109 protein-coding genes and 3 tRNA genes (1 of these 112 only partly in view) are annotated in these 113,904 nt (G+C 65.4%); 47 read left to right on the top strand and 65 right to left on the bottom strand.

Annotated features, from left to right (window positions below):
* The 7 genes in view from GRF61_RS01945 to GRF61_RS01915 are tightly spaced (at most 28 nt apart) and all read left to right on the top strand, a layout consistent with a single transcriptional unit that may run on beyond the window.
* A protein-coding gene (locus GRF61_RS01945; protein WP_169149049.1) for a DegT/DnrJ/EryC1/StrS family aminotransferase crosses the window boundary here: on the top strand, positions 1–384 show its 3' end. 726 nt of this gene lie to the left of the window's left edge; 384 of the gene's 1,110 nt are visible here — the last part of the coding sequence; its start codon lies off the left edge, out of view; the stop codon is at positions 382–384.
* A gap of 28 nt (positions 385–412) precedes the next feature.
* A complete protein-coding gene (locus GRF61_RS01940) occupies positions 413–1,084 on the top strand; it encodes an acetyltransferase (protein WP_169149048.1) in 672 nt (223 codons plus the stop codon).
* Between the two features lie 20 nt (positions 1,085–1,104).
* Positions 1,105–2,631 (top strand): class I adenylate-forming enzyme family protein, encoded by a 1,527-nt coding sequence (locus GRF61_RS01935; RefSeq protein ID WP_169149047.1) that lies wholly within the window; start codon positions 1,105–1,107, stop codon positions 2,629–2,631.
* Positions 2,628–3,797, top strand: a complete 1,170-nt coding sequence (locus GRF61_RS01930) for a Gfo/Idh/MocA family oxidoreductase (protein ID WP_169149046.1) — start codon at positions 2,628–2,630, stop codon at positions 3,795–3,797. Before GRF61_RS01935 ends, GRF61_RS01930 begins: the two co-directional genes overlap by 4 nt.
* Positions 3,790–4,050 carry an acyl carrier protein gene (locus GRF61_RS01925; protein WP_169149045.1) on the top strand — a complete coding sequence of 87 codons (261 nt, stop codon included), beginning with the start codon at positions 3,790–3,792 and terminating at the stop codon, positions 4,048–4,050. The genes GRF61_RS01930 and GRF61_RS01925 overlap by 8 nt, the downstream gene beginning before the upstream one ends.
* Positions 4,037–5,155 (top strand): FkbM family methyltransferase, encoded by a 1,119-nt coding sequence (locus GRF61_RS01920; protein ID WP_169149044.1) that lies wholly within the window; start codon positions 4,037–4,039, stop codon positions 5,153–5,155. The genes GRF61_RS01925 and GRF61_RS01920 overlap by 14 nt, the downstream gene beginning before the upstream one ends.
* A gap of 28 nt (positions 5,156–5,183) precedes the next feature.
* On the top strand, positions 5,184–6,293 hold the full coding sequence (locus tag GRF61_RS01915; protein WP_169149043.1) for a class I SAM-dependent methyltransferase: 1,110 nt from the start codon (positions 5,184–5,186) through the stop codon (positions 6,291–6,293).
* Here the strand turns inward: GRF61_RS01915 and GRF61_RS01910 are convergent.
* Positions 6,276–8,660, bottom strand: coding sequence for a tetratricopeptide repeat protein (locus GRF61_RS01910; RefSeq protein ID WP_169149042.1), 2,385 nt, complete (start codon positions 8,658–8,660; stop codon positions 6,276–6,278). The two genes, GRF61_RS01915 and GRF61_RS01910, sit on opposite strands and share 18 nt — an antisense overlap.
* Positions 8,661–8,997: 337 nt before the next feature.
* Between GRF61_RS01910 and GRF61_RS01905 the strand changes: the two genes are divergently transcribed.
* The gene (locus GRF61_RS01905; protein ID WP_169149041.1) at positions 8,998–10,638 is read left to right on the top strand and encodes a flagellin; all 1,641 of its coding nucleotides are present in this window, start codon (positions 8,998–9,000) and stop codon (positions 10,636–10,638) included.
* 78 nt (positions 10,639–10,716) lie between these two features.
* Here the strand turns inward: GRF61_RS01905 and GRF61_RS01900 are convergent, their stop codons facing one another.
* Entirely contained in the window at positions 10,717–12,651 is a 1,935-nt protein-coding gene (locus tag GRF61_RS01900; protein WP_169149040.1) for a glycosyltransferase family 41 protein, read from the bottom strand.
* Positions 12,652–12,950: 299 nt separating this feature from the next.
* Between GRF61_RS01900 and GRF61_RS01895 the strand changes: the two genes are divergently transcribed.
* The 8 genes from GRF61_RS01895 to GRF61_RS01860 all read left to right on the top strand — a co-directional run bounded on the left by GRF61_RS01895 (position 12,951) and on the right by GRF61_RS01860 (position 19,774).
* A complete protein-coding gene (locus GRF61_RS01895) occupies positions 12,951–14,597 on the top strand; it encodes a flagellin (protein WP_169149039.1) in 1,647 nt (548 codons plus the stop codon).
* 73 nt (positions 14,598–14,670) lie between these two features.
* Entirely contained in the window at positions 14,671–15,105 is a 435-nt protein-coding gene (locus tag GRF61_RS01890; RefSeq protein WP_169149038.1) for a flagellar protein FlaG, read from the top strand.
* A gap of 16 nt (positions 15,106–15,121) precedes the next feature.
* On the top strand, positions 15,122–16,567 hold the full coding sequence (fliD, locus tag GRF61_RS01885; RefSeq protein WP_169149037.1) for a flagellar filament capping protein FliD: 1,446 nt from the start codon (positions 15,122–15,124) through the stop codon (positions 16,565–16,567).
* A 28-nt stretch (positions 16,568–16,595) separates the two neighbouring features.
* Positions 16,596–17,006 carry a flagellar export chaperone FliS gene (fliS, locus tag GRF61_RS01880; protein ID WP_169149036.1) on the top strand — a complete coding sequence of 137 codons (411 nt, stop codon included), beginning with the start codon at positions 16,596–16,598 and terminating at the stop codon, positions 17,004–17,006.
* Between the two features lie 15 nt (positions 17,007–17,021).
* Positions 17,022–17,348 (top strand): flagellar protein FliT, encoded by a 327-nt coding sequence (locus GRF61_RS01875; RefSeq protein ID WP_169149035.1) that lies wholly within the window; start codon positions 17,022–17,024, stop codon positions 17,346–17,348.
* A gap of 94 nt (positions 17,349–17,442) precedes the next feature.
* Positions 17,443–18,555 carry a flagellar hook-length control protein FliK gene (locus GRF61_RS01870; RefSeq protein WP_169149034.1) on the top strand — a complete coding sequence of 371 codons (1,113 nt, stop codon included), beginning with the start codon at positions 17,443–17,445 and terminating at the stop codon, positions 18,553–18,555.
* Complete coding sequence (locus GRF61_RS01865; RefSeq protein WP_169149033.1) at positions 18,545–18,889, top strand: EscU/YscU/HrcU family type III secretion system export apparatus switch protein; 345 nt, start codon at positions 18,545–18,547, stop codon at positions 18,887–18,889. Before GRF61_RS01870 ends, GRF61_RS01865 begins: the two co-directional genes overlap by 11 nt.
* Positions 18,890–19,024: 135 nt before the next feature.
* Positions 19,025–19,774 (top strand): flagellar regulator YcgR PilZN domain-containing protein, encoded by a 750-nt coding sequence (locus GRF61_RS01860; protein WP_348982330.1) that lies wholly within the window; start codon positions 19,025–19,027, stop codon positions 19,772–19,774.
* A 96-nt stretch (positions 19,775–19,870) separates the two neighbouring features.
* On the opposite strand, the gene fliE is transcribed toward GRF61_RS01860, so the two are convergent.
* The 3 genes from fliE to GRF61_RS01845 form a co-directional block, all read right to left on the bottom strand.
* Positions 19,871–20,191, bottom strand: a complete 321-nt coding sequence (fliE, locus tag GRF61_RS01855) for a flagellar hook-basal body complex protein FliE (RefSeq protein WP_169149031.1) — start codon at positions 20,189–20,191, stop codon at positions 19,871–19,873.
* 172 nt (positions 20,192–20,363) lie between these two features.
* Positions 20,364–21,791, bottom strand: coding sequence for a sigma-54 dependent transcriptional regulator (locus GRF61_RS01850; protein WP_169149030.1), 1,428 nt, complete (start codon positions 21,789–21,791; stop codon positions 20,364–20,366).
* A complete protein-coding gene (locus tag GRF61_RS01845; protein WP_248281065.1) occupies positions 21,788–22,906 on the bottom strand; it encodes an ATP-binding protein in 1,119 nt (372 codons plus the stop codon). The genes GRF61_RS01850 and GRF61_RS01845 overlap by 4 nt, the downstream gene beginning before the upstream one ends.
* 214 nt (positions 22,907–23,120) lie before the next feature.
* On the opposite strand from GRF61_RS01845, the gene fliF reads away from it, so the two are divergent.
* From fliF to fliR, 13 genes are all read left to right on the top strand, one after another.
* The gene (gene fliF / locus GRF61_RS01840) at positions 23,121–24,833 is read left to right on the top strand and encodes a flagellar basal-body MS-ring/collar protein FliF (RefSeq protein ID WP_169149028.1); all 1,713 of its coding nucleotides are present in this window, start codon (positions 23,121–23,123) and stop codon (positions 24,831–24,833) included.
* Positions 24,830–25,828, top strand: a complete 999-nt coding sequence (fliG, locus tag GRF61_RS01835) for a flagellar motor switch protein FliG (protein WP_169149027.1) — start codon at positions 24,830–24,832, stop codon at positions 25,826–25,828. The genes fliF and fliG overlap by 4 nt, the downstream gene beginning before the upstream one ends.
* A gap of 12 nt (positions 25,829–25,840) precedes the next feature.
* Positions 25,841–26,626, top strand: a complete 786-nt coding sequence (gene fliH / locus GRF61_RS01830) for a flagellar assembly protein FliH (protein WP_169149026.1) — start codon at positions 25,841–25,843, stop codon at positions 26,624–26,626.
* Positions 26,623–28,029 (top strand): flagellar protein export ATPase FliI, encoded by a 1,407-nt coding sequence (fliI, locus tag GRF61_RS01825; protein WP_169149025.1) that lies wholly within the window; start codon positions 26,623–26,625, stop codon positions 28,027–28,029. Before fliH ends, fliI begins: the two co-directional genes overlap by 4 nt.
* A 94-nt stretch (positions 28,030–28,123) precedes the next feature.
* On the top strand, positions 28,124–28,567 hold the full coding sequence (fliJ, locus tag GRF61_RS01820) for a flagellar export protein FliJ (RefSeq protein WP_169149024.1): 444 nt from the start codon (positions 28,124–28,126) through the stop codon (positions 28,565–28,567).
* Positions 28,568–28,674: 107 nt separating this feature from the next.
* Entirely contained in the window at positions 28,675–29,976 is a 1,302-nt protein-coding gene (locus GRF61_RS01815) for a flagellar hook-length control protein FliK (RefSeq protein ID WP_169149023.1), read from the top strand.
* 93 nt (positions 29,977–30,069) lie between these two features.
* Complete coding sequence (locus tag GRF61_RS01810) at positions 30,070–30,651, top strand: flagellar basal body-associated FliL family protein (RefSeq protein WP_169149022.1); 582 nt, start codon at positions 30,070–30,072, stop codon at positions 30,649–30,651.
* Positions 30,652–30,667: 16 nt separating this feature from the next.
* On the top strand, positions 30,668–31,678 hold the full coding sequence (gene fliM, locus GRF61_RS01805) for a flagellar motor switch protein FliM (protein ID WP_133593466.1): 1,011 nt from the start codon (positions 30,668–30,670) through the stop codon (positions 31,676–31,678).
* Positions 31,671–32,138 carry a flagellar motor switch protein FliN gene (gene fliN / locus GRF61_RS01800; protein WP_169149021.1) on the top strand — a complete coding sequence of 156 codons (468 nt, stop codon included), beginning with the start codon at positions 31,671–31,673 and terminating at the stop codon, positions 32,136–32,138. The genes fliM and fliN overlap by 8 nt, the downstream gene beginning before the upstream one ends.
* A 285-nt stretch (positions 32,139–32,423) precedes the next feature.
* Complete coding sequence (gene fliO / locus GRF61_RS01795; protein ID WP_169149020.1) at positions 32,424–32,834, top strand: flagellar biosynthetic protein FliO; 411 nt, start codon at positions 32,424–32,426, stop codon at positions 32,832–32,834.
* 49 nt (positions 32,835–32,883) lie between these two features.
* Positions 32,884–33,597: a flagellar type III secretion system pore protein FliP gene (gene fliP / locus GRF61_RS01790; RefSeq protein WP_248281070.1), complete on the top strand. Its 714-nt coding sequence runs from the start codon at positions 32,884–32,886 to the stop codon at positions 33,595–33,597.
* A gap of 21 nt (positions 33,598–33,618) precedes the next feature.
* Complete coding sequence (fliQ, locus tag GRF61_RS01785) at positions 33,619–33,888, top strand: flagellar biosynthesis protein FliQ (RefSeq protein ID WP_169149018.1); 270 nt, start codon at positions 33,619–33,621, stop codon at positions 33,886–33,888.
* 7 nt (positions 33,889–33,895) lie between these two features.
* A complete protein-coding gene (fliR, locus tag GRF61_RS01780) occupies positions 33,896–34,690 on the top strand; it encodes a flagellar biosynthetic protein FliR (RefSeq protein WP_169149017.1) in 795 nt (264 codons plus the stop codon).
* 23 nt (positions 34,691–34,713) lie between these two features.
* Here the strand turns inward: fliR and GRF61_RS01775 are convergent, their stop codons facing one another.
* The 12 genes from GRF61_RS01775 to flgB all read right to left on the bottom strand — a co-directional run bounded on the left by GRF61_RS01775 (position 34,714) and on the right by flgB (position 46,135).
* Complete coding sequence (locus GRF61_RS01775) at positions 34,714–35,250, bottom strand: hypothetical protein (protein WP_169149016.1); 537 nt, start codon at positions 35,248–35,250, stop codon at positions 34,714–34,716.
* A gap of 10 nt (positions 35,251–35,260) precedes the next feature.
* The gene (gene flgL / locus GRF61_RS01770; protein WP_169149015.1) at positions 35,261–36,502 is read right to left on the bottom strand and encodes a flagellar hook-associated protein FlgL; all 1,242 of its coding nucleotides are present in this window, start codon (positions 36,500–36,502) and stop codon (positions 35,261–35,263) included.
* Positions 36,503–36,516: 14 nt separating this feature from the next.
* Positions 36,517–38,511 (bottom strand): flagellar hook-associated protein FlgK, encoded by a 1,995-nt coding sequence (gene flgK / locus GRF61_RS01765; protein ID WP_169149014.1) that lies wholly within the window; start codon positions 38,509–38,511, stop codon positions 36,517–36,519.
* 160 nt (positions 38,512–38,671) lie between these two features.
* Entirely contained in the window at positions 38,672–39,685 is a 1,014-nt protein-coding gene (gene flgJ, locus GRF61_RS01760; RefSeq protein WP_169149013.1) for a flagellar assembly peptidoglycan hydrolase FlgJ, read from the bottom strand.
* A 1-nt stretch (position 39,686) separates the two neighbouring features.
* On the bottom strand, positions 39,687–40,760 hold the full coding sequence (locus tag GRF61_RS01755) for a flagellar basal body P-ring protein FlgI (RefSeq protein WP_248281069.1): 1,074 nt from the start codon (positions 40,758–40,760) through the stop codon (positions 39,687–39,689).
* A gap of 79 nt (positions 40,761–40,839) precedes the next feature.
* Entirely contained in the window at positions 40,840–41,514 is a 675-nt protein-coding gene (locus GRF61_RS01750) for a flagellar basal body L-ring protein FlgH (protein WP_348982329.1), read from the bottom strand.
* Positions 41,515–41,527: 13 nt separating this feature from the next.
* On the bottom strand, positions 41,528–42,310 hold the full coding sequence (flgG, locus tag GRF61_RS01745; RefSeq protein WP_169149011.1) for a flagellar basal-body rod protein FlgG: 783 nt from the start codon (positions 42,308–42,310) through the stop codon (positions 41,528–41,530).
* A 131-nt stretch (positions 42,311–42,441) separates the two neighbouring features.
* Positions 42,442–43,188, bottom strand: a complete 747-nt coding sequence (gene flgF / locus GRF61_RS01740) for a flagellar basal-body rod protein FlgF (RefSeq protein WP_169149010.1) — start codon at positions 43,186–43,188, stop codon at positions 42,442–42,444.
* 43 nt (positions 43,189–43,231) lie between these two features.
* Complete coding sequence (gene flgE / locus GRF61_RS01735; RefSeq protein ID WP_169149009.1) at positions 43,232–44,569, bottom strand: flagellar hook protein FlgE; 1,338 nt, start codon at positions 44,567–44,569, stop codon at positions 43,232–43,234.
* A 15-nt stretch (positions 44,570–44,584) separates the two neighbouring features.
* Complete coding sequence (locus tag GRF61_RS01730; protein WP_169149008.1) at positions 44,585–45,262, bottom strand: flagellar hook assembly protein FlgD; 678 nt, start codon at positions 45,260–45,262, stop codon at positions 44,585–44,587.
* 41 nt (positions 45,263–45,303) lie between these two features.
* Positions 45,304–45,714, bottom strand: coding sequence for a flagellar basal body rod protein FlgC (gene flgC / locus GRF61_RS01725; RefSeq protein ID WP_169149007.1), 411 nt, complete (start codon positions 45,712–45,714; stop codon positions 45,304–45,306).
* Positions 45,715–45,730: 16 nt separating this feature from the next.
* Positions 45,731–46,135, bottom strand: a complete 405-nt coding sequence (flgB, locus tag GRF61_RS01720; RefSeq protein WP_169149006.1) for a flagellar basal body rod protein FlgB — start codon at positions 46,133–46,135, stop codon at positions 45,731–45,733.
* Between the two features lie 249 nt (positions 46,136–46,384).
* On the opposite strand from flgB, the gene flgA reads away from it, so the two are divergent.
* From flgA to parC, 6 genes are all read left to right on the top strand, one after another.
* Entirely contained in the window at positions 46,385–47,083 is a 699-nt protein-coding gene (flgA, locus tag GRF61_RS01715; protein WP_169149005.1) for a flagellar basal body P-ring formation chaperone FlgA, read from the top strand.
* Positions 47,084–47,194: 111 nt separating this feature from the next.
* The gene (flgM, locus tag GRF61_RS01710) at positions 47,195–47,485 is read left to right on the top strand and encodes a flagellar biosynthesis anti-sigma factor FlgM (protein WP_169149004.1); all 291 of its coding nucleotides are present in this window, start codon (positions 47,195–47,197) and stop codon (positions 47,483–47,485) included.
* A gap of 30 nt (positions 47,486–47,515) precedes the next feature.
* Complete coding sequence (locus GRF61_RS01705) at positions 47,516–48,007, top strand: flagellar protein FlgN (protein WP_169149003.1); 492 nt, start codon at positions 47,516–47,518, stop codon at positions 48,005–48,007.
* 127 nt (positions 48,008–48,134) lie between these two features.
* Positions 48,135–50,108, top strand: coding sequence for a DNA topoisomerase IV subunit B (locus tag GRF61_RS01700; RefSeq protein ID WP_169149002.1), 1,974 nt, complete (start codon positions 48,135–48,137; stop codon positions 50,106–50,108).
* 34 nt (positions 50,109–50,142) lie between these two features.
* Positions 50,143–50,679: a hypothetical protein gene (locus GRF61_RS01695; protein ID WP_211165678.1), complete on the top strand. Its 537-nt coding sequence runs from the start codon at positions 50,143–50,145 to the stop codon at positions 50,677–50,679.
* Positions 50,680–50,809: 130 nt separating this feature from the next.
* Complete coding sequence (gene parC, locus GRF61_RS01690; RefSeq protein WP_169149001.1) at positions 50,810–53,161, top strand: DNA topoisomerase IV subunit A; 2,352 nt, start codon at positions 50,810–50,812, stop codon at positions 53,159–53,161.
* Positions 53,162–53,265: 104 nt separating this feature from the next.
* Here parC and GRF61_RS01685 read toward each other — a convergent pair whose 3' ends face one another.
* Positions 53,266–53,748 carry a bacteriohemerythrin gene (locus tag GRF61_RS01685; RefSeq protein WP_169149000.1) on the bottom strand — a complete coding sequence of 161 codons (483 nt, stop codon included), beginning with the start codon at positions 53,746–53,748 and terminating at the stop codon, positions 53,266–53,268.
* 99 nt (positions 53,749–53,847) lie between these two features.
* A complete protein-coding gene (gene motD, locus GRF61_RS01680; RefSeq protein WP_169148999.1) occupies positions 53,848–54,708 on the bottom strand; it encodes a flagellar motor protein MotD in 861 nt (286 codons plus the stop codon).
* A gap of 179 nt (positions 54,709–54,887) precedes the next feature.
* On the opposite strand from motD, the gene GRF61_RS01675 reads away from it, so the two are divergent.
* Complete coding sequence (locus GRF61_RS01675; protein WP_169148998.1) at positions 54,888–56,510, top strand: methyl-accepting chemotaxis protein; 1,623 nt, start codon at positions 54,888–54,890, stop codon at positions 56,508–56,510.
* A gap of 37 nt (positions 56,511–56,547) precedes the next feature.
* On the opposite strand, the gene GRF61_RS01670 is transcribed toward GRF61_RS01675, so the two are convergent.
* The 10 genes from GRF61_RS01670 to rlmD all read right to left on the bottom strand — a co-directional run bounded on the left by GRF61_RS01670 (position 56,548) and on the right by rlmD (position 66,966).
* Positions 56,548–57,288 (bottom strand): flagellar motor protein, encoded by a 741-nt coding sequence (locus tag GRF61_RS01670; RefSeq protein WP_169148997.1) that lies wholly within the window; start codon positions 57,286–57,288, stop codon positions 56,548–56,550.
* A gap of 101 nt (positions 57,289–57,389) precedes the next feature.
* Positions 57,390–58,166 carry an RNA polymerase sigma factor FliA gene (locus GRF61_RS01665; protein WP_169148996.1) on the bottom strand — a complete coding sequence of 259 codons (777 nt, stop codon included), beginning with the start codon at positions 58,164–58,166 and terminating at the stop codon, positions 57,390–57,392.
* Between the two features lie 124 nt (positions 58,167–58,290).
* Positions 58,291–59,094, bottom strand: a complete 804-nt coding sequence (locus GRF61_RS01660) for a flagellar FleN (RefSeq protein WP_169148995.1) — start codon at positions 59,092–59,094, stop codon at positions 58,291–58,293.
* A gap of 1 nt (position 59,095) precedes the next feature.
* Entirely contained in the window at positions 59,096–60,619 is a 1,524-nt protein-coding gene (gene flhF / locus GRF61_RS01655; RefSeq protein WP_169149065.1) for a flagellar biosynthesis protein FlhF, read from the bottom strand.
* A 214-nt stretch (positions 60,620–60,833) separates the two neighbouring features.
* The gene (flhA, locus tag GRF61_RS01650; protein ID WP_169148994.1) at positions 60,834–62,951 is read right to left on the bottom strand and encodes a flagellar biosynthesis protein FlhA; all 2,118 of its coding nucleotides are present in this window, start codon (positions 62,949–62,951) and stop codon (positions 60,834–60,836) included.
* Between the two features lie 20 nt (positions 62,952–62,971).
* Entirely contained in the window at positions 62,972–64,114 is a 1,143-nt protein-coding gene (gene flhB, locus GRF61_RS01645) for a flagellar biosynthesis protein FlhB (RefSeq protein WP_169148993.1), read from the bottom strand.
* A gap of 176 nt (positions 64,115–64,290) precedes the next feature.
* Positions 64,291–64,755: a DUF192 domain-containing protein gene (locus GRF61_RS01640; protein ID WP_169149064.1), complete on the bottom strand. Its 465-nt coding sequence runs from the start codon at positions 64,753–64,755 to the stop codon at positions 64,291–64,293.
* A 34-nt stretch (positions 64,756–64,789) separates the two neighbouring features.
* Positions 64,790–65,374 carry a pseudouridine synthase gene (locus GRF61_RS01635; protein ID WP_211165677.1) on the bottom strand — a complete coding sequence of 195 codons (585 nt, stop codon included), beginning with the start codon at positions 65,372–65,374 and terminating at the stop codon, positions 64,790–64,792.
* A 109-nt stretch (positions 65,375–65,483) separates the two neighbouring features.
* Positions 65,484–65,573: transfer RNA gene (locus tag GRF61_RS01630), tRNA-Ser, on the bottom strand.
* A gap of 91 nt (positions 65,574–65,664) precedes the next feature.
* A complete protein-coding gene (rlmD, locus tag GRF61_RS01625) occupies positions 65,665–66,966 on the bottom strand; it encodes a 23S rRNA (uracil(1939)-C(5))-methyltransferase RlmD (RefSeq protein WP_169148991.1) in 1,302 nt (433 codons plus the stop codon).
* Positions 66,967–67,057: 91 nt separating this feature from the next.
* Between rlmD and GRF61_RS01620 the strand changes: the two genes are divergently transcribed.
* The 3 genes from GRF61_RS01620 to GRF61_RS01610 all read left to right on the top strand — a co-directional run bounded on the left by GRF61_RS01620 (position 67,058) and on the right by GRF61_RS01610 (position 69,108).
* Positions 67,058–68,173 carry a cupin domain-containing protein gene (locus GRF61_RS01620; protein ID WP_169148990.1) on the top strand — a complete coding sequence of 372 codons (1,116 nt, stop codon included), beginning with the start codon at positions 67,058–67,060 and terminating at the stop codon, positions 68,171–68,173.
* A 17-nt stretch (positions 68,174–68,190) separates the two neighbouring features.
* Positions 68,191–68,679 carry a hypothetical protein gene (locus tag GRF61_RS01615; RefSeq protein ID WP_169148989.1) on the top strand — a complete coding sequence of 163 codons (489 nt, stop codon included), beginning with the start codon at positions 68,191–68,193 and terminating at the stop codon, positions 68,677–68,679.
* A gap of 144 nt (positions 68,680–68,823) precedes the next feature.
* Positions 68,824–69,108: a hypothetical protein gene (locus tag GRF61_RS01610; protein WP_169148988.1), complete on the top strand. Its 285-nt coding sequence runs from the start codon at positions 68,824–68,826 to the stop codon at positions 69,106–69,108.
* A gap of 110 nt (positions 69,109–69,218) precedes the next feature.
* Here GRF61_RS01610 and bamC read toward each other — a convergent pair whose 3' ends face one another.
* The 3 genes from bamC to GRF61_RS01595 all read right to left on the bottom strand — a co-directional run bounded on the left by bamC (position 69,219) and on the right by GRF61_RS01595 (position 72,336).
* Positions 69,219–70,370 (bottom strand): outer membrane protein assembly factor BamC, encoded by a 1,152-nt coding sequence (bamC, locus tag GRF61_RS01605; RefSeq protein WP_169148987.1) that lies wholly within the window; start codon positions 70,368–70,370, stop codon positions 69,219–69,221.
* 26 nt (positions 70,371–70,396) lie between these two features.
* Positions 70,397–71,275, bottom strand: coding sequence for a 4-hydroxy-tetrahydrodipicolinate synthase (gene dapA / locus GRF61_RS01600; RefSeq protein WP_169148986.1), 879 nt, complete (start codon positions 71,273–71,275; stop codon positions 70,397–70,399).
* A gap of 137 nt (positions 71,276–71,412) precedes the next feature.
* Complete coding sequence (locus GRF61_RS01595) at positions 71,413–72,336, bottom strand: histone deacetylase family protein (RefSeq protein ID WP_169148985.1); 924 nt, start codon at positions 72,334–72,336, stop codon at positions 71,413–71,415.
* Positions 72,337–72,521: 185 nt separating this feature from the next.
* Here GRF61_RS01595 and GRF61_RS01590 point away from each other — a divergent pair, with 185 nt between their 5' ends.
* Genes GRF61_RS01590 through mltB form a run of 4 tightly spaced genes read left to right on the top strand, consistent with a single transcriptional unit; the run spans position 72,522 to position 77,392 of the window.
* On the top strand, positions 72,522–73,442 hold the full coding sequence (locus tag GRF61_RS01590) for a MoxR family ATPase (RefSeq protein ID WP_169149063.1): 921 nt from the start codon (positions 72,522–72,524) through the stop codon (positions 73,440–73,442).
* Complete coding sequence (locus tag GRF61_RS01585) at positions 73,439–74,413, top strand: DUF58 domain-containing protein (protein ID WP_169148984.1); 975 nt, start codon at positions 73,439–73,441, stop codon at positions 74,411–74,413. Before GRF61_RS01590 ends, GRF61_RS01585 begins: the two co-directional genes overlap by 4 nt.
* Positions 74,406–76,379, top strand: a complete 1,974-nt coding sequence (locus GRF61_RS01580; RefSeq protein WP_169148983.1) for a DUF3488 and transglutaminase-like domain-containing protein — start codon at positions 74,406–74,408, stop codon at positions 76,377–76,379. The genes GRF61_RS01585 and GRF61_RS01580 overlap by 8 nt, the downstream gene beginning before the upstream one ends.
* Positions 76,376–77,392 (top strand): lytic murein transglycosylase B, encoded by a 1,017-nt coding sequence (gene mltB / locus GRF61_RS01575; RefSeq protein ID WP_169148982.1) that lies wholly within the window; start codon positions 76,376–76,378, stop codon positions 77,390–77,392. The genes GRF61_RS01580 and mltB overlap by 4 nt, the downstream gene beginning before the upstream one ends.
* Before the next feature lie 9 nt (positions 77,393–77,401).
* Here mltB and rpoS read toward each other — a convergent pair whose 3' ends face one another.
* The 32 genes from rpoS to GRF61_RS01415 form a co-directional block, all read right to left on the bottom strand.
* Positions 77,402–78,337 (bottom strand): RNA polymerase sigma factor RpoS, encoded by a 936-nt coding sequence (gene rpoS, locus GRF61_RS01570; protein WP_169148981.1) that lies wholly within the window; start codon positions 78,335–78,337, stop codon positions 77,402–77,404.
* 13 nt (positions 78,338–78,350) lie between these two features.
* On the bottom strand, positions 78,351–79,262 hold the full coding sequence (locus GRF61_RS01565; protein ID WP_169148980.1) for a peptidoglycan DD-metalloendopeptidase family protein: 912 nt from the start codon (positions 79,260–79,262) through the stop codon (positions 78,351–78,353).
* Positions 79,259–79,906 (bottom strand): protein-L-isoaspartate(D-aspartate) O-methyltransferase, encoded by a 648-nt coding sequence (locus tag GRF61_RS01560; RefSeq protein ID WP_169149062.1) that lies wholly within the window; start codon positions 79,904–79,906, stop codon positions 79,259–79,261. The genes GRF61_RS01565 and GRF61_RS01560 overlap by 4 nt, the downstream gene beginning before the upstream one ends.
* Positions 79,907–79,911: 5 nt before the next feature.
* Positions 79,912–80,652: a 5'/3'-nucleotidase SurE gene (gene surE, locus GRF61_RS01555; RefSeq protein WP_169148979.1), complete on the bottom strand. Its 741-nt coding sequence runs from the start codon at positions 80,650–80,652 to the stop codon at positions 79,912–79,914.
* Between the two features lie 138 nt (positions 80,653–80,790).
* Positions 80,791–80,867 (bottom strand) — tRNA-Pro (locus GRF61_RS01550).
* Positions 80,868–80,916: 49 nt separating this feature from the next.
* A complete protein-coding gene (locus GRF61_RS01545) occupies positions 80,917–81,297 on the bottom strand; it encodes a MerR family transcriptional regulator (RefSeq protein ID WP_169148978.1) in 381 nt (126 codons plus the stop codon).
* On the bottom strand, positions 81,278–81,589 hold the full coding sequence (locus GRF61_RS01540; RefSeq protein WP_133592727.1) for an integration host factor subunit alpha: 312 nt from the start codon (positions 81,587–81,589) through the stop codon (positions 81,278–81,280). The genes GRF61_RS01545 and GRF61_RS01540 overlap by 20 nt, the downstream gene beginning before the upstream one ends.
* Entirely contained in the window at positions 81,586–83,976 is a 2,391-nt protein-coding gene (gene pheT / locus GRF61_RS01535) for a phenylalanine--tRNA ligase subunit beta (RefSeq protein WP_169148977.1), read from the bottom strand. The genes GRF61_RS01540 and pheT overlap by 4 nt, the downstream gene beginning before the upstream one ends.
* A 7-nt stretch (positions 83,977–83,983) precedes the next feature.
* Positions 83,984–85,015, bottom strand: coding sequence for a phenylalanine--tRNA ligase subunit alpha (gene pheS / locus GRF61_RS01530; protein WP_169148976.1), 1,032 nt, complete (start codon positions 85,013–85,015; stop codon positions 83,984–83,986).
* Between the two features lie 66 nt (positions 85,016–85,081).
* Positions 85,082–85,441: a 50S ribosomal protein L20 gene (rplT, locus tag GRF61_RS01525; RefSeq protein ID WP_133592734.1), complete on the bottom strand. Its 360-nt coding sequence runs from the start codon at positions 85,439–85,441 to the stop codon at positions 85,082–85,084.
* A gap of 12 nt (positions 85,442–85,453) precedes the next feature.
* Positions 85,454–85,651, bottom strand: coding sequence for a 50S ribosomal protein L35 (gene rpmI, locus GRF61_RS01520; protein WP_076602261.1), 198 nt, complete (start codon positions 85,649–85,651; stop codon positions 85,454–85,456).
* 137 nt (positions 85,652–85,788) lie between these two features.
* The gene (gene infC / locus GRF61_RS01515) at positions 85,789–86,310 is read right to left on the bottom strand and encodes a translation initiation factor IF-3 (protein ID WP_169149061.1); all 522 of its coding nucleotides are present in this window, start codon (positions 86,308–86,310) and stop codon (positions 85,789–85,791) included.
* 26 nt (positions 86,311–86,336) lie between these two features.
* Entirely contained in the window at positions 86,337–88,253 is a 1,917-nt protein-coding gene (thrS, locus tag GRF61_RS01510; RefSeq protein ID WP_169148975.1) for a threonine--tRNA ligase, read from the bottom strand.
* Positions 88,254–88,427: 174 nt separating this feature from the next.
* A tRNA-Val gene (locus GRF61_RS01505) sits at positions 88,428–88,504 on the bottom strand.
* Positions 88,505–88,554: 50 nt separating this feature from the next.
* Entirely contained in the window at positions 88,555–88,797 is a 243-nt protein-coding gene (locus GRF61_RS01500) for a GlsB/YeaQ/YmgE family stress response membrane protein (RefSeq protein WP_169148974.1), read from the bottom strand.
* A 3-nt stretch (positions 88,798–88,800) separates the two neighbouring features.
* Complete coding sequence (locus tag GRF61_RS01495; RefSeq protein ID WP_169148973.1) at positions 88,801–89,595, bottom strand: 3'-5' exonuclease; 795 nt, start codon at positions 89,593–89,595, stop codon at positions 88,801–88,803.
* Complete coding sequence (locus GRF61_RS01490; RefSeq protein WP_169148972.1) at positions 89,595–90,005, bottom strand: DUF1318 domain-containing protein; 411 nt, start codon at positions 90,003–90,005, stop codon at positions 89,595–89,597. The genes GRF61_RS01495 and GRF61_RS01490 overlap by 1 nt, the downstream gene beginning before the upstream one ends.
* Positions 90,002–90,193 (bottom strand): hypothetical protein, encoded by a 192-nt coding sequence (locus tag GRF61_RS01485; protein ID WP_169148971.1) that lies wholly within the window; start codon positions 90,191–90,193, stop codon positions 90,002–90,004. The genes GRF61_RS01490 and GRF61_RS01485 overlap by 4 nt, the downstream gene beginning before the upstream one ends.
* Before the next feature lie 57 nt (positions 90,194–90,250).
* Positions 90,251–92,221 (bottom strand): hypothetical protein, encoded by a 1,971-nt coding sequence (locus GRF61_RS01480; RefSeq protein WP_169148970.1) that lies wholly within the window; start codon positions 92,219–92,221, stop codon positions 90,251–90,253.
* Positions 92,222–92,261: 40 nt separating this feature from the next.
* Positions 92,262–93,152 carry a cysteine synthase CysM gene (gene cysM / locus GRF61_RS01475; RefSeq protein ID WP_169148969.1) on the bottom strand — a complete coding sequence of 297 codons (891 nt, stop codon included), beginning with the start codon at positions 93,150–93,152 and terminating at the stop codon, positions 92,262–92,264.
* 197 nt (positions 93,153–93,349) lie between these two features.
* Positions 93,350–94,672: a UDP-glucose/GDP-mannose dehydrogenase family protein gene (locus GRF61_RS01470; RefSeq protein WP_169148968.1), complete on the bottom strand. Its 1,323-nt coding sequence runs from the start codon at positions 94,670–94,672 to the stop codon at positions 93,350–93,352.
* 55 nt (positions 94,673–94,727) lie between these two features.
* Entirely contained in the window at positions 94,728–95,903 is a 1,176-nt protein-coding gene (gene lapB / locus GRF61_RS01465; protein ID WP_169148967.1) for a lipopolysaccharide assembly protein LapB, read from the bottom strand.
* Between the two features lie 5 nt (positions 95,904–95,908).
* Positions 95,909–96,214, bottom strand: a complete 306-nt coding sequence (locus GRF61_RS01460) for a LapA family protein (protein WP_133592756.1) — start codon at positions 96,212–96,214, stop codon at positions 95,909–95,911.
* Positions 96,215–96,302: 88 nt separating this feature from the next.
* Positions 96,303–96,587 (bottom strand): integration host factor subunit beta, encoded by a 285-nt coding sequence (locus GRF61_RS01455; RefSeq protein ID WP_133592758.1) that lies wholly within the window; start codon positions 96,585–96,587, stop codon positions 96,303–96,305.
* A gap of 12 nt (positions 96,588–96,599) precedes the next feature.
* Positions 96,600–98,306 (bottom strand): 30S ribosomal protein S1, encoded by a 1,707-nt coding sequence (rpsA, locus tag GRF61_RS01450; RefSeq protein WP_133592760.1) that lies wholly within the window; start codon positions 98,304–98,306, stop codon positions 96,600–96,602.
* 93 nt (positions 98,307–98,399) lie between these two features.
* Entirely contained in the window at positions 98,400–100,352 is a 1,953-nt protein-coding gene (locus tag GRF61_RS01445; protein WP_169148966.1) for a bifunctional 3-phosphoshikimate 1-carboxyvinyltransferase/cytidylate kinase, read from the bottom strand.
* A gap of 5 nt (positions 100,353–100,357) precedes the next feature.
* On the bottom strand, positions 100,358–101,251 hold the full coding sequence (locus GRF61_RS01440; protein ID WP_169148965.1) for a prephenate dehydrogenase/arogenate dehydrogenase family protein: 894 nt from the start codon (positions 101,249–101,251) through the stop codon (positions 100,358–100,360).
* A gap of 5 nt (positions 101,252–101,256) precedes the next feature.
* Entirely contained in the window at positions 101,257–102,369 is a 1,113-nt protein-coding gene (gene hisC / locus GRF61_RS01435; protein WP_169148964.1) for a histidinol-phosphate transaminase, read from the bottom strand.
* Positions 102,370–102,391: 22 nt separating this feature from the next.
* Positions 102,392–103,456 (bottom strand): prephenate dehydratase, encoded by a 1,065-nt coding sequence (pheA, locus tag GRF61_RS01430; RefSeq protein WP_169148963.1) that lies wholly within the window; start codon positions 103,454–103,456, stop codon positions 102,392–102,394.
* An 18-nt stretch (positions 103,457–103,474) separates the two neighbouring features.
* Positions 103,475–104,572, bottom strand: a complete 1,098-nt coding sequence (gene serC, locus GRF61_RS01425) for a 3-phosphoserine/phosphohydroxythreonine transaminase (RefSeq protein WP_169148962.1) — start codon at positions 104,570–104,572, stop codon at positions 103,475–103,477.
* Complete coding sequence (gene gyrA / locus GRF61_RS01420) at positions 104,569–107,199, bottom strand: DNA gyrase subunit A (RefSeq protein ID WP_169148961.1); 2,631 nt, start codon at positions 107,197–107,199, stop codon at positions 104,569–104,571. The genes serC and gyrA overlap by 4 nt, the downstream gene beginning before the upstream one ends.
* A gap of 102 nt (positions 107,200–107,301) precedes the next feature.
* Positions 107,302–107,511: an oxidoreductase-like domain-containing protein gene (locus GRF61_RS01415; RefSeq protein ID WP_169148960.1), complete on the bottom strand. Its 210-nt coding sequence runs from the start codon at positions 107,509–107,511 to the stop codon at positions 107,302–107,304.
* 211 nt (positions 107,512–107,722) lie between these two features.
* Here GRF61_RS01415 and grpE point away from each other — a divergent pair, with 211 nt between their 5' ends.
* From grpE to dnaJ, 3 genes are all read left to right on the top strand, one after another.
* Positions 107,723–108,286 (top strand): nucleotide exchange factor GrpE, encoded by a 564-nt coding sequence (gene grpE, locus GRF61_RS01410; RefSeq protein ID WP_169148959.1) that lies wholly within the window; start codon positions 107,723–107,725, stop codon positions 108,284–108,286.
* 103 nt (positions 108,287–108,389) lie between these two features.
* Positions 108,390–110,321, top strand: a complete 1,932-nt coding sequence (gene dnaK / locus GRF61_RS01405) for a molecular chaperone DnaK (protein WP_169148958.1) — start codon at positions 108,390–108,392, stop codon at positions 110,319–110,321.
* 92 nt (positions 110,322–110,413) lie between these two features.
* Positions 110,414–111,538 carry a molecular chaperone DnaJ gene (dnaJ, locus tag GRF61_RS01400; RefSeq protein ID WP_169148957.1) on the top strand — a complete coding sequence of 375 codons (1,125 nt, stop codon included), beginning with the start codon at positions 110,414–110,416 and terminating at the stop codon, positions 111,536–111,538.
* Between the two features lie 132 nt (positions 111,539–111,670).
* On the opposite strand, the gene cysS is transcribed toward dnaJ, so the two are convergent.
* Positions 111,671–113,053: a cysteine--tRNA ligase gene (gene cysS, locus GRF61_RS01395; RefSeq protein ID WP_169148956.1), complete on the bottom strand. Its 1,383-nt coding sequence runs from the start codon at positions 113,051–113,053 to the stop codon at positions 111,671–111,673.
* Between the two features lie 226 nt (positions 113,054–113,279).
* On the opposite strand from cysS, the gene GRF61_RS01390 reads away from it, so the two are divergent.
* Positions 113,280–113,904, top strand: a 625-nt coding sequence (locus GRF61_RS01390) for a tetratricopeptide repeat protein (RefSeq protein ID WP_169148955.1), incomplete at its 3' end; no start/stop codon positions are given.

Here is a 113,904-nt window from a genome sequence, read left to right as displayed (position 1 = left end):
ATCGATCAGGCACTGTCCCGGCGGGCCAGCCTGCACCACCGCTACAGCCAGGCACTGGCCGAGGTACCCACGCTGGAAGTGCTGCAGGCACCGGCGGAAGTGGAGTGGAACCACGCCTACTGCCCGATCTTCGTCAAACCCGGCCACCCGCTCGGCCGCGACCAGTTGTACGAGAAACTGAAGGCACACGGCATCCTGTCACGGCGCTACTTCTATCCCCTGCTCAGCTCCCTGCCGCTTTATCGCGGCCTGCCGAGCGCCGCCCCGGAGCGGCTGGTGAATGCAAACCGGATCGCAGACCAGGTGATCTGCTTGCCGATCTTCCCCGACCTCGACGTGGCAACCCAGGACAGGATCGTGGAGACGCTGGTCTCCACCGCATGAACACCTTCCGCAGCCGGACCCAGGCCCCATGAGCGACGCCCTCATCATCTACGGCAACGGCCAGATGGCCCGCATGTTCCACCACTTCGCCAGGACCGAATGGCGGGTGGCGGCCTTCACCGTGGACCGGGAACTGATCACCGACAGCCAGCTTGCCGGCGTGCCGGTGCTGCCCTTCGACGAGATCGAGCGGCACTGCCCGCCGGACAGCCACCACATGATCACCGCCGTCGGCTTCGTGCAAATGAACGACGTGCGCGCCAGCCGCTACCTCGCCGCCAAGGGCAAGGGCTACCGCTTCGCCAACTACATCCACCCCTCGGTGGTACGGCATGAAGACCTGGTGCTGGGCGAGAACAACGTGGTGCTCGACCATGTGTCGCTGCATCCCGGCGTCAGCCTGGGCAACTCCAACTTCCTCTGCAGCAACATCTCCATCGGCCACGGCTGCCGCATCGAGGACAACTGCTGGATCAACTCCGGCGTGGCGGTGGCCGGCGAAACCCTCATCCGCTCCAACTGCTTCTTCGGCCCCAACGCCACCGTGGGCGACAATATCGCCATCGCCGAGCGCTGCTACATCGGCGCCAACACGCTGGTCACCCGCAGCACCCTGGCGGGCGAGGTCTACGTTTCCGCCCAGGGCGAGCGCTTCCCGCTGTCCAGCGACAAGTTCCTCGATTTCATCCGCCGGGCCTGAAGCCGCCGCGGTTCAAGAACATGGACATCTCCCCCCTCTACGCCGCCTTCTCCCGCGCCGCCCAGGCCACGCCAGGCAAGACCGCCGTCATCCTCGGCGAAGAAAGCCGGAGCTATGCGCAACTCCTGGGCGAGGTCGATCGCCTGGCCAGCCGGCTGGGCCGGTTGGGGGTCGCCGTCGGCGACCGCATCGGCATCGTCCTGCCCAACAGCATCGAGTTCGTGCGCATGCTGTTCGCCGCCGCCCGCCTGGGTGCGGTGCTGGTGCCGCAGTCGCCCGGCTGCACGCCGGAAGCGGCCCGGCGCACCTTCGCCGCGGCCGGTGTGAACCACCTGGTCTGCTGGCATGGCGTGGCCGCCGAACTGTTTCCAGCCAGTGGCCAGGGCGCAGGCCTCCGCCTGAGCGTGGGCGGCAAGCTACCCGGCTGGCTGGCGCTGGAGGAGACAGCGGACGACGAGCCGCTGCTCGAACCCGCCCGACTGCCCGCCGGCCATCCCTACCTCATCCTGCTCACCTCCGGCTCCACCGGCGCGCCCAAGCCCATCCTGCTGAGCCAGGACACCAAGGTGGCGCGTGCCGGCTCGGCCATCTCACTCTACGGCCTCACCGCCGACGAGGTGGTGCTCGCCGCCACGCCCATGCACCACTCGCTCGCCCAGCGGCTAGTGCTGCTCCCGCTCACTTCCGGCGCCACCAGCGTCATCATGCCGCGCTACACCGCCCAGGCCTGGCTGGACACCGCCGAGCGCCACGGCGTGAGCTTCACCATGGCGGTGTCCTCTCAATTGCGCCAGGTCATCCCGCTGCTGGAAGACCGGCCGGCACCGTCCCGCCTGCGCTGCCTGGTGTCCTCCTCCGCCGCGCTGGACCCGACCAGCAAGGCGCAGCTGCTGGCGCGCATCCCCGGCTGCGCCTTCCATGAGATCTACGGCGCCTCGGAGATCGCCTCCGCCACCAACCTGGACGCCCGCGCTCATCCGTCCAAGCTGGATTCGGTCGGCCTGCCCATTGCCGGCGTCGAGGTGCAGATCCTCGGCCGTGACCAGACCTTGCTGCCGGCGGGCGAGGCCGGCGAGATCATCTGCCGCACGCCCTTCGCCTTCGCCGGCTACTACCAGGCGCCGGACATCACCCACGCCGCCATGTGGCAGGACTACTTCCGCACCGGCGACGAAGGCCGGCTAGATGAAGACGGCTTCCTCTACTTCCTCGGCCGCATCAAGGACATCATCATCGTCGGCGGCATCAACGTCTATCCGCGCGACATCGAGGACATCGTCGAGCAGCACGAGGACGTGGCCGAATGCGCCGCCATCCCGGTGGCCGACGCCCAGCTCGGCGAGGTCGTCGGCCTGGTGATCGCGCCCAGGCCGGGCGCCAGCCTCAAGCTGCGCACGCTGCGCCAACTGTGCGCCAACCGGCTGGACGACGCCCAGCAACCCCACCACTACTTCCAGGTCGACCAGCTGCCCCGGAACGAAATGGGCAAGATCGACAAACCGACCCTGCGCGCCAGGTTCTCATCCCTTCCGAGGCAAGAGACATGACTACCCCTGCTCCGCAGCCGCTGCGCCTGGGCTTCATCGGCGGCGGCGCCACTTCCGCCGTCGGCTACACCCACTATGCCTCCACCCACCTGGACGGCCTGTTCCAGCTCGAAGCCGGCGTGTTCAGCCGCAACGCCGCCACCAATGCGGCCTCGGCCAAGGCCTACGGCATCGCCGCCGGACGCATGCATCCGGACTGGCAGACCCTGCTGCAGGCCGAGCGCGGCCGGCTGGACGCGCTCGCCATCCTCACCCCCATGCCTTCCCATGCGGAGATCGTCATCGCCGCGCTGGAAGCCGGCTTCCCGGTGATCTGCGAGAAACCGCTGGGCACCTCGCGCGACGAGTGCGTCGCCATCCAGCAGGCGGTGGAACAGAACCAGGGCTTCCTCGCCGTCACCTTCAACTACTCCGGCTACCCGATGGTGCGGGAGCTGCGGGCGCTGATCCACGCCGGCGAACTGGGCGAAATCCAGCAGATCCACGCCGAGATGCCGCAGGAGGGCTTCGCCCGCCGCAGCGCCAGCGGCGAGGCCGCCAAGCCGCAGGCCTGGCGCCTGAGCGACTACGCGGTACCCACGGTGGCGCTGGACCTGGGGGTACACGTCCATCACCTGATCCACTTCCTCACCGGCGCCCACCCGCTGCAGGTCATCGCCGACCAGTCCACGTATGGCAACTTCCCGGCGGTAGTGGACAACGTCAACTGCCTCGCTCGCTACAGCAGCGGCATCTCCGCCAACATCTGGTTCGGCAAGGCCGCGCTGGGCTATCGCAACGGCCTGCGCATCCGGGTGTTCGGCAGCAAGGGCAGCGCCGAATGGCTGCAGGTAGCGCCAGAGCAGCTGCAGATGGCCTATGCCGACGGCCGCCGCTGCAGCCTGGACCTCGGCTCCGGCGGGCTGACGGTGGCCTCCCAGCCACGCTACAACCGCTTCAAGCCCGGCCACCCCTCCGGCTTCATCGAGGCTTTCGCCAACCTCTACACCGACATCGCCCGGCAGTTGCGCATCGGCAGCCTGGCCGCCCCCGATGGCGAGAACTACGTGTTCGGGGCAGACCACGCAGTGGACGGGCTGGACTTCTTCGAGGCCGCCCACCGCTCCGCCCAGGAACACAGCTGGCAACACCTCGGCCGCTCGCAGGACACCCCCGCCCATGGATGACGACATCAAGCATTACATCACCGAACTGCTGCTGGAGAAGGGCAGGATTCCGGTCGCCGACGTCGGCAGCTACAACTATGTGGATTCCGGCCACATCGACTCCCTCGGGCTGATCAAATTCCTGGTCAAGCTGGAGGAGCGATTCGACATCGACCTCGGCATGGAAGCGCTGCTGGACCGCAAGGCCCGGACGGTGGATGGCCTTGCCGCGCTGATACGCGCCCAGCGGGGGCAGCACGATGGCCAGCCCTGAGCTCTTCGACGTCGCCGGTTTCCTCTCCGGCTCCGCCGCGGCGCTATCACCGGCGAAACGCCTGGCCGCGGAAGACTTCGTCCACGGCCGGGCGCCGCGCTACGCGCTGGGGCGCAACGAAGTCACCCGGCAACTGGCGGACGCAATCGCACTCGATGGCGTGGTGGACGACTATTGCAGCGAAAGCGCATGGTGCGGCCTGCCGGTGCGCCGGGGCGAGGATCTGCCTGCCGGCGCCATCGTGGTCAATACCGCCGTTTCCATCCGCCCTGTCAGCGCCGGCCGGCGCCTGGATGCCCTGAGCACCCGCCGCTGGATCGACTACGCCGAACTGATGCGCCTGGCGCCGGACACCTTCTCCCCGCCGCGCTTCGTCGCCGAAACCCGCCTCGCCTTCCAGGAACATGGCGAGGCTTTCCGCCGGCTCTACGCGCGGCTCGCGGACGAAGCGTCCCGCCAGTGTTTCACCGACGTGTTCCAGTACCGCCTGGACGCCGATCCCGCCCACATGCGCAACTACCGCTGCCGCGAGGACGAGCAGTACTTCGAACCCTTCCTCACGCTGGCGGCGGGCCGCGACTTCATCGACGCCGGCGGCTACGACGGCCAGACCAGCGTGGAATTCGCCGCCCGCTACCCGCACTACGGCAGCATCCAGGTGTTCGAGCCCTCGCAGGCCAACCTGCAGCGGCTGACCGCCAGGCTGGCGGCATTGCGCGACGTGCGCATCCACCCGCTCGGCCTGTCGGACAAGGCCGAAGAGTTGTGCTTCGCCGGCAGCTCCGGATCGGCCAGCCGGATCAGCGAGGAAGGCGGCGAGCGCATCCAGGTCGATTGCCTGGACAACCTGCTGGGCGCGGACAGGCGCGCGGCCGGCTTCATCAAGATGGACCTCGAGGGCTGGGAGCTCAAAGCCCTGGCCGGCGCGCGCCAGACCATCCTGGAAGCGCACCCCATACTCGCCATCGGCGCCTACCACCACCCGCTGGATTTCGTCCGCATCGCGGATTACGTGCTCGGCCTGCGGGACGATTACCACGTCCATCTCCGCCATTACACCGAGGGTTGGTCGGAAACCGTGCTGTATTTCGCCCCGGCCACCTGACAACCCGATATCTGGACTGCACCGCCCAATGCCCACTCCCACCCTGCTCGTTTTCCCGGTCAACGTGGACAGCGCCCTTCCCGTCATCAAGATGGCGCGCGCCCTCGGCTACCGCATCATAGGCGCCAGCTCGGTGCAGCCCTATCCCGACATCCCGGAACTGGAAACCTGCATCCACTTGCCCTTCATCACCGCGCCCGGCTTCGCCGAGGCATTCGCCGCGGCGCGGGCGGAGCATGGCATCAGCCATGTGCACGCGCCCCATCACGGGGTGTGGTCCCATCTGAACAGTCAGCTGCAGTCCTCGCCTGAACTGCCCTACGTGCTGTGCGGCAAGCACCCCTTCCGGCAGAACTGGGAGAACTTCGCGCCCAGCATGCAGTGGGCGGAAGAGGTGCGCTCGGACAAGCTGGCCGGGGCCGCCACCCTGCCGGGCAGCGCCCTTGCGCCGCCACTGAGCACCGCTGCCTATGCCTCACTGCATCGCGGTTTCCTGCGCATTCCGGGGGAAAGCGACGTGGAAAAGCTCAGCGCGCTGAGCGCCATCGCCCGGCTGACGCCGCGGGGCGACGTGGTGGAAATCGGCTCGCTGTACGGCCGCTCCGCCTACGCTCTGGGCCGACTGGCCCATGCGCACGGCATCGGCGCCTGCATCTGCGTCGACCCCTGGCGCATGGAAGTCCTGACCGACCAGGGCAAGCAGGCCGACATCCTGCAGAGCGGCGCGAGCTTCATCGACTTCGACCAGATTTTCCTGGAGTTTCTGGCGACCGCCGCCGAGGTGCCCGGCATGGCTTACATCCGCCAGCCCTCCGCTACTGCCATCACGAGCTATCTCGCCGCCTGCGCCACTGGCGAGCTAAGGCCGGCGGGGCTGCCGGCGGTACCGGTGAGCGGCCGCATCGCGTTGCTGCACATCGATGGCAACCATCGCTATGACCAAGTGGTCCTCGACATCCAGACCTGGGAGCCCTACCTGATGGAAGGCGGCTGGCTGCTGCTCGACGACTATGTGTGGGCTTTCGGCGACGGGCCCAAGATCGCCGGCGACGAACTGCTGCAAAGCGGCGCTTTCGACCACATGTTCACCTGCAGCGACACGCTCTTCCTGCGCAAGGGCTCAAGCCGCCGGGCCTGAGCCCTGTTGCTCGGAACACCAGCTCCGCCACACTTCGCGGAAGGCCCGTTCCCAGGAGCGGGCTGCACATTCCGGGGTGAACAGCTGCGTGGCGACCAGGCGCTGCCGCAAGCCAAGGCGGATCTCCGCCAGGCATTCCGGCCGCTGCGCCAGGGCCACGCCCTTAGCGATGAAATCATCCTCGTCCACACCGATGAACTCCGGCAGTTCGATCTTGGACATGACCGAAGCGCCCAAATTGGATACCAGGCGCCTGCCCTGCAGCGTCAGGATTGGCACGCCCATCCATACTGAATGCAGCGCGGTGGTACCCGCGTTGTAGGGCACCGTATCCAGCAGCACGTCGATATCGGCATGCGCCGCCAGGTAGCGGCGCATCTTCGCCCGCCCCATGAAGCGGAGCCGGGAGGGCGCCACGCCGCGCGCTTCGAACTCGCTCTCCAGTTGCTTCTGGATGGTATTGCTATCCACCGAGCCGATCAGCATGCGCGCGGCTGGAATCCGGTTCAGCAGCCCAGCCCACAGATCCAGGGTGGGCGCCGTGATCTTGCCGGGCCGGTTGAAACTGCCGAAGGTGAGGTAACCATTGCGCAGCGCCGGCAGTTCCGCAACCGGTGGCGCATCATCGGCAAACGTGAAGCTGGTGGCGCTGTCCGCACGCAACAGCTTCTCCGAGAACAGCCCATCGAGTTGGCCCGGCGGCGCGATGTAGCGGTCGGTAAGGAAGTAATCCATCGATTTCAGCCCGGTGGTATCCGCATAGCCGACCGCCGTGATCTGCACCGGCGCCGGCTTGCGGGCGAAAGTCAGCAGCCGGTTGCCGGCGGTATGGCCGGAGAGATCCACCAGGATGTCGATGCGGCAGGCACGGATGATCTCGGCCAGGTCCTTGTCGGAGACATGCGCCACCGAAACCCAATAGTTGAAGTTCTGCTTCAGCCTTTCGGAGACCTCATCGAACTTCACCGTGTTGTGGAAGGCGAAGAGCTCGAACTGCGTCTTGTCCAGCCGTGCGAGCACCGGTTCGAAAAAGGTGGCGACCGCGTGGTTGTACAGGTCGGCAGAAACGAAGCCGAGGCGGATGCGGCGCTCCGGCTCGGGCTGGTTGTCGTGCGGCCGGTGCGTACCCAGCAGCTGCGTCTCGAAACGCCTGCCGAATTCGAGGTGCTTGTCTAACACGGCCTCGGGCGACAGCCGGTAGTCGTGGGTGAGGAAGAACAGCAGGTTGGAGTAGCTGGGCGGATGATCCGGGTTGTTGTCCACCGCCAGCTGGCTGGTCTGGATGGCATCGGCCAGCCGGCCCTGGTTGAAATAGGCGTAGCCCAGATCCTGGTACGCGCCGCCGAACTTCGGGTCGGCCTTGATCGCCCTTTCCAGGTAGGGAATCGCCTCCTCGCCCCGGCGGGTGCTCAGCAATACCAGGGCCATCGCCTGGCAGGCGAGCGCGTAGTCCGGCGCCAGGGCCACCGCACGCCGCGCCAGTATTTCCGCTTGCTCGAAGCTGCGCCGGTTCACTTCCATATTGATGTAGCGCACCAGGGTATCCACCTTCTCCGGCCGGATCTCCAGGCTGAGCTTGAACAGCTCCTCCGCTTCGGCCAGATAGTTGAAGGAGGACATGGCCGCGGCCAGGTGATCCAGCATCTGCGCATCGGCCGGAAAGGCTTCGTTGGCCTTGATCAGCGCCTTCAACGCCGCCATCCGCTCGCCCAGGCGGAACCGCGCCGTGCCGAGGAAATGCCAGCCAGCCGGGTGCAGGGGGTGGCTCTTGGTGAGTTGCAGCGCGCGCCGCTCTAGCTCCTGCAGTTCGCCCTGGTTGAAGAGTTCGACCAGGCGGTCGAAGGTCTTGCTGTCCACTACCCGGCCCTTGACGAGGGCCCGCTTGCCGGAGGCCATCTGCGCCCGGCTGCGGCGGATGATCTGGGCGACGGCGGCGAGCAGCTCCTTCTCCTGCTCGTCCGCCGCCAGCTTCACCGGCCCGGCCACCGGTGCCTCTACCACCACCGGCGCGGTGGCGGCCGCTATGCGCTCGCGCATCTTCTGCAGCTCGTCCTCGCCAATGCCGCTGCCAGCGGCCTGCTCCAGCATCTGCACCGCATGGCCGGCGGCACCCGCCGCCAACAGCACTTCCAGCAGTGAATGCCAGAACTGGCTTTCCGCCGGCCGCGCCTCGATCGCATTCATCAGCCGTTCCAGCGCCTGATCCACATTGCCGCGGGAGAACTCGAGCAAGCCCAGATTGTGGTTGCCCTCGGCATGGGCCGGCGCCTCGGCCAGCAGCGCTTGATAGGCCTGGATCGCCTCATCGTTCTTTCCCGCCAGCTGGGCGCCCAGGGCTTCTTCATATAGCGACTGCACTGAAGTCATCGGTTGAAGTCCGTCAGAGGATGGGGGAGGAGCCACGCGAAAAGCGCCGCGAAGTCGATGCATTCTGCCACGGCCCTCCTACGCTCAATCCGCGAAGGAGGGGCGGCAAAACCGGCCATTACCGGCGACGGCAAGCGGCAAGGCTGCCCTGCCGCACCTGCCGGCAACCGGCAATTTCTTCCGCCCGGACTCTGCCATAGCGACACATCCCATTGATATTGATAAATAAAAATACCTGGCACGCTCCTCGCTATTAGGAGCTCAGCTCGGAGGCCGGATGCGGAGGCAACGTCCTGCCGGCCCGGACAACCTCTGATCCGTATGCAAGGAGATGAACATGGCACAGGTCATCAGCACCAACATCCAATCGCTGAATGCGCAGCGCAATCTGAACAACTCAGCCAACTCGCTGCAGACCTCGCTGCAGCGCCTGTCTTCCGGTCTGCGCATCAACAGCGCGAAGGACGACGCCGCCGGCCTGGCCATCTCCGAGCGTTTCACATCGCAGATCCGCGGCCTGGACCAGGCAGCCCGCAACGCCAACGACGGCATCTCGCTGGCGCAGACGGCCGAGGCCGCGCTGCAATCCTCCGGCGACATCCTGCAGCGTATCCGCGAGCTGTCCATCCAGTCGGCCAACGCCACCAACTCCGCTGGCGACCGCGCCGCGCTGAACTCCGAAGTCCAGCAGTTGACACAGGAACTGCAGCGCATCGCCACCAACACCGAGTTCAACGGCCAGAAGCTGCTGGACGGCTCCTTCACCGCCGCCACCTTCCAGGTCGGCGCCAACGCCAACCAGACCATCACCGCCACCTCGGGCAATTTCCAGGTGGACGCCTATGGCAATTACCGCGTCGGCGGCCTCGCCACCTCGACCAATACGCCTAACGGCGTGGGCGACCTGGTGGTGGGCAGCGTGGCGCAGGGGCAGCTCTCCACCGCGGTTTCCGGCAGCAGCTCCGGCATCGCCGGTGACACCATCACCCTCTCCAGCAGCCTGGGCAGCAAGGAGATCACCTACTCTGCCGGCGCCAGCGCCGAGAGCATTGCCGCCAAGATCAACCAGGCCGGTACCGGCGTGCGCGCCTCCGCCAACACGACTTTCGTGCTGGGCGCGGGCAGCACCGGCTCCTTCACCCAGGGGCAGAGCTATACCTTCATGTTGGCCAGCGATACCACTTCCGGGGTCGACCCTGCGTCCTACACCACCGTGTCCTTCACCATCGGCGGCGCAGCCACCGGCCAGGGCGCCAGCAACGCCAGCCAACTCTCCTCCGCGGTGCAGGCCTTCAACGACGTGGCCGGCAATACCGGCTTCGTGGCCAAGATCGTGGAAGCGGACGACGGCACGCTGGGGCTGATGCTGACCAGCGAGGTGGGCAAGGATCTGCGCATCACCAATACCTCGGTCGACAGCTCCGGCGCCGGCGTGGACGTGTCGCTGAACGACATCCGGGTGATGGACGGCGACACCACCAACGATGCGGCGGCGGCCATGAACGGTGGCAGCATCGTCGGCGTGACCAATGCCGCATGGAGCAGCGGCTCCTCCGCCTGGATCACCGGCCAGCTCATCGTGGACTCGGATCGCTCCTTCTCGCTGACGACCACGAACGATGACCTGACGATCTCTGCCGGCACCTTTGGCGGCCAGCTGCAGGCAACCGGGAAGATGGACATCAGCACGGTGGAGGCGGCCAACCGCACGCTGGGCATCGTCGATTCGGCGCTGGCGGCGATCAACAACCAGCGCGCCCGCTATGGCGCCCTGCAGTCCCGCTTCGAGAACACCATCTCCAACCTGCAGAGCACCTCGGAAAACCTGTCGGCCTCTCGATCGCGCATCCGCGACGCGGACTTCGCGGCGGAAACTGCCAACCTGACCCGCGCCCAGATCCTGCAACAGGCAGGCACCGCGATGCTGGCCCAGGCCAACCAGATTCCGCAGCAGGTGCTGCAGCTGCTGCAAGGCTGATCGCCAGAACGCGGAAAGACGGAGGGCCGGCGCACGGAGCATGCGCCGGCCCTCTTTTTTCTTGCGGCCGGGTGCGGCTCAAACCGGTGCGCCCTGCTCCGCGCACCACCGCCGCCACATGCCGCGCCAGGCGGCCTGGAGATTGGCGGCAAAGCGCGGCGCATCGCACAGCGGCGAGGCCAACAGCGCCGCCCGCAGGTTCTGCCGCAACGCCGCCAGCTGCGCCTGATCGCTCGCCAAGCTGCGCGCCAGCCGCCGGTAGGACGCCTCATCGGCCGCGATCCACTCCGGATGACCAACCGCGCGCAGCAGCATCTCGCCTTGATGGGCGATCCAGCGGTCACCCTTGAGCGTGACATGGGGCACGCCCATCCACAGGCCCTCCACCGTCGTGGTACCGCCGGGGAAGGGAAAGGGATCCAGCATCACATGCACCCGCCGGTAGGCCTCCAGGTAAGCGTGCCGCGGCGCCGGCCCTTCCAGCAGCAACCGGCCGGCGCCCACGCCGCGGCGGGCAAAGCGTTCGACGATCGCCGCCCGCGCCGGCTCCTGCGCCAGGGCGCGCGCCTTCAGCAGCAGCTTCGCCTCCGGCATCTCCTTCAGCAGCTGGCTCCAGCAATCCAGTACCGCGTCGTTGAGCTTCGCCAGGTTGTTGAAGCAGCCGAAGGTCACCCCGCCCTGCGGCATCGCCGGCGCCACCTCCTCCCGCGGCGGGGTGAAGCACAGGGCGAAGTCCGGCAGGCGCCAGGGCTTTTCCACGTACAGCGGCTCCTCCGCCGGCGGCAGCACGTGCGCGTCGCACAGCAGGTAGTCGATCTGCGGATTGCCGGTGGAAGCGAAATAGCCCAGCCAGGCGTGCTGCACCGGCGCCGGCTTGCGGGCGAAGACGCCGGGCCGGCCATGGGCGGTATGACCAGCGAGATCGACCAGAATGTCTACACCGTCCTGCTCAACCCGGTTCGCCAAGGCCTCGTCGCTCAATCCCGCCGCTTCGACGACTTCGGCGAAGGCCGGCCGCAGCCGTGCCCAGACCGCGTCGTCGCAGCGCCGGGTGCGGTAGGCCAGCAGCCGGCATTCATTGCCGGCCAGCGCCGCCAGCACGCTTTCCAGGAAATAGCCGACCGGGTGGGCGCAGAAGTCGCCGGAAACCAGGCCTATGGTCAGCTGCCGCTCCGGCTCGGCGCCGCGCTGCCAGCGGGTGCGCGGCTGTATGCGTGCCTGCATCAATTCGCGGTAGCGCCGGGTTTCGGCGATCACCGTCTGTGGCGCCACCTGGGTGTAATTGAGCAGGAAGAGCAGATTGCCCTGCGCCTCCAGCGCATCCGCCGGGGACTGCGCTGCCGCCCGGAAGCACGCGGCCGCCGCGTCCAACTCGCCGTTGCGCATCAGCGCAATGCCCAGCCCGATGAGCAGTTTGGGCTGGCCCATGGGCAGGTCGGGCTGGCCCATGGGCAGGTCGGGCTGGCCCATAGGCAGGTCGGGCTGGCCGATGGGGTGGTCGAGCTGGCCCATCTGCGGTGCGGGCTGGCCCGACAGGGCCTGCAGCCCTTGCCGGTAGGCCTCGATCGCTTCGGCCAGCCGGCCCTGCTCCCGCAGCGCATTGCCGAGATTGACGCGGGCAGCCAGGTCTCCCGGGCTCAACGGCACCGCGAGGCGCGCATGTCCCTCCGCCTCCGCGTACTGTCCGGCCGCATGCAGGGCGGCGCTCAGGTTGATGTGGGCCTCCGCCAGCGCGGGCGCCAGTGCCACTGCCTGCCGGCCACTGCGTATTGCCTCCTCCAGCCGAGCCGCTTCGCGATAGCCATCGCACAGATTGGCGTGGGCGCCGGCATCGCCCGGCAGCAGGACGGCCGCTTTCTCCAGTTCCGCCAGCGCGGGGAGGCCGAGGCTCTGCAGGCCGACGCCCAGTATCTTCCAGGCGAAGCCGAAATCAGGATCACGCCGCAGCACCTGTCGGGCGTGCTCGACCAGCCCTTGCAGCCGCCCCGCCCGATAGAGATCGATCAAGGCCATGGCCGCCGCATCCCTGGTCGACGGGGAAGGCGCTGCCATACCGGATAGGGGCTGTTCTGCCATCGGTTTGCTCTCGAATCGCTGGAAACCGGATTCTAGCGGGGCACCCGGGCCGCCATGCCGGGCTCAAGCTTTCGGGGGGAAAAGCCGTTATCGCAAACAGAGCAGGAACTGGCGGCAAGGGCGGCAAAAATTTCCTAAAGCTTTTACCGGAACGTCCGTTAATGATTCCAACGGCACCGCAGATCAAAGTGCTCAGGCCGGGTTAACGGAAAGACCTCTCCTCAAGGAGCCTCAAAATGGCACAAACCATCAACACCAATATTCAGTCGCTGAATGCCCAGCGCAACCTGAATAACTCGTCGAACTCCTTGCAGACCTCTCTGCAACGGCTTTCCTCCGGCCTGCGTATCAACAGTGCCAAGGACGACGCCGCCGGCCTGGCGATCTCGGAACGCTTCACCTCTCAGATCCGCGGCCTGGATCAAGCGAACCGCAATGCGAACGACGGCATCTCCCTGTCGCAGACCGCGGAAGCCGCCCTGCAATCCTCCGGCGACATCCTGCAGCGTATCCGCGAACTGTCGGTGCAGTCCGCCAACGCCACCAACTCCGCTGGCGACCGCGCAGCGCTGAACTCCGAAGTCCAGCAGCTGACGCAGGAACTGCAACGCATCGCGACCACCACCGAATTCAACGGCCAGAAGCTGCTGGACGGCTCCTTCACCGCCGCCACCTTCCAGGTCGGCGCCAACGCCAACCAGACCATCACCGCCACCTCGGGCAACTTCCAGACCAACGCCTACGGCAACTACCGCGTCGGTGGCCTGACGGTGTCCGCCAAGACCCAGACCGGTGTGGGCGACCTGGTGCGCGGCTCCAACGCCGACGGCCAGCTGACCACCGCCACCACCGGCGCCAGCTCGGCGATCACCGGCGACACCATCACCATCTCCAGCAGCCTGGGCAGCAAGGACATCAGCTACTCCTCCGGCGCCAGCGCCGAAGAGATCGCGGCCAAGGTCAACCAGGCACAGGCGGGGGTGACGGCTTCTGCCAACACCACCTTCGTGCTGGGCGCGGGCGATGCGTCCTCCGGCGCCTTCACCCAGGGCCAGAGCTACACCTTCCTGCTGGCGACCGATACCACCGCCGGTGAGGACCCCTCGTCCTACACCACGGTCTCCTTCTCCATCGGCGGCTCCTCCACCGGTACCGCTGCGGCCAACGCCAGCCAGCTGGCTTCCGCCGTGCAGGCCTTCAACGACGTATCCGGCAAGACCGGCTTCGTCGCCAAGATCGTGGAAGCGGACGACGGCAGCTTCGGCCTGCAGATCACCAGCGAAGCCGGCAAGGATCTGCGGATCACCAACGCCTCGGTGGATAGCAGCGGTGCAGGCGTGGATGTGTCGCTCAACGACATCCGTGTCATCGATGGCGACACCGCCAATGACGGCAGCGCGGCGATTGCCGGCGGGACAATCGCCGGGGTGACCGACGCCTCCACCTGGAGCAGCAGCAGCGCGGCCTGGATCACCGGTCAGGTTGTCTTCGACTCCGACAGGTCCTTCTCGCTGAAGACCAACAATGCGGAACTCACCACGAGCTCAGGCACCTTCGGCGGCCAGCTCCAGTCGGTGGACAAGATGGACGTCTCCACCGTCGAAGCAGCGAACCGAACCTTGTCGATGGTCGACTCGGCGCTATCCGCGGTCAATGCCCAGCGCGCACGATACGGTGCTCTGCAATCCCGCTTCGAGAGCACCATCAGCAACCTGCAGGCGAGTTCCGAGAACCTGTCGGCCTCCCGTTCGCGGATCCGTGATGCGGACTTCGCGGCGGAAACCGCCAACCTCACTCGGGCACAGATCCTGCAACAGGCGGGTACCGCGATGCTGTCGCAAGCCAACGCCCTGCCGCAAAACGTCCTGAGTCTGCTCGGTTAATTCGGGTAAGATCGGCTAGTCGCGGCGCGGGGCTCCAAGAGCCGCCGCGCCGTTTCCCCATCAGGAGGCCAGGATGAACATTCAGTCCATACCCTCGGCATCGCCCACCCTGCCTCCGGCAGCCACGGCAACGGCAGCGGGCACGGCAAGCGGCAACACATCGCCCATACCGGCAAGTCCTGCCACCGGCCCGGCAGGAACTGCCATTGCTCAACCTGGCCTTGCCGCTACCCCTACGCCATCCGGTTCATCCGGACAGGAGAGCGGCTTCGACCCCGCCCAGACACCGGAAGCGCTGCAGCAGGCCCTGGCTGATTTCCAGGCAGCGCTGAAACCGGTGGCCAGCGGGCTCGACTTTTCGGTGGATGACGACTCAGGCCGCGTCATCGTGAAAATCGTGGACTCGGAAACCAACGAGGTCATCAAGCAGATTCCGTCCGAAGAGATGATGCGCATCTCCAAGGCGCTGGACAAACTGCAAGGCCTCCTGGTGAAACAGGAAGCGTGACAGGAGGAAGCGCACCATGGCAACGATCACTTCCAGCGGCATCGGCTCCGGCCTCGACATCGAATCCCTCGTCACCCAGTTGATGACGGCCGAGCGGACGGTCCCGGAGAAACTGATTACCGCCAAGGAAACCAGTGCCCAGACCAAGCTCTCGGCCTATGGTCAGATCACGTCAGCGCTGAACGCCTTCAAGTCCTCCATGGCGACGCTGAACAATGCGTCGCTCTTCACGTCGATGAAGACCACGGTCAGCGACAGCACCGTCATGACCGCTACTGCCTCCGGCACGCCGAAGGCAGGCTCCTATTCGGTTGAAGTGCTGCAGATGGCACAGGGCCAGCGGGTCGTCAGCAACGCGACCACCGCGCCCACCGTTGCCGCCGGCACGCTCACCTTCAACTTCGGCACCTACGAGACCACCGGTACCGGCGACGACGCCGTCACCACTTTCAACGGCACCTCTTCACAGACCATCACGCTGCCGGAAGGCAAAACCTCCCTCAGCGACCTGCGGGACGCAATCAACTCCGCCGGCATCGGCGTGACCGCGTCCATCGTGAACAACGGCAAGATCGACCAGCTCGTCATCGCCAGCACCGCCGAAGGCGCCACCAGCGGCTTCACCATGAGCGGCACCGACGGCCTTGCCGGTTTCAGCTACGACGCCTCCACCGGCGGCACCAGCACGCTCAGCACCCTGGATGCGGCTCAGGATGCCAAGCTGAAGGTGGGCGGCATCGAGATCAGCCGCACCAGCAACGTCATCGACGACGCCATCGAGGGTCTGACACTCAATCTCCTCGACAGCAAGCCCGGCACCACCCTGCGGGTGTCCGTCAGCAACGACCGCGAAGCCGCCAAGACCGCCATCAGCGACATGGTGACGAAGTACAACGAGGCGATGACGCTGCTGCAGAACCTCACCAGTTATACCCCGGCGGAAAGCGACGACGAAGAAGCGGTCTCCGGCACGCTGGTGGGCGACGGCACCACCCGCAACCTGATGCGGGCGCTGCGCTCCACCATGAGCGAGGGCATCTCCGGCCTCGGCAAGATCCTGGGCATGTCGCTGGACGACGACGGCAAGGCCTCGCTGGGCATCGCCATCGGCAGCGACGGCATGATCACCATGGACACCGGCAAGCTGGACACGGCCCTGGCCAACTCCAGCGCCGATCTCTCCAGCTTCCTCACCGGCACCAGCGGCTTCGCCTCGCGCATGCAGACGACGCTGAATGGCTACCTGGACAGCACAACCGGCGTGCTCACCGCACGGACGGCAAGCCTGGACTCCCAGATCGACGACCTCGCCGATCAGCGCACCAAGCTCGAAGCCCGCATGGAAGTGCTGGAAGCCCGCTACCGCGCGCAGTTCACCGCGATGGACTCCACGCTCTCCAGCTTGAACACCAGCAGCAGCTACATCACCCAGCTCATGAACAGCTTGTCCTCATCAAACTGAGGCAAGCGGCGTCAGGAGGAATCACATCATGTTCGGCTCATCCGCAAATCGCGCATCGGCCTACGCCCGTGTCGGCGTGGAGACCGGCGTCACCGCGGCAAATCCTCACAAGCTCGTCCTCATGCTGTTCGACGGTGCCCTGGCTTCCATCTCGGTTGCCGGGGCAGCCATGGAACGCAAGGACATCCCGGCCAAGGGCCAGGCCGTGTCGCGCGCCATCGAGATCATCGCCAATGGCCTGTCCGCCAGCCTGGACAAGGAAGCCGGCGGAGAGCTGGCCTTCCGCCTGGAGGCGCTCTACGAGTACATGACCGACCGCCTCCTGCATGCCAACCTGCGCAACGACGCCGCCGCGCTGGAGGAAGTCGCCGGCCTGCTTCGCCAACTGCGCGAAGCCTGGGAAGGCATTGGCGAGCAGGTGGGCGCCCAGCCCGCCTGATCGAGGACGAGAACGATGTCCGCCCTGCAACATTTCCAGGCCATGGCCGACTGCGCCACGCAAATGCGGGAAGCGGCGGTGGCTCACGACTGGGACAAGCTCACCGCGCTGGAAAAAGACCTCGCCGCCATGCGCGACACCGCACGGGCCAGCGTCGATCCGGCAAGGATCACCGACGCTGCCGAACGCGAAGCCATCGTCGGGCTGCTGCAGCAGATACTCGACGATGAAGCCACCATCCGCTCCCATGCCGATCCCTGGATGGAGAGCACCCGCAAATGGCTGGCCCAGGCCAATCGCGGGAAGGCGATGAAGAACGCATACAGCCGACTGGATTTCTAATGCGCCCCGCCGGGGGCAGGCGGTCTGAGGTCCGGAGCATGAAACAATCCACTCCCGCTTCGATCAACCTCATCTACCGCACCCGGAGCGTCTCGTGATTCCCCCAGATCTCGCTGCCCGCCTCCGGATGATCACCGAGGCGAGCTTCTTCAATGCAGACCAGCCGCTCCCCGGCGTCCAGCGCACCCGGGAGATCCCCGCCAGCCTGCCCGATCTGCTCCCGGGCCAGCGCATCTTCGCCACACTGCAACGTGTCCTGCCGGACGGCACCTTCCGCGCGCTGGTGGCCGGCCAGACGCTGACACTCTCCCTAAGTCAATCCGCCAGCCCAGGCGATACCCTGGAACTGGAGGTCACCCAGAATACCCCGCGCGCCGTCTACGCCCAGGTGGTAGGTCAGGAAAGCGCGGCGGCCAACAGCAACGCGTCCAGCCAGCCGGTGCTGAGCCAGACCGGCCGGCTGATCAGCTTCCTGCTCACCGGCCAGCCCACGCCCGAACCAGCAAAACTCGCCGCCAACCAGCCGCTGCTGAATGCCCCACCGCTTACCGGCGCGCCGCTGACTCCCGCCCTCAGACAAGCCCTGGTGCAGAGCGGCCTGTTCTATGAGTCGCACCAGTCCCAGCTGCTGAGTGGGAAGATGGACCTACAGACGCTCTCCAAGGAGCCGCAGGGGCAGGTCGCCAGTTCGCCGCTCCGTGCAACACCCGGGGCGGGCGGACAGGCTCCGGCCGCGGCAAGCGCAGGCACGGAAAAGAGTGCCCTGGAGCGGCTCGCCAGCGTCTTCAGCCAGGCAAGCCAGGAAGAAGTCGCGCCCGTTCGCACCAGTCCGGTGCCCGACCGCCTGTTGCCGGTCGTGCACCAGCAGTTGGATGCCCTGGCGACCAACCAGTACATCTTCCACGGCCAGCTTTGGCCAGGCCAACCGTTCGAGTGGATCATCGACGACCCGCGCGACGGTCAGGGCGACAGCAGCGACGAGGCCCTGCAGGAATGGAACACCACGCTGCGCGTCACCCTGCCCCGCCTTGGCGGCCTGGAGGCTCAGTTGCACCTCACCCCGGCCGGCGTCGCAGTACGCCTGCGCGCAGCGGAAAGCGGCGCGATCGACGCGCTGGAGCGCAACCGCCAATCGCTCGAAGACGCCCTCGCTGCGGTCGACGTACCCCTCACCGGCATGGTAGTGGAGCCCGGCGATGGCGTCTGAGGACGAACTGCCCACCGGCCGCGGCGAAGCGGTTGCCCTGACCTACGCCGCCGGCGATGCCGCGCCGCGCGTCATCGCCAAGGGCCGCGGACTGATCGCGCAGGAGATCATTGAACGTGCACGCGAAGCCGGCATCTATGTCCACGAGTCGCCGGAGCTCGTCTCGCTGCTGATGCAGGTGGATCTGGACGCGCACATTCCCGCCCAACTCTATGTTGCCGTGGCCGAACTGCTCGCCTGGCTCTACCGGGTGGAGCAAGGGGTGGATGCGGGCGCGCCGCCCAGCGCCCAAGCCGATGACAAAGACGCCAAGCAAGCCCGCCCTGAGGAGTGAAGCGATGCATGCCAGGCCGCCATGACGCCAGCTGGGAATCCACTTCCCCCGGCGCTCGTGTTATAACCTCCGGCTAGCCTTGCAGCAGCGCCACCAGATTCCAAGAGCATGCAAAACCAGAACGAACAGACACGCGTGGAACTATTGCAGTCAGACGACTACGCCAAGTACCTGCTCCATGGTCAGCGCGAAATTCAACAAGTCCTCCAAGGCTTGGTCGAAGGTCGCACCCTCGTTTCCGCTCATGTCGCGCCCGGCCAGCAGTCCTTTCTCACCGCCATCATCCAGGTGGAGGGCGATCACGTCGTCATCGATGCCAGCCCGGACGAACTCATCAATCAGAAGGTGGGCGTCGCCGAAAAACTGGTCTGCTCTGGTCAGTTGGACAAGATACGCGTCCAGTTTGCGCTGGAGTCGCCCTCGGCATTCACGCTGGACGGCCACCCCGGTTTCCGTGCGGCCTTGCCTACGGAAGTGCTGCGCCTGCAGCGGCGCGAGTTCTACCGGCTACAGACGCCGGTCACCCATACCATCAACTGCCTGATTCCCGTCGTCCAGGCCGATGGCAAGAAAAGCATCGTGGAGGCGCGGGTGGTGGACATCAGTGCCGGCGGAGTCGCGGTGGTGGTCCCCCCCGAGGGCATGCAGTTCTCCACCAACACGGAATTCACCGACTGCCAGCTGACGCTGCCAGGTGTCGGCTCCATTCCGGTTCGGCTCCGGATACGCAACCTCTTCCGGCTGACCAACCGCAACGGCATCGAGATGCTGCGGGCGGGCTGCGAGTTCATCGACCTGCCCGGCTCCGCGGACAACGCCATCCAGCGTTACATTTTCAAGGTTGAACGGGATCGGAGCGCCCGCGAACGCGGCACTGGCCTCTGAAGGCACCCTACAACACCGCGCCGGTAGCGAGAAGCACTGCTGTAAACAAAGAAGCCGCCCCGGAGGGCGGCTTCTTTGTTGTGCGCTGAGTATCACTCAGACCGGCATGTTCATCATGTCCTGGTAGGCGGTAACCAGGCGGTTGCGCACCTGCACCATCTGCTGGAAAGAGAGGCTGGCTTTCTGCAGGTTCACCATCACGTCCTGCAGGTTCACATTGGGATCGCCAGCGGAGAAATTCTGCGCCATCTCGCGCGCCTCGCTCTGGGCTGCGCTGACGTCCTTCAGCGCATTGTTCAGCACGTCGGCAAAATCTACGTCGCCCGTCGCTTCGGTGCCCTGGACTGGCTTGTTCTGAGCGGCCTGCGATACGGATCGCAGTTCGTTCAGCATTTGGTCAATTCCGCGGCTATCCATGTGTTACTCCCGACATCGGGTTCTCTCGGTTCTCAGTCTAGCAGAGCAACGCTCATGCCACCAAGCCGATGTCAAGGCCAAGTGTGCACGATGCCCGCGGGGGCAAAGGTTGCGTCCAGCCCAGCTTACTAGCAAAAGACGGGCCAGCGGCAATCCCTCACCATCAGCCGCCTCAGACGTCGTAGCCCTCATCCCTGTACTGCTGCAGCTTGTAGCGCAACGTACGCTCGGAAATCCCGAGCTTTTCAACCGCCTTCTTGCGCGAACCTCCCATCTCCCGCAGCGTTGCCAGGATGTGCTCTCGCTCCAGGTCCTTCATGTTCGCCGGCCGCGCGGCCGATGCCGGGGCGCTTGCTCCTGCCGGCTGGGCAGAAATTGCCGGCGGCACAATGCCGGGCGTGAAGCTTGCCGGCAAAGGCGGAGCAACCGGCTGCAGCGGGGCGCTTGCGGCAGGCGCTGCCTCTTCACCAGTCCAGTGCGGAAGGCACAGGCGGACGGTCTCGGCGCTCACGGTGTCTCCGGGGGTCAGGATCAACGCACGATGCATGGTGTTCTCCAGCTCCCGGACATTGCCCGGCCAGCCATACCGCGCCAGCATGGCCTCCGCCTCGGCCGAGAGCCTGACCAGGCGGCGGGCGCGTTCGGCGTGGCGGGTGAGGAAGTGGCGGGAGAGCGGCAGCACGTCGCCCGGCCGTTCTCTCAGCGCCGGGATGGCCAGCGGGAAGACGTTGAGGCGGTAGTACAAATCCTCGCGAAAACGACCAGCAGACACTTCGCGCGACATGTCGCGGTTGCTGGTTGCAAGGACGCGGATATCCAGGGGGATCGGCTTCTTGCCCCCCACCCGCTCCACCTCGCGCTCCTGCAGCACCCGCAACATCTTGGCCTGCAGCCCCAGCGGCATCTCGGAAATTTCGTCCAGCAGGATGGTGCCGTCCTGGGCCTGTTCGAACTTGCCTGGCTGGGCGGTCTGCGCGCCGGTGAAAGCGCCCTTCTCGTAGCCGAACAGGGTCGCCTCCAGCAGGTTCTCCGGAATAGCGGCGCAGTTGATGGCGATGAAAGGGCCGCTGCAGCGCGGCGAATGGTGGTGGATGTAGCGGGCGAAAACCTCCTTGCCGGTGCCGGATTCGCCGGTGAGCAGCACGGTGGCGTCGGTCTCCGCCACCCGCGTTGCCAGGGCCAGCAGGTTGCGGGTGTGGATGTCCTCCGCCACGGTATCGTCGGCCGAAGGCTGTACCGCCGCATAGCGGCGCACATTCTCCAGCAGCACTTCGGGCTCGAAGGGCTTCATCAGGAAGTCGCAGGCGCCGCCGCGCATGGCCGCCACCGCCTTGTCCACGTCGCCGTAGGCGGTCATCAGCAAGACCGGCAGTTGCGGCAGGCGGGCGCGGATCTCGCCCAGCAGTTGCAGGCCGTCCATCGGCTGCATGCGCAGATCGGAGATGACAAGGTTGAAGGCGTGCTCCTCCAGCACCGCCAGCGCCTGGGGGCCGCCCTCGACGCCGGTCACGCCGTGGCCGGCCATTTCCAGCGTGAGGCAGACGGCGTCGCGCAGCGCGGCGTCGTCCTCGACCACGAGGATGTTCAGTTGTTCGATCATGATGCTTCAGTCCCGCTGCTGATCGCCGTTTCCCCGCGCAGCAGGGGTAGGCTCAAGGTGAAGGTGGAACCCTGGCCGGGTACCGATTCGAGAACGATGTCGCCGCCATGGCCCCGCGCCACGCCGCGGGCGATGGCCAGGCCCAGGCCGGTGCCCTCGGCCCGGGTGGTGAAGAAGGGTTCGAACAGGCGTTCCTGCAGCTCCGGCGCAATGCCACGCCCGCTGTCGCGGACGATGAAGCGCACGCCGGCATGGACACCGCTTTCCGGCACGACTTCGCAGGACACGGTGCCACCGGCCTCGGTGGCCTGGATGGCGTTTTCCAGCAAATTGGTGAGGGCGCCGCCCAGCGCCTTGCGGTCGCCGTAGAGTTCGAGCTCGCCACAATCGCAGCGGCTGTGGAACTCCAGCTGGCGGGCGCGGGCCAGCGGCTCCAGCGTGTGGGTGAGCTCCGCCGCCAGATCGCAGACGCCGAAGTACTGCCGCCCCAAGCTGTCGCCACGGGCGAAGAGCAGCATGTCGCGGATCAGGCGTTCAAGGTAGCGCAGGCGCTCGATGGCACGGTCGGCCACCTTGGCGCGCTCCGCCGGCCCCAGCTCCGGCTGGCGCAGGTTGCCGGTGTAGAGCAGCGCCGCCGCCAGCGGCGTGCGCAGCTGATGGGCGAGGCCAGCAACCATCTCGCCCATCGCCGCCAGCCGCTCGTTACGCTCGGCGGTGAGGCGCATGCGGTGGGTTTCGGTGACGTCGTGAATCAGCAGGATGCGCTCGTCGCCCGACTCCAGCGCGGTTTCGGAGACAGCGAGGCGGCGCGCACCGTCGGCCAGCTCCAGAGTCATCTCACCCGGCGTCTCGGTCGCCTGCAGGTCCTGGGAGGCCTCGCGCCACACCCGGCCCGCCAGACCGGTGCCGAACAGCGTTTCCGCGGCGCGGTTCACCTGCACCGCCACACCCGCGCGATCCAACACCACCACGCCCGCGGGCAACGCACCCATCAATACGGTAAGCCGCTCCGTCAGCTGGACGACCTGACCCTGCAAAGCGTTATAGGCGGTGGAAAGCTCCTCCGACGCCCGGCTGAACAGGGCAAAGGCTTCTGCCAGCTGGGCCGCATCCATGGGCGGCGCCGCCGGCGTGGAATCACCACCACTCGCGGGCGTCAAAGGGGACATTGCAGTCGCTCCGTTTTCACAGCCGGCACTCTAGCCGGCGGCCGGTCCATGTTAACCGGCAAAGAGGCGGCAAAAAATGCCGCTTTTTCCCCATTCGGGCTTGCGCGGGCTGGAAGAGAATGCCGCAATCCGTAAAAGGGGATGTACCGGGAAATCCACCATGGCCACTGCAGAGAACGTCGCCGAAGGCCTGCCGGCCGCCGATGCGCCACCCGCCTCCGGGCCGCCCTCGCGTTTCCAGCAAACGCTGCAGAACATCAATGGGCTGAGCCAGCGGCAGAAAATTGCCGCCGGCGCGGCGATCGCGCTCGCCATCGCGCTGGTGGTGGGCGTGCTGCTGTGGAACCGGGAACCGGCCTACGCAGTGCTGTTCTCCAACCTGGACGACCGCGACGGCGGCACCATCATCAATACCCTGCAGCAGCAGAACGTGCCCTATCGCATGTCCGGCGATGGCCGCGCCATCCTGGTTCCGCAGGAGCAGGTGCACCAGATCCGGCTGCGCCTGGCAGCGGAAGGCCTGCCCAAGGGCGGGCTGGTTGGTTTCGAGCTGCTGGAAACGCAGAAGCTGGGCGTCTCCCAATTCCATGAGCAGGTGAACTACCAGCGTGCCCTGGAGGGCGAACTGGCCCGCACCATCCAGGCCATCGCCACCGTGTCCAGCGCGCGGGTACACCTGGCGATGCCGAAGCAGACCGCCTTCCTGCGCGATGACCAGAAGCCCACCGCCTCGGTGATGGTGAACATGCGCCCCGGCCGCTTCCTCGACCCCAACCAGGTCGCCGGCATCGTGCATCTGGTGTCCTCCTCGGTACCGCGCATGAGCGCGGATGGGGTGAACATCGTCAACCAGGACGGCGAACTGCTCACCAACAAGCCCGATCCGCTGCGCCAGGCCGGGCTGGACCCGACCCAGCTGCAATATGTGAAGGAAATCGAGAGCGGGCTGATCCGCCGCATCGAGACCATCCTCACGCCGATGTTCGGCAAGGACAATTTCCGCGCCCAGGTGGCGGCGGACGTGGACTTCAACCAGGTCGAGCAGACCGCCGAGACCTACAAGCCCAACCCGGCGCCCGACCAGGCCATCCGCAGCCAGCAGACCACCGAGGAGTACAAGCGCGACCGTACCCCGCAAGGAGTGCCCGGCGCGCTGACCAACCAGCCACCGGTGCCTGCCACCGCGCCCATCACCAACCCGCAGGTGCCACCCAACCAGGCCGGCACCACCCAGCAGGGCGACAGCAGCCGCAGCGCGGTACTGAACTATGAGCTGGACCGCACCATCCAGCATGTGAAGCAGTCGCTTGGCCAGATCAAGCGCCTGTCGGTGGCGGTGGTGGTCAACCAGCGCCCCGGCCCGGGCCAGGAAGGCCAGCCGCAGACCATCCCGCTGTCGGACGAGGAAATCGCCCGCATCACCAACCTCGTGCGAGAGGCGGTGGGCTACAACCAGAACCGTGGCGACACCATCAACGTGGCCAGCAGCCCCTTCACCGCGAGCGACGCCGAGCCGTCCCTGCCGCTGTGGAAGGACCCGGACGTGCTCGAACTGGCGAAGGAGGCCTGGAAGTACATCCTCATCCTGCTGGTGCTGGCCTTTGTGTATTTCGCCATCCTGCGTCCGCTGATGCGCACCGTGATGCCGCCGCCGCCCTCACCGGAAGGCGAAGGCGGCCCCAGCGGCGAGGGCGGGCTGGGCTTCGGCGACGAGGACGAAGATGCCGAAGTCGAGCTTTCCCCCGAAGCGCTGGCAGGCCAGACTTACGAGAACAGGCTGGAGCGCGCCCGGGAGCTGGCACGCCAGGATCCCAAGCTGGTCGCCGGCCTGATCCGGGAATGGATGGGCCTGAATGAGGAGGGACGCAAATGACGCCGGAAGAAGGCCTGGAAAAGAGCGCCCTGCTGCTGCTCACGCTGGGCGCGGATGAAGCGTCCGAGGTTCTCAAGCATCTCGGCCCGCGCGAAGTGCAGAAGCTGGGCATGCAAATGGCCACCATGGCGCCGCAGCCGCGGGCCAAGGTGGAGGCGCTGCTGGACGAGCTCGAAGCCCACTTCTCCAAGGGTGCGCTGGTGCATGCGGACGAAGAACAGATCCGCCTGATGCTGACCAAGGCGCTGGGCGACGAGCGCGCCGCCCACCTCATCTCCCGCGTGCTGCAGGGCTCGGACACCGCCGGCATCGAGAGCCTGAAGTGGATGGACGCCCCGACCGCGGCCGACCTCATCAAGAACGAGCACCCGCAGATCATCGCCACCATCCTGGTGCACCTGGAGGTGGACCAGGCAGGCGACATCCTCAAGCACTTCCCCGACCGCCTGCGCAACGATGTGGTACTGCGCATCGCCACGCTGGACGGCGTGCAGCCGGCCGCGCTGAAGGAGCTGAACGACTCCCTCACCCGCATGCTGGCCGGCGCCTCCACCGTCAAGAAGGCGGCCATGGGCGGCGTGCGCCATGCGGCGGAAATCCTCAACTTCGTCGGCTCGGCGGCGGAAACGGCGGTCATCGACAACGTGCGCGAATACGACCCCGACCTGGCGCAGAAGATACTGGACGAGATGTTCGTGTTCGAGAACCTGATGGACATCGACGACCGCGGCATCCAGACCATCCTGCGCGAAGTGCAGTCCGACTCGCTCATCGTCGCCCTCAAGGGCGCTTCGCCGGACCTGCGGGAGAAAGTCTTCAAGAACATGTCCAGCCGCGCCGCCGAAATGCTGCGCGAGGACCTGGAGGCCAAGGGCCCGGTGCGCCTGTCCGAGGTGGAAGCCGAGCAGAAGGAAATCCTCAAGATCGTGCGCCGCCTGGCGGAGGAAGGGCAGGTGATGATGGCCGGCAAGGGCGGGGACGATGGCTTCGTCTGATAGGAGCGGCCGGTGAGCATCACCCGCAACCAGGCCTCCGGCGCCTATCGGCGCTGGCAGCCGCCCTCCTTCGACGGCCGCGAGGAAGCACCCGCACCGGAGGCGCCGTCGCAGGACGCACCTCCCGCCGAAGACCTCGCCGCGCCGCCGCGGCCGCTTGCCGCAGCCGAGCCCGAAGCCGAAATCCCTCCGCCCTACCCCGGCGTGCAGCTGCCCACGGTGGAGGACATCGAGCGCATGCACGAGCAAGCGCGCGAAGAAGGACGCAAGGAAGGCCATGCCGAGGGCTATGCCGCCGGCCACAAGGAAGGCGAGATTGCCGGCCGCGAGCAAGGCCACGCCGCCGGCTATCAGGACGGCAAGGCCCAGATCGAGGCAGAAGCCCGGCGGTTCAGCGAATTGGCGGACAACCTGGATCAGGCGCTGGCGAAGATAGACGAGGAAGTCGCCGAGGAACTGCTCGGGCTGGCAATCGCCATTGCCCGCCAGATGGTGCAGCACACGCTCGCCACCCATCCAGAAGCGGTCGCCGAAACCGTGCGTGCCGCGCTCATGCAATTGCCGCAGGGGCATGCCCACATCCGCCTGCATCCGGACGACCTTCAGCTGGTGCAGGAACACCTGGCCGAGCAGCTGGCCCACGGCGGCCATCGCCTGGCCGAAGACGAAAGCCTGACCCGCGGCGGCTGCCGGGTGGAATCGCCCGGCGCCCAGGTGGACGCCACCATGGAAACCCGCTGGCGCCGCGTACTGGAGCAACTCGGCCGCGAAGATGCCACCTGGGAGCCGGACCGGTGACCGAAAAACACGGTGAAACCTGGCGCGCCTTCCTGCAGGACGGCCGGCAACTGGTCGAAAGCGCCAGCCCCTTCCAGTACGCAGGCCGCCTCACCCGCATCAACGGCCTGGTCATGGAAGCCGCCGGCCTCAAGCTGCCGCTGGGCTCCGGCTGCCGCATCCTGGTGCCGGGCGGCGGCGCGGTGGAGGCGGAGGTGGTGGGCTTCAACGGCGAAAAGCTCTACATGATGCCGACCGACGACGTCTTCGGCCTCGCCCCCGGCGCCCAGGTGCTGCCGCTGGAAGCCGGGCACCCCAAGCTGACCGCGGGCAAGCGCGTAGGCCCCCGCCGCCGCGCCGCCGACCGTGCCAAGCACCTGCCGGTGGGCGAAGCCCTGCTCGGCCGGGTGGTGGATGGCGCCGGCCGGCCGCTGGATTCCCTCGGCCCCCTGGTCACCCAGGAGAGCCGCTCGCTGCAGGGGCGCTCCTACAACCCGCTCAACCGCGCAGCCATCACCCAGCCGCTGGACGTCGGCATACGTGCCATCAACAGCCTGCTCACCGTCGGCCGCGGCCAGCGTATCGGCCTCTTCGCCGGCTCCGGCGTCGGCAAGTCGGTGCTGCTGGGCATGATGGCGCGCTTCACTATGGCGGACATCATCGTCGTCGGCCTGATCGGCGAGCGGGGCCGAGAGGTGAAGGAATTCATCGAGCACAACCTGGGCGCCGACGGCCTCGCCCGCTCGGTGGTGGTCGCCGCACCGGCCGACACCAGCCCGCTGATGCGCATGCAAGGCGCCGCCTACGCCACCACCGTCGCCGAGTACTTCCGCGACCAGGGCAAGCAGGTGCTGCTGATCATGGATTCCCTCACCCGCTACGCCATGGCCCAGCGCGAGATCGCCCTCGCCATCGGCGAGCCGCCGGTCACCCGCGGCTATCCGCCCTCGGTGTTCGCCCGCCTGCCCGCGCTGGTGGAACGCGCCGGTAACGGCCCGGAGGGCGGCGGCTCCATCACCGCCTTCTACACCGTACTCGCCGAAGGCGACGACCAGCAGGACCCGATCGCTGACTCCGCCCGCGCCATTCTCGATGGCCACTTCGTGCTCTCGCGCAGCCTGGCGGACCAAGGCCACTACCCGGCGATCGACATCGAGCAATCCATCTCCCGCGCCATGCACAACCTGGTGGACGACGCCCACTTCGAGCTCGTGCGCCGCTTCAAGCAGTTCTTCTCCCGCTACCAGCGCTCCCGCGACCTGATCGCGGTCGGCGCCTACCAGGCCGGCGCCGATCCCATGCTGGACCTCGCAGTCGCCCTTTACCCCCGGCTGGAGGGCTTCCTGCAGCAGCGCATCAACGAACGCGAAGGCTACGAGAGCGCCATCGCCAAGCTGGGCGGGCTGTTCCCGACCAAGCCCTGAACGCCCGCCGGAGAACCAGACCGGCGACGGACGGACTATTTGTCACCACCCGACGCGCGTAGCATCTTTTCATTCCCGCACGAAGAAATAAGCCATGAACGGGAAATTCCCCCTACAGCCTCTGCTCGATCTCGCTCAGAACCGGATGGACGATGCTGCGCGGCGGCTAGGCGAGTTGATCGCCTCGGAGCGAGACAGCCAGCAGAAGCTCGACATGCTGCAGAACTACCGCAACGAGTACCACGCGCGCTTCATGCAGGCCGCGCGCGAGGGCATCGGGCCGGACGCCTGGCGCAACTTCAGCACTTTCCTCGGCCGCATCGACGAAGCCATTGCCAGCCAGGCCAGGCTGCTCGAGCAATCCCGCCACCAGACCGCCCAGGGTCAGCAGGCCTGGCTTGCCCAGCGCAACAAGGTGAAGGCCTTCGACACCCTATCCCAGCGCCATCAGGCCGGCGTGCTGCGCAGCGAGAACCGGCGCGAGCAGAAGATGACCGACGAGCACGCCGCCAAGCGGCGCGACCAGGAAGAAGAATGAGTTGAAGTCGGGCGGCCTCGCTGGAAGCCCGCCCCCCATTAGACCTGCGTCAGCTTGGCACGGGGCTTGCTGAACGGTAGCCGAACACGCCACCGAGGTCATAGAGCATGCCAGCCAACGTCACCCAGTCCAGCTTCTCCTTTTCTGCCGCCAGCCTGTTGGGCAGTACCTCGGACGCCACCGGCACCCCCCGCAGCGCCACCTCCAGCGACAGCTTCTCCCGCATGCTGGCCGGCCAGATGAGCAGCACCCGCAGCGAATCCCGCAGCGCGGTGCAGGACACCACTGCCAGCCGCAGCACCGAGCGCCAGCAGACTCGTGAAACCCAGCGGGAAAGCAGCCGCAGCCGGGAAAACGACCGCACCGAGGCCAGCCGCCAGCGCCAGCGCAGCAGCAACGACAACGCCCGCGCCAGCGAGCCGCAGCAGAGCACCGCCGAGGCCACCGACGCCAAGTCCGCCCCTCCCGGCAGCGCCAAGGCGACCAAAACCTCCAGCGAGGACACGGCCACCACCGGCGGCGACAAAGCCGCCCAGCAGGCCGCCACCGACGCCGCGGCGCAGCAACAGCAGGCCGCCCAGCCCGCGACCGCCCTTGCCGGCCTGCCGGCAGCCATTGCCGCCTTGATGAACAAGGTTGCCGGCGAAGGCGCCGAGGGAGAGGCTGCACTTGCCGATGCCACGGACAGTGGCAAGCCGGCGACGACCGGCATCGTCGCGGATGACACCTCGGGCAAATCGCTTCAAAATCCCGCCGATGCGCTACGTGCCGCGGTGGATGCCAAGGTTTCGGCCGCCGACAAGCCGAACTTTGCGGCGCAAGCCCAGGCCCAGGCGGCAGCTGCCACTTCCAGCGCGGCGGACCGCCCGGCCACCGCCCTGCAAGCGGGGCCGGGCGAAGCCGGATCCGCCCTGCAAGGCGCGGCGGCACTCACCGCGCTGCGCCACCAGGTGTCGTCGCCGCAGAGCACCACCCCGCAGCTGCCGGTGCAAACGCCTGCCGGCCAGAATGGCTGGGCGGAAGACGTCGGCAACAAGGTGGTGTGGATGCTGGGACGGGCGGAAAGCAAGGCAGAACTGGTGCTCACGCCGCCGAACATGGGCAAGGTCGAAGTCTCCATCCATCTGAATGGCGACCAGACCACCGCCCATTTCGTCGCCGCCTCGCAGGCCGCGCGGGATGCACTGGAGCAGGCGCTGCCGCGGCTGCGTGAAATGCTGCAGCAATCCGGCATCAGCCTGAGCCAGGCGGATGTCAGCACCTCCGGCGAGCAACAGGCCGGAACGCAGGATGGCGGCGGCAGGAGCAGCGGCGGCAGCCGCAGCGCAGGCGGAATCGAAGGCACCGAGGTCGGCAGCGCGCCGGTCTGGGTCAAGCAAACCGAAGGGATGGTCGACACCTTCGTCTGAAGCGTATGAATTGGGGCGGCTCTGCCCCACTTTTCCGCGCTTGGCGGGGCGCGACGATCCCTGATAATGGAATCGTGAGAAAAGGAGAGTCGCATGGCGAAAGCCCCCGCCAAACCGGAAGAAGGCGCCAAGGAAGCAGCGCCCAAGAAAAGCGGCAAGCTGCTGCTGATCATCGTCATCGTGCTGCTGCTGGTGCTGATCCTCGCCGCGGGCGGCGTCGCCCTGCTGCTGCTGCTCAAGAACAAGGGGGGCGGCGGCGGCGACAGCCATGCCGAGGCGCCGCCGGCTGCCGCGGCGCCCGCCGGGCCGGCCAAGATCGACCTGGCCAAGCCGCCCTCCTTCGTCACCCTCGACCCCTTCACGGTGAACCTGCGCAGTGACGAGGGCGACCGCTACCTGCAGACGGTGGTGGTGCTGCGCGTCAGCGACGAGAAGCTGGCAGAAAGCCTGAAGGGCTTCATGCCGGAGATCCGGCACCGCATCAATCTGCTGCTGTCCAACCGCCTGCCGTCCGAGGTGGCCACAGTCCAGGGCCGCGAAGAGCTGGCCAACGACATCCTCGACCAGGCCAACGAGGCGCTGGGCTTCCCTCCGCCGCGCGAGACGTCTTCGCGCCGCGCGCCGCCCACCGGGCCGGTGCAGGCGGTGCTGTTCAACTCCTTCATCATCCAATAAGGCAACCGGAACGGCCATGGCCGCGGATTTTCTCTCCCAGGAAGAAGTCGACGCCCTCCTCCGCGGCGTAAACGGGGAGAGCGACGAGCCGGAGGCGGCCGACTCCGAACAGGGTGGCATCAAGCCGTACAACCTGGCCACCCAGGAGCGCATCGTGCGTGGGCGCATGCCCACCATGGAGCTCATCAACGAGCGCTTCGCCCGCTATCTGCGCATCGGCCTGTTCAACTACATGCACCGCAACACCGAGATTTCGGTGGGCCCGATCAAGGTGCAGAAGTACGCGGAGTTCGTCCGCAACCTGGTTGTACCGACCAACCTCAACCTGGTGCAGGCCAAGCCGCTGCGCGGTACCGGGCTGGTGGTGTTCGACCCCAACCTTGTATTCCTGGTGGTGGACAACATGTTCGGCGGCGACGGCCGCTTCCACACCCGGGTGGAGGGCCGCGACTTCACCCAGACCGAGCAGCGCATCATCCAGGGCATGCTCAACGTGGTGTTCACCGAGTATGGCCGCGCCTGGGCACCGGTGTTCAAGCTGGAGATGGAGTACATCCGCTCGGAGATGAACTCCCAGTTCGCCAACATCGCCACGCCCTCGGAGATCGTCGTTTCCACCAGCTTCTCGCTGGACCTGGGCGGCGCCCAGGCGGAGATGCACATCTGCTTCCCCTACTCCATGGTGGAGCCTATCCGCGACCTGCTCTACTCCACCATGCAGAGCGATCACCTGACTCAGGACAAGCGCTGGATCACTCTGCTCACCCGCCAGCTGCAGACGGCCGACGTGGAGCTGACCTGCGTGCTCGGCCACGCCCGCGTCACCCTGCGCGACATCGTGAACATGCGGGTGGGCGACGTGATTCCGCTGCAGGTGTCCGACCTGCTCACCGCCGAGGTGGACGGCGTGCCGGTGCTCGAATGCCGCTACGGCACCCAGAACAGACAATACGCAATGAAGGTGGAGCGCTTCCTCGGCCCCGAGGAAACCGACGCCCCGCCTGTGCCCGGAGCCCAGCATGGCTGACGAAGAGAATCAGATTACCGAAGACGACTGGGCCGCAGCCATGCAGGAGCAGGCTGCAACCGAGGCCCAGGCCGACCCCGAGGCCGCCCAGGTTGCCGCCGACCTCGCCGCCGCCGCGGCCGGCTCGCCTTACCAGGCCAAGCCGGCCAGCCAGCTGTTCGAGGATTTCGGCAACAACGGCACCAAGCCGGGCTCACTGAACGACTTCGACATGATCCTGGACATCCCCGTCCAGATCACCGTCGAACTCGGCCGCACCAAGCTTTCCATCCGCAATCTGCTGCAACTCGCGCACGGTTCGGTAGTGGAACTGGATGGCCTCGCCGGCGAGCCGATGGACGTGCTGGTGAATGGCACCCTGATCGCCCAGGGCGAGGTAGTGGTGGTGAACGACAAGTTCGGCATCCGCCTCACCGACATCATTACCCCGGCCGAACGCATGCGGAAGATCCGCAACTGACCTGCGGCTGCGCTTCCCTGTCCGCGCAAGGCTGACCAGGAAATAGCAAACGCAGACGCACGGAGCCCCGGTCGGCCCGCCCGGCAGCCGCCCCGAACGGCGGGCTCCATCGCTCCTGGCCCGACCGCGCCCTCGCCAAAGCGGGGAATAGTCGGGCTTTTCCCCGCTTTATCGCTGCCTGCGCCATGAGGGCGCAGGATTAGGCTAGCCACGTCGGTAGCCTATCCTCGTCCCGTGCGCCTCCTTACCTCACTCCAGTTGCTCGCCCTGCCCGCCGTGTCGGGCATGGCCCTGCCGGCCGTCGCGGCCGATCCTGCGCTGCCGGCCCCCGCCCCGCTGCCCACGGCGGACCTGGCCTCCAACGTGGGCCAGATGATTTTCGGCCTCGTCATCGTCATTGCCCTGCTCGTCGTCTGCCTGTGGCTCATCAAGCGGCTGGGCGCGCCACGCGGCAGCGCCGCCGCGCTGAAGGTGCTGGGCGCAGCCCCGGTTGGCCCGCGCGAGCGGGTGGTACTGGTGGAGCTGGGTGAAAAGGTACTGGTGCTGGGCGTGGCGCCCGGCAATGTGCGCACCCTGCATGTGATGGACAAGGACGAGTTGCCACCCGCCGCTGCCGGCGGACCGGCCGCTTTTGCCGGCAAGGACTTTGCCGGCTGGCTGAAACAATCGCTGGAGCGGGGCCGCAATGCGGGTTGAACGCCTGATCCGCCTCGGCGCTGGTATCGCGCTGCTGGCCGGCGCCGGCATGGCGCTTGCGCAATCGCCCACCCTGCCGGTGGCGCCGGTGCTGCCGGCGGTCACCACCACGCCGGGCAGCGGCGGGGGCACCACCTACAGCCTCACCATACAGACGCTGGTGCTGCTCACCCTGCTGAGCTTCATTCCGGCGATGGTGCTGATGATGACCAGCTTCACCCGCATCATCATCGTCTTCTCCCTGCTGCGGCAGGCCATGGGCACCCAGACCTCGCCGCCCAACCAAGTGATGCTGGGGCTGGCGTTGTTCCTCACCTTCTTCATCATGTCGCCGGTGGCGGACCGGGTCTACACCGAGGCCTACCTGCCGATGTCGGAAGGCCGCATCGGCATGGAGCAGGCGATGGAGCGCGCCTCGGTGCCGGTCAAGGCCTTCATGCTCAAGCAGGTACGCGGGCCCGACCTGGATCTTTTCTCCGGCCTGGCCAAGATAGAGCCGGTGGAAAAAGCTGAAGACCTGCCGATGCGGGTGCTGATCCCCGCCTTCGTCACCTCCGAGTTGAAGACCGCCTTCCAGATCGGCTTCATCGTCTTCATCCCCTTCATCATCATCGACATGGTCGTGGCCTCGGTGCTGATGTCGATGGGCATGATGATGATGTCGCCGGTGATCGTTTCCCTGCCCTTCAAGATCATGCTGTTCGTGCTGGTGGACGGCTGGACGCTGATGATCGGCTCGCTGGTGCAGAGTTTCGCCGTCTGAGCACGGCACGCGAGGAATTCCATGACTCCGACTACCGTGATCGACCTCGGCCGCCAGGCCATCGAAGTGACGCTGCTGATCTCGGCGCCGCTATTCCTCGCCGCGCTGATCACCGGCCTCATCATCAGCATCTTCCAGGCGGCAACCCAGATCAACGAGATGACGCTCTCCTTCGTCCCCAAGGTGGTCGTCATGTTCGTCACCCTGGTGGCAGCCGGGCCGTGGATGCTGACCCAGCTCACCGACTTCATGCGCCGGCTGTTCGAATCGATACCGCACATGATCGGCTGAAGCCTCCATGCTCAGCGTCACCTCCGCCCAGCTGGATGCCTGGCTGGCGGCCTTCATGTTTCCGCTGGCACGGCTGCTGGGCCTGTTCGCGACCGCGCCCATCTTCGGCAACCGCGGCGCTCCGGCGCAGGTGCGGCTGGGCATAGGGCTGGGCATCTCGCTTGCGTTGCTGCCGACCTTGCCGCCGATGCCGGAGGTGCCGCCGGGCTCCGGTGTGGGCCTGCTGATCATGATCCAGCAGATGTTCATCGGCATCGCCATCGGCTTCGTGGTGCGGCTGGTGTTCGCCGCGGTGGACATGGCCGGCTCGCTGATCGGCATGCAGATGGGCCTGTCCTTCGCCCTCTTCTTCGACCCGGACGCCGGCGGCCAGACCGCGGTGCTGTCGGATTTCCTCACCCTGGTCGCCACCCTGCTCTTCCTCGCGCTGGACGGCCACTTGCTGCTCATCCATGTGCTGGTCAGCAGCTTCGAATGGCTGCCGGTCGGGGTGGAGCCGCTGCGCGCCGAAGGCTGGGGCACCATCGCCCGCATGGGCGCGAGCATCTTTTCCGCCGGCCTGCTGCTGTCCCTGCCAGTGGTCGCCATGCTGCTCGTGGCCAACATCGCCATGGGCATCCTGACCCGGGCGGCACCGCAGCTGAACCTCTTCGCCATCGGCTTCCCGATCACGCTGGCCGCCGGTTTCCTCGGCGTCTCGCTGGTGATGGCGAGCTTCGCGCCGGTGGTGCAGAGCATGTTCGAGCACAGCCTGGACAACATCGCCCGCATGCTCACCGCACTCGCCCCCCTCCCCCGCTGAGGCTGCGGCCAGCGGCTGGCGGCCTAGAACTCTGGGAACTGGCGGGATTTCACCAGGCGGATCTCGGCGCTGGCGACGCGATGGGCGAAGGGCCGCGTCGACTCTATGCCCTCTTCGTAGCGCAGGATGTCGAAGCCGGCGTAGCCGCCCTCCTGGGCCACCTGGCGGGCGTTGCGCATCAGCACCTGGCGCGCCTCGCCCTCGCCGCCGGTCACCAGCCGCTTCATCGCCAGGTCGAAGCGGACCACGTCCTCGCCCATGGGCGCGGCGCGCACTTCCCAGGTCGGCGAGAAGGGATCGTAGATGGCGTAGGCGACCAGCGCGCCGGCAATGAACTCCGGTTTGAAGTAGCCGCTCTGCCGGGCCATCATGTAGCCGCCCACCGTGCCGGCGGCGATGCCGCCGTAGTCCCGCACCGCGTCGGCGGTCTGCTGCTTGGCCCTTTCCGCGTCGAAGTTGTCCACATACTCCTCGACGCTGGCGCAGCCCCCCAGCAGTAGCGCAGCCAGCGCCGCGAGCACCGGCCGGCCAACGCCCACCTTCTCCTTTGCCCTGTCCATCGTCGCCCTCTTACAAGTAGTTGAACAACGACAGGTTGGAGACCCGCATGAAGGATTGCTGCGCCGCCTGCAGGTAGGTTTGCTGCTGCGAGAGGCGGGAGATCGCATCCACGTAGTCCACATCCACCAGGCCGGAGATCACCTCCGAGTACTGCAGGTTGAGGTCGCTGCCGAGGCTTTGCAGGCTCTCGGTCTCGGTCAACTGGGAGCCGACCTGGGCGCGCACCTTGAGGATGTTCTCGAGGGCGCCATCCAGGTTGTCCAGCCCGACCGCCACCGCGCCGCCGGCCATGCCGGAGGGCCCCGGCCGCTCCATGGAGTCGATCAGCAGGCCGAGGTTGTCGAACATGTTGTTCGACGACACGAAGACCTCGAAGCGGTCGCCGTCGCCCGGCGTGCCGCTCACCGCCAGGTTCACCCCGATATAGTTGGCCGAGGTCGGATCCGCCAGGCTGGTCAGGTCGGTCAGGCCGGTGGCTATGGTGACGCGGTCCGGGTTGCCGGGCTCGTATTCATAGACGTCGTAGCCGGCGGGATCGTTGTAGACGATCTCGTAACGGCGACCCAGCTTGTCCATGTCGATGGAGCCATCGGCGAGCGGTGCGAGGGTGCCGGTGAGGCTGGCGTCGCCGGTGTTGGCGGTGCCATCGGTGTGTTCGCCGGTCAGGGCGGCGACGAGGTCGTCGTTCACTTCCCGGGTGGCGGTGAAGATGTCCGAACCGGGCAGGCTCACAGGCATGTAGCGCGAGGCGGAGACCTGTATGGTCTGGGTGCCGTAGTCGCCAGCGTAGCTCACCCCGGCGACGCTGCCGCTGAAGGGCTGGACGTTGGAGCGGTAGCCGGAAAACAGGTAGTCGCCAGTACCGTCCTGGCTGTTCGCCAGCGCCAGCAGGCTGTCGAACTGGGCACGCAGGTCGGTGGCCAGGTAGCCCAGGTCCTCTTCCTTGTAGATGCCGTTGCCGGCGGCCACGGTCTTTTCGCGGATGTACTGCAGCGTGTCGTCCACCCCGGTGAGCTTGTTCTCCAGCAGCTTCAGGCGGTCTTCGGCATAGCCGGTGTTGGTCATGAACTGGCTGTTCACGCCCTGGGACTGGCCGATCTCCAGCGCGCGGGAGGCGGCGATGGGGTCGTCTGCGGGGGTCAGCACCCGGCGGCCGGTGGAAAGCTGCTGCTGGGTGTGCAGGAGGTCGCTCCATTGCCGTTGCATGGAACCGACGCCCTTGTCGTAGATCATGTTGGTCGAGATGCGCATGATGACTTCTCTCCTTAGCGCGCGATCGACAGCACTTCGTCGAACAAGGTCTGGGCCACCGACATCACCTTGGCCGAGGCCTGGTAAGCCTGCTGGTAGCGGATCAGGTTGGCCGCCTCTTCATCCAGGTTGACCCCGGAGAGCGAATCCCGCGCATCGGCGGCCTGGGCCAGCAGCGATTCCTGCGCCTTGAGATTCACTTGCACTTCCCGCGCCTTGTTGCCGACCTGGGTCACCATCTGCGCATACACCGACTGCAAGGTGGCGGTGGATTCGCCGTTGCTGCCGGCCAGCATCAGCTTGGTGGTCTGCAGCGCGCCCATGGCGACCGCGTTGCGGTTGTCGGCGGTGCCGGCCTGGGTGGGGCTGAAGGACAGCGACTCGCCGTTGGTCCAGGCGCCGACGGCGGTGAACTCGAAGGTGTAGGTGTCCGGCGCGGTGCCGCCGGTAATGCGGAACTTCGCCCCGGCGCTGTCGGTGGAGGGGTTGTAGGCGCCGCTGGTCACCCAGGTGCCGGTGCTGCTGTCGTAGCGCTCCAGCGTGCCGCTGGAGGCGGTGAAGGTGTTGGTGGCGGAGTCGAAGCTCAGGGTGATGGGCGCGAAGTCGGCCACGCCGTCGCCGCTGCTGTCCAGCCCGGCCACCGAGGTGGTCTTCACATTGGTGATGCGCTCGCTGACGGTGCCGGTGTAGTTGCCGGGCGACACGCTGACCGGGTCGCCGGCGGCAACCTTGCGCGGGTCGGTGATGGCGACGGCGATGTCGCGCGCGGCGTAGCGGGTAGGCTGGATCAGCAGGCCGTCGGAGGGGATTTCCGACGGATCGGTGATGTTGATGTTGAGCCCGCCGCCGCTGTAGCTGCCATCGGCCTGCAAGGTCAGCGGAATGTTGACGCCGCCGGTAGTCCTCAGCGTGTAGTTGGTGCCGTCGTACTTCAGCACGTAGTCGGCGGCGGTGAGCTGGGAGACGTTCTCCACCGACACCGAAACGGTGTTGATGGCCGGCGTCAGCGCCGGCGTCGGGCTCTTGAAGAACTCGCCGCCGAGCACACCGTCGAGGTCGATACCGAGCGCCTGCTGGGCATTCACCGTTTCGGCGATGCCGAGCGCGATCAGGCCCAGGGTGTTCTGGGCGGTATCCAGGGTCTCGCTGCGGAAGGTGAGCAGGCCGCCCAGCGTGCCGCCGCTGAGCAGGCGCTCCGGCAGGATATTGGCGATGCCGTTGTCCGACACCAGGGCGATGGCATTGCGCTGCGGGTCGTTGGGATCGGGCACCGCGGCGAGCTGGGTCACCGTGCCGCCAGCGACCAGTGCCTGGCCGGAGCCGACGAAGATGCTGACGGAGCCGTCGCTCTCGGTCACCGTGCTCACGGAAACCAGCTTGTTCAGTTCGGCGATCAACTGGTCGCGCTGGTCCAGCAGGTCATTGGCGGCAATATTGGGGCCGCTCACCTGGGCCAGGGTGATGCGCTGGTTCATGTCCGCGATCGCCTTGGCGTACATGTTCGCCTGCTCGACGGTGGACACGATCTCGCTCTCGGTGCCCTGGCGGACTTCGGAGATGCGGGCGTCCAGGGTCTGGAAGCGGGCCGCCAGCGCCTGCGCGGTGGAGATCAGCGACTGGCGCGAGGCCACGCTGGTGGGATTGGACGCAACTTCCTGCACACCGGCAAAAAAGTCCTGCAGCGCCGGCGACAGGCCGGAGGTGGAGTCGGCCAGCAGGTTGTTGATCTGCGAGATCTGGTCGTTGTACGCCGAGTATTGGGCGACCTTGGTCTCGCTGTTCTTGACCTGGTTTTCCAGATACTGGTTGTAGGCCCGGGTGACCGCCGCAACCTGGGTGCCCTGGCCGAAGAAGCCGACGCCGGTGTAGAGCGGATTGTTGGTGGTCTGGATCACCGTCTGGCGGTGATAGCCGTCCACGTCCGCATTGGAGATGTTATGGCCGGTGGTCAGCAGCTGTGCCTGCGCGGCGTTGAGGCCGGTGAGACCGATGTTGAGCAAGCCTGCCATGGGAACTACCTCGATTCGCTGGGTTTTGCCCCATTACTGCAAGATGCTTGCCAGGGCAAAAACGGCAAAATCCGCCGGCTGGCGAGGGCGGATGCGGACGAGGAAGGCCGAGGGGTGGAAACGCGCCGCCGCGGCGGCAAGACCAGCCAGGCGCCGGGGCTCAGCCGGCCAGCGCGGTGCGCAGCGTGGTGCCGCGGATGACGCGGGTGAGCTTGTCCGCGTACATCGGGTCGGTAGCGTAGCCGGCCTGCTGCAGGCTGCGGGCGAAGGAGGCGGCGTCGGTCTGGCCCAGCACGCCGGCGTAGCGGGAACTGCCGGCGAGCAGGTTGGCGTAGTCGCGGAAGGAGTCGGCGTAGGAGTCGTAGCTGCGGAAACGGGCGCGCTCGGTGTAGGCGCCACCACCGCTGTACTCGGTGACGTCACGGGCCACGGTATCGCCGCTCCAGCTGGAGCCGGCCTTGATGTTGAACAGGTTGTAGCTGGAAGAGCCGTCCTTGTCGCGCAGCACCTTCTCGCCCCAGCCGGTTTCAAGCGCCGCCTGGGCCACCAGGAACTGCGGCGGGATGCCGGTGGCGCGGCCCGCCTCCACCGCATGCGGCCAGACTTCGTCGACGAAAGCGCGGGCGCGGGACGAAGCTTGGCCACCAGCCTCGCGTGCGCCCTGGATGGCGACCTCCAGCCGGCTGGCGAGCGCGCTGGCCTCGCCGTCGTCGCCGTAGATGGCGGCAAAGGCCTCTTGCGCCTTGCTCAGCGCGGCGGTGGCGGAGCTGGCGGCATTAATTGCCGCCGGCCGGCGGATCACATTGCCGATGTCGAAGCCGGTGTTCTCTTCCTTGCCGGCGTTCAGCGGCTGGATGACATTGCCCGGCAGTTCCGTCTTGCCGCCGAGCTGGCGGTAGATGGCGTCGGACAGGCCGGTGCCGCGGCCCTGGGCCATTTCCAGCGCCAGCTGCTGGTCGAGCATGCTCTGGTACATGCGCGTCTGCTCGCTGTCGAACATGCCGTCCTTGGGCGTGGCGTCGCGCATCGCCTTCAGGGCCATCTGCAGGAACAGCGCCTCGAACTGCTTGGCAGCGGCGCGCAGGGTTTCCGGCGAGTCCGGCTTCTCACGCGCGAGCCGCTTCAACTCGTTGAACGAGTTGGGGTCCATCGCGTTGAGCTGGCCGACGCTCACCTCAGATCACCTCGAGTTCCGCCCGCAGCGCGCCAGCGGATTTCATCGCCTGCAGGATGCTGACCAGGTCCATCGGCTTGGCGCCGAGCGCGTTCAACGCCTTGACCACGTCGGCGAGATTGGTACCGGCGCGCACGTTGAACAGCGTGCCGGGATCCTGCTGGATGCCCACCTGGCCCTGCTGGGTTACCGTAGTCTGGCCGCCCGCCAGCGCGTTCGGCTGGCTCACCTGGTTCTCGTTGTTCACCGTGACGGTGAGGTTGCCGTGGGCCACCGCGCAGTTCTGCAGCGTTACCCGCTGGTTCATCACGATGGAGCCGGTGCGGGAATTCACGATTACCTTGGCCGCCTGCAGCGCCGGCGTCACCGTGAGGTTCTCCAGCTGGCCGATGAAGGCCACCCGCGCCGAGCTGTCCTGCGGCGCCCGCACCCGGATGCTGCGGCCATCCAGCGCTTCGGCGCTGCCGGGCGAGGCGATGTTGATCGCATCCACCACCCGGCGGGCGGTGCCGAAGTCGGTGTCGTTCAGCTCCACCATCACATAGTCGCCCTGCCCCACCGCGGTGGGCACCGCGCGCTCCACCGTGGCGCCACCGGGCACCCGGCCGGCCGACAGGTGGTTGATGGTCTGCGAGGCGCCGCCGCCGGCCTGCGCGCCCGCGCCGCCGACCACCATGTTGCCTTGTGCCATCGCATAGACCTGGCCATCCACGCCCTTCAGCGGCGTCATCACCAGCGTGCCGCCGCGCAGGCTCTTGGCGTTGCCCATGGAGGAGACGGTGACGTCGATCTGCTGCCCCGGCCGGGCGAAGGCCGGCAGCGTGGCAGTGACCATGACCGCGGCCACGTTCTTCAGCTGCAGGTTGGTGCCGGGGGGCAGGGTGACGCCCATGTTGCCCAGCATGTTGGAGATGCTCTGCACGGTGAAGGGCGTCTGCGTGGTCTGGTCGCCGCTGCCATCCAGGCCGACCACCAGGCCGTAGCCGATGAGCTGGTTATCGCGCACGCCGGCGATGGAGGCCAGATCCTTGATGCGTTCCGCCGCGCCGGTGACCGCCGGGGTGGCAGCCAGCATCGGCGCAGCCGGCAGGCCGAGGGCAAGCGCCAGCAGGAGGGCGGGAAGTGTGGGGCTGCGCATGAACGTCGTCTCCGCTTTAGAAGGGCAGGATCACGCCGAAGAAGCGCTGCAACCAACCCATGGTGGTGGACTCGTCGATGAATCCGCTGCCACGGTACTCGATGCGCGCATCCGCCACCTGGGTGGATTGCACAGTGTTTGTGCCGGTGACGGTGAAGGGATTGATCACCCCGGAAAAGCGGATGAACTCGTTGCCCTGGTTGATCGCCACCTGTTTCTCGCCGGACACCAGCAGATTGCCGTTCGGATACACCTCGATGACGGTGACGGTGATGGTGCCGTTGAACACGTTGTTGGCTCCCGCCGCGCCGGTGCCGGTGAATTCGGAGGTGACGCCGGCGGTGGCGTTCAGACCGTTGAGGCCGGACAGCGGCATGTTGGTGCTGGCGGTGATGCCGCCGGTGAGGTTGGAGGTGCGGCTGGCGTTGGCGTTGGCGTTCTTGGTCGCGGTGGTGCGCTCCACCAGGTTGATGGTGATGACGTCGCCGATGTTGCGCGCCCGCCTGTCCTCGAACAGCGGCCGCACCTGTGCCGGCTGGTAGATGGCGCCGTTGGCACTCACCATCTGCGGCCGCGCCTCCGGCCGCGCGGTCATCGGCTGATGGACCATGGTGGCCGGCGTCGGGTAGATGGAAGCGCAGCCGGAGAGCAGCGCCAGCGCAGCGGTGGCGATGAGTGCGAGGGCTTTCACGATGCCCCTCCTGTTACAGCTGGGTCAGACGGCCGAGCATCTGGTCGGAGGTCTGGATGGCGCGGGAATTCATCTCGTAGGCGCGCTGGGTCACGATCATGTTCACCAGCTCTTCGGCCACGTTGACGTTGGAGGTTTCCACATAGCCCTGGTTGATGACGCCAGCGCCGTTGGTGCCCGGCTGGGTGGGCGTGGCGACGCCGCTGGAAGCGGTTTCGTAGAACAGGTTCTCGCCGGCGCTCTGCAGGCCGCCGGTATTCACGAACATCGCCAGCTGGATGTTGCCGACCTGCACCGGCGTGGTCTGCCCGGCCTGCAGCACGCTGACGGTGCCATCCTTGCCGACGGTGATGGTGAGCGTATCGGCCGGAATGTTGATGGCGTCGGCCAGCGGGTAGCCGCTGGCGGTGACCACGTTGCCCTGGTTGTCGAGTTGGAAAGCGCCGTCGCGGGTGTAGGCAGTGGTGCCGTCCGGCATGGTGATCTGGAAGAAGCCGTTGCCCTGCACCGCCACGTCCAGCGAACCGCCGGTCTGCTGCAGGTTGCCCTGGGTGTACAGGCGGTCGGTGGCGATGGGGCGCACGCCGGTACCGATCTGCAGGCCGGAGCCAACCTGGGTCTGCTGGGTGGTCTGGGCACCGGGCTGGCGCACCGTCTGGTACAGCAGATCCTCGAACACCGCGCGCTGGCGCTTATAGCCGTTGGTGGAAACGTTGGCCAGGTTGTGGGAGATCACGTCCAGCGACGTCTGCTGGGCATCCAGCCCGGTACGGGCGGTCCAGAGTGAGCGGATCATGATGGGCTCCTGAGTGCGTTCTGTTGTGCGATTGCGGCCCCGCGCCGTGGAAACGGCTCTGCCGACGATGGAAGCTTAGGCTTGCGGGGGCGCGGTCAATCGATGGATTACCGGGGCAAAAGCCCTGCTGATCACCTGGCGGAGATCACCTGGGTGGCGGACTGATCGTTCTGCTCGGCGCTCTGCAGCATGCGGGTCTGCATCTCGAACTGGCGGGCCAGCGAGATCATGGTGACCATCTGGTCCACCACGTTCACATTGCTGCCTTCCAGGTAACCGCCAGCCACCCGCACGTTGGCGTCTGCCGGCGCGGCGCCGCCCTGGCGCAGGCGGAACAGGCCGTCGTCACCACGCACCAGGTCGGCCTCGGCCGGATTCACCAGCTTGAGCTGGTCGACCACGTTCACCACGTTGCCCTGACCCAGGCCAGAGGGAATGGCGGAGACGGTGCCGTCCTCGCCGATGACGATCTCGCTGTCCGGCGGCAGCGTGATGGGCTGGCCGGAGGCGCCCAGCAGCGGCAGGCCGTCATGAGTCTGCAGCACACCGTTCACGCTCACTTCCAGGCTGCCGTCGCGGGTATAGGCCTCGGTGCCGTCCGGCATCTGTACCGTCAGCCAGCCCTTGCCCTTCAGCGCCACGTCGTAGGCATTGCCGCTGAATTGCAGCGGGCCGGGGGTGAAGTCGGTGGCGACGCTGGCATCGACGACGAAGGCCCGGCTGTGGAAAGCCTCGGTCTGCATTTCCACCGCGCGCAGCTTGTGCATCTCGGTGCGGAAGCCGGTGGACGTCGCGTTGGCCAGGTTGTGCGCCACCGCCGCCTGCTGCTCCAGGGTCCACTTGGCGCCAGTCATGGCGGTGTAGATCAGACGATCCATTAACTTTCTCCTGTCCTTGCGACGTCTGCGGCGGCCCCGCCGCTTACCGCAGGTTCACCAGCGTCTGCAGGACCTGGTCCTGCGTGCGGATGGACTGGGCATTTGCCTGGTAATTGCGCTGCTGCACGATCATCTGCACCAGCTCGTTGGTGAGGTCCACGTTCGACTCTTCCACCTGGCCGGAGGTGACCGAGCCGAGGATGCCGGTGCCCGGCGCGCCCACCGTGGGCTGGCCGGAGTCATAGGACTCCGCCCACAGGTTGTCGCCCAGCGAGGCCAGGCCCTGCGGGCTGGCGAAGGTGGCCAGCGCAAGCTGGGCGATGTCCTTGGTCAGGCCGTTGGAATAGGAGCCCTGCAGCACGCCGGTGGAGCTGACCGAAACACCGGTGAGCGCACCGGTGGTGTAGCCGTCGGTACGCGGCGAGGTGGTGACGCCGAAGCTGCTGTTCCACTGACTGGACTTGGTCAGGTCCAGGCTGAAGCTCAGCGCATCCGCGCCGGTGCCGATCTCGGCCGCCGTGCGGGAGATGGTGAAGGTGCCGTTGTTGGCCACCGTGGTATCGAGCACGCCAAAGGGCGTGAAGCTTATCTGCCCCAGCTCTTCCAGCGGCGTGCCGATGTTAGTGGCCGGGTCGGTGGGATCGGGCACCACGTCGTTGGAGAGACGGCCGTACACCGTCCAGGTGTTGGGCGACACGCCGGCCACGTCCGCGTCGCGCACGAAGTACAAGCTCATCAGCGAGGCGTTGCCCAGGCTGTCATACACCGTGATGGAGGTGGTGTAGTTGTAGCTATCCACCGGGATGCTGGTGGCGTTGACGTAGGCCGTGATGTCGCTGCCCACCGGATCCTGGTTCAGCGGGCTCTTCTCTGAGGAGTTCAGGTTAACGCCAACCGAGGCGGTGCCGCTCTCCCGCGGCGCGACATTGGAGGTATCGATGTAGATCACCGAGGGCTCGCCGGCGAACACGGTGGAGGTGCCGGTGTTGTCCACCACGGCATAACCGGTCAGCTTGTCGCCGCTGGAGTTGATGATGTAGCCATCCTTGTTCACATCGAACTGGCCATTGCGCGAGTAGGCAATGGTGCCGTCGCTGCGCTGCAGGCGGAAAAAGCCATTGCCGTTGATCGCCATGTCCAACTGGTTGCTGGTGGCGGTGAGGTTGCCCTGGGTGAAGGACTGCCACACCGCGGCCACCTTGCTGCCGATGCCGACCTGCAGCGAGGAAGTGCCGCCGACCATCGCCGAGGCGTACATGTCTGAGAACAGCGTGCTGCTGGCCTTGAAGCCGACGGTGCTGGCGTTGGCCACGTTGTTGGAGATGACGTCGAGCGCCTTCGAAGAAGAATTGAGGCCGCTCAAACCTTGCTGGAATGCCATGTTCGCCGCTCCGGATCAGAGGATCTGCTTGATGTCGTCGAGCTTGAAGACGCCCAGGTTGCCGACCTGCAGATCGGTACCGCTGGAGCCGCGGATGACGCTGGTGACCGCCGCAAACTGCAGCGGGCGGGAAACGACGGTGTTGTCGCCCTGAACCGCCTTCACCGACACGGTGTACATGCCTTCGGCGGCAATGCTGCCGTCCTTGGCGGTGCCGTCCCAGAGGAAGTTCTGGCTGCCGGCTTCCATGTCGGTGAATTCCAAGCTGGCGACCTCCACGCCGGAGGCATTCTTGATAGTGATCGTCACGTTGTCCGCGGGGCCGTCCAGTTCGAAGCCGCCGACCGCGCCGGCCTCGGTCAGTTGCAGGCCGGAGCCCTCGACCAGCACGCCCCGGCCGACCAGGGCCGCCGCCTGCAGACCTTCGGCGGACTCCTGGGAGTTGATCAGCTGGGTCATCATCGTGTTCAGCTTCTCGATGCCCTCCACAGTGCTGAGCTGCGCCAGTTGGGAAGTAAGCTCGGCGTTCTCCATCGGATTCATCGGGTCCTGGTTCTGCAGCTGGGTCGTGAGCAGCGTCAGGAACTGGATGCGGGTGTCCGCCGCGGTGCTGGTGGACTTGGTATCCGTACGCGCCAGGTTGGCGAGGACGGCGTCCGCGGTGGAGCTGGTGTTGTTGCTCACGGTGGCCATGCTGTTTCTCCGAAATCTGCCCTTCGATTACCGTTCGGCGCTTACTGGCCGATCTGCAGGGTCCTCTGCAGCAAGGTCCGTGCCGTGTTCATCACTTCCGCGTTGTTCTGGTAGGAACGGGAGGCGGAGATCATGTTCACCATCTCCTCGACCACGTTCACATTCGGCATTTCCACGTAGCCCTGCTCGTTGGCCGCAGGGTTGGTCGGATCGTAGGTGAGCCGCATCGGCGCGGCGCTTTCCACGATCTGCGTCACCCGCACGCCCACCGAGGCGTCATCCGTTCCTTCGAGCGGCTTGGCGGCAAAAACCACCTGCTTGGCGCGGTAAGGCTGGCCGTCCTCGGCGATCACGCTGTCGGCGTTGGCCAGGTTGGAAGCGGTGGTGTTGAGCCGCAGCGACTGCGCGTTCAGCGCCGAGCCGGCGATCTGGAAGACGTTGAGCATGCTCATGGCCGTTACTCCGCGCTTACTGGCCGTTGATGGCCGTCTGCATGGAGCGCAGCATGCCGTTGATGAAGGTGATGCTGGCTTCGTAATGCACCGAGTTCTCGGCGAAGGCGGCGCGTTCCACGTCCATGTTCACCGTGTTTCCATCCACCGCGGATTGCAGCTCGGTACGGTACTTGGTGGCACCTTCGAGGATGTTGCCGGTGCCGCCTTCAATATGCTTCGGCTGGGTGCGGGACAGCGCCATGCCGTTCTCCTTGCCGCTGAGCACGCCTTCCAGCGCCTCGCGAAAATCGATGTCCTTGGCCTTGTAGTGAGGCGTGTCGGCGTTGGCGATGTTCGAGGCCAGCAGCTGCTGCCGGTAGGCCTGGACATTCAGGGCTGTCTGATGAAACTGGATCTGCTTGTCGAACTGGGTTTTCATCGCCTTACCTCACTCTTCATTGCCCGCGCCGCAGCTGGAGGGCTGGGTGCAGGCACTCAGGCCATTGCACCTTCCATGCCACGAATGGTAGCGATCACCCTGCAAGCACCTTGGCGAGATAAGGCCCCAAAAGCCCGGCCAATTTAGCCGCTAGCCGGCGGCCGCTCCGCCGGAATTGCCGGGCCACGGCAATCTTTGCCGCAGGTGTCCGGGTTGCCGTGGGCAGCGCGACCGTGATGCAATCCCGGCATGAGAAAGACATCCCGCCTGCGCCTGCACGCCTTCCCCCTCGCCCTGCTGCCGCTCAGCTGCCCCGCCTTCGCCCAGCAAGCCCCCGAACCGGTCAATCGCACGGTGCTCGCCTTCCTCCAGCAGGAAGCCCGCGGCCTGCCGGGCAAGGTGGAGATCGAGGTCGGCGGCCTGGATCCGCGCAACCAGTTGCCGCCTTGCGCCAACCTCATCCCCTTCCTGCCCGCGGGCACCCGCGCCTGGGGCCAGATCAGCGTCGGCGTGCGCTGCGACTCGCCTGTCACCTGGACGGCCTACATCCAGGCCCGGGTAGCCGTCACCGCCGACTATCTGGTAGCGGCGCAACCCTTGCGTGCAGGGCAGATCGTCGGCCAGGCCGACATCGGCCGCCGGCGCGGCGACCTCGCGGCGCTGCCGGACAACACGCTGACCGACCCGGCTCAAGTTCTAGGCCTGCACACCCGTTATGCAGTAGCCGCCGGCAGCCCGCTGCGCGGGGACATGCTGCGCATTCCGCATGCGGTGCGGCAGGGCCAGAACGTGCGCGTAGTGAGCGCCGGCCCGGGCTTCAGCGTGAGTTCCGAAGGGCGTGCCATGAACAATGCGGTGCCCGGCGAGATGGTCCGGGTACGGATGCCCAACGGCCAGGTGGTGACCGGCACCGCGCGGCCCGGCGGCGATGTGGAGATCCCGCAGTGAAGCGCCTGCGCGGGAGAGGCCGGGACAGCCGGAACGATTGGTGCTTTAATTGCTAAAGTTTTTCTCCAGCCTGCCGATGACCGGTTGGAGAATCCATTTTGGAGCGGCATCATGAAAATCGAAAGTTCCGGGCCTTCCGTCGGCGGGGTCTCGACCGCCGACACGCGCCAGCGTACCGCGCCGTCTAAGCCGAGCGAAAGCGGCGAAAAAGTTCAGCTCTCCTCGCTGTCGTCCACCATGCAGAAGGCCGAAGCCGCCATCGCCGACACGCCGGTGGTGGACCAGCAGCGTGTCGATGAAATCCGCCAGGCCATCGCCGAGGGCCGGTTCAAGGTTGACGCCAACCGCATTGCCGACGGCCTGATCAAGGACGTACGGCAGATGCTGGACGCCCAGTCCTGACCGTCCCCCGCCCAGCCAGACCGTAATTAGATGCCAGCTCCCGTTCCCGCTCCGACCCCTGCCGACATTCAGCGCCTGGCCCTGCTCATCGAAGCGGAAGCCATACAGCTGCGCGAGTTCATCGGCGTGCTGGAGAAGGAGACGGCGCTGCTGATCGCGGCGGACATCGACGCGCTGATGACCCTGACCAAGGACAAGACCGACCGCTACCGCCAGCTGCAGCGCCTGCACGACGACCGCGCCATGCTGCTCGGCCGCATGGGCCGCAGCCATTCGGATGCCTCCATCCGCGAGCTGTGCAAGAACCTGCCGCGGGTACTGGGGCGCTGGGAAGAAGTGCTGACCCTCGCCCGCGACGCCCGCGAGCGCAACCAGCTCACCGGCAAGCTCATCCACGAGCGCATGCAGCACAACCAGACCGCGCTGTCGGTGCTCCTCGCCGCCGCGGACCAGCCGCAGCTCTACGACGCCGCTGGCAACGCCCGCCCCACCGGCGGCGGCCGCATGCTGGGCAGCGCCTGAACCGCCAGCTCCTGCGTCGACACCCAGGCGCTGCTGCCCGCACCGGCGCCAGACGCCACCGAAGCCCGCGCCCGCCCTTCCCCGGTCTGTTATTCTGGCGCCCGTTTTTCCGCACCGCGCCTCCAGCATGACTGCCAAGCAATACGACGAATCCTCCTTCCGCGTCCTCAAGGGCCTGGAGCCGGTGCGCGAGCGCCCGGGCATGTACACCCGCACCGACTCGCCGGCGCACATCATCCAGGAAGTGATCGACAACGCCGCCGACGAAGCCCTGGCCGGCTTCGCCAAGAAGATCCACGTCACCCTGCACCTCGATGGCTCGGTGACGGTGGCCGACGACGGCCGCGGCATTCCGGTGGGCCTGCATCCAGAAGAAGGTGTGCCGGTGGTGGTGCTGGCCTATACCCGGCTGCATGCCGGCGGCAAATTCGACAAGCGAGAAGGCAACAGCGCCTACGCTTTCTCCGGCGGCCTGCACGGCGTCGGCGTGGCGGTGACCAACGCGCTGTCCACCCGCGTCGAGGTCGAGGTCAAGCGCGAAGGCAAGCTGCACCGCATCGACTTCACCGACGGCGGCGAGCAGATCGGCGAGGTAAGGGTGGAAGGCGAATGCGGCCGCCAGACTGGCACCCGGGTGCGGGTGTGGCCGGATGCGCGCTACTTCGACAACCCGCGCGTGCCGGTGAGCGAAATCGAGCGCCTGCTGCGCAGCAAGGCGGTGCTGCTGTCCGGCGTCAGCGTGCGCCTGGACACCGAGCAGGCCAGTGGCCCGGCGCTGACCAAGACCTGGTCCTATCCCGAAGGTCTGGCCGGCTATCTGAAGGAAGTGGCGGGCGATTTCGAGCCGGTGGCGCCGATCTACACCGCCGAAAACTACGCCGGCAAGGACGACGCCAGCTTCGCCCCCGGCGAAGGCGCGGCCTGGGCCATTGCCTGGTTCGAGAGCGCGGTGCCCAGCGAATCCTATGTGAACCTGATTCCGACGGTGGCCGGCGGCACCCATGAGTCCGGCCTGCGCGCCGGCGTGTTCGAAGCCATCAAGTCCTTCATCGAACACCACGCGTTGCTGCCGCGCGGCGTCAAGCTACAGCAGGAAGACGTCTGCGGGCGCATGAGCTTCGTCCTCTCCGCCCGCCTGCTGGACCCGCAGTTCCAGGGCCAGGTGAAGGAGAAGCTGAACTCCCGCGAGGCGGTGAAGCTGGTCTCCTCCCAGATCCGCGACCCCTTCGAGATCTGGCTGAACAACCATGTCGAGGCGGGCAAGGCGATCGCCGAGCTGTCGATCAAGCAGGCGCTGGCACGGCAGAAGAGCGCGCAGAAGGTCGAAAAGAAGAAGACCTCCGGCGTGGCCGTGCTGCCCGGCAAGCTGTCGGACTGCGAGTCCGAGGACATCGCCGAGAACGAACTCTTCCTGGTCGAGGGCGACTCCGCCGGCGGTTCCGCCAAAATGGCGCGGGACAAGGAAACCCAGGCCATCCTGCCCTTGCGCGGCAAGGTGCAGAACGCCTGGGAGATAGACCCCGACCGCCTGTTTGCCAACGCCGAAATCCACGACATCGCCGTGGCCTTGGGCGTGGATGCGCACAAGGCCGACAGCAACCCGGATCTCTCCGGCCTGCGCTACGGCAAGGTCGTCATCATGTCGGACGCGGACGTAGACGGCTCCCACATCCAGACCCTGCTGCTCACCCTCTTCTTCCGCCACTTCCCGGCGCTGATCGCGCGCGGCCATGTGTATATCGCCCAGCCGCCGCTGTACCGCGTGGACGTACCGGCCCAGGGCAAGAAGCGCCCGGCGCGCCGCCTCTACGCACTGGACGACGGCGAACTCGCCGCCATCCGCGACCGCATGCAGCAGGAAGGTTTCAAACTGGAGCAACTCGAGATCGGCCGCTTCAAGGGCCTGGGCGAGATGAACCCGGATCAGCTGCGCGAAACCACCATGGCGCCCGCCACCCGCCGGGTGCTGCCGGTGCAGGTCCGCCCCGGCGCCGCCGAGGAAACCCAGCGCATGTTCACCCTGCTGATGGGCAAGGGGGAAGCCTCCGGCCGGCGTGCCTGGATGGAAGACAAGGGCGACACGGTGGAAGCCGACATCTGAGGCTTTCCCCCGGGCGGGCGAAGCGGAATGCATCTTGCTTAAGCGCAGGATCCGCGACTCCCTCCTGCCCGCCATGGCCCGCCCCAAGCCCGTCGAAAACCTGGTCGATTTCGGTCCGCTACCGCCCCACGTCAATGCCCTGCTGCAGGAAGGCGTGAGCTGCCACCGCAGCGAGCCGGCACGCGCCCGCGCGCTGTTCCGCCACGCCATCGAGATCTCGCCCTCCTCCCTGCCCGCCTACCGCTGCCTGTTCAAGCTGCAGAACCAGCAGCGCGACCTGGACGACGCCCTCGCAGTGGCCCTGGACGGACTGGCCGAAGCCGCCCACCAGGCGCGCATCAGCCACGATTGGCGCACCTGGACGCCGGACGACGTAGGGGAAAGCAAACGCCGCACGGTGCCGCAGCGCTTCCTGCTCTCCTTCCTCAAGGCGCTGGCCTTCATCGAGCTGCGCCGGGGCAACCCGGAAGTCAGCCGCAGCGTGCTCGGCCATCTGCAGCAGCTGGACCCGGACGACGGCGTCGGCCATTCGGTGATCGCCGCCCTGCTGGAAGACGCCGAGGACGAGTGAACACCGCCCCGGTGGCAAATCCGACAAGCGCCGCAGCCGCGTCGCATCCTCGCCGCCGCGGTTGGCGGCTGGCGCCGCGAACGGGGTAAGATCGGGGCCCTTTGCCAATCCGGCCCGCGCTTCACCTCCGATGAGTAACGACTCCCTCGATCTGTTCGACGCCGCAACGCCCCCGGCCCCTCCCGCTCCGCCTCCACCGGAAACCCCGGTTTCCGGCGAACTCGACGACGGCGCGCTGCCGCTGGACCGCTACGCCGAGCGCGCCTACCTCGCCTATGCGATGAGCGTTGTCCGCTCGCGCGCCCTGCCCCAGGTGGAAGACGGCCTCAAGCCGGTGCAGCGCCGCATCCTGCATGCGATGAACGAGATGCGCCTGAGCGCGCAATCCAAGCATGTGAAGTCCGCCCGCGTGGTCGGCGACGTCATCGGTAAGTACCACCCCCACGGCGACAGCTCGGTGTACGACGCCATGGTGCGGGTCGCCCAGGATTTCTCGCTGCGCTATCCGCTGGTGGACGGCCAGGGCAACTTCGGCTCGCGCGACGGCGATTCCGCCGCTGCCATGCGTTACACCGAATGCCGGCTGACGCCCATCGCCGAACTGCTGCTGTCCGAGATCGACCGCGGCACGGTGGATTTCATCCCCAACTACGACGGTGCCTTCGAAGAGCCGCAGCTGCTGCCTGCCCGCCTGCCCTTCGTGCTGATGAACGGCGCCTCCGGCATCGCGGTCGGCATGGCCACGGAAATTCCGCCGCACAACCTGCGCGAAGTCGCCGAGGCCGCCTGCCACCTGATTCGCCATCCGGAAGCCGGTCTGGACGAAGTCCTGCCGCTGCTGCCCGGCCCCGACTTTCCCGGCGGTGGCCAGCTCATCTCCACGCCGGAGGCCATCCGCGACGCCTACACCAGTGGCCGCGGCAGCCTGCGCATGCGCGCACGCTGGCGCATCGAGGAGTTGGCGCGCGGCCAATGGCGCGTCATCGTCGAACAACTTCCGCACGGCGTATCCACCGCCCAGGTGCTGTCCGAGATCGAAGGCATCACCAACCCGCAGCCGCGCGCCGGCAAGAAGGACGTCTCCCAGGAGCAGAAGAACCTCAAGCAGCTGGTGCTGGGCGTGCTGGATACCGTGCGTGACGAGTCCAGCGACAAGTCGCCGGTGCGCATCGTGCTGGAACCGAAGTCCAGCCGGCAGGGCCGCGATGAGTTCATGGCGGTGCTCCTCGCCCACACCAGCCTGGAAAGCTCGGTCTCGCTCAACCTGACGATGATAGGCCGCGACGGCCGGCCGCAGCAGAAGAACCTGGTGCAGATCCTCAAGGAGTGGATCGACTTCCGCTACCACGCTGTCGAGCGGCGCACCCGCCACCGGCTGGGCGAAGTGGATCGCCGGCTGCACATCCTGGAAGGCCGCATGATCGCCTTCCTGCACATCGAAGAAGTGATCCGCGTCATCCGCGAGTCGGACGAGCCCAAGCCGGCGCTGATCTCCGCCTTCGGCCTCAGCGAGCTCCAGGCCGAGGACATTCTCGAAATCCGCCTGCGCCAGCTCGCCCGGCTGGAAGGCTTCAAGATCGAGAAGGAACTGGCCGAGCTCAAGCAGGAGCGCGAAGGGCTGCAGCACCTGCTGGACAACCGCAACGCGATGACCAAGCTCATCCTCAAGGAAATCCAGGAGGACGCGAAAAAGTACGGCGACGACCGCCGCACGCTGCTGGAAACCGTTGCCCCGGCGGCCAGCGCCGAGCTCAGCGTCGCCGACGAACCGATGACGGTCATCCTGTCGCGCAATGGCTGGGTACGCGCCCGCCAGGGCCACGGCATCGACCCGGCGGCGGTGTCCTACAAGGCCGGCGACTTCGGCTTCGCACTGCTGGAAACCCGCAGCACCTGGCCGCTGATCGTCATCGACACCAACGGCCGCGCCTATACCATCAAGGTCTCCGACCTGCCAGGCGGCCGCGGCGACGGCGTGCCCATCACCACGCTGGTGGACTTCCAGGACGGCGGCAAGCTGGCCCAGGTCGTCTCCGATGCACCGGACACCGTCTGGTTCTTCGCCAACAGCGGCGGCTACGGCTTCCTCTGCTCGGTGGCCGATGCCAGCAGCCGCCAGCGTGCCGGCAAGGCCTTCATGAGCCTGGAAAAAGGCGAGCGCATGCTGACGCCGGCCAAGGCAGTGGGCAACTGGATTGCCGCCGCCTCCGAGGGCGGCCGCCTGCTGGTGTTCCCGCGCACCGAGATGAAGGTGCAGAGCGGCGGCCGCGGCGTCATCGTGATGGCCCTGGACGAAGGCGAAGCCCTCGCCGCGGTGGCGGTGCCGGCGGATGATGCGGTGATGGTGGTGGAAGGAACCGGCCGGGGCGCTAAAGCCACGACCCAGGAACTGAAGCCGGCACAGCGTGAAACCCTGCGCCACCGCCGTGCTCGCAAGGGCGTGCCGCTGTCACCCAGGATCAAGCCGGAGCGGATGCGCTGATCCATCCTTGAGCGCCTGCTCACACCAGGCGCCGCGCACGAACCGCTATGAAAAAACGGCCGGGAATCCCGGCCGTTCTTCTTTTCCTGCCTTGCGGGACTGGCTCACTGCCAGGCACGCCAGAATTGCCACCAGCGGCGCTGACGCATCGCTCGCTGCGCCTCCTCCATCCACGCCGGGCGGGAGCCGTTCTCCACGTACCAGCTACCGAAGCGCTGGTCGACATCACAGATATGGCGGATCAGCCATACGCGCAGGAAGTGCAGCAGTTCGAAGGTGATGGAGGCTTCGCCCTTGTCCAGCTTCGCCTGCAGGGCGTGGATCTGGTCGATCAGCGCATCGTGGTAGCTGCGGTGCTCCTCGTACTCCGGGTAGCCGGACTCCTGCATCAGCCGCTCTTCGATGGCGAAGTGCTCGCGGGTGTAGTTCACCAACTCATCCAGCGTTCGCCGCACCGCCTTGGAGCCCTGACGTTCGTGGATCGCCGCGTTGAGACGGTTCAGCAGCGCAACCAGTTCTTCGTGCTGCTCATCGATGTCACCGATACCGATGTGATACGCCTCGCTCCATTCAAACAGATCAGCCATCGTCCTGCCTCCTATACCGTATGGTATGGATTGTTTGCTTCATACCGTATGAAGGCCTTGACTCTCGTCAATGGGCCAGGGCTTTGGCCCCGCCGTTCATCAGGGCGTGCTGGCGGCGGCCGGCTCCGGCGGCAGGATGGAGCGGATGGGGTCGTTGCGCGGGATGCGCCCTGGTGCGGCCGGTGCCGGTTCGCCCATGCGCGACTCGATCATGATCGTCACCCGCCGGTTGCGCGAGCGGCCTTCTTCAGTGTCATTGGCCGCCACCGGCCGCTGGTCGGCATAGCCGGCAGCCGTCAGCCGCTCCGGCTGCACCCCGGCATCGACGAACAGCCGTACCACCGAGGAAGCCCGCACCGCGGAGAGCTCCCAGTTGGAAGGGAAGCGGAAGGTGTTGATCGGCGTGTTGTCGGTGTGGCCCTCGATGGTGATGGGGAAGTCCGCCCCGGCCAGCACGTCCGCCACCGCCCGCAGCGCAGACACCGCCGGCACACCCAGCATCGCATCGCCTGGAGCGAACAGCACGCTGGCGTTGATCTCCACCGTGATGCCGAAGGCGCCCTCGGAGACGCTCACCTGGCCGCCGCGCGTCAGCGGCTCCAGCACGCGGCGGATCTCGTCCGCCATGTTGCGCATGCGCTGCGCCACCTGCTGCCGCCTGGCCTCCGCCGCCTCCTGCTCGGGCGTGCGCGCCGGTGCTGCGGCCGGCGCCGGCACCGCCGGCGACACCGCGCTGATCTGCGGCAGCACGATCTGCTGGCCCCCTTCGTCCTGCACGTTGATGTTGCGGAAGGCCTGTACCAGCGAATCTGAGAGCACCCGGTACTTGCCTTCGTTGATGGACGACAGCGAGTACATCACGACGAAAAAGGCGAACAGCAGCGTAATGAAATCGGCATAGGACACGAGCCAGCGCTCGTGATTCTCGTGTTCCTCTTCCTGGCGTCGTCTGCGTGGCATGGCTGGGCTCCGGTTAGGCGCATTCTACGGACAAACGCTGCATTCCTTTAGTGACACCGCGGCAGCGCCAGGCCGCGAAAAGCAGCACAGCGCGACGACAAATGCAATACCGCCGCCTCAAGGCGGGGCTGGCGCTGCCGTATATAGTGATAACGGAAAGCGTCCCCCGAGGCCGAAAAATGGACTTCATCTTCAATAGCGTGCGCAACAAGCTCCTGCTCATCTGCGGCGGCGGCACGACGCTGGTGCTGCTGGCCGCGGGCATCGGCCTGTTCCTGCAATACCAGTCGATCAACCGGCTGACTTCCGGCGAAGTCGCCGAACTGCAGAACCAGCGGGCCTCGGTGCTGGAGAGCAAAGCCGCCTACAACGGCCAGTTGCTGGAATGGAAGAACACCCTGCTGCGCATCAGCGACGCCCAGGCGCAGGCCCAGCACTGGAATACCTTCCTCGCCCGCGAGAAGGAGGTGCGCGCCCAGGTCGCCCACCTCGCCAGCGTCGACAATGCCCAGATCCGTGAAATCGTCGCCGAGTTCGGCCGCGCCCACTCCACGCTCAGCCAGACTTACCAGACGGCACTGAACGACTACAAGATCGACTTCAACCTCTACGACCTCGAAGAGAACGTGCGCGGCGCGGACGCCAACGCCAGCGCCCTGCTCGACCAGCTGGTGAGCGCGATGGTGAGCTACATCGACATGCGCACCCAGGCAATAGACCGCAGCTCCAACCGCATCGTCGCCATCAGCGTCGGGCTGATGGCGGCTGCGTGCGTGCTCGCCTTCGGCATATTCCTGTGGCTGCTGCGCCAGCAGATCACCCAGCCGGCGGAGGAACTGGAACGGGCACTGCAATCCCTCGCCCGGGGCGACTTCAGCCAGCCGGTACGGGCTCGCACCCGCGACGAGATCGGCCGCATCGCCACCAGCGCGGAGACCATACGCCGAGATCTCGGCGCGCTGATCCAGCGCGTGGCCGCATCGGTGAAACAGGTGGATGAGGGCGCCGGCGGGCTGGCCGGCGAGAGCCGCAGCGTAGCCTCTTCCGCTGCCGCGACATCCGAAGTGGCGGCCTCCACCGCGGCCACCGTGGAGCAAGTCACCCTCTCCATCCAGAGCATCAGCGACAACGCCGGCCGGGTCAGCGAACTCTCCCGCACCGGCGCCAGCGAGGCGCGGCTGGCGGAGGGCAAGCTGGCGTCCCTTGCCGGCTCCATCGACGAATCGACCACGATGATGAACACCGTGACCGAGACGGCCCAGGACTTCATCCGCAATTCCCGCGAGATCGCGGCCATGACCCAGCAGGTGCGGGAGATCGCCGACCAGACCAATCTGCTGGCGTTGAACGCCGCGATCGAGGCGGCGCGGGCCGGCGAGCAGGGACGCGGCTTCGCGGTGGTGGCCGACGAGGTGCGCAAGCTGGCGGAGAAGTCCAGCCAGTCGGCCAGCCAGATCGACGCCATCACCTCCGGGCTGGGCGATCAGGCCGCCAGCCTGGAAAAAGCTCTGAACCGCGGCCTGCAGGCGCTGGAATCCAGCCGGGAAAGCATGAGCGAGGCGGCAACCGCGCTGAGCACCGCCAGCCGCTCCTCCGAACGCGCTTCGGAGGAAGTCGAGCAGATCAGCCAGTCGGTGAAGGAACAGAGCGAGGCGAGCAACCAGATCGCCCGCCATGTGGAGACCATCGCCGAAATGGTGGAACAGAGCCATGCCGCGGTCGGCCGCATGGCCAGCACCGCCGACGGCCTGCATCATGTGGCCGACGAGCTGAAAGCCTCCATCGACAGCTTCCGGCTCTGACCCGCGGCCCCACGCCGGCACGGCAACGCTGCCAAGCTCAGACGATATAGCCCTGCATGCGGCTTTCGATGATGCGCGGGTTGTCGCCATTGGCGATGCCCACCAACCCATCGACGAACATCTCGCGCTGGGCCACCAGCACGCCGATGTGCGCCATCAGCTTCTTGGCGATGGGAAGGAAGATGAGGTTGGCCGAGCCCACGCCGTAAATGGTGGCGACGAAGGCCACCGCGATGCCGGCACCGAGCTTGGACGGATCGCTGAGGTTCTCCATCACATGGATCAGGCCCATCACCGCGCCCAGGATGCCGATGGTGGGCGCATAGCCGCCCGCCCCTTCCCAGATACGCGCGCACTGCTTGAGCTGCCCTTCCCAGGCACCGATCTCTACCTCCAGCACCTCGCGCAGGCGGCCCGGCTCCACGCCGTCCACCAGCATCTGCAGGCCCTTGCGCATGAAGGGATCGGGCAGACGGTCAACATGGTTCTCCAGCGCCAGCAGGCCTTCCTTGCGGGCGATCTGGCTCCAGCTGGTGACTTGCTGGATGACCTGTGCCGGGCTGCTGGAAGGCGGCACGAATACCCATTTGCCCATCTTCATGCCCTGGATGAAGACCTTCAGCGGGCTCTGCAGCATCACCGCGCCCAGGGTGCCGCCGATGACGATGAGGAAGGCGGTGGGCTGGACCAGCGAGCTGATGTGCCCCCCTTCCAGCGCCTGGCCGAGCACGATGGCGGCGAGCCCGAGCGTCAGGCCGACGAGACTGATACTGTCCATGCTTAATGGCTTCCGGTTGGCAAGCTCGGGAAAGGCTGGCGGGCCGGCCGCTGCCGCGCGGCGGCGTCAGCCCGTGAAAGGTGCAAGCCGGCCGGCACCCGTCAGGCCTCGGCCGCCGGCTTCTTGGGCGGACGACCGCGCCGGGCACCGCTTGCGGCAGCAACGCTGCGCCCGCCCAGCATGTGCGAGCGCAGGCGGGCAACCGCCTGGCTGTGCAGCTGGCATACGCGCGACTCGGTGACGCCCAGCACTTCGCCGATTTCCCTGAGGTTGAGTTCTTCTTCGTAATACAGGCCCATCACCAGCTTTTCCCGCTCCGGCAGCGCTTCGATGGCACGCACCAGGTGGGAGCGCATGTCGGCGTCTTCGAGCAGATCCAGCGGGTTGCTCTCATGCTCACCCAGGTGGCGCTCGAAATAGTCCTCGCCCTCGCCATCGGTGAAGTCCTCGAAATAGACCAGCTGGTGGCCGCGGGCATCCTGCAGCATGCGCTGGTACTCCAGCAGCGGCACCCCCAGGGATTCGGCCAGTTCGGTCTCGCTGGGCGCGCGGCCGAACTGCTGCTCCAGCAAATGGATGGCGCCTTCGATGCGGCGCATGTCGCGGCGCAGGCTGCGCGGCAGCCAGTCGTTCTCGCGCAGGCCGTCCAGCATGGCACCGCGGATGCGCTGCACCGCATAGGTTTCGAACTGCGCGCCCAGACCTTCCTCGTAACGGTTGATCGCGTCGAGCAGGCCCATCATGCCGTTCTGGATCAGGTCTTCCGGCTCGACACTGGCCGGCAGCTTGACCATCAGTTGATAGGCGATCCGCTTCACCAGCGGCGCGTAGGCCGTCACCAGGTGATCCTTGTCGAGATTGCCCTCAGCGTCGTACATCCATTTCGCCTGTATCTTCTTGCGGCGGGAACGCTCCGTCGAGGTACCGCCCGAATCCGCGGACGGCCATTTTCCCGCACCGGCGGCACCATTACCAGCGGGATAGGTAAAGGGCATCACAGGCTCACCGTTCGCGCGGCGGTGTCAGGACACGGCCGCTCCCATCCAGCTTCGCCAGTTGACGCAGGAAGGCGGCTTCCGGTTCGCCTCCACCGCCGACCGGCGGGGTACGCACGAGGCCATTGGCGAGATCGTCGCGCTCCACTTCACCCAGCCATGTCAGCGGCACGCCGACGTGGCGGCGCACCAGCGCATCCAGGCTGGCAAAGAAGGCGGCCGCCTCCTCCCGGCTGCGGGCGCGGGAAACAGCGACATGCAAGGAGCCGGCGCCGGCGCCGGCAAGCTGCTTGATCACCTGATAGGCGTCGGTGGCGCCCGGCGCGCTGGCCTCGGCCACCAGCAGACGGCGCGGCGCGGCATGAACGAAGGGGGAAGGATCCGCGGCGGAATCCGGGGCGGCATGCACCAGCACGAAGCCTGCATGCCGGTGCAGCACCTTCAGCGCCTCCACCAGGCAGGCACGGCGGGCATTGTCCAGCAGCGGCAGCGCAAGCGCGGCGGCGGCAGCCGGCACCCGCCCCATCAGGCCGGGAATCGGTTGCAGCAACTCGGCCAGCGTCAGCCTGCCATCCAGCATCTGCAGCAAGTCCGGGCCGGGCGCAAGGCCGAGCACGCTGCCCAGGCCGTCGTCGCCCCCAGCCTCGTCCAGGATCAATACCCGGTCCGCCTGGCCGGCAATACGGTGGGCTGCACGCACCGCGTGATGAACCCGGTAGCGGCCGGTGGCGTAAAGCGCCACCACCACCGGCGGCGCCCGGCGGAACAGCCGGCGCAGGCCGGCGGCCTGATCTTCGCGTCCGTCCAGCATGTCAGGCTCCTGCGCCGCCCGCCGCCAGCATCAGGCCGGCTTCGTCGCCCTGCAGCCGCCAGGGCGATTCGGCCGCCGGCTCACGCATGGCGCGGTGCAGCAGGTAGGCACGATTGGGCAGGTGCAGGTCTTCCGGCACCCGCTGGCCATTGGCTACGTAAAAGACATCCAGCTTGCGGCGCACCGCCACATCCACCGCCGGTGCGAGCGAAGCCGCCTCGTCCACCTTGGTGAAGATGCAGCCTTGCAGTTCCGGGCCGGCGTAGGCGCGCACCACATCGTCCAGTGTGTCGCCGCGGCAGGTGGCGTTCAGCAGCAGCAGGCGGCGCACGTCGCCGGCACCGGTCAGCATGGCGGCCTGCTCGGCCACCGCCTTGTCGCGCTGGCTCATGCCCATGGTGTCGATCAGCACCATGTGCTTGCCGCGCAGTTCGGCCAGCGTCTGGCGCAGGTCGGCGGCGTCGCGCACCGAGAACACCGGTACGCCGAGGATGCGGCCATAGATGCGCAGTTGCTCCTGGGCGCCGATACGGTAGCCATCGGTGGTGATCAGGGCCAGCCGGCTGGCGCCGTGGCGCACCACGCAGCGCGCGGCCAGCTTGGCGGTGGTGGTGGTCTTGCCGACGCCGGTGGGGCCTACCAGGGCGTAGACGCCGCCACGGTCGATGATGTCGTCGTCGGAAGAGCGTGCACGCAGCAGGCGGTCCAGCACGCCGCGCACCGAGGCGCGGGCTTGCTCCGGCGTGGCGTCCTCGGCCACCGCCTCGCACAGCTTGCGCGCGGTGGGGCCGGAGAAGCCGGCTTCCAGCAGTTCACCGACGACGGCGGCACGAGCCGGCGCATGGCGGCGGGTTTCGCCCCAGGCGAAGCCAGCGAGCTGGCGTTCGATCATGCCGCGGATGCCTGCCATTTCTTCCATCAGCCGGGCATTGGTTTCCTGCAAGGCCTGCACGCGGGCGTCTTCCGCTTCGCGGGCGAGCGACACGGCCGGCGCGACGACTGCGGCGGGCTGGAGCGCAGCCTCTGCCAGCGGACGCGCCATCGGCTGGCGCTGGGGATAAGGCTCCGGCATGTCCAGCGGCAGCGCGGCGGGGCGCTGAGTGGAGGGCGCGGCCGGGCGGCGGCTGACGATGTGGTCGGTGGGTTCTGCGCGCGGCGGGCTGAACGGGCGGATCACCTGCGGCCGGGCCACGGGCTCGGCTGCGGCGCGGGGCGGCGCCTCGGAGGTGGCGTTGCGGGGGATCGCGCCGGCGGCAAGGCCGGACAGGCTCACATGGAAATCGTCGTCATCGAAGGGAAACGGCGTGGGCGCGGCGTGAGCACGCGGAGCAGGCACCGGGGCAGCGGCCACCGCCGGCTTGACGGGCGACTGCATCGCCCCGACCGCGTCGGCGGGAAGCGCCAGGATTTCGACCCCGCCTTCCACCGCCCTGTTGGACAGCACGATGGCGTCGGCACCGAGTTCTTCCTTGAGGGCACGCAGGGCCTCGCGGGCGGTTTGGGCAAAGTAGCGCTTCACGTTCATCATGGATCTCCGGACAACCCCGCTTTTGGCGCAGGTTCAACCGGATTATCGGCGGCGTGGGGGTGAACCGATGGCGGGAATAAAGCCCGCTTTCCCCGCTTATTCGTCGTCGCCCTTGCTGCCGCTCCCGACACCGCAACCGCCTTTCCCCGGACGGCCGCAAGCGGCCCCGGGCCCGTCATGCAGGGGGCCGCAAACTATGCGGAAAGTGATATCAGGCCGCGCCGCCGACCACCGAGGTGACACGGATGATGCGCGACTCCGGCACCTCCGCATTGGAAATGACCTTGAGCGAGGGCACAGAGCGGCGCAGGAAGCGCGACAGCAGGGTGCGCAGCTGCGCCGGCACCAGCAGCACCGGCGGCAGGCCGATGTCTTCCTGGCGCTGGGCGATCTGCGCCGTCTGGCGCAACAGGGTGTCGGCCAGGCCCGGCTCGATGGCGCCGCCCTCGCTGCCGGCGGACATGGCCTGCATCAGGATGCGCTCCAGGCCCGGCTCCAGCGCCATGACCTGCACTTCGGCATTGCCCGGGAACAAGCTCTGGATGATGGCGCGGCCGAGGGCTTCGCGTACCCGCGCGGTAAGTTCGATCGGGTCCTGCACGCGCGGCGCATGTTCTGCCAGCACCTCGATGATGGTGCGCATGTCGCGGATGTTGACGCCCTCTTCCAGCAGGTTCTGCAGCACCCGCTGCACGGTGGAAACCGGCAGCTGCTTGGGTACCAGATCTTCGATGAGCTTGGGCGATTCCTTGCCGATGTGGTCCATCAGCGCCTGGGTTTCCTGGCGGCCCAGCAACTCGGCGGCGTGGTTGAGGATGAGGTGGTTCAGGTGGGTGGCGACCACCGTGCTGGCATCCACCACGGTGTAGCCCAGCGCATGCGCCTGCTCGCGGGTGGCGCCGTCGATCCAGAACGCCGGCAGGCCGAAAGCCGGGTCCTTGGTCTCGCGGCCGTTCAAGGGGCCGGACACCCGGCCCGGGTTGATGGCGAGGAACTGGCCCGGATAGGCCTCGCCGCCACCGATCTCCACACCCTTCAGCGCGATGCGGTAGGCGTTCGGCTTCAGTTCCAGGTTGTCGCGGATGTGCACCGGCGCGGCGAGGAAGCCCACCTCCTGCGCGAACTTCTTGCGCAAGCCGCGGATGCGCTTCAGCAGCTCGCCGTCCTGGCCCTTGTCCACCATCGGAATCAGGCGGTAGCCCACTTCCAGGCCGAGCACGTCCACCGGCGCCACATCGTTCCAGCTGGCCTCCTGCACTTCGGCCTGCGGCTGGGCCGCTGCTGCTGCAGCGGCCGCCGCCTTGGCCGCGGCCGGCTTGGCCTCCTCGCTGCCCGCTTCCTGTTTCTTGTATCCCCTCCAGGCCAGGTAGCCGAAACCGGCCGCCAGCAGGATGAAAACGAAATTGGGCATGCCCGGGATGAGGCCGAGTACCCCGATGATGCCGGCGGTGAGCGCCATCACCTGCGGATTGGCGAAGACCTGGGCGATCACTTGCGCGCCGATATCACCTTCGTCGTCCCCCACGCGGGACACCACCAGGCCGGCGGCCACCGAGATGATCAGCGACGGGATCTGCGCCACCAGGCCGTCGCCGATGGTCAGCAGCGTGTAGGTATGGGCGGCGTCGCCCACTGCCATGTCGTGCTGGATGACGCCAACAAAGAGGCCGCCGACGATGTTGATGACCAGGATGAGGATGCCGGCGACCGCGTCGCCGCGCACGAACTTGGAGGCACCGTCCATGGCGCCGTAGAAGTCCGCTTCGTTTGCGATTTCCTTGCGCCTGGCCTTGGCGGTCTTCTCGTCGATGAGGCCGGCGTTGAGGTCGGCATCGATCGCCATCTGCTTGCCCGGCATCGCGTCCAGGGTGAAGCGGGCGCTCACTTCCGCGATCCGGCCAGCGCCCTTGGTGATGACGACGAAGTTGATCAGGGTGAGGATGACGAACACCACGATGCCGACCGCGGTGTTGCCGCCCAGCAGGAAGTGGCCGAAGGCCTCGATCACCTTGCCGGCGGCGTCCGGCCCGGAATGCCCTTCCAGCAGCACGACCCGGGTGGAGGCAACGTTCAGCGACAGCCGCAGCAGCGTGGTCACCAGCAGCACCGTGGGGAACACCGAGAAATCCAGCGGCTTCCTGGAGTACATCGCCACCAGCATCACCATGACCGAGACGGCGATGTTGAAGGTGAAGAAAACGTCCAGCAGGAATACCGGCAGCGGCAGCACCATCATCGACAGGATCATGATGATGAGCAACGGCGCCGCCAGCGGCCGCAGGTTCTCCGGCGTGATCAGCCGGCGCAGGTTGAGGGCGTTGATGGCCATGGGTCAGGCAGTCTCGGCGTTCATTCTTCGGGCACTCCCGGGTCCATGCCTTCCGGCACCGGCAGCTCGGACGGCTGGGTGGGCTTGATGCCACCGCGGCTCATCCACTGGTTCAACTGATAGACGTAGGCCATGACTTCAGCTACGGCGCTGTAGAGCTGGGTCGGAATCGCATCCTCCAACTCGCAATGGGTGTAGAGCGCCCGCGCCAGCGGCGGCGCCTCAAGCATCGGAACCTCGTGTTCCTGGGCGATCTCCCGGATCTTCAGCGCCAACTCGCCACGGCCCTTGGCGACCACCACCGGCGCGCCCATCTTCTCGGCGTCGTACTTGAGCGCCACCGAAAAGTGCGTCGGGTTGGTGACGACCACATCCGCCTTCGGCACCGCGGCCATCATGCGGTTGCGCGCCATCTGCCGTTGCATGCTGCGGATGCGGCCCTTGAGCTGGGGGTCGCCTTCCTGTTCCTTGTACTCCTGCTTGACCTCGTCCTTGGTCATCCGCAGGCGGCGGTGGAATTGCCATAGCTGGAAGGGAACGTCGAGCAGCGCCAGCAAGCCAAGGCTGGCGGCAATCAGCACCGCGGTGAAGATCACCGTGTCGGCAAAGTCGGACATGCCCACCTCCAGCGGCTCCACCATGAGGTCGAACAGGTGGTCCTTCTGCCACCACAGCACCATACTGCCCACGCCGCCGACCAGCGCCGCCTTCAGCATCGCCTTGAGCATTTCCGCCAGCCCATGCACAGAGAACATGCGCTTGATGCCTTCCAGCGGATTCAGCCGGCCGAACTTGAAGCCCAACGCCTTGGAGGAAAACACCAGGCCGCCAAGCGCAATCGGCGCCGCCACCGCGGAAATCATCAGGGTGAGGAAAAGCGGCATCAGGGTGAGCAAGGCGCTACCGAGGAGGTTCTGCAGCGCAGCCAGCATCAGCGTGGGGTCAAAGGCGAGTTCGCGTTCGAAGATGAAGGCCCGCCGCACCAGGCCGAACATGCGCTCCGCCATCCAGCCGCCCAGCATCCACAGCGTGAGCACGCCGGTCATGGTGACGAGAAAGGTGGACAGTTCCCGCGACTGCGGAACCTGTCCTTCCTCGCGGGCTTGTTGCAGCCTTCGCGGTGATGCGCTTTCTGTCTTTTCGAGATCGCTGTCTTCGGCCACGGCCGGCTCCGGGAAGCCACGCCCCACCGCCCGGACAACCGGACGCAGGACGAGATGCGGCAATTATCGCCGCCGCCCGGCAAGTCCTGCCGCCGAAAAGACCGGGGAAAGCCGCCTTATTCGGGCTTTGTTCAGCTACCGCCGCAGCCGCGTTCCGGCAGGGCAGCCGGCGCTCTTCAACGCGCCTGGGGCAGCCGGTCGATACCGCGGATCTGATCGCCGCGCTTCAGGCCCCGCTCCTTGAACCAGCCGAGGTTCATCTCCAGCGCGTAGCGCGCTGGCGCCGCGGCGCAGTGATTGTCTTCGGTCTGGGGCTGCATGTCCTCGACGTTGATGAGGCGGCCCTGTGCATCCAGGAAAGCAACCGACAGCGGCAGGAGGGTGTTCTTCATCCACATGCAGTGGCCGGCATCCATCGGGAACACGAACACCATGCCGTGCTGCGCCGGCATGCTGCGCCGGTTCATCAGGCCGAGTTGTCGCGTCTGCATGGTGTAGGCCACCTCAGCCTCGATGCGGTACATGCCCGCCCCCAGTTCGACCACCGGCATCTGCACCTCGGCCCGCGCCGGAGCAGCCGCAAGCAGCACCATCGCCCCCAGCACCAGGGGCGCGCAAGCGCCCCGCCCTGCCCGCTTCATCATGTTCTGGCCCGACCTTGGAAAGACGTAGATTCTAACGCTTGCGCGAAAAAACCCGCGGCGGCCGGGGGCCCGGAGGCACCGCTACTTCCCGCCATTCGCCCGGCGCCAGCCCCTCCAGCGCCCACTCGCCGATACGCGCACGCACCAACCGCAGCGTCGGAAAGCCGACCTTGGCCGTCATCCGTCGCACCTGCCGGTTCTTGCCCTCCCGCAGCACGATTTCCAGCCAGCAGGTCGGCACCGTCTTGCGAAAACGCACCGGTGGCACCCGCGGCCACAGCCATTCCGGCTCGTCCACCTGCCGCGCCTCACAGGGAAGGGTAACGAAATCGCCCAGATCGACGCCCGCCCGCAGCCGGGCGAGCGCGGTTTCGTCCGGCTCACCCTCCACCTGCACCAGATAGGTCTTGGGCAACTTGTGGCGGGGATCGGCGATGCGGTGCTGCAGGGCACCATCATCGGTCAGCAGCAGCAGGCCCTCGCTGTCGCTGTCCAGGCGCCCGGCGGCATACACGTCCGGTACCGGCACGTAGTCCTTCAGGGTGGCCTTGCCTGGCTCGGCGGTGAACTGGCAGAGCACGCCGAAGGGCTTGTTGAGCAGGATCAGCCGGGACAATGGAAAGGCTCGAATCGCGATGAAGCGGCAACGCCTGCGTTCATCCTCGGTTTGAGCGCGAGAATTCGCGCCGGGAACAGGCTGGCCGGGCCGGCCGGGCCGCATAAACTGGCGGGGGCTGTGAGATTCGAACTCACGGAGGCCGCAAAGCCTCGGCAGTTTTCAAGACTGCTGGTTTAAACCGCTCACCCAAACCCCCTGAAATCGGTCAGGACCGCGGAGATGATTCCACTTCCGGGAAGGCGCGGAGTATAGCACTGCCGCCACCGCCTTTCCTCGCCCCGCCTCGCTCAGGCGAGTTCGAACAGCGCCACCGATTCGACATGCGCGGTCTGCGGAAACATGTTGGCGATACCGGCCGAGCGCAGCGCGTACCCTTTCTCCCGCACCAGGATGGCGGCGTCGCGGGCCAGCGTCGCCGGGTTGCAGGAGACGTAGACGATGCGCCGCGGCCGTTGCTGCTCGCCCAAGGCCTTCACCACCGCCACCGCGCCTTCGCGTGGCGGGTCGATCAGCATCTTGTCCAGCCTGCCCAGGGCTGCGAGGCTGTCTTCAGTCGCCTCGAACAGGTTCGCAGCGTGGAATTCGCTGCAGCCCTCAAGTCCGTTGCGGCGCGCGTTGGCCCCGGCCCGCTCCACCAACGCATCGCTGCCCTCGAGGCCTATCACATGGGCCCCGCTGCGCGCGATCGGCAGGCTGAAGTTGCCCAGGCCGCAGAACAGGTCAGCGATGCGCTCGCCTGGCTGCGGCGCCAGCAATTGCAAGGCACGGCGGATCAGCAGGCGGTTGGTGTGCACGTTCACCTGGGTGAAGTCGGTGGGCCGGAAATCCAACGTCACATCGAACTCGGGCAGTAAATAGCTGAGGCCGGGCGCCGCCGCCGGATAAAGCAGCGCAGCAGTTTCCGGCCCGCCAGGCTGTTCCCACACCTGCACATCATGTTCTTCCGCGAATGCGGCCAGTTGGCGGTGATCCGCCTCCGTGAAGCGCAAAAGATTGCGGAAGACCAGCACCGTGGCAGCGTCGCCCACCGCAATCTCGATCTGCGGGAGGCGATCCGGAATCGACAGCCGCTCGACCAGTGCGTGCAGTGCCGGCAGCAGCGCCGACAGATGTGGCGGCATCACCCTGCACGACTGCAGGTCGGCAATGTAGCTGGAACGCCGTTCGTGGAAGCCGATCAGCACCCCGCCCTTGCTCGGCACCCGTCGCACTCCCAGCCGTGCCCGCTGACGGTACGCCCAAGGCATGCCGTGGATGGGCGGCAGGATGGTCTCGGGCTTCACCCGGCCCACATGCCAGAAAGCGTTCTCCAATACCCGCTGCTTGGCCGCGGTCTGGGCCAGCGGGTCAAGATGCTGCATTGCACAGCCGCCGCAGAGGCCAAAGTGCGGACAGGGTGGAACCACCCGCTGCGCGCTTGCCCTGAGGATGCGGATGGCTTCCGCCTGGGCGTAATTCGGCCGGCTCTTGAGGACCTCGTACTCCACCTCTTCGCCCGGCAAGGCCCCCTCGATGAACAACACCTTGCCATCCGCATGGGCGACGCCGCGACCCTCGTGATCCAGCGATTCGATGAGGGCGGTCGGCATGGGGCAATCCTTGGGGAAAAGGCGCGATTTTAGCCTCAAACCCTGCTGCCGGCCGGGCCACTGCAAGCGCCCGCCTCTATAATCCGCAGCCATGATCACGACCTTGCTCGGGGGCCTCTCGCCCCGCCAGTTCCTTGAGGAATACTGGCAAAAGAAACCCCTCCTCGTCCGCCAGGCCGTTCCCGGTTTCACCGGCCTGCTGGAGCACGAAGCCCTCTTCGACCTCGCCTGCGATCCAGACGTGGAATCCCGTTACATCCGCCACGACAGCGTCGAATGGACGGTGGAACACGGGCCGCAGCGTCGCAGCCGCCTGCGCGGCAAGCGTACGCCGTGGACGGTGCTCGTCCAGGGCCTGAACCTGTGGCTTCCGGCGGGCGACGAACTGCTGCACCGCTTCGATTTCATTCCCCAGGCCCGCCTGGACGACCTGATGGTGAGCTACGCAGTGGATGGCGGCGGCGTCGGCCCCCACTTCGACAACTACGACGTCTTCCTGCTGCAGGGCTGCGGCCAGCGCCGCTGGCAGATCGCCGACCAGGAAGATCGCAGCCTGGTCGAGGGCGCGCCGCTGCGTATCCTCAAGAACTTCCAGCCCGCGCACGACTGGGTGCTGGAGCCGGGCGACATGCTGTACCTGCCGCCGCACTGGGCGCACAACGGCATCGCCATCGGCGAGTGCACCACCTACTCCATCGGCTTCCGCTCGCCCACCGCCTCCGAACTGGGAGCGGAATTCCTCGGCTGGATGCAGGACAGGCTCACGCTGGAAGGCATCTACCAGGATCCCGACCTGCAACTGCACGAGAACTCGGCGGAGATCTCCCCTCTCATGGTCGATCGCATCGCCGCCATGCTGGAGCACATCCGCTGGAGCCGGGAGGACGTCGCCGACTTTGTCGGCCACTACCTGACCGAGCCCAAACCGCAGATATTCTTCGAGCCACCGGAACCTCCACTGAGCAGGAAGCGCTTCGACCAAGCGGTACGAGCCAAGGGCTACCGGCTGAACGCCCGTACGCTGCTACTGTGGTCGGAAACCGGCTTCTATCTGAACGGGGAAAAACTACATGAACCCGGCGAAGCGCCTGGTGAACTGAAGGTGCTGGCGCACGCCCGCCAGTTGGAGGCAGGCGACTATCCTGCCGCCTTGCTGCAAGCGCTTTACGACTGGTACTGCGACGGTTTCGGCGCGCCGCGCGACTGACCCAGCCGGAGGACGACATGGCCAATACCGGTTCTTCATTCAGCTTCGACAGCTGGGCCGGCTACCGTGCTGCCGCCCTCCAACTCCTGGGGGCGGCGGAAAACAGCCTTTGCATCTACGATCCGGACCTGAGCACTACCGGACTGTCCAGCCTTGCGGGTACTCGGGCGCTGCAGGACCTCGCCCTGCGCAGCAGCCAGCATGACGCCGTCCGCATCCTGCTGAAAGATGCCGGGCCGCTGCAAAGCGAACAGCCTCGCTTGGTGAATCTGCTCGCTACCTACGGCCACCGGATCGTCGTCAAGCTGGCCCCGGCAGGGCCTTTGCCGGAGGAGGCGTTCATGATCGCCGACGGCAAGCGGCTGCTCCTGCGCTTCCATGAAGACAGGGCACGCGGACGGTGCGCCCTCGACGAAGACGATGCACCGGTACGGCACATCGCACAATTTGAAACAATTTGGATGCACTCCCAACCGGGGCCAATCGGCACCCCGCTTGGGCTTTGATGAGCCCCGCCGGTATCATTGCGATGCACCAATTCGGTGGCTGGGTCAAACCTGCCATGCTACGATCCGCACTCGTCCGGTGCTCACGCACCACCTCGCATCGGACGTCTGCTGTCTTCACCCCATCGACAAGGAAAAAAGAACATGAAGCAATCTCTTCTCATCGCCGCCCTGGTCGCCCTCGCCGTTTCCGCTTGCGGCAAGAAGGAAGAGCCGGCTCCCGCTCCTGCCCCCGCTCCGGCTGAACAAGCCGCTCCGGCTCCTGCTGCCCCTGCCGACGCCGCTCAAGGCGCCGCCGATGCTGCCAAGGAAGCTGCTGACGCCGCCAAGGAAGGTGCCGCCGAAGCTGCTGGCGCCGCTGAGTCCGCCGAAGCTGCCAAGGACGCCGCCCAGGGAAACGCTGACGCTGCCAAGGACGCCGCCAAGTAATTCTCTGGCGCATCTGAAGCAAAAAAAGCCGGCTATGCCGGCTTTTTTCATTTCGGGAGGGGCTGAAACCTCCGGGGGGATTCGGCGGACCCGAGGCCCGCCGAAGCGTTTCAGCGCAATTCCTGGTGCAGCAACCCGAGAATGCGCTTGGCGGTTTCGGAAGTATCCTGCCCGCCTTCCCGCGTAAGCACGGTAACCTCGGACACGTCGCCGCGCTCCTGGATACGCAGGCGATACTCTCCCCCGCTCTTCGCCGGGGTGTCCTTGCTGCGCCAGAAAGCCAGCTTGGAGAAGAAGCCGGAGTCTTCCTTGCTGCGGTTGTCGACCTCGGGATCGACGTAGCGCACGAAGTACAGGCCTTGAGCCCGATCCCTGTCTTCTACGGTAAAGCCGATCCGGTCCAAGGCCAGGCCGACGCGACGCCAGGCTCGATCGAACGGCTCCTGCAGGCTCAGCCGCACCTGGCCGGCCGTGCCAGCAAGGATCTTTGCCCGGTCCGCCGCAGGCGCCGAGGCCAGCGCCGCCTGCGCCCGGGCCTCATCCGCCCCCAGCCGGACCATCAGCCGGCGCAGCATCTCTGCTTCGAGTTCGGGATCTGCCGGCCGCGGCTGCCAGATGGTCTGATCGCGGGCCTCGGTCGGGTAAATCTCCATCATGCCGCGGTGGCTGACGTAGATCTCCACGGTGCCCGGCTCCTTGCCGGCTTCGATCCGGGTACGGAACTTGTCCCGCTCCGGCGTGGAGAACAGGCCATCGATGACCCGGCCCAGCGTGGAGCGGACGAAGTCCTGGGGAATCTTCGCCCGGTCCTCGGCCCAATCGGTTTCCATGACACCGATTTCGGGGCTGTCCACGTTCAGGATGAAGCCCAGTTCCAGCCAGAAATCCTTGATCTGCGGCCACAGCGTATCCGGGGTGCCCTGAACCACCAGCCAGCGCTGGGTGCCGGCACGCTCGATATGCATATTGCCGGCAGCGGCCGCCGGGAGCACATCGCTGTTCGACTGCACCGACGGCTGCGCAGCGCGGTCGGCACTATAGGCGGAATAGGTAGCCACGCCCTTGGGCGCGACATCCGGCACCGCGTAGCGATCATCGCGGGTAGGCGAAGTCAGGTCCGGCGGGACCTCCAGTTGCGGCACCTGCCGGGTGCTCGCGCTTTTGTAATCGATACGCTTGGATTCAAGCAGCGAACCCGAGCAGCCCGTCAGCGCCAACGAAAACGCGAGCAGGGAGACGGAAGTGCGCATGGAGCGATTCATGAGGTTCCTGAGGTGGATTGGTCGGGTCAGAGCGAAATGCCGGCCTGCAGCATGGCCTGGCGCACGCGGTCGTGCAGGGAGTCGGAGAGGGGGGTGAGCGGCAGGCGGATACCATCCTCCACCCAGCCCATGCGCGCCACCGCCCATTTGACCGGGATCGGGTTGGCTTCGCAGAACAGATGGCGATGCAGCCCCACCAGCGCGGCGTTGATCTCCCGGGTCCGCTTGCCGTCGCCGGCCAGCGCCGCCGCACAGAGTTCATGCATTGCACGCGGGGCAACGTTGGCAGTCACCGAGATCACGCCATGGCCACCGAGCAGAATAAAGGCGGCAGCGGTCATGTCATCGCCGGTGTAGAGGGCAAAACCTTGGGGCGCGCGGGCAACCAGATCGCAGGCGCGGTCGATGCTGCCGGTCGCGTCCTTGATACCGATGATGTTGGGGATTTCCGCCAGCTTGAGCGCAGTGTCGTTCGACAGATCGGCCACGGTGCGACCAGGCACGTTGTAGAGCACCATCGGCAGGTCCACCGCTTCGGCGATGGTTCGGAAGTGCTGGTAAAGCCCTTCCTGGCTAGGCCGATTGTAGTAAGGCACCACCGAAAGGTGGGCGCTCGCCCCGGCCTGCTTGGCGTAGCGGGTGAGTTCCACCGCTTCCGCGGTGGAGTTCGCGCCAGTACCGGCAATTACAGGCACGCGGCCGGCGGCATGCTCGACGGCCACGCGGATCAGCTCGCAGTGCTCATCCACCGAAACCGTCGGCGACTCGCCGGTGGTACCGACGATAACGATGCCATCCGTGCCTTCGGCGACGTGCCAGTCGATCAGGCTACGCAGGCGGGGGAAATCAAGGCTGCCGTCCGCGTGCATGGGCGTGACGATGGCGACGATCGATCCGGTAATCATGTGAGGATGAAAGCGATAAAACCTTGATTCTAACCGATCGCCGAAACTCGGGCAGCGCCATGCACGCTGCCGCAATGTTGTCTTTTCCTTACATGGCGGCCTGAGGCCACGGGGCTTTCAAAACAACGGCTTGCCACTCAGAGGTCGGCGAGCGACTTGATGTGCGCGACGACCGAACGCGCCAGGGAAGACAAGGCATAGCCTCCTTCGAGGATGGAGATGATGCGCTTATGCCCGCAATCCTCAGCCACGCCCTTGATCTGTTCGGTCGCCCATACATAGTCCGACTCCACCAGGCCGAGCGAGCCCATATCGTCCTCATAGTGCGCATCGAAGCCCGCGGAAATGAAGATGGCCTGCGGGTTATGGTTGCGCAGGGCCGGTACCCAAACTTCGCTGACGATCTGGCGGAAAGCCTCGCCGCGCGTGCCGGCCGGTACCGGGATGTTGCACATGTGGGCAGGCGGATTGTCGGCACCGCTATAGGGATAGAAAGGGTGCTGGAAGATGCTGGCCATCATTACCCGCGGATCTTCGCGGAAGATATCCTCTGTGCCGTTGCCGTGATGCACATCGAAATCGACGATGGCCACCCGCTTCAAGCCATGCACTTCCGTCGCATGACGGACAGCGATAGCGATGTTGTTCAGGAAACAGAACCCCATCGCCTTCGCACGCTCGGCATGGTGGCCGGGCGGCCTGACGGCGCAAAAGGCGTTCTCGATCTCGCCGCTCATCACCAGGTCGGTCGCGAGCACGCCAGCACCAGCCGAACGCAGGGCCGCCCGCATGGTGCCCGGGCTCATCGCGGTATCCGGGTCCAGATGGCGGATACCGTGCTCGGGCACATTGGCGAGCAGTTCTTCCAGGTAGCCGGGCGCATGCGCGCGGGCAACCTGCTCGGCAGTCGCCTCGGGCGCGTCGTAGAAGGAAAGGTAAAGATCCAACCCAGCCGCGATCAGGCGATCGTTGATCGCGGATAGCCGGTCGGGACACTCCGGGTGGAAAGTCCCCATGTCATGCAACCAGCAGTCGCGGTGCGTAATGAACGCAGTCGTCATATCCCCCCTCTTCCCCAAGGCGGCGAACTAATTCGCCGTGCCCGATTCCAACCGGGCGCCCGTATGGTCCGTCGCCTGCTGTCTGGCTAATGCTAAAGCGCTATGCATTGACCTTTCAGGGCGCGGACTCGCGATGTTTGTCGTCTATTATCCCCGCTTCCCTATCAATTTCACAGTACGACCCCATGCCCCATCGCCACGCCGAACGGCTGCTGGAAGCCGCCTCCCAGATCATTCTCGGCAAAGACAGGGAGTTGCGGCTCGCCCTCGCCTGCCTGATCGCGCGTGGCCATCTGCTGATCGAGGACGTGCCCGGGGTCGGCAAGACCACCCTCGCCCACCTATTCGCCCGCCTCATCGGGCTGCAATTCCAGCGCATCCAGTTCACCAGCGACTTGCTGCCGGCAGACATCCTGGGCGTCGCCATCTTCGACCGCGAAAATGCGGCCTTCCGCTTCAAGCCCGGTCCGGTATTCTCGCAACTGATCCTGGCTGACGAAATCAACCGCGCAACGCCCAAAACGCAGAGCGCACTCCTGGAGGCCATGGAGGAACGACAGGTCACCACGGAAGGCAACACCCTGCCGCTGCCCGATCCCTTCTTCGTCATCGCCACCCAGAATCCGGCGAACCAGATCGGGACTTTCCCCTTGCCTGAGAGCCAGCTGGACCGCTTTCTGCTGCGCATCCAACTCGGCTACCCGGCACGCAACGCCGAGCGCGCCTTGCTGCGCGGGGAAGACCGCCGCAGCCTTCTGGAGCGTCAGCAACCGGTCATCTCTCCCGCCGAGCTCCTCGCCGTGCAGGCGGTCGCCCGCCAGCTGACCGTGGCGGAGCCTTTGATCGACTATGTACAGGCCCTGCTCAACGCCACCCGCTTGAGCACCGAATTCGCCACCGGATTGAGCCCGCGCGCGGGGCTCGGCCTGCTCTCCGCGGCCCGCGCCTGGGCCCTGCTGGACGGCCGCGACCATGTCCTGCCCGAAGACGTGCAGGCCCTCTTTCCCCACGTGGCCGGTCACAGGCTCCACCTTGCCGGCGACGACAGGCCTGCGCCGCCTGCGGCCCTGGTCCGGGTGCTGCAGTCCGTCGCGCTGGGCGCATGAGCGCCTCCGCACTGCGGCGGCGCCTGGATCGCTGGCTGTTTCGCGTCGGCCCTGTCGAGGTCGCACCCATACGCCTCAAGCAACGACGGATTTTCGTGCTCCCGACCGGTAGTGGCATCGCATTTGCCCTCGCATTGCTGGTCATGTTGCTGGCCTCGATCAACTACAACCTCAGCCTGGGCTACGCTCTCACCTTCCTGCTTGGCGGCGCCGGTATCGCCAGCATGGTTCACGCATTCCGCAACCTGCTGGGACTCAGCATCGTGCCTGGCCGCAGCGAGCCGGTATTCTGCGGCGAGAGCGCAGTCTTCCGGCTGGCTCTGCAGAACACACGCAGCGAACGACGCCCTGCCCTGCTGCTGCGCGCCCAGGACGGCGCGACCTGTTTCGAGATCCCGGCTGAAGACACCATCGTGATCTCCATCCCGTGCTCAACCGAGCAGCGCGGCGTGCTGCCAATAGGCCGCACCGTACTCGAGACCCATTGGCCCCTCGGCCTGATACGGGCGTGGAGCGTGTTCGTGCCAGACCTGGAATGCCTGGTATTCCCCACCCCGGAGGCCTTCCCGCCAGCGCTGCCTGGCGCGGCCGCCGGCCAGCGTCAAGGCCTGCGCTCAGGCGGCAGCGGCGATGATGATTTTGCCGGGCTGCGGCAATACCGCGAGTCCGACTCCCCCCGGCACGTCGCCTGGAAGGTGCTGGCCCGCGGAGGGCCGCTGCTCACCAAGGAATTCACCGGCCTGCAGGGCGGGGATGTGCTGCTCAATTGGCGCGATCTTCCCTTGCATCTGGACGAAGAGGCCCGGATCTCCCGCCTGACAGCCTGGGTGATCGCCGCCGAACGCGCCGGCGTGGCCTTCGCGCTCACGCTTCCGGGAACCGCCTTGCCGGCAGGGAGAGGCGCCGCGCACAGGCACGCCTGCCTGCGAGCCCTCGCCCTTCATGGCAATCGAGGCGCTCTCCATGGCTAAGGCCGCTCCCCGACCGTCCGCAAGCGCACAGCCCGCGGCCTCTCTGAACCGGAACCAAGCCTGCTGGCTGCTGGCAACGGCCATCTTCACCCTCGGCCCCCACACGCCGTATCTGCCCGCCTGGGTAACGGCGCTATGCCTGGCGCTGCTGGGCTGGCGAGCCTTGCGCCTGTGGCGCGGCCAATTGCCGCCGCACCGCCTGCTGGTCATGCTGATCGCCATTAGCGCCTGCGCTGGCATCCGCATCGGCTTCGGCCAATTCTTCGGCAAGGATCCCGGGGTATCGCTGCTCGCTATCCTGCTTTGCCTAAAGCTGCTGGAAACAAAGGCCGCCCGCGACATACGCGTCGCCGTGCTCCTCGCCTTCTTCCTGCAGTTGAGCATCTTCTTCGAAGACCAGAGCCTACCGGTCGCGGCGCTCGCGCTCTGCGCCACCCTGCTGGCGCTAGCCTCTCTGCTGGCCCTCGTCGATACGGATGCGAGCACCAAGGCCAGGCTCCGCACATCAGCCCTGCTGGCGGCGCAGGGCATGCCTTTCATGCTCGCCCTCTTCGTGCTCTTTCCCCGGGTGCAAGGCCCCCTGTGGGGACTGCCAGCGGACGCATTCAGCGCCCGCAGCGGCCTCACCGACAGCATGCAACCCGGCTCGATCAGCCGGCTGGGCCTGTCGGAGGAAATCGCCTTCCGGGCCGACTTCGACGGCCCGCCGCCGCAACCTCACCAACGCTACTGGCGCGGCCCCGTGCTGAGCGAGTTCGATGGCACGACCTGGCGTCCGGCCAGTGCCGTTACCACTACAGAGCCTTCCTACCGGCCCAGCGGCCGGAGAATAGACTATCGCCTCACGCTGGAGCCCCATAATCGCACTTGGCTGCTGGCGCTGGACTTCCCTGCAGCCGGTCTGCAGGGCATCCGGTACAGCACCGATTTCCTTGCCCTCACGATCGCCCCCGTCCGTCAGCGGACCCGCTTCGATCTCGCCGCCTACCCCGAGACCTGGGTGGGAGTGGTGGAAGCTCCGGGAGTCCTCTCCGCGGCCAGACAGCTCCCCAAGGGCTCCAACCCGCGCACTTACGACCTCGCCCAACGGCTGGCGGCGGCAGCAGGAAATGACCCGCGCGCCGTCCTGGAGCGCGTCCAGAATCACCTCCGAGAAGCCGGACTCACCTATACCCTGGAGCCTCCGCTACTCGGCCAGCAAGCAATAGATGAGTTCCTCTTCGACAGCCGGCGTGGCTTCTGCGAGCACTTCTCCTCCGCATTCGTTTTCCTGATGCGCGCCGCAGGCATACCTGCCCGGGTGGTTACCGGCTACCAGGGCGGAGAGATCAACCCCATCGACGGCAGCCTGGTGGTCCGTCAGTCCGACGCGCACGCTTGGGCTGAGGTGTGGTTCGACGGGCGGGGTTGGGAACGGGTCGATCCGACCGCACTCGCGGCCCCCGGCCGTCTCGACAGCGGCCTGAGCGCCGGTTTGCCCGCCACCGAAGCCCGCGCCCTCGCCATGCCGGACTGGCTGCGCAGCCTGCGCCACCGCTGGGAAGCAGCGAACAACGCCTGGAACCAGTGGATTCTTGGCTACAATCCGGAGCGGCAGAGGGATCTACTTGCACGCCTCGGTCTGCAGAAGCCGGACTGGGGAACACTGGCTACCGCCATGGGCATCGCCGCAGGGGTCTTGATGGGCTTGCTGCTCCTGTGGGCGCAGCGGCAACACCAGGCGCACGGTCCCTTGCAGAAAGGCTGGGCCTCCTTCTGTCACAAACTCGCGCGCCGTGGCTTGGCGCGCCACCGGTGGGAAGGGCCTGCCGATTACGGAAGACGGCTCGCTCTTGCCCGTCCCGCCGAAGCAGAGGAACTACGCGGCATCTGCGCCGAGTATGCCCGTCTCCGCTACGGCTCCGGAGCCTCCGCTGAGAAAATCCGGGACCTGCAACAACGCATCACCAAACTGAAGCTCAAATGACTTTGCACCGACTCCTCGCCGCCAGTCTGCTCACCCTTTCACCCTTGGTCGCACACGCCGATTTCTCGGATAACGAGGACGCCCGACGTTTCATCGTCGAAATGGTTGAGAAGCACGCTTTCGAGCGCAGCGAGCTCGAAACCGTCCTGGGGCGCGCCGTCATGGATCCCCAGGTAATCAAACTCATCCTGCCACCGAGCAAACCGGGGGTACGATCCTGGCAGCGCTATCGCAGCCGCTTCATCGAGCCGGTTCGCATCGAGGGGGGGCTGGCCTTCTGGCGAGACAACGAGCAAGCACTGGAACAGGCCTCCATGCGCTACGGAGTGCCGGCCGAAGTGATCGTCGCAATCATCGGGGTCGAAACCGTCTACGGCCGCCATACAGGAAATTTCGAAGCGGTCTCCGCTCTCGCCACCCTGGCATTCGGCTATCCCCCACGCGCGCAACTCTTCAGGCGGGAGTTAGAGCAACTCTTCCTGCTGGCCCGGGAACAAGGTCGCAGCGCCGACAGCTACTACGGCTCCTATGCGGGTGCGCTAGGCTACCCGCAGTTTCTGCCGAGCAGCATCCGGAATTACGCGGTGGATTTCGACGGCGACGGCCACATCGACTTCGACAGCGCTCCAGCGGACGCCATCGGCAGCGTGGCGCACTACCTGCAGGTCCATGGCTGGGAACCCGGTGCGGAAATCGCCAGCCGCGCCAAGCTTTCGGCTCAGACGGACGCCGCCTCCCTGGTGGCGGCCGGCATAGAGCCAAGTTTGACACCCGAAGCATTGGTACAAGCGGGCGTAAGCGCCGCCGGCAATCGACCGATACCCGCGCCGGCAACTTTGGTAGACCTGGAAACACCCGGCGCGGCCACCGAATACTGGCTGGGCTACCGCAACTTCTATGTAATCACCCGCTACAACAAGAGCAGCTTTTATGCGATGTCGGTCTTCCAACTTGCGGAAGCCTTGCGCAACCGCAGAAGCACGACCACGCTGAGCTCAGTACGGACGGACTGAACCGCTCTGCTACAGCAGAACGTCCTTGGAGATTCCCCGCCGCTTCAGGATGCGCCGCAATTGCCCAAGCGCCTCCAGCTGGATCTGGCGCACCCGCTCCCGCGTCAGCTCCAGCCTTGCAGCCAACTCCTCCAGCGTCATCAACTCGCATTCGTCGATACCGTACCGGTGGCGAATGACCAGTCGTTGCTTATCGTTGAGCATGTCGATCCACGCGTGAATCAAGCCCTCGATCTCGGCCGTGTGGATCTGTGTTTCCGGGGTTTCAGCCCTGTCGTCGGCCAAGGACTCGCCGATCGACAGACTGGGGTCGATATCCAGTGGCGCATCCAGCGATGCGGTGTGTTCGCTCAAGGCCAGAATGGCGCGAACATCCTCTATCGGTTTTTCTAGCCTGCTGGCGATCTCCTCCAGGCTGCATTCACCATTGGAACTCGCTTCGAGATTGCGCTGCGCCCTGAGAACCTGATTCAGTTCCTTCACCACATGAACCGGCAGCCGGATGGTACGGGACTGGTTCATGATCGCCCGCTCGATGTTCTGCCTGATCCACCATGTCGCGTAGGTGGAGAAACGGAAGCCGCGCTCAGGATCGAATTTCTCCAGCGCATGCATCAAGCCGAGATTTCCCTCTTCGACGAGATCTAGCAGTGGAATTCCGCGATTGAGGTAATGCTTGGCGATATTTACGACGAGGCGCAGGTTGCGCTCTATCATCGTCTGGCGGGCATCGAAGTCGCCTGCCCTGACCCTTCTCGCCAGGGCCGCTTCCTCCTCGGCCGACAGCAAGGGATTGGCGCCGATCTCGTTCAGATAGATCTGGGTGACATCACTAAGGAAGTCGTTCTCGACAACCTGGGCCTGCTGTTCGGCGAAGACCTCCACCTCCAGCGGAAGGTCCGGTTCATGACTGTCGAGATCGTCAGGGCTAACCGGCTCTTCCATAGGCCTCCTCTCGTCAGCGGGGGGGCAGATACTTCATCGGATCGACTGGCCGGCCCTGCTTACGGATTTCGAAGTGAAGCTTGGGTCGGTCTGTATCGGTACTGCCCAGTTCAGCGATCTTCTGTCCCTTGGTGACGGAATCCCCTTCCTTCACCAGCAGTTGCTGGTTGTGGGCGTATGCCGTGAGGTAGTTCGCGTCGTGTTTGATGATGACTAGTTTTCCATAGCCACGCAAGCCACTGCCGGAGTACACAACCTTGCCAGCGCCGGAAGCAATCACCGGATCCCCCGGATTGCCGGCAATGTCTAACCCCTTGTTCGTCGCCTCGCTGAAGCCCGCCAGAACCTTGCCCTTGGCCGGCCACAGCCAGTCTCCATCGCCCGCGATGTCCTTGCTGCCATCGGCCGTGGGCTGCGCAGGCATGGAGGGTCCCTCGACCGGCGCTGCCGGCTTGGGCTGGGTCCTGTTCCATGCCTCATCGGAATAGGGCTGTTTGCCGCCAAGGGGCGCCTGCTTGATCGCCGCCCCACCCGTCTCCCCGCTTGACGACGTGACCGGACTGACGATCACGGGCTCGGGAGACACCGGGATCGCGGTCGCAACCGCGCCGCCAGAGGGTTCCACCGAAGGCGAGACACGCAACTCCTGCCCTACGTGGATCTGGTTAGGATTGGCCAGGTTGTTCCAGGCAACGAGATCACGAACGCTCTGCCCGTACTGACGGGAAATCCCCAGCAGCGTTTCTCCCTGCTTCACCACATGAATGCCTTGCCGTTCCACCTGGGTAGCCGCCGGCGGAGGCGACACCCCGTTTCCATCGCGAATCGGCGCAGATACCCGCGAAGCACATCCGGAGAGCACACCAAGCACGAGCACCAGCCCGGCAAGGGAAATTTTCTTGTATTTCAGCACTGAGTCGTTCATTCCGTACCAGACAGGAGCGGTACGAAACGCACAGGTTCGCACCAGCTTTCCCTGAAGACTTGACCTTGCCGCTCAATGAGCAACAAGCGTTGATCGTTCCCCCCGACCGGTATCATCAGGCGCCCTCCCGGTGCCAGCTGATCCTTCAAGGCCTGAGGAACCCCAAGCGCAGCCGCAGCCACGATGATCGTATCGAAGGGCGCGGCTTCGGCGAGACCAAGCGCACCATCTGCGCATTTCAGACGCACATTGGGCAAGCGTAGCGGCCTAAGGTTCTCCCTTGCCCTATCCAAAAGTGGCCGGATCCGTTCGACGGTATAGACATCCGAAGCCAGCATGGACAAAACCGCCGCCTGATAACCACATCCCGCCCCGATCTCCAGCGTACGGCCCAGTTCTCTGCCTGTTCGGAGTGTTTCTATCATCCTGGCAACGACATAGGGCTGGGAAATCGTCTGCTGAAAGCCGATAGGCAGAGCGGTGTCATCGTACGCGCTGTAGGCTAGCCCTTCCTCCACGAAGAGATGCCGCGGAATGCTCTGCATGGCAGCCAGCACGCGCTCATCCCGAATCCCTTGCACCCTCAGTCGCTCAACCATTCTCGCCCGTGCCCGGGCGGCCTGAGTGCTGTCCGTCCTGCGCATGCTCGTCAAGCCAACCATTCCGCTACCGGCTCGATGAGACCTGTATGCGTCAGGTCGATCTGCAGGGGCGTAACCGATACATAGCCATTGGCAACCGCGTTGAAGTCCGTGCCTTCCCCCGCATCCGCCGCACCACCCGCAGCGCCGACCCAATAGACGGTTTCATTGCGCGGGGTAAGGCTCTTGATCACGGGCTCAGCCTTGTGGCGCTTGCCAAGACGCGTCACCCTCATCCCGCGCAATTGCATATAAGGAACGTCCGGGACATTGACGTTAAGCAGAACAGGTCGCCGGAACGGCGAGCGCAGGAAGCGTTCCGCCAACTCTTTCGCCACTTGCGCCGCAGCAGAAAAATCCGTCGCAGCCTTGCTGACAAGGGAGACGGCAATGGACGGCACGCCAAGCAGGAACCCCTCAGTCGCAGCCGCAACCGTGCCGGAGTAAATCGTGTCATCGCCCATGTTGGCCCCATGGTTCACGCCCGAGACCACCATATCAGGCAGATAATCCAGCATCCCCGTCACAGCCAGATGGACGCAGTCGGTGGGAGTGCCATTCACAAAGTGAAAACCGTTCGCCGCCTTGCGCAGAGACAGCGGTCGGTCCAAGGTGAGGGAATTGCTGGCGCCGCTGCGATCCCGCTCCGGAGCAACCACCGTTACCTCACCGACGGTAGCAAGCGCCTCGGCGAGCGCCGCGATACCAGGGGCGAAATAGCCGTCGTCGTTACTAACCAGAATACGCATTTGGAATCCGAACGGAGCGCCGCAGCAAGACGAACCACCACGGCCAAGAGGGCTGAAATCTTAGCATAGCGACAGAAATCGAACTGCCGCGGCAGAAAAACAAAAACCGGCCTAGGGCCGGTTTTTGTTTTGTTCAATTGGTCGGGGCGGCGGGATTCGAACTCGCGACCCCTTGCACCCCATGCAAGTGCGCTACCAGGCTGCGCTACGCCCCGACACAAGCCGCCATTATAGCAACTTTTGAACACTTTGCCAGCAGAAGAATCAACTTCTCAGTTCCGCGAGCAAGGCCTGCATCTCACCTCGCACCTCTAGTACCAGCGCTCGATAGTGCTCGACTTCGCTCGCATCTTCCTGTTCCCGGATGGCAGTTTCCCCCAACCGGTTGCGGGCACCAGAAATGGTGAAACCTTCCTCGTAAAGCAACTGACGGATCCGACGCACCAGCAACACTTCATGATGCTGGTAATAACGCCGATTGCCACGCCGCTTTACCGGCTTCAGCTGCGTGAACTCCTGCTCCCAATACCTCAGGACATGCGGCTTGACGCCACATAGCTCACTCACCTCACCTATCGTGAAATAACGCTTTGCAGGGATGGGCGGCAAAGCCGCTGGAAGTTCGTCAAGGCTGCCTGCTTGCATCGCTGAGCTGCTCCACAGCGGCTTTCAGTTTCTGGCTGGCATGGAAGGTCACCACACGACGTGCAGTAATCGGGATCTCTTCGCCGGTCTTAGGATTACGCCCTGGACGCTGAGGCTTGTCGCGCAGCTGGAAATTGCCGAAGCCGGACAGCTTGACGCTGTCACCACGTTCCAGCGCGGTGCGGATCTCCTCGAAAAAGCCCTCCACCATGTCCTTGGCTTCGCGCTTGTTCAACCCGACACGCTCAAACAACAAATCGGCCAGTTCCGCCTTAGTCAGGGTCACCTTCATTCTCCAGATCCACGCAAGCGCGCACCCAGAGTGCCTTCGGCGTGTTGGACGAGAGCTGCGATCGCAGCCTCAACCTCGGCGTCTTCAAGGGTTCGCTGAGTATCTTGCATCAACATCCTGAAAGCAAGGCTCTTCTTGTCAGGGTCAATGCCCTTGCCATGATAGACATCGAACAGCGCAATCTCGCGCACGATGGGCGGCGCGACTTCCCGCAACACCTCCAGCACCCGCGCGACACTGACCTCCTGCCCGACCACAAGCGCCAAATCACGAGCCACCGCAGGCATGCGGGAAATCTCCGCACTGACGGGCAACTGTGCGGCCAGAAGCGCATCCAGTTCGATCTCAAACACGATGGGGGCGCTTCCGAGTTCATACGTCTGCACCCAGATGGGGTGAACTTCTCCGATCACGCCGACATGCCGGCCATTGAACAGAACCGACGCTGCGCGCCCCGGATGCAGAGCAGGGTCTGAAAGGCGCTCGAAGGTCAGCGCACCGGGAGCGAACAAAGCCTCGAGATCGCCCTTGACGTCATAAAAATCGACCCCCCTGTCCGCAACTCCCCATTGCTCGGACAAAGCACCTCCTGCGGCCAAGGCAGCGACCCGCACCGGCTGGTGGAAACCTTGAACGGGCTCGCCGTCCGCCTTGCGCTCGAAGCAGCGGCCGATCTCGAAAATACGCACACGCGGCTGCTGGCGCTTACGGTTGGTGGCGAGAACGGCAGCCAAGCCGGGAATCAAGCTGGTACGCATCACGCCCATTTGGCTGGCGATCGGGTTGGCAAGACGAATGGGATCGGGGTTGGCGCAGAAATCGCGTTCCCACGCCTCATCTACAAACGAGAAGTTCACCACTTCCTGATAGCCGCGTGCAGCCAGAAGGTGGCGCACAGCCCAAGTCGAGCGCTTGCTCTCACTCTGCTCCAGCATCATCAGGGAGCCCTGGGGCGGAACGGCTGGGATATTGTCATATCCATACAGGCGCGCCAGTTCCTCGACCAGGTCTTCCTCGATGGCGATATCGAACCGAAAGGACGGCGGAGAAACAAGAAAGCAATCTCCTTGCTCCTGTACGCCCAAGTGCACGCGCTCCAACAGGGCCTTCATATCTGCATCACCCAGTTGGACACCTAGCAGGCGCCGCACTCGCGCCGGCCTGAGTATGACCGCCGGCCGTGTTGGCAGATGGGCCTTGTCCAGCGCCTCTTCCACTGGACTCGCTTCGCCACCACAGATATCGAGAATGAGGCGGGTCGCGCGCTCCATCGCCAACCGCGGCAGTTCGAAGTCCACGCCCCGTTCGAAACGGTGGGACGCATCCGAACCGAATCCGTATCGACGCGCCCGACCGGCAATCGCCGCCGGCGCGAAGAAGGCGCTTTCCAGAAAGATCTCGGTGGAGTCCAGCGTTACCCCACTTTCCTCTCCACCCATGATGCCGGCGAGTGCAAGCGGCTTGTGGTCATCCGCAATGACCAACACGTCGGCGTCCGGCGCAATCGTCTGTCCATTGAGCAGCAACAGCTGGTCGCCAGCCTTCGGATAGCGGACGTGAATGGAGCCACTGAGCTTGGTGTCATCAAATACATGCAGCGGCTGGCCGAGTTCCAGCATCACATAGTTGGTGACGTCCACCAGTGCGCTAATGGAACGGATGCCGCTACGGAGCAGCCGTTGCTTCATCCAGTCGGGCGTCGCAGCCCCTGCATTGACCCCACGCAGCACCCGGCCGCAATAACGGGGGCAAGCCTCGGGTGCCTCCAGCACGACCTCACGCCGCCCTTCAATGGTAGGCGCCACCGCCTCCGCCGCCGGCAGCGTGAGTGGCTTGCCGGTAAGCGCGGCCACTTCGCGCGCCACCCCCGCGAGACTCAGACAGTCCGCCCGGTTGGGAGTCAGCTTGATCGTATAGAGCGTGTCGTCCAGCGCCAGATAGTCGCGCAGATCCGCCCCGACCTCCGCATCTGCCGGCAGGACCAGCAGGCCTGAATGGTCATCGGAGAAACCCAGTTCACGGCCGGAGCAGAGCATGCCGAAGGACTCGACACCACGCAGCTTGGCCGCCTTGATCGCGAAGTCGCCCGGCAGCAAGGCGCCAACTTTCGCGCACGGGACGGTCAGGCCAACGGCCGCATTCGGAGCCCCACAGACGATCTGCAGCAGTTCGCCCGTACCGACATCTACCTTGCAGACCCTGAGCTTGTCGGCATTGGGATGCTTCTCGGCCTCGACGATACGTGCGACAACCACGCCCGAGAACTTCGGCGCGGCCGGAACCGCCTCCTCCACCTCCAGCCCAGCCATGGTGAGAAGATGGCCTAGCGATTCGCTATCGAGTTGCGGGTCGACAAAGGTCCGCAGCCAGTATTCTGAGAATTGCATGGTCCTTTTACCTGAATTGACCCAGGAAACGCAGGTCGCCTTCGAAAAAGAGGCGAAGATCGGTCACGCCGTAGCGCAGCATCGTCAGGCGATCCGGCCCCATGCCGAAGGCAAAGCCGGTATAGCGCTCCGGGTCGATACCGCCAAATCTCAGCACATTCGGATGAACCATGCCGCAACCGGCAATCTCCAGCCAACGGCCTTCCAGTGCGCCGCTCATGAAGGCGACGTCGATTTCAGCGGATGGCTCGGTGAAGGGGAAAAACGATGGGCGGAAGCGAACCTGCAAATCCTCGGATTCAAAGAACTTGCGCAGGAAGTCGGCAATGACCCCCTTCAGATCGGCGAAGCTGACCTTCTCTCCTATCCACAGCCCCTCCACTTGATGGAACATCGGCGAGTGCGTCGCATCCGAGTCCACCCGATAAACTCGGCCCGGCGCGATGATGCGCAATTCCGGCATGGAATCCAGGTGTCCGAAGCGCGCCACATGGGCCTGCATGGCGCGGACCTGCACGGGGCTGGTGTGGGTACGTAGCAGGACTTCGTCTTGGCCTTCTAGATAGAAGGTGTCGTGCATCGACCTCGCGGGGTGATTTTCAGGCGTATTCAGCGCAGTGAAGTTGTGCCAGTCTGTCTCGATCTCCGGACCATCGACTGCCACGAAGCCGATGGAGCCAAACAGGCGCTCGATTCGTTCCAGTGTCCGGCTGACCGGATGGAGCCCACCTGCCGCCGATCCCCTGCCCGGCAGCGTCACGTCCAGCGCTTCGGCGGCAAGCTGAGCCAGCAGGGCGGCCTCCCTCAGCGCCTGGCGCCTCGCCTCAAGGGCACGCTCAATCGACTCCTTGACCCGGTTGATGGCGGCCCCGGCCTCTCGCCTGGCCTCGGGATCGAGCTTCCCCAAGCCCTTCAAGCGCTCGGTCAGGGAACCGCTCTTGCCCAAGTAACGCGCCTTGGCTTGCTCCAGCTGGGCACTGTCCGCCGCCGCGGCAAATTCGCCTTCGGCCTGTTGAATCAGTTGATCCAGGTTATCCATTTTACTGCCATGCGGAAATCAGAAAAAAAAAGGAGGCTAGGCCTCCTTTTTTGGCGCTGCGTCAGCTTACGCAGCGAGTTTGGCCTTGGCTTGCTCGGCGAGCGCGGCAAAAGCCGGCTTGTCGAAAACAGCCAGATCGGCCAGCACCTTGCGGTCCACTTCAACCGCCGCCTTCTTCAGGCCATTCATGAAAGTGCTGTAGGTCAGACCCAACTCACGGGCGGCGGCGTTGATACGCGCAATCCACAGGGTACGGAACTGACGCTTGCGCTGACGGCGGTCACGATAGGCATACTGACCCGCCTTCATCACCGCCTGCTTGGCGATGCGATATACGTTCTTGCGACGGCCGCGGTAACCCTTGGCCTGATCCAGCACCTTCTTGTGACGGGCGCGGGCGACTACACCACGTTTTACTCTGGGCATGGTGGTCTCCTATCAGGCGTAAGGAAGCATGGCACGGATCAGCTTTTCATCAGCGGCATGAACTTCAGTCATGCCACGCAGCTGACGCTTGCTCTTGGTGGTTTTCTTGGTGAGGATGTGGCGCTTGAACGCTTGGGACCGCTTGATCCCACCGCTAGAGCGGACCTTGAACCGCTTGGCGGCCCCGCTCTTGGTCTTCATCTTGGGCATTGCTAAGACTCCGTGTTTATGAATGCCGCCAGGTAGCGCTCAACTACAACGCTTTTGACACCTGGCACCACTTGTTTTCCAAGACCGTTTCGGCCTCGGTATCACCCGATACTACCGGGGACTGCTGCTACCGCCTTTCAGCGATTCTTCTTCGGCGCGATGACCATGATCATCTGACGCCCTTCCATCTTCGGCATCTGCTCGACCTGACCCAGTTCTTCCAAGTCAGCCTTGACCCGCTCCAATTGCCGCAAACCGAACTCCTGGTGCGCCATTTCACGCCCACGGAAGCGCAAGGTCACCTTGCACTTGTCGCCCTCTTCCAAGAAGCGCCTCAGGTTGCGCAGCTTGATCTGGTAGTCATTCTCGTCGGTACCCGGCCGGAGCTTGACCTCCTTGACCTGCACCTGCTTCTGTTTGAGCCGGGCCTCATGGGCCTTTTTCTGTTCCTGATACTTGAACTTGCCATAGTCCATCACACGACAGACCGGCGGCTTTGCCATCGGCGCGATCTCAACGAGATCCAGGCCGGCCTCTTCGGCCACACTCAGGGCTGCATTCAGGGAAACAATGCCGAGCTGCTCGCCGTCATCACCGACCAGCCGGACTTCGGGCGCGTTGATTTCCCCGTTGACGCGCTGCTTCTTCTCTTGAGCGATGGTTCAGTTCTCCACGAAAACCAATATCAGACCGCAGCGGACTTCGCGTCAATTTCGCGATGCCAGCGCTCGATCAGCGAATCGAGGGACATTTGGCCAAGATCTTGGCCGCCTCGGGCGCGCACTGCGACGACGCCAGCCGCCTTTTCTTTTTCGCCTACGACGATCTGATATGGCAGCTTGTGCACGCTATGTTCGCGGATTTTATAATTTATCTTTTCGTTGCGCAAATCCGCCTCGACGCGGAAACCCGCGACCTTGAGGCGACTCAACACCTCTTTCGCATAATCCGCCTGGCCTTCCGAGATATTCATCACCACACCATGCACCGGACTCAGCCACAACGGCAGAGCCCCCGCGTAGTTCTCGATGAGTATCCCGATGAAGCGCTCCAGCGACCCCAGGATGGCGCGGTGCAACATGACGGGAAAACGCTTGGCGTTGTCTTCGGCCACATATTCCGCCCCCAACCGTACCGGCAGATTGAAGTCGAGCTGCAAGGTACCGCATTGCCACACTCGCCCCAGGCAATCCTTCAGGGAAAACTCGATCTTGGGGCCGTAGAATGCGCCCTCACCTGGCTGCAGATCATAGGCGAGCCCCTGCGCATCAAGCGCGGAAGCCAGCGCAGCCTCGGCCTCGCCCCACTGCTCATCGGTTCCGACCCTCTTTTCAGGCCGCGTAGACAGCTTCACCTGAACATCCGTGAAGCCGAAGTCCGCATACACTTTCTGCAGCAGACGGATAAACTCGGCCGCCTCCTGTTGCACCTGCTCTTCAGTACAAAAGATATGGGCGTCGTCCTGGACGAAATTGCGCACGCGCATGATGCCGTGCAGCGAACCCGACGGCTCATTGCGGTGACAGGAGCCAAACTCGGCCATGCGCAGCGGCAGATCGCGGTAACTCTTCAGGCCTTGATTGAAGATCTGAATGTGGCACGGGCAGTTCATGGGCTTCACAGCGTAGTCCCGCTTCTCGGACTGCGTGGTGAACATCAGATCGGAGTACATCCCCCAGTGACCGGATTTTTCCCATAGGGAGCGATCGACGATCTGGGGCGTTTTCACTTCCTGATAGCCGTGTTCATAGATCGTCTTACGCAGGTATTGTTCGACCTGCTGCCACAGCGTCCAGCCCTTGGCGTGCCAGAACACCATGCCCGGCGCCTCTTCCTGAATATGGAAGAGATCGAGCTGCCGCCCCAGCTTGCGGTGATCGCGCTTCTCCGCCTCCTCCAGCATATGGAGGTGGGCCTCCAGCTCTTCCTTCTTCGCCCAGGCGGTACCGTAGATGCGCTGCAGCATCTCGTTCTTGGAATCGCCACGCCAATAGGCACCGGCTACCTTGGTCAACTTGAAGACCTTCAGCTTGGCCGTGGATGGCACATGTGGCCCTCGGCACAAGTCGATGAAGTCACCTTGGCGATAAAGGGAGACGTCCTCGCCCTCTGGAATGGAGGCGATGATCTCCGCCTTGTAGTTCTCGCCGATCGACTTGAAGAAGGCCACCGCCTCGTCACGCGGCCGGACTTCGCGGACCACCGGAATGGCGCGCTGAACGATCTCGGCCATGCGGCATTCAATCGCTTCAAGATCTTCAGGCGTAAACGGGCGCTTGTAGGCGAAGTCATAGTAGAAGCCATTCTCGATCACCGGCCCGATGGTGACCTGCACCTCCGGGAACAACTCCTTGACCGCATGCGCCAGCAGGTGAGCCGTCGAGTGGCGGAGGATGTCGACGCCCTCTTCCCCCTTGTCGGTCACGATGGCCAGCTGCGCATCCGTCTCAATGCGGTGCGACAAGTCCACCAGCTTTCCGTCCACACGACCAGCCAGCGAAGCCTTGGCCAAGCCCGCTCCAATGGAAGCGGCAACTTCACCCACGGTGACGGGATGGTCGAAGCTGCGGATGGACCCATCAGGAAGCGTAATGTTCGGCATGAGATTTAGGCCTCGGCGTATTCTTTGCAATGAAGAATCAAAACGGGGTTACGCGGCGAGTGGACGAAAAAAAAGTGCGGTCGGAACCGCACTTTTTTAGCAGACAGCGGAACCCGATCTTTTTAGTTTCCGGCAGTGAAGCAAGTTCGGAACATGCGATCGAATCCCAAGTGTTGGTAGGCGCGATTGGACTCGAACCAACGACCCCCACCATGTCAAGGTGGTGCTCTAACCAGCTGAGCTACGCGCCTGCTAAGAGCGGCGAATTATAGAGAAGCTGCCGCTGATGTCAAACTCTTTTTTAATTTTTCAGCCTAGTGAAGACGAAGAGGAGGATGACCGCGCCAACGACAGCACCAATGAAACCCGCCGTTTCCCCCGCATGGTAGATGCCCAGGAACTGGCCGCCATAGGTCGCCACCATGGCGCCAGCAATTCCCAGCAGCGTAGTCATGAGCAGGCCCAGGCGATCACGCCCCGGGTGCAACAACCTGGCGACCAAACCCACGATCAGGCCGATCAGAATCGTACCGATGACAGACATTCTCTACCCCTCCTGTTTCGGCCAGGCCGCCAGAAAAGCTCTCCAGTGAGGAGCCTCCTGCCGCTCCAGCACATCCCTGACCACCGCAAGTTCCTGCACCCAGGCCCCCTGGTCAAGCACACCTCTCATGCGCTGGAAACCAAGATAGACGAGATAGGTGTTTACCACGTCAGTCTCGCAGTAATCCCGGATTTCAGCTGCACGGCCTTCCTGCCAGGCCTGCCAAACCGCGGAGCCATCCATGCCCAGCTTTCCAGGAAAACCCATTAGCTTAGCCAGTTCGTCCAGCGGCGCATTCGCCCGCGGCTGGTAGAGCGCCAGCAAGTCCATCAGATCGAGATGACGAGAATGGTAACGACCAATGTAGTTGTTCCACTTGAAGTCACGCGAATCGTTGTAGTCGCCTTCTCCCTGGTCCCAATAGCGGGGAGCGGATACGCCGTGCATCAACCCCCGATAATGCAGCACCGGCAGATCGAACCCCCCTCCGTTCCAGGACACGATCTGAGGCGTGAAGCGCTCAACACCATCGAAGAAACGCTGAATGATCTCACCCTCGTTGCAGTCGGGCTCCGCGAGCGAGAACACGCGGAACTGGCTAGCATCCCGAAAAGCGCAGGAGATGGTGACGATGCGCTGCAGGTGATGCTGCAGGAAATCCGTTCCATTCGATGCCCTGCGCTGCTGGAAGGCGAACTCCGCAACCTCATAGTCGGTGAGCTCCGCCGGCAGATCGTTCAGCGCACGGATGCCGGCGACGTCCGGAATCGTTTCGATGTCGAAGACAAGTACCGGCATTACTTCCGCACCCAGTTGCCGCCCTGCTGAATCCACCATCCCGGGCGTGCGCGCTCAGCCCAACGCCCGGCAAAGGTCATGCGAACGTCAGCCTCCCACTCGGGATGGCCATTGGCCCGGGCAATCTCGCGGTAAAGTGCGCCACGATCGGCATTCTCGGCAGCGACCAGCGCAGCGGCCTGCGCCCGTTGCGCCAGCGGAACCGCGCTCGCATCCCGCACCGTCACCCCGCCCTCCGCCGTCAAGCCAACCGCGCCACTCTCGTATAGAGGCGCCAGCTGGGTGTGCCGCTCCTGCATGGAACGCTTCAAGGTGCTTATCGCTGGCGAAGAGATATCCAGATTGCCTTGCGCAAACACCAGCGAAGACCATAGCAGCAAGGCCGCGGACAACCATTTCAAAGACTTCATCTCTCCCCTCCTCGATTCGCCGCAGCGTCCTCTTTCTTCTCCGGGGGAGAAGCCTGCCAGACTTCGTCTATGATCTTGTCGGCGGCCTTCTCGGCTGCTGCCGCGGGAAAATAGATATTGATGGTCACGCAGGCGGCAACGCCCAATATCACGGCAATCGCCAAGCCCGTGCGCACAGGAAGGGGCATGAAGGACTCCTCGCGTCTTGATTGGCGGCCACGTGCCGCCTGGGCCTGAGCCCGGGTTCAATCGGTGACCACAGTTGCTTCGTCTGCAATCACCCGCTGCAACCGGCCGACGAGTTCGTCCCAGTCAACGCGCGGATTGTAGCCGATGACATCCAGGGCAGGCAGACCGCCGCCCTGCACGATCAAGAAGCCACCATCCCCTCTAGAAGACAGGCCACTCATGGTGCACACCCCCTCCTTCAGCACGCAGCCCAGCGCCAGATCGCGGTAACCGAAGTCGCGGAAGAGCCCGAGCAAACCACGCTGGATTGCCGCTACCGCACCGCCGCCGCCAAGCGCAGCAAGATCCTCCACCGCGCGCTGGCTGATCCGGCGGGGATAGCTGCCTCGACTGCTGTAGAGCCGCGCATCGAAGGCCACTGGACGCCAGCGGCTCAGCTCCAGGCCGGCAACATCGGCGTCGACGAAGCCAGCGATGCTGCCGAAACTGAAGGTCTCCGTAAGTTGGGACAGATCGATGTGCCTCAACTCCACATCGGCCTTCAAGCGCGACGTCGCTCCAAGAGGCTCCAGGACCTGCAACCCGGTCGCCTGCAGATAGCCATCGAAGACCGAAACCACCAGCGCCCCATCCAGCGTAATCTCGCCCGGACGAAAGCTCAGCCCCGGCATCGAGGCCGCGAGCACCCCGTTCATCGGCGGCAAGCCCAGCGCCTCAGTAAGCAGGCGGACGGACAAGGGCTCTATCACCGCCGACCCCGTCCCCAGCCACTGCCCGGCCTGCCGCCGGACGAGCACATCGTCGAACACCACGGCGCCGTCCAGCAGCGGGATGACGGTACGCCCCAATCGCAGTACCCCGTCCTTCACTTCGACCGGCATGGAGAAATGCCCCAGGGACAAGCGCTCCCAGCGCCCTTCCTCTACGGACAGTTCCCCAGCGGCCTCGCCAACCATGCGCCAGGGCAAGTAACCATTCACCGGCCCGAAGGCAAACCCCTCTCCGCCGACGCCAGCATCCATGCCAAAGCTCGCATTCTCCGCAACGAAGTCCGCAGCCAGCAACTCGCCGCCCGCCCACTCCAGCCCGGCGGCCAGGCGCCCACCAAATATCACCGCCTCCCGGTTCGCCGGCGCTATTAGCGGGGCGATCCAGGTGGGCCCCAGCACTGCGAGTTCCCCGCCGGCAAGGGAAAAGGAAAAGCGCTCCAGGCGCTGGTCGGCCAGGGAATAGATAGCTGACGCCGCCAGCTGCGCCACACCGGGCATCTGGAGTACCGCCTCGGTAAGCTCCAGGCGACCAGCACCCAACAGGCCACGGGCACTCATCTGCCACGGCAGGGCCTGGATGAAAAAAGGCTCCAGATAGGCCTGGCCCGCCGTCCAGGAGATATCCGCAGTCCATCCCCACCCCTGCCGCTCCGGCCTTGCCGATAAAGAAAAAGCCAGCTCCAGGTTCTCCCCCGCTTGCAGTCCGGTCTGGTTGGAGAAGCCCACGTCGCGCAACACCCCTTCGGCCTTCAGGCTGCCGTCGCGGTACCTCCCTTCTGCACTCACGTCACCCACGGGAGACCAGGCCGCGAGCCCCGGCCACCACCTACCTGCTTGGGAAAGAGAAACGCCGCTAAGGGAGAAGCGCAACTCACCGCCGGGCGACATGGCAGCCTTGAACTTCCCACCATCTTCGAAGTCGATTTCGACTTTGCCCGACTGCAGCTCCAGATCGAGGGAGAAGGAGAAAACCAGCGCAGCCTCGCCTTCAGCGAAGCTCAATTCGCCGCCGGAACATGCTAGCCGAGCCCCCTGCAGCGAGGCGGCGGGGCACTGCAGACGCACATCGCGCCACTGCTGCCCAGCGATCTCGAGATGCTTGGCGCGAGCAGCGAGCCGTCCGTTGCGGACGTCGTAGGCAAGCTCCAGCCCGGCCATGCGCAGGCCAGGGCGCGAAAACGCGTCCAAGGACAAGCGGAAGGAATCGGCTGCGGGCAGCATCGCCCAGCCGGACGGCCAGACGAGCAGAAGCGCCAAGGCGAGCGCGGCCCGCCAGGGCCACGCACCGCAACCTCGGTCAGGCCGGGAAGACACCCGTGGACAAGTAACGGTCGCCGCGGTCGCAGACGATGGAAACGATGACGGCATTCTCCAGATCGGCCGCCAGCCGGAGCGCCACATGCATGGCGCCGCCGGAGGAAATCCCGGCGAAGATGCCTTCCTCGCGGGCGAGCCGGCGCGTCATTTCCTCCGCATCGGCCTGGCTGACGTACTCCAGGCTGTCCACCCGGGGCTTTTCGTAGATCCTGGGCAGATAGGCTTCGGGCCACTTGCGGATGCCCGGGATCTGCGAGCCCTCCTCAGGCTGGCAGCCGATGACCTGGATCGCCGGGTTCTTCTCCTTGAGATAGCGGGAAGTGCCCATGATTGTGCCGGTGGTTCCCATCGAGCTGATGAAGTGGGTCAGCGTACCGCCGGTCTGCGTCCACAACTCCGGCCCGGTGCCTTCGTAGTGGGCCAGCGGGTTATCCGCATTGGCAAACTGGTCGAGGATAATGCCCTTGCCTTCGCCGCGCATGCGCTCGGCCACGTCACGCGCCATTTCCATGCCGCCTTCCTTGGGCGTAAGCACCAGCTCGGCACCGAACGCGCGCATGGTCTGGCGACGTTCTATGCTTTGGTTCTCCGGCATCACCAGGATCATCTTGTAGCCACGGATGGCCGCCGCCATGGCGAGCGCGATGCCGGTGTTTCCGCTGGTTGCCTCGATCAGGGTGTCGCCTGGCCGGATATCGCCGCGCGCCTCGGCACGAACGATCATCGACAATGCCGGGCGATCCTTGACCGACCCCGCAGGGTTGTTGCCTTCCAGCTTGGCGAGGATCACGTTGTTCCGGCCCGCGGTAATCCGCTTCAAGCGCACCAGCGGCGTATCGCCGACGTAATCCTCGAGAGTCTTGAATTCCATTTTATTGCGGCTTCCGGTTGGGGGTCTCATGTTAATACCGCATGGAGCGGCGGCAAAACCGCCCCAGCCGGAATGAACTCACGCAAGCATCACGCCATCATCGGCACGCCACTACGGCTGCCAGGACAACTGGCCGCGGCGCGGGAATCCGACAAGCGGGCCCGGCTTGTCGCACACCCGCCGCGCTCCATCCCAGCTCAGCGCCGGCCGATGCCGTAATACTCCAGTCCGCTCTCGCGCATCACCGCCGGGTCGTACATGTTGCGGCCATCGAACAGTACCGGCTGACGCAACACACTGCGGATGCGCTCGAAGTCCGGACTGCGGAATTCCTTCCACTCGGTGACGATGACCAGCGCGTCCGCCTCCTCCAGCGCCTTCATCGGCCGATCCACATAGCTCAGACGAGCCTCGTCGCCAAAAATGCGGCGCGTCTCGTCCATCGCCACCGGATCATAGGCAACCACTGTTGCACCGCGCTTGAACAGCTCGGCGATGATGACCCGGCTGGGGGCCTCGCGCATGTCATCGGTGTTCGGCTTGAAGGCCAGGCCCCACAGGGCGAAGCGGCGGCCGGAGAGGTTCTCGCCGAAGCGGGCGACGATCTTGTCGATCAGCACGTGCTTCTGCGCTTCGTTAGCGTCTTCCACCGCGCCCAGCACCTTCAACTCGTGACCGTATTCGTCCGCGGTCTTGATCAGTGCCTTCACATCCTTGGGGAAGCAGGAGCCGCCGTAGCCGCAGCCGGCGTAGAGGAAATGCCAGCCGATGCGGAGATCCGAGCCTATACCTTGGCGCACCAACTCGATGTCCGCGCCCAGCGTCTCGGCCAGGTTGGCCAGTTCGTTCATGAAGCTGATGCGGGTGGCCAGCATGGCATTCGCCGCGTACTTGGTCAGCTCCGCCGAACGCACGTCCATGAACACCAGTTTGTCGTGATTCCGCTGGAAAGGCGCGTACAGCTGGCGCATGGACTCGATCGCCCGCTCGTCCTCGGCGCCAACGACGATGCGGTCCGGCCGCATGAAGTCGTCCACCGCCGCCCCTTCTTTCAGGAACTCCGGGTTGGAGACCACCGAGAAGGGCAGCTCGACACCACGCTTGGAAAGCTCATCAGCGATCGCCGCCTTCACCTTGTCGCCTGTGCCCACCGGCACGGTGGACTTGTCGACGACGACCCGGTAGCCATCCATGTGGCGGCCGATGTTGCGCGCGGCCGCCAGCACGTACTGCAGGTCGGCCGAGCCATCCTCGTCCGGCGGCGTGCCCACCGCGATGAACTGCACCGTGCCGTGCGCCACCGCACGCTGGATATCGGTCGTGAAGCTCAAGCGGCCGGCCGCCACATTACGGCGCACGATCTCCAGCAGCCCCGGCTCGTGAATGGGGATTCCCCCTTCTTCAAGAACGCGGATCTTGGCCGCGTCCACATCCAGGCACAGCACATCGTTGCCCACATCGGCAAGGCAAGCACCGCTCACCAATCCAACGTAACCGGTTCCCACCACAGTGATCTTCATGAGCACTCCCGAGGTTCAGAGATAAATCGGACAGGCACGGCCGAAAGGCGGCCAATCAGGGCGTGAGATCGAATTCCTCGGTGCGCCGGGGCGGATAGGTTTCCCACCCCCCGCAAGCCGGGCAACGCCAATGGAACTGCCGCGCCTTGAAGCCGCAGGCGTCGCAGCGATAGCGCGCGACCTTGCGGGTATGACCGTGAATGAGCTGCTTGACCAGCTCGATGTCGCTACGCTGTTCGGCTGGTGCCGCCAGCAGGGCGGCTTCCAGCAGCTTGTCCAGCCCAAGCAGGGTGGGGTTACGTTTCAGCTCTTCCCGCACCAGATCGTAGGCAGCCTTCGGCCCCTGCTTCTCCAGCTCCCAATGGAAGAGCTCGTCCAGCAGGTCCAGTGAGGCGTGACGCTCCAGCCAGGATTTGAGCAATTGATGCCCTTGCTCGACCCGCTCCAGGCGTCCATAGGCATCCATGATGCGTTCCGCTGCCAGCGCGAGGTATACCGGGTCCTGGCTCTCGATCTTCTTCCAGGTCTCCAGCGCCTCCTCATCCCGCCCTTCCGCCGCCAGCACATCGCCCAGCAGCAGACTGGCACGCACGCAACGGCGATTGATGAAGAGAGCCTCCTCCACCTGACGCCGAACTTCGTCATAACGGGAATCCGCGAGAGCGGAGGCAGCCAGTTCGCAATGGAAGTTGGCCACCTCCCTGCGCCACATCAGGCCTTCGTGGTCCGGCAGGGCGCCGGCAACCTCTATGGCCTTGGCCCAATCCTTCTCCTGCTGGTAAATCTCAAGCAGGTAACGCAGCGCCATGTCCTTCTCGCGGGTGTCGCGAAGCTTAAGGAAAACTGCTTCGGCGCGGTCCAGCAGGCCCGCCTTGAGGAAATCCTGGCCCAACTCGGAGAGAGCCTGCAGGCGCTGATCCTCGTTCAGGTCCTCCCTATCCACCAGGATCTGGTGCATGCGGATCGCCCGATCGGTTTCACCGCGGCGGCGGAACAGGCTGCCCAGCGCGAAGTGCAGCTCAATGGTTTGCGGGTCGATGCGCACCGCTTCTATGAAGGCATCGATGGCCTTGTCCTGCTGTTCGTTCAGCAGGAAATTGAGCCCCGCAAAATAGGAACGCGGCAAGGCCCGCGACTCCTTGACGACCTGCTTGATATCAATACGCGCAGCCAGCCAACCAAGGGCAAAGAACAGCGGCAGCGCAAGCAGCCACCAGAATTCGATTTCCATTTATCTCAGAGCGTCTCGGGCGCCTGGGCCTCGGCCACAGGAACATTCGGCTCGGGGCGGCTGCGCTCGGCCCGATCCAACTGCCGCTTCAGGCGGGAAATCTCCCGACGCTGGCGCAGCAAGGAAGCAAAGGTGGCCGTAACGCCCAGCAGCGCGCCGGCAGAAAAGCTCACCAGGATGACAAAGACAACTGGCAATTGCCATTCGCCGCCAAAGAAGAAGCGCAGACTGGCGAGCTGATCATTCTTGATCGCGAAACCGAACAAGAGGAAAAACAACAGCAATCGAAGGATCCACATTACGAGGCGCATGGGTCGGCATTATCCCCGAGCAGATGACAAAAAAGAAGGCGGCCGCAGCCGCCTTCCCTGACACTTCTCACAACCGATTGCCGCGCGGTCACTCGCTGCCATCCACCCGCTCGCGCAACTCCTTGCCGGCCTTGAAATGGGGCACATGCTTCTCCGGCACATGCACCTTCTCCCCCGACTTGGGATTGCGACCGACGCGAGGCGGACGATAGTTCAGCGCAAAACTCCCGAACCCGCGGATCTCGATGCGATCACCGCGCGCGAGCGCATCGGTCATCGCATCGAGAATCATCTTGACCGCGTAATCGGCATCCTTTGCGACCAGCTGGGGAAAACGCGCCGCCAGCTGGGCGATCAGCTCCGATTTGGTCATGATCCGGTCGAGTTACTGCTTTTGTTCGTTCAGCTTGGCCTTGAGCAGGGCACCCAGGTTGGTGGTGCCGCTGGCAGCGGAGCTTTCCGACGCAAGCTTGTTCATCGCTTCGGACTGCTCGACCTGGTCCTTGGCACGGATGGAGAGGTTGATCGAACGGGTCTTGCGATCCACGTTGATGATCAGGGCCTCGACCTCGTCGCCTTCCTTCAGCACAGTGGTGAGGTCATCCACGCGATGGGCAGCCGCTTCGGAAGCACGCAGGTAGCCTTCGACTTCGTCGCCCAGAGAGATCACCGCACCACGGGCTTCCACTGACTTCACGGTGCCGCGGACCAGGCTGTTCTTCTCGTGGGTTGCGATGAAGTTGGTGTACGGGTCGCCTTCCAGCTGCTTGATGCCCAGCGAAATGCGCTCGCGCTCGACGTCGATCGCCAGCACCACGGCTTCGACTTCGTCGCCCTTCTTGAACTTGCGCACGGCCTCTTCGCCGGTTTCGCTCCAGGACAGATCGGACAGGTGCACCAGACCATCGATGCCGCCTTCCAGGCCGATGAACACGCCGAAGTCGGTGATGGACTTGATCTGGCCGCGGACCTTGTCGCCCTTCTTGTGGTTGATGGCGAAATCGTCCCACGGGTTGGACATGCACTGCTTCATGCCCAGGGAAATGCGGCGACGGTCTTCGTCGATCTCGAGAATCATCACTTCGACTTCGTCGCCCAGCTGGACGACCTTGGTCGGATGGATGTTCTTGTTGGTCCAGTCCATTTCGGACACGTGAACCAGACCTTCGATACCTTGCTCGACTTCAACGAAAGCACCGTAGTCGGTGATGTTGGTGACCTTGCCGAACAGGCGGGTTCCCTGCGGGTAGCGGCGGGAGATGCCGACCCACGGATCTTCGCCCAGTTGCTTCAGACCCAAGGAAACACGGTTCTTTTCCTGGTCGAACTTGAGCACCTTGGCTTCGATTTCGTCGCCGACGTTGAGCACTTCCGACGGGTGACGCACACGGCGCCAGGCCAGGTCGGTGATGTGCAGCAGGCCGTCGATACCGCCCAGATCAACGAACGCACCGTAGTCGGTGATGTTCTTGACGATACCCTTGACGACGGTACCTTCCTTAAGGTTTTCAAGCAGCTTCTGGCGCTCTTCGCCCATGGACTCTTCGAGCACAGCGCGGCGGGAGACGACCACGTTGTTGCGCTTGCGGTCGAGCTTGATGACCTTGAACTCGTATTCCTTGCCCTCGTACGGGGAGGTGTCCTTGACCGGACGCATGTCCACCAGCGAACCCGGCAGGAAGGCGCGGATGCTGTTGGTCATGACGGTCAGACCACCTTTGACGCGACCGGTGATCACGCCCTTCACCAGGGTGCCCTCGTTCAGCGCCTTCTCGAGATCATTCCAGGCAGCAATGCGCTTGGCCTTGTCGCGGGACAGGCGGGTCTCGCCATAGCCGTCTTCCAGCGCCTCGATGGCGACGTGGATGAAATCGCCCGGATTGACTTCGAGTTCGCCGCGGTCGTTGCGGAACTCGTCGATGGGCACATAGCTTTCGGACTTCAGGCCGGCATTGACGACCACGAAATTCTGGTCAATGCGCACGACTTCGGCGGTGATGACTTCACCGGCACGCATTTCCTGCAGTGCAAGGCTTTCTTCGAAGAGGGCGGCAAAACTTTCCTGGGAGGAAACAGGAGTGGCAGTGGACATAAGGAAAAGAACCCAAAACTACCCTTGCGGGCAGCGATGTATGTGAATTGAACACCGATGCGGCCGGCTCGCAGCCGGCTGGGCACCACGTTTTCAGCCGGCAGCTTCGGCCGCAGGATTCCTGACGAAATCAACGACGAAAGCCACAGCCTCCTCAACGCCTTTGGAGGTCGTATCGAGGAGAACCGCGTCCGGCAACTTCAACAGGGGCGCTACCGAGCGGGCCGCATCGCGCGCATCCCTGTCCCGGAGGTCCTGTAAAAGACTTTCCATAGTAGCAGGCAAGCCCTTTTCCATCAACTGCTTATAGCGCCGTTCAGCGCGGGACTCCACCGATGCCGTCAGGAAGACCTTGTGAGCCGCGTCAGGGAATACCACCGAGCCCATGTCTCGCCCTTCGGCCACCAGGCCGGGGGCTCGCCGGTAGTGGCGCTGACGGTCCAGCAAGGCGGCACGCACCGCGCCCAGCACAGCCACCTTGGACGCGCCTGCGGAACACGCTTCGGTGCGGATATCGTCCGTAACGTCGTCGGCGTCGAACCACACCCTCCCCCCCTCGAAACGCGCCGGTAGCGTCGCGGCCAACGCAGCCAGGCGAGGCTCATCGTCCAGCGCCACTCCGGCGCGCATCGCGGCGAGCGCGACGAGGCGGTACAGCGAGCCGCTGTCCAGGTAGTTGTAGGCGAGCGCTTCTGCAACGCGCGCAGCGACCGTGCCCTTGCCGGAGGCGGACGGGCCGTCGATCGCCACCACCGGCACCGGCGTGGTGACCTCAGCATAGGCATCGAAGTAGCCCGGGAAGGTCTTGTTCACACAGCGCGGATCGTTGATGCGGATGTCGCAGTCGCCCAATGCTGCCAGCGAGAAGCACATCGCCATGCGGTGATCGTCGTAGGTGTCTATCGCCGCAGGCTGCAGCACCGCCGGCGCGACGATGCGCAGGCTGTCCGGCCGCTCGTCTACTTCCGCTCCCAGCTTGCGTAGCTCAGTGGCCATCGCCGCGATGCGGTCGGTTTCCTTGACCCGCCAGCTGGCGATGTTGCGCAGGGTGCAGGGACCGTCGGCGAAAAGTGCGGCGACCGCCAGCGTCATCGCTGCGTCCGGGATGTGATTCAGGTCGAGATCGAAGGCGCGCAGGCGGCCATTCGCCGGTGCGCTGGCTTCTATCCAGTTCTCGCCCATGTTTACGGTCGCGCCCAGTTCAGCCAGCGCTTCGGCGAAACGAACATCGCCCTGGATGCTGTTACGCCCCACGCCCTCAACCCGTACCGGCCCGCCACCGATGGCGCCTGCCGCAAGGAAATAGGAGGCAGACGAAGCGTCGCCTTCCACGTAGATGCTGCCAGGACTGGTATAGACGGCTTTGCCCGGCACGATGAAGCGCTGCCATTCCTCCCGTTCGACGGTGACACCGAAACGCTGCATCAGCGCCAGGGTAATCGCGATGTAGGGCTTGGAAATCAATTCGCCCACCACTTCGACCACCGTCTCCTCGCCGGTCAGTGGCAGCGCCATCAGCAGGGCGGTCAGGAACTGGCTGGATACGTCGCCACGGACCTGCACCACACGGCCCGCGCGTATCTCCGCCGGCTTCACGCGCAAGGGAGGAAAACCCTCCTGTCCTTCGTAGTGGATCTCGGCGCCGAGTTGCCGCAACCCATCGACCAGGTCGCCGATGGGCCGTTCGTGCATCCGGGGCACGCCGGAGAGCCGATAGTCGCCCCCTGCGAGCGCGAGCACCGCGGTCAGCGGACGGAAAGCGGTGCCGGCATTGCCGAGGAACAGGTCCGCCTGCTTGACCGGCAGCGTGCCGCCGGTGCCACTCACCCGGTAGCGGCCATCCTCCTCGCATCGCCAGGTCACCCCTAGTTGCTGCAGGGCGTCCAGCATCCGGTCCACGTCGTCCGAAGCGAGCAAGTCGCGGATTTCGGTCTCGCCCCGCGCCAGCGCCGCCAGCAGCAGAACGCGGTTGGAAATGCTCTTGGACCCCGGCAGGCGCACGCAGCCGCGCGCCCCCAGCAGCGGGGGAAGATCGAGAAACTCCATGTCATTTACTCCGCGGTAATCGGCGGCGGCGCGTTGCGCTCGGCCCAGGCGTTGCGTGCACGCCGGGCCTCTTCGAACAGTTTTTCCAGGCGGTCGGCCTCGCCACCCAGCAACAGCGCGCGCAGGTAGGCCAGTTCAGCCAGGTATTGATCCAGTTCGGCCAGCAGCGCCTGCCGGTTCGCCATGCAGATGTCGCGCCACATTTCGGGATGGCTGCCGGCGATACGGGTGAAATCGCGGAACCCGCTGGCAGCGTGGGAAAACAGCAACTCGGCGTTGGCGCGGCCGGCGAGGTCATGGACCAGGCCAAAGGCGAGCAGGTGTGGCAGGTGGCTGACGGCGGCGAATACCCGGTCATGCTCTTGCGGCGCCATGTCCACCACGGTCGCGCCGCAAGCCTGCCACATGGCCCGGACCCGCTCGACCGCGGTCGGGTCGTTCTCCGACAGCGGCGTCAGCACCACCCGACGCCCGACGTAGAGTTCGGCGAAGGCCGCGTCCACTCCGCTCTTTTCGGCCCCGGCAATGGGATGCGCCGGCACAACGTGGGCGAGATGCGCGTCCAGGCGGCGATACACCGCCTCGATCACGTCCCGCTTGGTGCTGCCCGCATCGGTAATCAGCGTATCCGAGCCAAGATGCGGCGCCATCGCCTCCATGATGGCGTCGGTCTGCCCCACCGGCGCCGCCAGCAGGACCATATCGGCGTTCTGCAGCGCGCCAGCCCAGTCCTGCGCGATCTCGTCGATCACGCCCAGCGCGAGCGCATGCTCAAGCGCGGCCGGACTGCGGCCGACGCCCACCACTCGCTCCACCGCGCCAGCACGCTTGAGCGCCAACGCAACCGAGCCGCCGATCAGGCCGACCCCACAGACAACCAGTTTGCCGAGCAAAGCCATGTACGTCAGCCTGCCCTGGTTTCGGCGAGCGCCGCCCGCAGCGCATCGATGAAGCGCAGGTTTTCCTCCGGCAGACCTATGGTCACCCGCAGCCACTCGGGCATGCCGTAGCCAGCGATGGGGCGCACGATCACCCCCTGGCGCAGCAAGGCCGCATCCACCGCAGCAGCCTTGCCGGCGCGGAAGGTGAGGAAGTTACCAGCGGAGGGAATCCACTCCAGGCCCAATTCGTCCAGTGCCGCGCTGATCTGCGCCATGCCGCGGCGATTGAGATCGGCACTGCGGGCAATGAACTCCTGGTCGCCCAAGGCCGCCTCGGCCGCCACCAGCGCCAAGCTGGAGACATTGAAGGGTTGGCGCACCCGGTTCATCAGGTCGGCGACGTCCGGGTGGGCGAAGGCATAGCCAACGCGCAGTCCGGCCAAGCCGTAGGCCTTGGAAAAAGTTCGGGAAATCAGCAGGTTGGGGAAACGGGCCAGCCAGGCGATCGCGTCGTAGCACTGCGCTGGCGCCAGATATTCGGTGTAGGCTTCGTCCAGCACGACCAGCACGTCCGCCGGCACTCTCTGCAGAAAGGCTTCCAGCGTCTCGCCCGGCAGGAAGGTACCGGTGGGGTTGTTGGGATTGGCGACGAAGACGACGCGGGTGTCGCAATCGATGGCTTCCGCCATCGCGTCCAGGTCATGCCCGTAGGCCACGGCCGGCACTTCCACACAACGCGCACCGGCGGCGTTAGTCGCCAACGGATAAACGGCGAAGGCGTGCTGGGAAAACACTGCCGCATCGCCCGGCCGCAGGAAGCTGGAGGCAACCAGTTCGAGGATGTCGTTCGAGCCGTTGCCGAGCACGATCTGCTCCGGCCTCACACCATGCCGGGCGGACAAGGCCGCCTTCAGCGCGAAACCATTGCCATCGGGGTAGCGCGCCACCTCGGCCAGCGCATCGACGATGGCCTGCCGGGCGGCCGGGCTCATGCCCAGCGGATTCTCATTGGAAGCAAGCTTGACGATGCCGGACTCCGGCATGCCCATTTCCCGCGCAAGCTCGGAGGTCGGTTTGCCCGGCTGATAGGGCCGGATGGCGCGGATGTATTCCGGGGCGCGGCTGGCGACGCTCATGCGCAACTCCTGTCCTCGGGGTTCAGATCGCGGCGACGGGGTAGGAGCCCAACACCTTCACGAAGGCCGCGCGCTCGTCCAGTTCATTCAGGGCGGCGGCCACCGCCGGCTCCTCACGGTGTCCCTTCACATCAGCGTAGAACACGTATTCCCACAAGCCACCGCCGGCGGGCCGGGACTCCAGCTTGGTCATGTCCACCCCGTGCCGGGCCAGCGGCTCCAGCAACGTGTGCATGGCACCGGGACGATTACGCGCGGAGAAGACAAAGGAGGTCTTGTCGTCGCCGGAGGGGCCGGCATCATGAGTTGCAATCACCAGGAAACGGGTGGTGTTGTCTGGCGCGTCCTCGATGTTAGCCGCCAGCTTGTTCAAGCCATACAACTCGCCCGCCGCCTCGCCGGCAACGGCGCAGGATTCGGGGTCCTCCGAAGCCAGGCGGGCCGCCTCTGCATTGCTCGCCACCGGCACCCTCAGCACGCCACCGAGGTTACGGTTTAGCCATTCGTGGCACTGAGCCAGCGACTGGGAATGGGAATACAGGCGCTTGACCGCCCCCAGCTCAACCGCGCGCGACAGCAGATGCTGGTGGATACGCAGCTTGAGTTCGCCGCAGATCTTCAACGGATTCGCCAGCAGCAGATCCAGGGTGACGTTCACCGCGCCCTCGGTGGAGTTCTCCACTGGCACCACCGCATAGTCGGCGTGGCCGGCCTCGACCGCACGGAACACGTCCTCGATCGACGCCAGCGGCAGGAAGTCCGGCGCGCTGCCGAAATGCTTGCGGCTGGCGCTCTCGGAGAAGGTTCCGGCAGGGCCGAGGTAAGCCACCCGCAGCGGCTTCTCGAGCCCCAGGCAGGCGGACATGATCTCACGGAAGATCTTCTGCACCGCCTTGTCCGGCAACGGGCCGGGGTTGGCGTCGCCCAGGCGGCGCAGCACCTGCGCCTCCCGCTCTGGGCGATAGAGATTGCCTTGCTTGACTTCGCCGATGCGCTGCGCGCACTGCGCCCGCTCCGCCAGGCGCGCCAGTATCTCGCCGTCCAGTTGATCGATGCGCTTGCGCAGATTCAGCAGTTCGTCGCTCATGCCGCCCTCCCCTCGCCTTCAGCCCTTGCGCGCGGCGAAGTCGCGCATGAAATCCACCAGCGCCTGCACGCCTTCCAGCGGCATGGCGTTGTAGATGGAGGCGCGCATGCCACCGACCGATTTGTGGCCCTTCAGCTGGGCCAGCCCGGCTTCCTTGCTTGCGGCGAGGAAAGCGTCGTTGAGCGATTCGTCGCGCAGGAAGAAGGTCACGTTCATGCGCGAGCGGCAGCTGGCATCCACCCGGGTTTGGTAGAACTCGCAGCTGTCCAGGAAGCCGTACAGCAGCTTCGCCTTGGCGATGTTGCGCTGCTCGATGCCGGCGACGCCGCCCTGGCGCTTCAGCCACTGGAACACCAGGCCGGCGATGTAGATGGCGTAGGTCGGCGGCGTGTTGTACATCGAGCCGGCTTCGGCCACCGTCTTGTAGTCGAAGGCGCTGGGACAATGCGCTGCGGCGTGACCCAGCAGGTCATCACGCACGACGACGATGGTGAGACCGGCCGGGCCGATGTTCTTTTGCGCGCCGCCGAACAGCAGCCCGTATTTAGAGACGTCCACCGGCCGCGACAGGATGTGGGAGGAAACATCCGCCACCACGGGCACCTCCGCACGGCCGATGCGGGCGAGATCCACCTCGAAGGGGTATTCCAGCCCGCCTATGGTCTCGTTGGTGCAGGTGAAGAGATAGGCCGGATCGGCCGACAGCTGCCAGCTTTCCAACGGCGGCACGGTGGTGTAGCCGCTGGCCTCGGAGGTGGCGGCCACGTGCACGTCACCGTAACGCAAGGCCTCCTTGCGCGACTTCACCGACCAGGAGCCGGTCAGCACATAGTCCGCCCTGCCCTTGCTGCCCATCAGGTTGAGCGGAATGATGGCGTTCTCGCCGATCGCCCCGCCCTGCATGAACAGCACCTTGTAGTTGTCCGGCACCGCCATCAGTTCGCGCAGGTCGGCCTCGGCAGCCTCGGCGATGGAGACGAACTCCTTGCCGCGGTGGCTCATCTCCATGACGCCCATGCCGGCGCCATGCCAGTCCAACATTTCCTCCGCGGCCTGGCGCAGCACTTCTTCCGGCAGCGCGGCCGGTCCGGCGCTGAAATTCCACACGCGGCTCATGCTTCGCTCCCTTCGTCGCCAGCCTCGGGCGCCGCGCCCTCCTGGCCTTCGCCTTCTTCGCCGCCGAGTTCGCCGTCTTCCAGTTCATCGGCCTCGGACTCCGCGACCTTCTCGATGCCGGCAAGGTAAGTGCCTTCGTCCAGATTGATCAGCGTCACGCCTTGGGTAGCGCGGCCGAGTTCGCGGATGTCCTGCACCTTGGTGCGGATCAACACCGCACCAGTGGAGATCAGCATGACTTCGTCGGTCGGGTCCACCAGCACCGCGCCGACCAGACGGCCATTACGGTCGGAGGTCTGGATGGCGATCATGCCCTTGGTGCCACGGCCGTGGCGGGTGTACTCGGCCACCGGCGTGCGCTTGCCGTAACCGTTTTCGGTGGCGGTGAGTACTGACTGGGTTTCGCCCTTGGCGACCAGCATGGCGATGACCTTCTGGCCATCCTCCAGCGTCATGCCGCGCACGCCACGCGCACCACGGCCCATCGGCCGCACGTCGCTCTCGGCAAAGCGCACCGCCTTGCCGGCGTCGGAGAACAGCATCACATCGCACTGGCCATCGGTGATGGCGACGCCGATCAGGTGGTCGCCATCGTCCAGGTCCACCGCGATGATGCCCGCCTTGCGCGGGTTGGCGAAGGCGGTCAGCGCGGTCTTCTTCACCGTGCCTTCGGAGGTGGCCATGAAGACGAAGTGCTCCTCGTCGAAGGCTTGCACCGGCAGCACTGCGGTGATTTTCTCCCCTTCCACCAGCGGGAACAGATTGACGATGGGCTTGCCGCGGGAGTTGCGGGCGCCTTCCGGCACCTCGTACACCTTCAGCCAGTAGGCCCGGCCACGGCTGGAGAAACACAGCACGGTGTCGTGGGTGTTGGCGACGAAGAGGTGGTCGATGAAGTCTTCATCCTTCATCGAGGTGGCCTGCTTGCCGCGACCACCGCGACGCTGGGCGCGGTAGTCGGCCAAGGGCTGGCGCTTGAAGTAGCCGGTGTGGGACAGCGTCACCACCATGTCTTCCGGCGTGATGAGGTCTTCGATATTGATCTCGGAGGTGCTCATCACCAACTCTGAACGGCGCGGATCGCCGAACTGGGTGCGGATCGCCTCCAGTTCCTCGACGATGATCGCGGTGATGCGCTCCGGCCGCGCCAGGATGTCCAGCAGGTCGGTGATGATGTCCATCACCTCGCGGTACTCGGCGACGATCTTGTCCTGCTCCAGGCCGGTCAGGCGCTGCAGGCGCAGTTCCAGGATGGCCTGGGCCTGCACGTCGGACAGGCGGTAGCCCTGGTCGGAAAGGCCGAACAGCGGATCCAGCCCTTCCGGCCGGTAGCTGTCGGCCAGGCCGCGAGCCAGCATCTCTTCCACCAACGGCGAGCGCCAGGTGCGCTCCATCAGGCCGCGCTTGGCGTCGGCCGGCGTAGGCGCCGCCTTGATCAGGGCGATGATCTCGTCCACGTTGGACAGCGCCACTGCCAGGCCTTCCAGGATGTGGCCGCGGTCGCGCGCCTTGCGCAGTTCGAAGATGGTGCGGCGGGTGACGACCTCGCGACGGTGCTCCAAGAAGCACACCAGCATCTGCTTGAGGTTCAGCAGGCGCGGCTTGCCATCCACCAGCGCCACCATGTTCATGCCGAAGGTGTCCTGCAGCTGGGTGTGCTTGAACAGGTTGTTCAGCACCACTTCCGGCATCTCGTTGCGCTTGAGCTCGATCACCACCCGCATGCCGGACTTGTCCGACTCGTCGCGGATCTCGCTGATGCCCTCCACCTTCTTCTCGTTCACCAACTCGGCGATGCGCTCCAGCAGGGTGCGCTTGTTCACCTGGTAGGGCAGCTCGTCGACGATGATCGCCTGGCGGTCGCTGTTCTTGCCGATGTCCTCGAAATGGGTGCGGGCGCGCATCACCACCCGGCCGCGGCCGGTGCGATACCCTTCGTGCACCCCGTGCAGGCCGTAGATCAAGCCGGCGGTGGGGAAGTCCGGCGCCTTGACGATCTGGATCAGCGCCTCGATGTCGGTTTCCGGCTCGGCCAGCAACTTCAGGCAGGCATCCACCACCTCGCCCAGGTTGTGCGGCGGAATGTTGGTCGCCATACCCACCGCGATGCCGGACGAACCGTTGATCAGCAGATTGGGGATGCGGGCCGGCAGGATCAGCGGCTCTTTCTCGGAACCGTCGTAGTTGGGGCCGAAATCGACGGTTTCCTTATCGATGTCCGCCAGCAGCTCATGGCCGATGCGGGCCATGCGGATTTCGGTGTAACGCATCGCCGCGGCGTTGTCGCCGTCGACCGAACCGAAGTTGCCCTGGCCATCGACCAGCATGTAGCGCAGGGAGAAATCCTGCGCCATGCGGACTATGGTGTCGTAGACAGCGGAGTCGCCGTGCGGGTGGTATTTACCGATGACGTCGCCGACGATACGGGCCGATTTCTTGTAAGCCCGGTTCCAGTCGTTCGACAGTTCGTGCATCGCGTAAAGAACGCGTCGATGTACCGGCTTGAGGCCATCCCGGGCATCCGGAAGCGCCCGCCCCACGATCACGCTCATCGCGTAATCCAGGTAGGAGTGGCGCATCTCCTCCTCGAGGCTGATCGGCAGCGTTTCCTTGGCGAACTGTGTCATGCTCGAAGGCGGTAGAACCCGCGTGAACCAAAAGCGTGCGATCTTAACACGCGGCGCCACCTGCCGGCCGGCCGCCCTGCCAGAGCCGCCCCGCTCGACCGCTCAAAGGGCTCCCCTGTGCATCAGTAGCGCCACCGCATCCTCACGCCAGAACTGCAGCGCGCGGTAGTAGCCCTCCCACACGCACCCATTGCATCCACGGCCGCAACAGGTCGTCGGCACCGGCGGGGGCGACCGCAGGAACTGGACCTGCCCCGCGAGTGCGGCCTGCACGGCCGCCACCAGCGCCTCGGCTTCGGCCAGATTGCGCATGGGCCGGGCCAGCAGATCGGCTGGCAGCCCCAAGACACCGGAAGCCGGCGCGCCGGCGGATGAAAATGACATCGCAGTTAGACGGGCAGTGCTGCCGCAAGAATGGGGAACGCAAATCTAGCACGGCGAAAAAAGTTCCCATCTGGCTCTTGAAAACACTTTTCGCGCCCCCACGTACCCGCCCGTGGAAGACGTAAATTAGGGAGCAGACATGCAGGATCCGAATCAGACCCCCAAGGCGACAGCGGAACTCGAGCAACAGGCGGCGCCCGTCGAGGCTCCTGCCAGCGAGGAAACGAATCAGGCGGAAATCATGCCCAGCCTGGAAGAAAGTCTGCGCCAGGCGGAGCTGAAGGCAGCAGAGCATTACGACGCCTGGCTGCGCGCCAAGGCCGAGGGCGAGAACATCCGCCGCCGGGCCCAGGAAGACATCGCCAAGGCCTCCAAATTCGCCGCCGAGAAGTTCGCTGGCGCCATGGTGCCGGTGAAGGACAGCCTGGAAGCCGCGCTGGCGGTGGAGAACCAGACCGTCGAGAAGATGCGCGAAGGGGTCGAACTCACCCTCAAGCAGCTGGTTTCCGCCTTCGAAGGCGCCGGCCTGAGCGAAGAAAACCCGCTCGGCCAGAAGTTCGACCCGAACAAGCACCAGGCCATCAGCGCGATCGAGGCCGAGGGCGAGCCCAACACCGTCATCAACGTGCTGCAGAAAGGTTATCTGCTGCATGAGCGCGTGATCCGCCCGGCCCTGGTCGTCGTTTCCAAGGCAAAGGGCTGAACGACGGCGGCTTGAAAGCGCCCGTCGGCACCCCATATTCGAATCAAGTCGGACGGCGCAGGCCGGTCCTCAACGAATCCGGAAATCTGAAAGGAAAACAATCATGGGCAAGATCATCGGCATCGACCTCGGCACCACCAACAGCTGCGTTTCCGTGATGGAAGGCGGCAAGCCCAAGGTCATCGAGAACTCTGAAGGCGCGCGCACCACGCCGTCCGTCGTCGCCTACGCGGAAGACGGCGAGATCCTGACCGGCGCGCCGGCCAAGCGGCAGGCGGTCACCAACGCCAAGAACACCCTGTTCGCGGTCAAGCGCCTGATCGGTCGCCGCTTCGAAGAGAAGGAAGTGCAGAAGGACATCGACCTGATGCCCTACACCATCACCAAGGCCGACAACGGTGACGCCTGGGTGGAAGTGCGTGGCAAGAAGATCGCCCCGCCGCAGGTTTCCGCCGAAGTGCTGCGCAAGATGAAGAAAACCGCCGAGGACTACCTCGGCGAGGAAGTGACCGAGGCGGTCATCACCGTGCCGGCCTACTTCAACGACAGCCAGCGCCAGGCCACCAAGGACGCCGGCCGCATCGCCGGCCTGGAAGTCAAGCGCATCATCAACGAGCCGACCGCGGCCGCGCTCGCCTTCGGCATGGACAAGAAGCCGGGCGATTCCAAGATCGCGGTGTATGACCTCGGCGGCGGCACCTTCGACATCTCCATCATCGAGATCGCCGACCTCGACGGCGAGCACCAGTTCGAAGTGCTGGCCACCAACGGCGACACCTTCCTCGGCGGCGAGGATTTCGACCAGCGCATCATCGACTACATCGTCACCGAGTTCCAGAAGGAACAGGGCGTGGACCTAAAGAAGGACGTGCTCGCGCTGCAGCGCCTGAAGGAAGCCGCCGAAAAGGCCAAGATCGAGCTGTCCTCCAGCGCCCAGACCGAAATCAACCTGCCCTACATCACCGCTGACGCCACCGGCCCGAAGCACCTGGCGCTGAAGATCACCCGCGCCAAGTTCGAATCCCTGGTGGAAGACCTGATCGAGCGCTCCATCGAACCCTGCCGCGTCGCGCTGAAGGACGCCGGCGTGAAGGTCTCGGACATCGACGACGTCATCCTGGTCGGCGGCCAGACCCGCATGCCCAAGGTGATGGAGAAGGTGAAGGAGTTCTTCGGCAAGGATCCGCGCCGTGACGTGAACCCGGACGAAGCCGTGGCCGTGGGCGCCTCCATCCAGGGTGGCGTGCTGCAGGGCGAGGTGAAGGACGTGCTGCTGCTGGACGTCACCCCGCTGTCGCTGGGCATCGAAACCCTGGGCGGCGTCATGACCAAGCTGATCCAGAAGAACACCACCGTACCGACCAAGGCCAGCCAGGTGTTCTCCACCGCCGACGACAACCAGAGCGCGGTCACCATCCATGTGCTGCAGGGCGAGCGCGAGATGGCCTCCGGCAACAAGAGCCTGGGCCAGTTCAACCTGGAGGGCATCCCGCCGGCACCGCGCGGCACGCCCCAGATCGAAGTCATCTTCGACATCGACGCCAACGGCATCCTGCACGTGTCGGCCAAGGACAAAGCCACCGGCAAGGAGAACAAGATCACGATCAAGGCCAACTCCGGCTTGTCCGAGGACGAGATCCAACGCATGGTGCAGGACGCCGCCGCGCACGCCGAGGAAGACAAGAAGGCCCACGAGTTGGTGGACACCCGCAACCAGTGCGACGCCCTGGTGCACTCGGTGAAGAAGGCGCTGGCCGAACACGGCGACAAGGTCGCGGCCGACGAGAAGGCCAAGATCGAGACCGCCCTGGCCGAGGCCGAAGAAGCGCTGAAGAGCAACGACAAAGACACCATCGAAGCCAAGAGCCAGGCACTCGCCATGGCCAGCCAGAAGCTGGGCGAGCAGATGTATGCCCAGGCTCAGGCGGAAGGCGGCGCCCAGCCGGGCGCGGCGGCCGGCGGCTCCAGCAGCAGCAAGGCTGACGACGCCGACGTGGTGGACGCGGAGTTCACCGAGGTGAAGGACAAGAAGTAAGGCCCCGCCGGGCAGTACCCCTGGCCGAGCTTGCGCCGGAGCCTCTCCGGTGCTCGCTCGGCCTTTGCATGACGTAGCCTGAGCGAGAAACCATGTCGAAAAGGGATTACTACGAAGTCCTCGGCGTCAATCGCGATGCCGGCGACGACGAGATCAAGAAGGCCTACCGCAAGCTGGCCATGAAGTTCCACCCGGACCGCAATCCGGACAACAAGGAAGCCGAGGAAAAATTCAAGGAGGCCAAGGAAGCCTACGAGATGCTTTCCGACCCCCAGAAGAAGGCTGCCTACGACCGCTACGGCCATGCCGGCGTCGATCCCTCCATGGGCGGCGGCCAGCAGGGCTTCGACGGTTTCGCCGACGCCTTTTCCGACATCTTCGGCGACATCTTCGGCGGTGGAGGCGGCGGCGGACGGGGCCGTTCCAATGTCTATCGCGGCGCCGACCTGCGCTACAACCTCGAGATCACCCTAGAGGAAGCCGCTCGCGGCGCGGAGAAGACCATCCGCATCCCCACCGTCGAGGAATGCGAGACCTGCCACGGCAGCGGCGCCAAGCCCGGCACCCAGGCCAAGAGCTGCCCCACCTGCGGCGGCGCCGGCCAGGTCCGCATCCAGCAGGGCTTTTTCTCCATCCAGCAGACCTGCCCGAAATGCCACGGCAGCGGCCGCATCATTCCCGACCCCTGCCGCGACTGTAACGGCGCCGGCCGGGTGAAGAAGCAGAAGACGCTGGAAGTGAAGATCCCCGCGGGCATCGACGAAGGCATGCGCCTGCGTCACGCCGGTCACGGCGAACCCGGCGTGAATGGCGGCCCTCCGGGCGACCTCTACGTCGAGATCCACATTCGCCAGCATGCGGTGTTCCAGCGCGACCGCGACGATCTGCACTGCGAGATGCCGATCAGCTTCACCACCGCGGCCCTGGGCGGCGAGATCGAGATTCCGACACTGGACGGCATGGCCCGCCTGAAGATTCCCGCCGAAACCCAGAGCGGCAAGGTCTTCCGCCTTCGCGGCAAGGGCATCCGCAATGTGCGCAGTCAGGCACCTGGCGACCTGATGTGCCACGTGGTGGTGGAAACCCCGGTGAACCTCACCGACCGCCAGAAGGAACTGCTGCGGGAGTTCGAGGATGTTTCCAGTGGCGACGCCGAACGCCACAACCCCAAGGCCAAGTCCTGGATGGACAAGGTGCGGGATTTTTTCGCCACCTAAGTGGCTTGCGGCCGCGAGGTCAACAAAAAGGGGAGGCAAGCTGCCTCCCCTTTTTTTGCATCCGCGCTCCGCCCTGCGCAGATACCTGCCGCTATCCGCCTCAGCAGCGCCGGCTCAGTACAACCGCCTCACTCAGGCGCGCCGCCAGGTCGTCCCGGCTGCCGAATCCTCGAGTATCACGCCCGTGGCCAGCAGCTCGGCGCGGATACGGTCGGCGGCGGCATAATCCTTCGCCTTCTTCGCTGCTGCCCGCTCGGCGATCGCCTTCTCGATGGCCGCAGCATCCACGCCATCCGCCTCCCCGACCTCCGCCTGCAGGAAAGCGAGCGGCTCGCGCTGCAGCAGCCCCAGCACGCCACCCAGCGCACGCAGTTGCCCCGCCAACGCTGCGGAAGTGCCGCGATTCACCTCGTTGGCGAGATCGAACAGCACCGCGACCGCCTCCGCGGTGTTGAAGTCGTCGTCCATCGCGGCACGGAAGCGCTGGGCATGGGCCTCCTCCCAATCCACCTCCCCGTCGGCCGCCGCCACGTTCTTCAGGGCGGTATAGAGCCGCGTCAGCGCACTGCGGGCGTCTTCCAGATGGGCGTCGGAGTAGTTCAGCGGGCTGCGGTAATGGGCTCGCAGGATGAAGAAGCGGACCACCTCGGCGTCGTACTTCTTCAGCACGTCGCGGATGGTGAAGAAGTTACCGAGCGACTTCGACATCTTCTCGTCGTCCACCCGCACGAAACCGTTGTGCATCCAGTAGTTGACGAAGGCGTGATCATGCGCACCTTCGGACTGGGCGATCTCGTTCTCATGGTGGGGAAACTGCAGATCCTGTCCGCCACCGTGGATGTCGAAATGCTCGCCGAGCAGATCGGAGCTCATCGCCGAGCACTCGATGTGCCAGCCTGGCCGTCCCTCGCCCCAGGGCGAGGCCCATTTGGCATCCGCCGGCTCCTCTGCCTTGGCATGCTTCCACAGTACGAAGTCCAGCGGATCGTGCTTGTCGCCCGCCACATCCACCCGCTCGCCGGCGCGCAGTTCGTCCAGCGATTTGCCGGAGAGCCTGCCGTAGCCGGGGAACTTGCGCACCGCGTAGCAGACGTCCTGGTTCGCCGCCACATAGGCCAGGCCCTTCTGCTGCAGACGCTCGATCAGCGTGGTCATGCTGGCGATGTAGTCGGTGGCCCGGGGCTCGTGATCCGGCCGCAGCACGCCGAGGGCGTCGGCATCTTCATGCATCGCCGCGATGAAACGGTCTGTCAGCGCCCGCAGGCTCTCGCCCTTTTCGCCGGCACGGCGGATGATCTTGTCGTCGATGTCGGTGATGTTGCGCACATAGGTCACCGCATAATTGCTCGCCCGCAGCCAGCGCGCCACCATGTCGAAAGCGACCATCACCCGGGCATGGCCGAGATGGCAGTAGTCATACACCGTCATCCCGCAAACGTACATCCGCACCTTGCCAGGCTCGATGGGTTGGAAAACTTCCTTGCTGCGCGAGAGGGTGTTGTAGATGGAAAGCATGCCGTCGGACCAAACAGATAAGGACAACAAGTCGGATGAAACCCGCGAAAAAAAGCGGGCCCGACCGGACCCGCCCTGCTCCAGCCTCACGCGGGGGAGGCTCTTGATTGTGGGAGTGTGGGGGTATTGATAAAATGCCCCGTTCCGTTCTCCGCATATTCTCTGAATATCAAAGCAGTATAGCACAATGAGAATCCGCCCCTCCCTCGCCTCGGGCGCGTTGAGCGTGGCCTTGCTCGTCGGTATGGCGCCTGTCCAGGCGGCCGACGGCGTCAAGGAGATGCAGTCCCTCATTCGTGCAGGCAAGCCCGCCGAAGCCCTCTCCCGGGCGGACAAACTGATCTCTGCCAGCCCCCGCGATCCGCAACCGCGCTTCCTGAAAGGCGTTGCGCTGGCCGAACTGGGCAAGCGCGGCGAAGCCATCGCCGTCTTCCAGCAGCTGACACAGGACTTTCCCGCCCTGCCCGAGCCCTACAACAACCTCGCCGTGCTCTACGCCCAGCAGAAGGAGTACGACAAGGCCCGGACAACGCTGGAACGAGCGCTGCGCACGCACCCCAGCTACGCCACCGCGCATCAGAATCTGGGAGACCTCTACGCCCAACTCGCCACGCAGGCCTATGGCAAGGCGCTGCAGATAGACAGCGCCAAGAGCGGGGAGCAATCCGCCCGGCTTGCGCTGCTGGCAGAAATGACGCCAGCGGCTTCCGCACCGCCACCGCAACAGCTGGCAGCAGCCCTGCCCGCGCCCGTCCTGCCGGAGAAACCGCCCGAGAAGGCGGTGGAGAAACCGGCGCCGGAGGCAAAGGCCGAACCGAAACCGGCGGCAGCCCCTGTTGCGCCTGTAACTC

Origin of the sequence: Azoarcus sp. TTM-91 (genome assembly GCF_012911025.1) — a bacterium.
In the GTDB taxonomy this organism is placed as follows: Bacteria; Pseudomonadota; Gammaproteobacteria; order Burkholderiales; family Rhodocyclaceae; genus Azoarcus.
Note: the sequence above shows the minus strand (reverse complement) of the source record. Positions and strands in the feature narration are given on the sequence as shown.

Coding starts and splice junctions, on each gene's coding strand:
- GRF61_RS01940 (WP_169149048.1), top strand. CDS start 413: ATGAGCGACGCCCTCATCATCTACGGCAACGGCCAGATGGCCCGCATG.
- GRF61_RS01935 (WP_169149047.1), top strand. CDS start 1,105: ATGGACATCTCCCCCCTCTACGCCGCCTTCTCCCGCGCCGCCCAGGCC.
- GRF61_RS01930 (WP_169149046.1), top strand. CDS start 2,628: ATGACTACCCCTGCTCCGCAGCCGCTGCGCCTGGGCTTCATCGGCGGC.
- GRF61_RS01925 (WP_169149045.1), top strand. CDS start 3,790: ATGGATGACGACATCAAGCATTACATCACCGAACTGCTGCTGGAGAAG.
- GRF61_RS01920 (WP_169149044.1), top strand. CDS start 4,037: ATGGCCAGCCCTGAGCTCTTCGACGTCGCCGGTTTCCTCTCCGGCTCC.
- GRF61_RS01915 (WP_169149043.1), top strand. CDS start 5,184: ATGCCCACTCCCACCCTGCTCGTTTTCCCGGTCAACGTGGACAGCGCC.
- GRF61_RS01910 (WP_169149042.1), bottom strand. CDS start 8,660: ATGACTTCAGTGCAGTCGCTATATGAAGAAGCCCTGGGCGCCCAGCTG.
- GRF61_RS01905 (WP_169149041.1), top strand. CDS start 8,998: ATGGCACAGGTCATCAGCACCAACATCCAATCGCTGAATGCGCAGCGC.
- GRF61_RS01900 (WP_169149040.1), bottom strand. CDS start 12,651: ATGGCCTTGATCGATCTCTATCGGGCGGGGCGGCTGCAAGGGCTGGTC.
- GRF61_RS01895 (WP_169149039.1), top strand. CDS start 12,951: ATGGCACAAACCATCAACACCAATATTCAGTCGCTGAATGCCCAGCGC.
- GRF61_RS01890 (WP_169149038.1), top strand. CDS start 14,671: ATGAACATTCAGTCCATACCCTCGGCATCGCCCACCCTGCCTCCGGCA.
- fliD (WP_169149037.1), top strand. CDS start 15,122: ATGGCAACGATCACTTCCAGCGGCATCGGCTCCGGCCTCGACATCGAA.
- fliS (WP_169149036.1), top strand. CDS start 16,596: ATGTTCGGCTCATCCGCAAATCGCGCATCGGCCTACGCCCGTGTCGGC.
- GRF61_RS01875 (WP_169149035.1), top strand. CDS start 17,022: ATGTCCGCCCTGCAACATTTCCAGGCCATGGCCGACTGCGCCACGCAA.
- GRF61_RS01865 (WP_169149033.1), top strand. CDS start 18,545: ATGGCGTCTGAGGACGAACTGCCCACCGGCCGCGGCGAAGCGGTTGCC.
- fliE (WP_169149031.1), bottom strand. CDS start 20,191: ATGGATAGCCGCGGAATTGACCAAATGCTGAACGAACTGCGATCCGTA.
- GRF61_RS01850 (WP_169149030.1), bottom strand. CDS start 21,791: ATGATCGAACAACTGAACATCCTCGTGGTCGAGGACGACGCCGCGCTG.
- GRF61_RS01845 (WP_248281065.1), bottom strand. CDS start 22,906: ATGGATGCGGCCCAGCTGGCAGAAGCCTTTGCCCTGTTCAGCCGGGCG.
- fliF (WP_169149028.1), top strand. CDS start 23,121: ATGGCCACTGCAGAGAACGTCGCCGAAGGCCTGCCGGCCGCCGATGCG.
- fliG (WP_169149027.1), top strand. CDS start 24,830: ATGACGCCGGAAGAAGGCCTGGAAAAGAGCGCCCTGCTGCTGCTCACG.
- fliJ (WP_169149024.1), top strand. CDS start 28,124: ATGAACGGGAAATTCCCCCTACAGCCTCTGCTCGATCTCGCTCAGAAC.
- GRF61_RS01815 (WP_169149023.1), top strand. CDS start 28,675: ATGCCAGCCAACGTCACCCAGTCCAGCTTCTCCTTTTCTGCCGCCAGC.
- GRF61_RS01810 (WP_169149022.1), top strand. CDS start 30,070: ATGGCGAAAGCCCCCGCCAAACCGGAAGAAGGCGCCAAGGAAGCAGCG.
- fliM (WP_133593466.1), top strand. CDS start 30,668: ATGGCCGCGGATTTTCTCTCCCAGGAAGAAGTCGACGCCCTCCTCCGC.
- fliN (WP_169149021.1), top strand. CDS start 31,671: ATGGCTGACGAAGAGAATCAGATTACCGAAGACGACTGGGCCGCAGCC.
- fliO (WP_169149020.1), top strand. CDS start 32,424: ATGGCCCTGCCGGCCGTCGCGGCCGATCCTGCGCTGCCGGCCCCCGCC.
- fliP (WP_248281070.1), top strand. CDS start 32,884: ATGGCGCTTGCGCAATCGCCCACCCTGCCGGTGGCGCCGGTGCTGCCG.
- fliQ (WP_169149018.1), top strand. CDS start 33,619: ATGACTCCGACTACCGTGATCGACCTCGGCCGCCAGGCCATCGAAGTG.
- fliR (WP_169149017.1), top strand. CDS start 33,896: ATGCTCAGCGTCACCTCCGCCCAGCTGGATGCCTGGCTGGCGGCCTTC.
- GRF61_RS01775 (WP_169149016.1), bottom strand. CDS start 35,250: ATGGACAGGGCAAAGGAGAAGGTGGGCGTTGGCCGGCCGGTGCTCGCG.
- flgL (WP_169149015.1), bottom strand. CDS start 36,502: ATGCGCATCTCGACCAACATGATCTACGACAAGGGCGTCGGTTCCATG.
- flgK (WP_169149014.1), bottom strand. CDS start 38,511: ATGGCAGGCTTGCTCAACATCGGTCTCACCGGCCTCAACGCCGCGCAG.
- GRF61_RS01755 (WP_248281069.1), bottom strand. CDS start 40,760: ATGCTGGCTGCCACCCCGGCGGTCACCGGCGCGGCGGAACGCATCAAG.
- flgG (WP_169149011.1), bottom strand. CDS start 42,310: ATGATCCGCTCACTCTGGACCGCCCGTACCGGGCTGGATGCCCAGCAG.
- flgF (WP_169149010.1), bottom strand. CDS start 43,188: ATGGATCGTCTGATCTACACCGCCATGACTGGCGCCAAGTGGACCCTG.
- flgE (WP_169149009.1), bottom strand. CDS start 44,569: ATGGCATTCCAGCAAGGTTTGAGCGGCCTCAATTCTTCTTCGAAGGCG.
- GRF61_RS01730 (WP_169149008.1), bottom strand. CDS start 45,262: ATGGCCACCGTGAGCAACAACACCAGCTCCACCGCGGACGCCGTCCTC.
- flgC (WP_169149007.1), bottom strand. CDS start 45,714: ATGAGCATGCTCAACGTCTTCCAGATCGCCGGCTCGGCGCTGAACGCG.
- flgB (WP_169149006.1), bottom strand. CDS start 46,135: ATGAAAACCCAGTTCGACAAGCAGATCCAGTTTCATCAGACAGCCCTG.
- flgA (WP_169149005.1), top strand. CDS start 46,385: ATGAGAAAGACATCCCGCCTGCGCCTGCACGCCTTCCCCCTCGCCCTG.
- flgM (WP_169149004.1), top strand. CDS start 47,195: ATGAAAATCGAAAGTTCCGGGCCTTCCGTCGGCGGGGTCTCGACCGCC.
- GRF61_RS01705 (WP_169149003.1), top strand. CDS start 47,516: ATGCCAGCTCCCGTTCCCGCTCCGACCCCTGCCGACATTCAGCGCCTG.
- GRF61_RS01700 (WP_169149002.1), top strand. CDS start 48,135: ATGACTGCCAAGCAATACGACGAATCCTCCTTCCGCGTCCTCAAGGGC.
- parC (WP_169149001.1), top strand. CDS start 50,810: ATGAGTAACGACTCCCTCGATCTGTTCGACGCCGCAACGCCCCCGGCC.
- GRF61_RS01685 (WP_169149000.1), bottom strand. CDS start 53,748: ATGGCTGATCTGTTTGAATGGAGCGAGGCGTATCACATCGGTATCGGT.
- motD (WP_169148999.1), bottom strand. CDS start 54,708: ATGCCACGCAGACGACGCCAGGAAGAGGAACACGAGAATCACGAGCGC.
- GRF61_RS01675 (WP_169148998.1), top strand. CDS start 54,888: ATGGACTTCATCTTCAATAGCGTGCGCAACAAGCTCCTGCTCATCTGC.
- GRF61_RS01670 (WP_169148997.1), bottom strand. CDS start 57,288: ATGGACAGTATCAGTCTCGTCGGCCTGACGCTCGGGCTCGCCGCCATC.
- GRF61_RS01665 (WP_169148996.1), bottom strand. CDS start 58,166: ATGTACGACGCTGAGGGCAATCTCGACAAGGATCACCTGGTGACGGCC.
- GRF61_RS01660 (WP_169148995.1), bottom strand. CDS start 59,094: ATGCTGGACGGACGCGAAGATCAGGCCGCCGGCCTGCGCCGGCTGTTC.
- flhF (WP_169149065.1), bottom strand. CDS start 60,619: ATGAACGTGAAGCGCTACTTTGCCCAAACCGCCCGCGAGGCCCTGCGT.
- flhA (WP_169148994.1), bottom strand. CDS start 62,951: ATGGCCATCAACGCCCTCAACCTGCGCCGGCTGATCACGCCGGAGAAC.
- GRF61_RS01640 (WP_169149064.1), bottom strand. CDS start 64,755: ATGAAGCGGGCAGGGCGGGGCGCTTGCGCGCCCCTGGTGCTGGGGGCG.
- rlmD (WP_169148991.1), bottom strand. CDS start 66,966: ATGCCGACCGCCCTCATCGAATCGCTGGATCACGAGGGTCGCGGCGTC.
- GRF61_RS01620 (WP_169148990.1), top strand. CDS start 67,058: ATGATCACGACCTTGCTCGGGGGCCTCTCGCCCCGCCAGTTCCTTGAG.
- GRF61_RS01615 (WP_169148989.1), top strand. CDS start 68,191: ATGGCCAATACCGGTTCTTCATTCAGCTTCGACAGCTGGGCCGGCTAC.
- GRF61_RS01610 (WP_169148988.1), top strand. CDS start 68,824: ATGAAGCAATCTCTTCTCATCGCCGCCCTGGTCGCCCTCGCCGTTTCC.
- bamC (WP_169148987.1), bottom strand. CDS start 70,370: ATGAATCGCTCCATGCGCACTTCCGTCTCCCTGCTCGCGTTTTCGTTG.
- dapA (WP_169148986.1), bottom strand. CDS start 71,275: ATGATTACCGGATCGATCGTCGCCATCGTCACGCCCATGCACGCGGAC.
- GRF61_RS01595 (WP_169148985.1), bottom strand. CDS start 72,336: ATGACGACTGCGTTCATTACGCACCGCGACTGCTGGTTGCATGACATG.
- GRF61_RS01590 (WP_169149063.1), top strand. CDS start 72,522: ATGCCCCATCGCCACGCCGAACGGCTGCTGGAAGCCGCCTCCCAGATC.
- GRF61_RS01585 (WP_169148984.1), top strand. CDS start 73,439: ATGAGCGCCTCCGCACTGCGGCGGCGCCTGGATCGCTGGCTGTTTCGC.
- GRF61_RS01580 (WP_169148983.1), top strand. CDS start 74,406: ATGGCTAAGGCCGCTCCCCGACCGTCCGCAAGCGCACAGCCCGCGGCC.
- mltB (WP_169148982.1), top strand. CDS start 76,376: ATGACTTTGCACCGACTCCTCGCCGCCAGTCTGCTCACCCTTTCACCC.
- rpoS (WP_169148981.1), bottom strand. CDS start 78,337: ATGGAAGAGCCGGTTAGCCCTGACGATCTCGACAGTCATGAACCGGAC.
- GRF61_RS01565 (WP_169148980.1), bottom strand. CDS start 79,262: ATGAACGACTCAGTGCTGAAATACAAGAAAATTTCCCTTGCCGGGCTG.
- GRF61_RS01560 (WP_169149062.1), bottom strand. CDS start 79,906: ATGCGCAGGACGGACAGCACTCAGGCCGCCCGGGCACGGGCGAGAATG.
- surE (WP_169148979.1), bottom strand. CDS start 80,652: ATGCGTATTCTGGTTAGTAACGACGACGGCTATTTCGCCCCTGGTATC.
- GRF61_RS01545 (WP_169148978.1), bottom strand. CDS start 81,297: ATGCAAGCAGGCAGCCTTGACGAACTTCCAGCGGCTTTGCCGCCCATC.
- GRF61_RS01540 (WP_133592727.1), bottom strand. CDS start 81,589: ATGAAGGTGACCCTGACTAAGGCGGAACTGGCCGATTTGTTGTTTGAG.
- pheT (WP_169148977.1), bottom strand. CDS start 83,976: ATGCAATTCTCAGAATACTGGCTGCGGACCTTTGTCGACCCGCAACTC.
- pheS (WP_169148976.1), bottom strand. CDS start 85,015: ATGGATAACCTGGATCAACTGATTCAACAGGCCGAAGGCGAATTTGCC.
- rplT (WP_133592734.1), bottom strand. CDS start 85,441: ATGCCCAGAGTAAAACGTGGTGTAGTCGCCCGCGCCCGTCACAAGAAG.
- rpmI (WP_076602261.1), bottom strand. CDS start 85,651: ATGCCCAAGATGAAGACCAAGAGCGGGGCCGCCAAGCGGTTCAAGGTC.
- thrS (WP_169148975.1), bottom strand. CDS start 88,253: ATGCCGAACATTACGCTTCCTGATGGGTCCATCCGCAGCTTCGACCAT.
- GRF61_RS01500 (WP_169148974.1), bottom strand. CDS start 88,797: ATGTCTGTCATCGGTACGATTCTGATCGGCCTGATCGTGGGTTTGGTC.
- GRF61_RS01495 (WP_169148973.1), bottom strand. CDS start 89,595: ATGCCGGTACTTGTCTTCGACATCGAAACGATTCCGGACGTCGCCGGC.
- GRF61_RS01490 (WP_169148972.1), bottom strand. CDS start 90,005: ATGAAGTCTTTGAAATGGTTGTCCGCGGCCTTGCTGCTATGGTCTTCG.
- GRF61_RS01485 (WP_169148971.1), bottom strand. CDS start 90,193: ATGCCCCTTCCTGTGCGCACGGGCTTGGCGATTGCCGTGATATTGGGC.
- cysM (WP_169148969.1), bottom strand. CDS start 93,152: ATGGAATTCAAGACTCTCGAGGATTACGTCGGCGATACGCCGCTGGTG.
- GRF61_RS01470 (WP_169148968.1), bottom strand. CDS start 94,672: ATGAAGATCACTGTGGTGGGAACCGGTTACGTTGGATTGGTGAGCGGT.
- lapB (WP_169148967.1), bottom strand. CDS start 95,903: ATGGAAATCGAATTCTGGTGGCTGCTTGCGCTGCCGCTGTTCTTTGCC.
- GRF61_RS01460 (WP_133592756.1), bottom strand. CDS start 96,214: ATGCGCCTCGTAATGTGGATCCTTCGATTGCTGTTGTTTTTCCTCTTG.
- GRF61_RS01455 (WP_133592758.1), bottom strand. CDS start 96,587: ATGACCAAATCGGAGCTGATCGCCCAGCTGGCGGCGCGTTTTCCCCAG.
- rpsA (WP_133592760.1), bottom strand. CDS start 98,306: ATGTCCACTGCCACTCCTGTTTCCTCCCAGGAAAGTTTTGCCGCCCTC.
- GRF61_RS01445 (WP_169148966.1), bottom strand. CDS start 100,352: ATGGAGTTTCTCGATCTTCCCCCGCTGCTGGGGGCGCGCGGCTGCGTG.
- GRF61_RS01440 (WP_169148965.1), bottom strand. CDS start 101,251: ATGGCTTTGCTCGGCAAACTGGTTGTCTGTGGGGTCGGCCTGATCGGC.
- hisC (WP_169148964.1), bottom strand. CDS start 102,369: ATGAGCGTCGCCAGCCGCGCCCCGGAATACATCCGCGCCATCCGGCCC.
- pheA (WP_169148963.1), bottom strand. CDS start 103,456: ATGAGCGACGAACTGCTGAATCTGCGCAAGCGCATCGATCAACTGGAC.
- serC (WP_169148962.1), bottom strand. CDS start 104,572: ATGAGCCGCGTGTGGAATTTCAGCGCCGGACCGGCCGCGCTGCCGGAA.
- gyrA (WP_169148961.1), bottom strand. CDS start 107,199: ATGACACAGTTCGCCAAGGAAACGCTGCCGATCAGCCTCGAGGAGGAG.
- GRF61_RS01415 (WP_169148960.1), bottom strand. CDS start 107,511: ATGCGCAATCTGGCCGAAGCCGAGGCGCTGGTGGCGGCCGTGCAGGCC.
- grpE (WP_169148959.1), top strand. CDS start 107,723: ATGCAGGATCCGAATCAGACCCCCAAGGCGACAGCGGAACTCGAGCAA.
- dnaK (WP_169148958.1), top strand. CDS start 108,390: ATGGGCAAGATCATCGGCATCGACCTCGGCACCACCAACAGCTGCGTT.
- dnaJ (WP_169148957.1), top strand. CDS start 110,414: ATGTCGAAAAGGGATTACTACGAAGTCCTCGGCGTCAATCGCGATGCC.
- cysS (WP_169148956.1), bottom strand. CDS start 113,053: ATGCTTTCCATCTACAACACCCTCTCGCGCAGCAAGGAAGTTTTCCAA.